102 protein-coding genes and 1 pseudogene (1 of these 103 cut by a window edge) are annotated in these 112,201 nt (G+C 73.6%); 32 read left to right on the forward strand and 71 right to left on the reverse strand.

Features of this window, described 5'->3' with window-relative positions:
• Positions 1-91: 91 nt before the first annotated feature.
• The 10 genes from ACWEMJ_RS02200 to ACWEMJ_RS02245 are packed head-to-tail and all read right to left on the reverse strand — an operon-like array spanning position 92 to position 8,879.
• Positions 92-1,456, reverse strand: a complete 1,365-nt coding sequence (locus tag ACWEMJ_RS02200; RefSeq protein WP_452135012.1) for an acetyl-CoA carboxylase biotin carboxylase subunit — start codon at positions 1,454-1,456, stop codon at positions 92-94.
• Between the two features lie 9 nt (positions 1,457-1,465).
• Positions 1,466-1,975 carry an acetyl-CoA carboxylase biotin carboxyl carrier protein gene (locus tag ACWEMJ_RS02205; protein ID WP_452135013.1) on the reverse strand — a complete coding sequence of 170 codons (510 nt, stop codon included), beginning with the start codon at positions 1,973-1,975 and terminating at the stop codon, positions 1,466-1,468.
• Complete coding sequence (gene accA / locus ACWEMJ_RS02210; RefSeq protein ID WP_452135014.1) at positions 1,972-3,654, reverse strand: acetyl-CoA carboxylase carboxyl transferase subunit alpha; 1,683 nt, start codon at positions 3,652-3,654, stop codon at positions 1,972-1,974. Before accA ends, ACWEMJ_RS02205 begins: the two co-directional genes overlap by 4 nt.
• Positions 3,655-3,713: 59 nt before the next feature.
• The gene (locus ACWEMJ_RS02215) at positions 3,714-4,043 is read right to left on the reverse strand and encodes a TcmI family type II polyketide cyclase (RefSeq protein WP_452135015.1); all 330 of its coding nucleotides are present in this window, start codon (positions 4,041-4,043) and stop codon (positions 3,714-3,716) included.
• The gene (locus ACWEMJ_RS02220) at positions 4,040-4,498 is read right to left on the reverse strand and encodes an SRPBCC family protein (protein WP_452135016.1); all 459 of its coding nucleotides are present in this window, start codon (positions 4,496-4,498) and stop codon (positions 4,040-4,042) included. The genes ACWEMJ_RS02215 and ACWEMJ_RS02220 overlap by 4 nt, the downstream gene beginning before the upstream one ends.
• A gap of 1 nt (position 4,499) precedes the next feature.
• Entirely contained in the window at positions 4,500-4,754 is a 255-nt protein-coding gene (locus ACWEMJ_RS02225; RefSeq protein ID WP_452135017.1) for an acyl carrier protein, read from the reverse strand.
• A 27-nt stretch (positions 4,755-4,781) separates the two neighbouring features.
• Positions 4,782-6,005, reverse strand: a complete 1,224-nt coding sequence (locus ACWEMJ_RS02230) for a beta-ketoacyl synthase N-terminal-like domain-containing protein (RefSeq protein ID WP_452135018.1) — start codon at positions 6,003-6,005, stop codon at positions 4,782-4,784.
• On the reverse strand, positions 6,002-7,267 hold the full coding sequence (locus tag ACWEMJ_RS02235) for a beta-ketoacyl-[acyl-carrier-protein] synthase family protein (protein WP_452135019.1): 1,266 nt from the start codon (positions 7,265-7,267) through the stop codon (positions 6,002-6,004). The genes ACWEMJ_RS02230 and ACWEMJ_RS02235 overlap by 4 nt, the downstream gene beginning before the upstream one ends.
• Positions 7,264-7,695 carry a cupin domain-containing protein gene (locus tag ACWEMJ_RS02240; protein WP_452135020.1) on the reverse strand — a complete coding sequence of 144 codons (432 nt, stop codon included), beginning with the start codon at positions 7,693-7,695 and terminating at the stop codon, positions 7,264-7,266. Before ACWEMJ_RS02240 ends, ACWEMJ_RS02235 begins: the two co-directional genes overlap by 4 nt.
• 41 nt (positions 7,696-7,736) lie before the next feature.
• The gene (locus ACWEMJ_RS02245; RefSeq protein WP_452135021.1) at positions 7,737-8,879 is read right to left on the reverse strand and encodes a SchA/CurD-like domain-containing protein; all 1,143 of its coding nucleotides are present in this window, start codon (positions 8,877-8,879) and stop codon (positions 7,737-7,739) included.
• 217 nt (positions 8,880-9,096) lie between these two features.
• Here ACWEMJ_RS02245 and ACWEMJ_RS02250 point away from each other — a divergent pair, with 217 nt between their 5' ends.
• From ACWEMJ_RS02250 to ACWEMJ_RS02275, 6 genes are all read left to right on the forward strand, one after another.
• Entirely contained in the window at positions 9,097-10,770 is a 1,674-nt protein-coding gene (locus tag ACWEMJ_RS02250) for an FAD-dependent oxidoreductase (protein ID WP_452135022.1), read from the forward strand.
• 229 nt (positions 10,771-10,999) lie between these two features.
• Positions 11,000-11,548, forward strand: coding sequence for an RNA polymerase sigma factor (locus tag ACWEMJ_RS02255; protein WP_452135023.1), 549 nt, complete (start codon positions 11,000-11,002; stop codon positions 11,546-11,548).
• The gene (locus ACWEMJ_RS02260) at positions 11,545-12,363 is read left to right on the forward strand and encodes a zf-HC2 domain-containing protein (protein WP_452135024.1); all 819 of its coding nucleotides are present in this window, start codon (positions 11,545-11,547) and stop codon (positions 12,361-12,363) included. Before ACWEMJ_RS02255 ends, ACWEMJ_RS02260 begins: the two co-directional genes overlap by 4 nt.
• 66 nt (positions 12,364-12,429) lie before the next feature.
• Entirely contained in the window at positions 12,430-13,236 is an 807-nt protein-coding gene (locus ACWEMJ_RS02265) for an ATP-binding cassette domain-containing protein (RefSeq protein ID WP_452135025.1), read from the forward strand.
• Positions 13,233-14,630: a hypothetical protein gene (locus ACWEMJ_RS02270; RefSeq protein WP_452135026.1), complete on the forward strand. Its 1,398-nt coding sequence runs from the start codon at positions 13,233-13,235 to the stop codon at positions 14,628-14,630. Before ACWEMJ_RS02265 ends, ACWEMJ_RS02270 begins: the two co-directional genes overlap by 4 nt.
• A complete protein-coding gene (locus tag ACWEMJ_RS02275) occupies positions 14,630-15,193 on the forward strand; it encodes a hypothetical protein (RefSeq protein WP_452135168.1) in 564 nt (187 codons plus the stop codon). The genes ACWEMJ_RS02270 and ACWEMJ_RS02275 overlap by 1 nt, the downstream gene beginning before the upstream one ends.
• 200 nt (positions 15,194-15,393) lie before the next feature.
• On the opposite strand, the gene ACWEMJ_RS02280 is transcribed toward ACWEMJ_RS02275, so the two are convergent.
• The 9 genes from ACWEMJ_RS02280 to ACWEMJ_RS02320 all read right to left on the reverse strand — a co-directional run bounded on the left by ACWEMJ_RS02280 (position 15,394) and on the right by ACWEMJ_RS02320 (position 29,426).
• Positions 15,394-16,794, reverse strand: a complete 1,401-nt coding sequence (locus ACWEMJ_RS02280) for an MFS transporter (protein WP_452135027.1) — start codon at positions 16,792-16,794, stop codon at positions 15,394-15,396.
• Positions 16,795-16,932: 138 nt separating this feature from the next.
• Positions 16,933-19,449: a SpoIIE family protein phosphatase gene (locus tag ACWEMJ_RS02285; RefSeq protein ID WP_452135028.1), complete on the reverse strand. Its 2,517-nt coding sequence runs from the start codon at positions 19,447-19,449 to the stop codon at positions 16,933-16,935.
• Positions 19,450-19,579: 130 nt separating this feature from the next.
• Positions 19,580-20,215 (reverse strand): TetR/AcrR family transcriptional regulator, encoded by a 636-nt coding sequence (locus ACWEMJ_RS02290; RefSeq protein ID WP_452135029.1) that lies wholly within the window; start codon positions 20,213-20,215, stop codon positions 19,580-19,582.
• A 52-nt stretch (positions 20,216-20,267) separates the two neighbouring features.
• Positions 20,268-21,845 carry an AMP-binding protein gene (locus tag ACWEMJ_RS02295; RefSeq protein ID WP_452135030.1) on the reverse strand — a complete coding sequence of 526 codons (1,578 nt, stop codon included), beginning with the start codon at positions 21,843-21,845 and terminating at the stop codon, positions 20,268-20,270.
• 155 nt (positions 21,846-22,000) lie between these two features.
• Positions 22,001-22,831, reverse strand: coding sequence for an inositol monophosphatase family protein (locus ACWEMJ_RS02300; protein ID WP_452135169.1), 831 nt, complete (start codon positions 22,829-22,831; stop codon positions 22,001-22,003).
• An 82-nt stretch (positions 22,832-22,913) separates the two neighbouring features.
• The gene (locus ACWEMJ_RS02305) at positions 22,914-24,104 is read right to left on the reverse strand and encodes an acyl-CoA dehydrogenase family protein (RefSeq protein ID WP_452135031.1); all 1,191 of its coding nucleotides are present in this window, start codon (positions 24,102-24,104) and stop codon (positions 22,914-22,916) included.
• A gap of 34 nt (positions 24,105-24,138) precedes the next feature.
• Positions 24,139-26,088, reverse strand: a complete 1,950-nt coding sequence (locus tag ACWEMJ_RS02310) for an acetyl/propionyl/methylcrotonyl-CoA carboxylase subunit alpha (protein ID WP_452135032.1) — start codon at positions 26,086-26,088, stop codon at positions 24,139-24,141.
• 36 nt (positions 26,089-26,124) lie between these two features.
• Positions 26,125-27,723 (reverse strand): acyl-CoA carboxylase subunit beta, encoded by a 1,599-nt coding sequence (locus tag ACWEMJ_RS02315; RefSeq protein WP_452135033.1) that lies wholly within the window; start codon positions 27,721-27,723, stop codon positions 26,125-26,127.
• The gene (locus tag ACWEMJ_RS02320) at positions 27,720-29,426 is read right to left on the reverse strand and encodes an acyclic terpene utilization AtuA family protein (RefSeq protein WP_452135034.1); all 1,707 of its coding nucleotides are present in this window, start codon (positions 29,424-29,426) and stop codon (positions 27,720-27,722) included. Before ACWEMJ_RS02320 ends, ACWEMJ_RS02315 begins: the two co-directional genes overlap by 4 nt.
• 247 nt (positions 29,427-29,673) lie before the next feature.
• Here ACWEMJ_RS02320 and ACWEMJ_RS02325 point away from each other — a divergent pair, with 247 nt between their 5' ends.
• Together ACWEMJ_RS02325 and gcvH are read left to right on the forward strand one after the other, a co-directional pair.
• Entirely contained in the window at positions 29,674-30,567 is an 894-nt protein-coding gene (locus tag ACWEMJ_RS02325) for a carbon-nitrogen hydrolase family protein (protein WP_452135035.1), read from the forward strand.
• A 200-nt stretch (positions 30,568-30,767) separates the two neighbouring features.
• Entirely contained in the window at positions 30,768-31,151 is a 384-nt protein-coding gene (gene gcvH, locus ACWEMJ_RS02330) for a glycine cleavage system protein GcvH (protein WP_452135036.1), read from the forward strand.
• Here gcvH and ACWEMJ_RS02335 read toward each other — a convergent pair.
• Positions 31,127-31,723, reverse strand: a complete 597-nt coding sequence (locus tag ACWEMJ_RS02335; RefSeq protein ID WP_452135037.1) for a GNAT family N-acetyltransferase — start codon at positions 31,721-31,723, stop codon at positions 31,127-31,129. The genes gcvH and ACWEMJ_RS02335 overlap by 25 nt on opposite strands.
• A gap of 94 nt (positions 31,724-31,817) precedes the next feature.
• On the opposite strand from ACWEMJ_RS02335, the gene ACWEMJ_RS02340 reads away from it, so the two are divergent.
• Positions 31,818-32,615, forward strand: a complete 798-nt coding sequence (locus tag ACWEMJ_RS02340; RefSeq protein ID WP_452135038.1) for a DUF1963 domain-containing protein — start codon at positions 31,818-31,820, stop codon at positions 32,613-32,615.
• Positions 32,616-32,707: 92 nt separating this feature from the next.
• Positions 32,708-33,307, forward strand: a complete 600-nt coding sequence (locus tag ACWEMJ_RS02345) for a GrpB family protein (RefSeq protein ID WP_452135039.1) — start codon at positions 32,708-32,710, stop codon at positions 33,305-33,307.
• Positions 33,308-33,312: 5 nt separating this feature from the next.
• On the opposite strand, the gene ACWEMJ_RS02350 is transcribed toward ACWEMJ_RS02345, so the two are convergent.
• Positions 33,313-33,747: a VOC family protein gene (locus tag ACWEMJ_RS02350; protein ID WP_452135040.1), complete on the reverse strand. Its 435-nt coding sequence runs from the start codon at positions 33,745-33,747 to the stop codon at positions 33,313-33,315.
• 970 nt (positions 33,748-34,717) lie between these two features.
• On the opposite strand from ACWEMJ_RS02350, the gene ACWEMJ_RS02355 reads away from it, so the two are divergent.
• Positions 34,718-35,170 carry a hypothetical protein gene (locus ACWEMJ_RS02355; protein ID WP_452135041.1) on the forward strand — a complete coding sequence of 151 codons (453 nt, stop codon included), beginning with the start codon at positions 34,718-34,720 and terminating at the stop codon, positions 35,168-35,170.
• Between the two features lie 23 nt (positions 35,171-35,193).
• A complete protein-coding gene (locus ACWEMJ_RS02360; protein WP_452135042.1) occupies positions 35,194-36,237 on the forward strand; it encodes a hypothetical protein in 1,044 nt (347 codons plus the stop codon).
• Positions 36,238-36,268: 31 nt separating this feature from the next.
• Here the strand turns inward: ACWEMJ_RS02360 and ACWEMJ_RS02365 are convergent, their stop codons facing one another.
• The 8 genes from ACWEMJ_RS02365 to ACWEMJ_RS02400 form a co-directional block, all read right to left on the reverse strand.
• Positions 36,269-36,427 (reverse strand): hypothetical protein, encoded by a 159-nt coding sequence (locus ACWEMJ_RS02365; RefSeq protein WP_452135043.1) that lies wholly within the window; start codon positions 36,425-36,427, stop codon positions 36,269-36,271.
• 441 nt (positions 36,428-36,868) lie between these two features.
• Positions 36,869-37,870: a phosphatase PAP2 family protein gene (locus ACWEMJ_RS02370; protein ID WP_452135044.1), complete on the reverse strand. Its 1,002-nt coding sequence runs from the start codon at positions 37,868-37,870 to the stop codon at positions 36,869-36,871.
• 138 nt (positions 37,871-38,008) lie between these two features.
• A complete protein-coding gene (locus ACWEMJ_RS02375; RefSeq protein ID WP_452135045.1) occupies positions 38,009-38,629 on the reverse strand; it encodes an MBL fold metallo-hydrolase in 621 nt (206 codons plus the stop codon).
• Between the two features lie 106 nt (positions 38,630-38,735).
• A complete protein-coding gene (locus ACWEMJ_RS02380) occupies positions 38,736-40,268 on the reverse strand; it encodes an AMP-binding protein (protein WP_452135046.1) in 1,533 nt (510 codons plus the stop codon).
• A 120-nt stretch (positions 40,269-40,388) separates the two neighbouring features.
• The gene (locus tag ACWEMJ_RS02385; RefSeq protein ID WP_452135047.1) at positions 40,389-41,351 is read right to left on the reverse strand and encodes a nucleotidyl transferase AbiEii/AbiGii toxin family protein; all 963 of its coding nucleotides are present in this window, start codon (positions 41,349-41,351) and stop codon (positions 40,389-40,391) included.
• Between the two features lie 38 nt (positions 41,352-41,389).
• Positions 41,390-42,256, reverse strand: a complete 867-nt coding sequence (locus ACWEMJ_RS02390; protein ID WP_452135048.1) for a hypothetical protein — start codon at positions 42,254-42,256, stop codon at positions 41,390-41,392.
• A 279-nt stretch (positions 42,257-42,535) separates the two neighbouring features.
• Complete coding sequence (locus ACWEMJ_RS02395; protein ID WP_452135170.1) at positions 42,536-43,432, reverse strand: Gfo/Idh/MocA family protein; 897 nt, start codon at positions 43,430-43,432, stop codon at positions 42,536-42,538.
• A gap of 110 nt (positions 43,433-43,542) precedes the next feature.
• Complete coding sequence (locus ACWEMJ_RS02400; RefSeq protein ID WP_452135049.1) at positions 43,543-44,472, reverse strand: TIGR03620 family F420-dependent LLM class oxidoreductase; 930 nt, start codon at positions 44,470-44,472, stop codon at positions 43,543-43,545.
• Positions 44,473-44,598: 126 nt separating this feature from the next.
• Between ACWEMJ_RS02400 and ACWEMJ_RS02405 the strand changes: the two genes are divergently transcribed.
• Together ACWEMJ_RS02405 and ACWEMJ_RS02410 are read left to right on the forward strand one after the other, a co-directional pair.
• Entirely contained in the window at positions 44,599-45,162 is a 564-nt protein-coding gene (locus ACWEMJ_RS02405) for a TetR/AcrR family transcriptional regulator (RefSeq protein ID WP_452135050.1), read from the forward strand.
• Positions 45,163-45,308: 146 nt separating this feature from the next.
• Positions 45,309-46,061 (forward strand): TIGR04222 domain-containing membrane protein, encoded by a 753-nt coding sequence (locus tag ACWEMJ_RS02410; protein WP_452135051.1) that lies wholly within the window; start codon positions 45,309-45,311, stop codon positions 46,059-46,061.
• A 30-nt stretch (positions 46,062-46,091) separates the two neighbouring features.
• On the opposite strand, the gene ACWEMJ_RS02415 is transcribed toward ACWEMJ_RS02410, so the two are convergent.
• The 5 genes from ACWEMJ_RS02415 to tdh all read right to left on the reverse strand — a co-directional run bounded on the left by ACWEMJ_RS02415 (position 46,092) and on the right by tdh (position 50,128).
• A complete protein-coding gene (locus ACWEMJ_RS02415; RefSeq protein WP_452135052.1) occupies positions 46,092-46,484 on the reverse strand; it encodes a type II toxin-antitoxin system death-on-curing family toxin in 393 nt (130 codons plus the stop codon).
• Positions 46,481-46,627 carry a hypothetical protein gene (locus ACWEMJ_RS02420; protein ID WP_452135053.1) on the reverse strand — a complete coding sequence of 49 codons (147 nt, stop codon included), beginning with the start codon at positions 46,625-46,627 and terminating at the stop codon, positions 46,481-46,483. The genes ACWEMJ_RS02415 and ACWEMJ_RS02420 overlap by 4 nt, the downstream gene beginning before the upstream one ends.
• Before the next feature lie 92 nt (positions 46,628-46,719).
• Positions 46,720-47,652 carry a LysR family transcriptional regulator gene (locus ACWEMJ_RS02425; RefSeq protein WP_452135054.1) on the reverse strand — a complete coding sequence of 311 codons (933 nt, stop codon included), beginning with the start codon at positions 47,650-47,652 and terminating at the stop codon, positions 46,720-46,722.
• Positions 47,653-47,856: 204 nt separating this feature from the next.
• Complete coding sequence (locus ACWEMJ_RS02430) at positions 47,857-49,047, reverse strand: glycine C-acetyltransferase (RefSeq protein WP_452135055.1); 1,191 nt, start codon at positions 49,045-49,047, stop codon at positions 47,857-47,859.
• 49 nt (positions 49,048-49,096) lie between these two features.
• Positions 49,097-50,128 carry an L-threonine 3-dehydrogenase gene (gene tdh, locus ACWEMJ_RS02435; RefSeq protein ID WP_452135056.1) on the reverse strand — a complete coding sequence of 344 codons (1,032 nt, stop codon included), beginning with the start codon at positions 50,126-50,128 and terminating at the stop codon, positions 49,097-49,099.
• A 415-nt stretch (positions 50,129-50,543) separates the two neighbouring features.
• Between tdh and ACWEMJ_RS02440 the strand changes: the two genes are divergently transcribed.
• Both ACWEMJ_RS02440 and ACWEMJ_RS02445 read left to right on the forward strand, forming a co-directional pair.
• A complete protein-coding gene (locus tag ACWEMJ_RS02440; protein ID WP_452135057.1) occupies positions 50,544-52,226 on the forward strand; it encodes a carbohydrate binding domain-containing protein in 1,683 nt (560 codons plus the stop codon).
• Between the two features lie 177 nt (positions 52,227-52,403).
• Positions 52,404-53,237, forward strand: coding sequence for a hypothetical protein (locus tag ACWEMJ_RS02445; RefSeq protein WP_452135058.1), 834 nt, complete (start codon positions 52,404-52,406; stop codon positions 53,235-53,237).
• Positions 53,238-53,269: 32 nt separating this feature from the next.
• Here the strand turns inward: ACWEMJ_RS02445 and ACWEMJ_RS02450 are convergent, their stop codons facing one another.
• Positions 53,270-54,487: an FAD-dependent monooxygenase gene (locus tag ACWEMJ_RS02450; RefSeq protein WP_452135059.1), complete on the reverse strand. Its 1,218-nt coding sequence runs from the start codon at positions 54,485-54,487 to the stop codon at positions 53,270-53,272.
• 169 nt (positions 54,488-54,656) lie between these two features.
• Here ACWEMJ_RS02450 and ACWEMJ_RS02455 point away from each other — a divergent pair, with 169 nt between their 5' ends.
• Positions 54,657-55,619 (forward strand): TetR/AcrR family transcriptional regulator C-terminal domain-containing protein, encoded by a 963-nt coding sequence (locus ACWEMJ_RS02455; protein WP_452135060.1) that lies wholly within the window; start codon positions 54,657-54,659, stop codon positions 55,617-55,619.
• Here ACWEMJ_RS02455 and ACWEMJ_RS02460 read toward each other — a convergent pair.
• Positions 55,592-56,656 (reverse strand): ATP-dependent DNA ligase, encoded by a 1,065-nt coding sequence (locus tag ACWEMJ_RS02460; protein ID WP_452135061.1) that lies wholly within the window; start codon positions 56,654-56,656, stop codon positions 55,592-55,594. The genes ACWEMJ_RS02455 and ACWEMJ_RS02460 overlap by 28 nt on opposite strands.
• A 137-nt stretch (positions 56,657-56,793) precedes the next feature.
• Between ACWEMJ_RS02460 and ligD the strand changes: the two genes are divergently transcribed.
• Together ligD and ACWEMJ_RS02470 are read left to right on the forward strand one after the other, a co-directional pair.
• On the forward strand, positions 56,794-57,792 hold the full coding sequence (gene ligD / locus ACWEMJ_RS02465) for a non-homologous end-joining DNA ligase (RefSeq protein ID WP_452135062.1): 999 nt from the start codon (positions 56,794-56,796) through the stop codon (positions 57,790-57,792).
• A 71-nt stretch (positions 57,793-57,863) separates the two neighbouring features.
• Positions 57,864-58,634, forward strand: a complete 771-nt coding sequence (locus tag ACWEMJ_RS02470; RefSeq protein WP_452135063.1) for an alpha/beta fold hydrolase — start codon at positions 57,864-57,866, stop codon at positions 58,632-58,634.
• 70 nt (positions 58,635-58,704) lie between these two features.
• Here ACWEMJ_RS02470 and ACWEMJ_RS02475 read toward each other — a convergent pair whose 3' ends face one another.
• Both ACWEMJ_RS02475 and ACWEMJ_RS02480 read right to left on the reverse strand, forming a co-directional pair.
• On the reverse strand, positions 58,705-58,935 hold the full coding sequence (locus ACWEMJ_RS02475) for a chaplin (RefSeq protein WP_452135171.1): 231 nt from the start codon (positions 58,933-58,935) through the stop codon (positions 58,705-58,707).
• 126 nt (positions 58,936-59,061) lie between these two features.
• The gene (locus ACWEMJ_RS02480) at positions 59,062-59,406 is read right to left on the reverse strand and encodes a MerR family transcriptional regulator (protein WP_452135064.1); all 345 of its coding nucleotides are present in this window, start codon (positions 59,404-59,406) and stop codon (positions 59,062-59,064) included.
• Between the two features lie 64 nt (positions 59,407-59,470).
• Between ACWEMJ_RS02480 and ACWEMJ_RS02485 the strand changes: the two genes are divergently transcribed.
• A complete protein-coding gene (locus ACWEMJ_RS02485) occupies positions 59,471-59,800 on the forward strand; it encodes a putative quinol monooxygenase (RefSeq protein WP_452135065.1) in 330 nt (109 codons plus the stop codon).
• Positions 59,801-59,807: 7 nt separating this feature from the next.
• Here the strand turns inward: ACWEMJ_RS02485 and ACWEMJ_RS02490 are convergent, their stop codons facing one another.
• From ACWEMJ_RS02490 to ACWEMJ_RS02500, 3 genes are read right to left on the reverse strand one after another with little or no spacing between them, the layout of a single operon-like run.
• Complete coding sequence (locus ACWEMJ_RS02490; RefSeq protein WP_452135066.1) at positions 59,808-60,536, reverse strand: succinate dehydrogenase/fumarate reductase iron-sulfur subunit; 729 nt, start codon at positions 60,534-60,536, stop codon at positions 59,808-59,810.
• The gene (locus ACWEMJ_RS02495; protein ID WP_452135067.1) at positions 60,533-62,476 is read right to left on the reverse strand and encodes a fumarate reductase/succinate dehydrogenase flavoprotein subunit; all 1,944 of its coding nucleotides are present in this window, start codon (positions 62,474-62,476) and stop codon (positions 60,533-60,535) included. The genes ACWEMJ_RS02490 and ACWEMJ_RS02495 overlap by 4 nt, the downstream gene beginning before the upstream one ends.
• Positions 62,477-62,508: 32 nt before the next feature.
• Positions 62,509-63,270, reverse strand: coding sequence for a succinate dehydrogenase cytochrome b subunit (locus ACWEMJ_RS02500; RefSeq protein ID WP_452135068.1), 762 nt, complete (start codon positions 63,268-63,270; stop codon positions 62,509-62,511).
• An 84-nt stretch (positions 63,271-63,354) separates the two neighbouring features.
• On the opposite strand from ACWEMJ_RS02500, the gene ACWEMJ_RS02505 reads away from it, so the two are divergent.
• Both ACWEMJ_RS02505 and ACWEMJ_RS02510 read left to right on the forward strand, forming a co-directional pair.
• Positions 63,355-64,278 (forward strand): LysR family transcriptional regulator, encoded by a 924-nt coding sequence (locus ACWEMJ_RS02505; RefSeq protein WP_452135069.1) that lies wholly within the window; start codon positions 63,355-63,357, stop codon positions 64,276-64,278.
• A gap of 393 nt (positions 64,279-64,671) precedes the next feature.
• On the forward strand, positions 64,672-65,214 hold the full coding sequence (locus ACWEMJ_RS02510) for an MOSC domain-containing protein (protein WP_452135070.1): 543 nt from the start codon (positions 64,672-64,674) through the stop codon (positions 65,212-65,214).
• A gap of 55 nt (positions 65,215-65,269) precedes the next feature.
• Here ACWEMJ_RS02510 and ACWEMJ_RS02515 read toward each other — a convergent pair whose 3' ends face one another.
• The 4 genes from ACWEMJ_RS02515 to ACWEMJ_RS02530 form a co-directional block, all read right to left on the reverse strand.
• A complete protein-coding gene (locus ACWEMJ_RS02515; protein WP_452135071.1) occupies positions 65,270-66,025 on the reverse strand; it encodes a PP2C family protein-serine/threonine phosphatase in 756 nt (251 codons plus the stop codon).
• A 133-nt stretch (positions 66,026-66,158) separates the two neighbouring features.
• Positions 66,159-66,821: an HD domain-containing protein gene (locus ACWEMJ_RS02520; RefSeq protein ID WP_452135072.1), complete on the reverse strand. Its 663-nt coding sequence runs from the start codon at positions 66,819-66,821 to the stop codon at positions 66,159-66,161.
• Between the two features lie 128 nt (positions 66,822-66,949).
• Entirely contained in the window at positions 66,950-67,207 is a 258-nt protein-coding gene (locus ACWEMJ_RS02525; RefSeq protein ID WP_452135073.1) for a hypothetical protein, read from the reverse strand.
• Positions 67,208-67,479: 272 nt separating this feature from the next.
• Positions 67,480-67,785 carry a DUF6221 family protein gene (locus ACWEMJ_RS02530; protein WP_452135074.1) on the reverse strand — a complete coding sequence of 102 codons (306 nt, stop codon included), beginning with the start codon at positions 67,783-67,785 and terminating at the stop codon, positions 67,480-67,482.
• 77 nt (positions 67,786-67,862) lie between these two features.
• Between ACWEMJ_RS02530 and ACWEMJ_RS02535 the strand changes: the two genes are divergently transcribed.
• A complete protein-coding gene (locus tag ACWEMJ_RS02535) occupies positions 67,863-71,414 on the forward strand; it encodes an NACHT domain-containing protein (protein WP_452135075.1) in 3,552 nt (1,183 codons plus the stop codon).
• 12 nt (positions 71,415-71,426) lie between these two features.
• On the opposite strand, the gene ACWEMJ_RS02540 is transcribed toward ACWEMJ_RS02535, so the two are convergent.
• Entirely contained in the window at positions 71,427-74,192 is a 2,766-nt protein-coding gene (locus tag ACWEMJ_RS02540; protein ID WP_452135076.1) for an AAA family ATPase, read from the reverse strand.
• 115 nt (positions 74,193-74,307) lie between these two features.
• Positions 74,308-76,461 carry a M4 family metallopeptidase gene (locus ACWEMJ_RS02545; RefSeq protein ID WP_452135077.1) on the reverse strand — a complete coding sequence of 718 codons (2,154 nt, stop codon included), beginning with the start codon at positions 76,459-76,461 and terminating at the stop codon, positions 74,308-74,310.
• 248 nt (positions 76,462-76,709) lie between these two features.
• Here ACWEMJ_RS02545 and ACWEMJ_RS02550 point away from each other — a divergent pair, with 248 nt between their 5' ends.
• On the forward strand, positions 76,710-77,303 hold the full coding sequence (locus ACWEMJ_RS02550) for an ArsR/SmtB family transcription factor (protein WP_452135078.1): 594 nt from the start codon (positions 76,710-76,712) through the stop codon (positions 77,301-77,303).
• A complete protein-coding gene (locus tag ACWEMJ_RS02555) occupies positions 77,300-78,571 on the forward strand; it encodes an MFS transporter (RefSeq protein WP_452135079.1) in 1,272 nt (423 codons plus the stop codon). Before ACWEMJ_RS02550 ends, ACWEMJ_RS02555 begins: the two co-directional genes overlap by 4 nt.
• Before the next feature lie 36 nt (positions 78,572-78,607).
• Here the strand turns inward: ACWEMJ_RS02555 and ACWEMJ_RS02560 are convergent, their stop codons facing one another.
• Positions 78,608-79,150 carry a hypothetical protein gene (locus ACWEMJ_RS02560; protein WP_452135080.1) on the reverse strand — a complete coding sequence of 181 codons (543 nt, stop codon included), beginning with the start codon at positions 79,148-79,150 and terminating at the stop codon, positions 78,608-78,610.
• Between the two features lie 416 nt (positions 79,151-79,566).
• Positions 79,567-80,331, reverse strand: coding sequence for a GntR family transcriptional regulator (locus ACWEMJ_RS02565; protein WP_452135081.1), 765 nt, complete (start codon positions 80,329-80,331; stop codon positions 79,567-79,569).
• Between the two features lie 188 nt (positions 80,332-80,519).
• Here ACWEMJ_RS02565 and ACWEMJ_RS02570 point away from each other — a divergent pair, with 188 nt between their 5' ends.
• On the forward strand, positions 80,520-82,040 hold the full coding sequence (locus ACWEMJ_RS02570; protein ID WP_452135082.1) for an alkaline phosphatase family protein: 1,521 nt from the start codon (positions 80,520-80,522) through the stop codon (positions 82,038-82,040).
• Positions 82,041-82,074: 34 nt separating this feature from the next.
• On the opposite strand, the gene ACWEMJ_RS02575 is transcribed toward ACWEMJ_RS02570, so the two are convergent.
• From ACWEMJ_RS02575 to ACWEMJ_RS02585, 3 genes are all read right to left on the reverse strand, one after another.
• Entirely contained in the window at positions 82,075-83,250 is a 1,176-nt protein-coding gene (locus ACWEMJ_RS02575) for an 8-amino-7-oxononanoate synthase (protein WP_452135083.1), read from the reverse strand.
• A gap of 101 nt (positions 83,251-83,351) precedes the next feature.
• A complete protein-coding gene (infA, locus tag ACWEMJ_RS02580) occupies positions 83,352-83,576 on the reverse strand; it encodes a translation initiation factor IF-1 (protein ID WP_452135084.1) in 225 nt (74 codons plus the stop codon).
• 52 nt (positions 83,577-83,628) lie between these two features.
• The gene (locus ACWEMJ_RS02585) at positions 83,629-84,387 is read right to left on the reverse strand and encodes a GNAT family N-acetyltransferase (RefSeq protein ID WP_452135085.1); all 759 of its coding nucleotides are present in this window, start codon (positions 84,385-84,387) and stop codon (positions 83,629-83,631) included.
• A gap of 226 nt (positions 84,388-84,613) precedes the next feature.
• On the opposite strand from ACWEMJ_RS02585, the gene ACWEMJ_RS02590 reads away from it, so the two are divergent.
• Both ACWEMJ_RS02590 and ACWEMJ_RS02595 read left to right on the forward strand, forming a co-directional pair.
• Complete coding sequence (locus tag ACWEMJ_RS02590) at positions 84,614-85,819, forward strand: hypothetical protein (RefSeq protein ID WP_452135086.1); 1,206 nt, start codon at positions 84,614-84,616, stop codon at positions 85,817-85,819.
• 77 nt (positions 85,820-85,896) lie between these two features.
• A complete protein-coding gene (locus ACWEMJ_RS02595; protein ID WP_452135087.1) occupies positions 85,897-87,657 on the forward strand; it encodes a hypothetical protein in 1,761 nt (586 codons plus the stop codon).
• Positions 87,658-87,675: 18 nt separating this feature from the next.
• Here ACWEMJ_RS02595 and ACWEMJ_RS02600 read toward each other — a convergent pair whose 3' ends face one another.
• From ACWEMJ_RS02600 to ACWEMJ_RS02645, 10 genes and pseudogenes are all read right to left on the reverse strand, one after another.
• Entirely contained in the window at positions 87,676-88,158 is a 483-nt protein-coding gene (locus tag ACWEMJ_RS02600; protein ID WP_452135088.1) for a MarR family winged helix-turn-helix transcriptional regulator, read from the reverse strand.
• Between the two features lie 58 nt (positions 88,159-88,216).
• Complete coding sequence (locus ACWEMJ_RS02605; RefSeq protein WP_452135089.1) at positions 88,217-89,068, reverse strand: nitroreductase/quinone reductase family protein; 852 nt, start codon at positions 89,066-89,068, stop codon at positions 88,217-88,219.
• A gap of 108 nt (positions 89,069-89,176) precedes the next feature.
• Positions 89,177-89,656: a macro domain-containing protein gene (locus ACWEMJ_RS02610; protein WP_452135090.1), complete on the reverse strand. Its 480-nt coding sequence runs from the start codon at positions 89,654-89,656 to the stop codon at positions 89,177-89,179.
• 59 nt (positions 89,657-89,715) lie between these two features.
• Entirely contained in the window at positions 89,716-91,206 is a 1,491-nt protein-coding gene (locus ACWEMJ_RS02615) for a multicopper oxidase domain-containing protein (protein WP_452135091.1), read from the reverse strand.
• Positions 91,203-92,204 (reverse strand): TIGR03842 family LLM class F420-dependent oxidoreductase, encoded by a 1,002-nt coding sequence (locus ACWEMJ_RS02620; protein WP_452135172.1) that lies wholly within the window; start codon positions 92,202-92,204, stop codon positions 91,203-91,205. The genes ACWEMJ_RS02615 and ACWEMJ_RS02620 overlap by 4 nt, the downstream gene beginning before the upstream one ends.
• A gap of 34 nt (positions 92,205-92,238) precedes the next feature.
• Entirely contained in the window at positions 92,239-93,627 is a 1,389-nt protein-coding gene (gene hydA, locus ACWEMJ_RS02625; RefSeq protein ID WP_452135092.1) for a dihydropyrimidinase, read from the reverse strand.
• A 5-nt stretch (positions 93,628-93,632) separates the two neighbouring features.
• Positions 93,633-94,475: a nitrilase-related carbon-nitrogen hydrolase gene (locus ACWEMJ_RS02630; protein ID WP_452135093.1), complete on the reverse strand. Its 843-nt coding sequence runs from the start codon at positions 94,473-94,475 to the stop codon at positions 93,633-93,635.
• Between the two features lie 212 nt (positions 94,476-94,687).
• A complete protein-coding gene (locus ACWEMJ_RS02635; protein WP_452135094.1) occupies positions 94,688-95,863 on the reverse strand; it encodes a DUF6183 family protein in 1,176 nt (391 codons plus the stop codon).
• Between the two features lie 428 nt (positions 95,864-96,291).
• A complete protein-coding gene (locus ACWEMJ_RS02640; RefSeq protein WP_452135095.1) occupies positions 96,292-96,984 on the reverse strand; it encodes an ALF repeat-containing protein in 693 nt (230 codons plus the stop codon).
• Positions 96,985-97,136: 152 nt separating this feature from the next.
• A pseudogene (locus ACWEMJ_RS02645) lies at positions 97,137-97,762 on the reverse strand (transposase); the annotation flags it as partial.
• Between the two features lie 136 nt (positions 97,763-97,898).
• Here ACWEMJ_RS02645 and ACWEMJ_RS02650 point away from each other — a divergent pair.
• Complete coding sequence (locus ACWEMJ_RS02650; RefSeq protein ID WP_452135096.1) at positions 97,899-98,339, forward strand: hypothetical protein; 441 nt, start codon at positions 97,899-97,901, stop codon at positions 98,337-98,339.
• Between the two features lie 65 nt (positions 98,340-98,404).
• Entirely contained in the window at positions 98,405-98,842 is a 438-nt protein-coding gene (locus ACWEMJ_RS02655) for a transposase (RefSeq protein WP_452135097.1), read from the forward strand.
• 557 nt (positions 98,843-99,399) lie between these two features.
• On the opposite strand, the gene ACWEMJ_RS02660 is transcribed toward ACWEMJ_RS02655, so the two are convergent.
• The 5 genes from ACWEMJ_RS02660 to ACWEMJ_RS02680 all read right to left on the reverse strand — a co-directional run bounded on the left by ACWEMJ_RS02660 (position 99,400) and on the right by ACWEMJ_RS02680 (position 103,455).
• Positions 99,400-100,296 carry a serine hydrolase gene (locus tag ACWEMJ_RS02660; protein WP_452135098.1) on the reverse strand — a complete coding sequence of 299 codons (897 nt, stop codon included), beginning with the start codon at positions 100,294-100,296 and terminating at the stop codon, positions 99,400-99,402.
• 48 nt (positions 100,297-100,344) lie between these two features.
• Positions 100,345-100,956: a TetR/AcrR family transcriptional regulator gene (locus ACWEMJ_RS02665; protein ID WP_452135099.1), complete on the reverse strand. Its 612-nt coding sequence runs from the start codon at positions 100,954-100,956 to the stop codon at positions 100,345-100,347.
• 83 nt (positions 100,957-101,039) lie between these two features.
• Positions 101,040-101,630 carry a hypothetical protein gene (locus tag ACWEMJ_RS02670; protein ID WP_452135100.1) on the reverse strand — a complete coding sequence of 197 codons (591 nt, stop codon included), beginning with the start codon at positions 101,628-101,630 and terminating at the stop codon, positions 101,040-101,042.
• A gap of 38 nt (positions 101,631-101,668) precedes the next feature.
• A complete protein-coding gene (locus ACWEMJ_RS02675; protein WP_452135101.1) occupies positions 101,669-102,790 on the reverse strand; it encodes an NADAR family protein in 1,122 nt (373 codons plus the stop codon).
• 131 nt (positions 102,791-102,921) lie between these two features.
• Positions 102,922-103,455 (reverse strand): putative immunity protein, encoded by a 534-nt coding sequence (locus ACWEMJ_RS02680; protein WP_452135102.1) that lies wholly within the window; start codon positions 103,453-103,455, stop codon positions 102,922-102,924.
• 245 nt (positions 103,456-103,700) lie between these two features.
• On the opposite strand from ACWEMJ_RS02680, the gene ACWEMJ_RS02685 reads away from it, so the two are divergent.
• A complete protein-coding gene (locus ACWEMJ_RS02685) occupies positions 103,701-104,651 on the forward strand; it encodes a beta-ketoacyl-ACP synthase III (protein WP_452135103.1) in 951 nt (316 codons plus the stop codon).
• Positions 104,652-104,680: 29 nt separating this feature from the next.
• On the opposite strand, the gene ACWEMJ_RS02690 is transcribed toward ACWEMJ_RS02685, so the two are convergent.
• A complete protein-coding gene (locus ACWEMJ_RS02690; RefSeq protein ID WP_452135104.1) occupies positions 104,681-105,004 on the reverse strand; it encodes a hypothetical protein in 324 nt (107 codons plus the stop codon).
• 168 nt (positions 105,005-105,172) lie between these two features.
• Between ACWEMJ_RS02690 and ACWEMJ_RS02695 the strand changes: the two genes are divergently transcribed.
• A complete protein-coding gene (locus ACWEMJ_RS02695) occupies positions 105,173-107,707 on the forward strand; it encodes a DEAD/DEAH box helicase (RefSeq protein ID WP_452135173.1) in 2,535 nt (844 codons plus the stop codon).
• A gap of 107 nt (positions 107,708-107,814) precedes the next feature.
• On the opposite strand, the gene ACWEMJ_RS02700 is transcribed toward ACWEMJ_RS02695, so the two are convergent.
• The 3 genes from ACWEMJ_RS02700 to ACWEMJ_RS02710 form a co-directional block, all read right to left on the reverse strand.
• On the reverse strand, positions 107,815-108,519 hold the full coding sequence (locus ACWEMJ_RS02700; RefSeq protein ID WP_452135105.1) for a DUF981 family protein: 705 nt from the start codon (positions 108,517-108,519) through the stop codon (positions 107,815-107,817).
• A 119-nt stretch (positions 108,520-108,638) separates the two neighbouring features.
• The gene (locus tag ACWEMJ_RS02705) at positions 108,639-108,989 is read right to left on the reverse strand and encodes a CU044_2847 family protein (RefSeq protein ID WP_452135106.1); all 351 of its coding nucleotides are present in this window, start codon (positions 108,987-108,989) and stop codon (positions 108,639-108,641) included.
• Positions 108,982-112,201, reverse strand: partial view of an nSTAND1 domain-containing NTPase gene (locus ACWEMJ_RS02710; protein ID WP_452135107.1) — the 3' portion only. 296 nt of this gene lie beyond the right edge of the window; the window shows 3,220 of its 3,516 coding nt (coding positions 297-3,516); its start codon lies off the right edge, out of view — the gene reads right to left on this strand; the stop codon is at positions 108,982-108,984. The genes ACWEMJ_RS02705 and ACWEMJ_RS02710 overlap by 8 nt, the downstream gene beginning before the upstream one ends.

Here is a 112,201-nt window from a genome sequence, read left to right on the forward strand (position 1 = left end):
TATCGCACCCTATACGCCTCCCCTGACCACCCCCCCCCCGCCCGAAGCGGGGGGGCCCCCCGGACCGCCCCCCCTCGGCGGGGCGGGGGGGCTACGGCCGGGCCGCCGTCTCGGCGGCCATCTCGGCGACCAGCGCGGTGGTGTGCCGGCCGGCCCGGAAGCGCGGGTCGGCGAGGGTGCGGCGCAGGTAGTCGGTGGTGGTGCGGACGCCGGGGCCGTCGATGCGGAACTCGGCGAGGGCGCGGTCGAGGCGGGCGACCGCCTGGTCGCGGTCGGGGGCCCAGGCGATGGTCTTGGCGAGCAGCGAGTCGTAGTCGGGTCCGACCGGCCAGCCGGGGTAGGCGTGGGTGTCGACGCGGACGAACGGGCCGCCGGGCGGGACGAACTCGGTGAGCAGGCCGGGGGTGGGCAGGAAGCCGCGTTCGGGGTCCTCGGCGTTGACCCGGGCCTCGATGGCGGCGCCGCGCGGCCGGACGGCGTCCTGGCGCAGCGTGAGGGGTTCGCCGGCGGCGATGGTGAGCTGTTCGCGGACCAGGTCGATGCCGGTGACCATCTCGGTGACGGGGTGTTCGACCTGGAGGCGGCAGTTGACCTCCATCAGGTAGTAGGCGCCGTCGGGGGCGAGGACGAATTCGAAGGTGGCGGCGCCGACGTAGCCGACGGCGAGGGCGCCGCGGACGGCGGCGGCGCAGATCTCGCGGCGCAGCGGGTCGGGGAGGTTGGGGGCGGGCGATTCCTCGATGAGCTTCTGGTGGCGGCGCTGTACGGAGCAGTCGCGTTCGCCGAGGTGGACGGCGTTGCCGTGGTGGTCGCAGAGCACCTGGACCTCGATGTGGCGGGCGCCGTCGACGTAGCGTTCGAGGTAGAGCCGGTCGTCGCCGAAGACGGCGCGGGCGTGGGCACGGGTCTCCTGGAAGGCGGTGGCCAGGTCGGCGCCGTCGCGGACGACGGCCATGCCGCGTCCGCCGCCGCCGGCGACCGCTTTGAGGATGATCGGGTAGCCGGTGCGGGCGGCGGTCTCGCGGGCTTCGGCGGGGCTGCGGACGGCGCCGGTGGAGCCGGGCAGGACGGGCAGTCCGGCTTCGGCCATCAGGCGGCGGGCCACCGATTTGTCGCCGAGTTGTTCGATGACGTGCGGGGGCGGGCCGATGAAGGTGAGTCCGGCGGCTTCGCAGATCTCGGCGAAGTCGGGGTCCTCGGAGAGGAAGCCGTAGCCGGGGTGGACGGCCTGGGCGCCGGTGAGGCGGGCGGCCTCGATGACGGACGGGATGTGCAGGTAGCTGGCTTTCGCGGCGGCCGGTCCGAGGTGGACGGCGCGGTCGGCGACGCGGACCACCGCCGAGTCGCGGTCGGCGGTGGAGTACAGGGCGACGGTGCGGATGCCCATCTCCCGGCAGGTGCGGGCGATCCGCAGGGCGATCTCGCCGCGGTTGGCGATCAGCACGGTGGTGAACACGCCGGCCCCCTAGGCGGGTTCGACGGTGATCAGGGGCTGCTGGAACTCCACGGCGGTGCCGTCGGCGACCAGGATCTCCACCACCCGTCCGGCGGTGTCGGCGTGCACGGGGCTCATCATCTTCATCACTTCGAGCAGGCCGACCGGCTGGCCGGGGGTGACGCTGTCGCCGACGGTGACGAACGGCGGCGCGCCCGGTTCGGGCGCGTGGTAGAAGGTGCCGATCATCGGGGCGCACACCTGGTGGCGGTCGTCCGCGGGTTCGGCCTCCGACGACGACGGCGACTGCGACGGCGCATGGGCCGGGGCGGCCCCGTCGTGGCCGTCCCATTCGACCTCGACGGCGGTGCCGAGGTGTTCGAGGCGGATCCGGCGGGGCGGGCGGCTGCTGGTGCGGGCGAGTTCGGCGATGCTGCGGCACAGTTCGGCGAGGTCCGCGGTGTGTTCGGGGCCGCCGGAGCCGTCGCCGGTGAGGGCGATCCGTCCGCGGGACGGCTGGTGTTTCACCTCGACGGTCATGGCTGGCTCCAATCTGCCGCGGCGGGGCCGGTGTCGGCGCCGTAGCGGTGGAAGCGGGCCCGGCGGGCGGCGCGCAGCCGGTCCGGGTCCCAGGGGATCAGTTCGCGCAGGGCCTCGGTCACGGCGGCCTCCAGCAGGTCGGCCGCGGCGGCGTGGTCCTGGTGGGCTCCTTCGGGCGGTTCGGGGACGATGCCGTCGACGACGCCGAGGCTGAGCAGGTCGCCGGGGTGCAGGCGCAGCGAGGCGGCGGCGGCGGGGGCGGCCTGCGGGTCCTTCCACAGGATGGCGGCGCAGCCTTCGGGGCTGATCACCGAGTAGATGCCGTTGGCGCTGACCAGGACGCGGTCGGCGACGGCGAGCGCGAGGGCGCCGCCGCTGCCGCCCTCGCCGATGAGCACAGCAACAATAGGGACGGGCAGGCGGGCCATCAGCCGCAGGTTCTCGGCGATGGCGGCGGCCTGTCCGCCGGTCTCGGCCTCGGGTCCGGGGTTGGCGCCGGGGGTGTCGATCAGGGTGACGACGGGCAGGCCGAGTTTCGCGGCGAGGCGCATCAGCCGGTTGGCCTTGCGGTAGCCGGCGGGCTGGGCCATGCCGAAGCGGCGTCGGCGGCGTTCGCCGAGGTCGGGCCCGCCCTTGTGGTGGCCGATCAGGACGACGGGGGTGCCGGCCAGGCGTCCGGTGCCGGCCACGATGGCGGGGCAGTCCTCGGTGAGCCGGTCGCCGTGGAGTTCCTGGAAGTCGTCGACCAGGCGGCGGATGTAGTCGAGGGTGGTGGGCCGTTCGGGGTGGCGGGCGAGGCGGACGTTCTGCCAGGGGTCGCGGTCGGCGAGTTCGTCGGCGGCGCGCAGGATGGCGGTGGGGTCGCCGGGGGGCCGGGGCGCGGCGGGGGGTCGCAGGCCGAGCAGGCGGCCGAGGACGGGGCGCAGGCCGATGCGGGGGACGACGTCGTCGACCATGCCGTGGGCGAGCAGGAATTCGGCGGTCTGGAAGCCGTCGGGGAGTTTCTCGCCGGTGGTCTGTTCGATGACGCGGGGTCCGGCGAAGCCCATCCGGGCGCCGGGTTCGGCGAGGATGACGTCGGCGAGGGTGGCGAAGGAGGCGGCGACGCCGCCGTAGGTGGGGTCGGTGACGACGGTGACGGTGAGGATGCCGGCTTCGTCGAGTTCGGCCATGGCCTGGGCGGTCTTGGCCATCTGCATCAGCGACAGCACGCCTTCCTGCATGCGGGCGCCGCCGCTGGCGGTGACCAGGACGAGCGGGACGCGGCGCTCCAGGGCGGTGGTGGCGGCGTGGGTGATCAGGGCGCCGACGGCGCAGCCGAGGCTGCCGCCGAGGAAGCGGAAGTCCATCGCGGCGGCGACGCAGGGCTGGCCCTCGATCTGTCCGGCGGCGCACAGCACGGCCTCGTGCAGGCCGGTGTCGGCGCGGGCCTGGTCGAGGCGGTCCTGGTAGGGGCGGCTGTCGACGAAGCCGAGCGGGTCGTGCAGGGCGGGCACCGGTCCGAGGGGTTCGGCGGTGCCCGGGTCGAGGAGTTGGGCGAGCCGCTGCGGGGCGGTGAGCCGCCCGTGGTGCCCGCAGTCGGGGCACACCCGCAGGGCGCGGTTCCAGCGTCTGCCGTAGACCAGGCCGGCGCAGCCTTCGCAGCGCACCCAGTCCGCCGGTTCGCTCTGTTCGGCCACGGCGGCTCTCCCTTCCCTGTGCAATTCGCCTGTGCAATTCCGTTGTGCGGTGGGACAGTTCAGCGTTCCCAGCGGTAGAACTCGCGGGCCATGGCGTCCTTGGGGCTGCGCCAGGTGGCCGGGTCGTAGGCGTCGACGTAGACGGCGAGCCGTTCGCTGATGTCGCGGAACTCGGGGTGTTCGGCGTACTTGGCGACCTCGGCCCCGGCGGGGCGCTCGGATTCGATGAGGTGCAGGTAGACGTCGCCGAACTGGAACAGGCTGCGGCCGCTGACGCCGATCAGGCCGGGCAGCGGGCCGCGGTCGGAGTCGGCGAAGACGCCGGCGATGTGGTCGGCGGTGCCGGGTTTCATCCGGGCGACGATCAGGGTGCGGTGGGTGGCGGTCATCGGGCCGCGCCGGCGCGGTGTTCGACCTTGGCGCGGATCAGCTCCATCTGGATCTTGGAGTTCTGGTTGATCCGGTCGGTCATCTGCAGGTCGTCGACGGGGGCGGTGGGCTTCATCGCGAAGTCCTGGATCCACCGCATCCGGGTGCCCTGCGGCACCTCCTCGTACTCCCAGCGGATCTCCATGAACTCGAACGGGCCGGGCTCGACCCGGCGGGCGCGGACGGCGAGCTTGTCGCGGTCGGTCTCGCGTTCGGAGACCCAGCTCCACACCTGGCCGTTCTCGTCGGGGTGCATGGTGAGCCGGAAGCGCACCAACTGGCCCTGCCGGTCGAGGATTTCGACGCTCGCGTACTCGCTGAACAGCTGCGGCCACTGCTCCAGGTCGTTGGTGACGTCCCAGACCAGGTCGACGGGGGCGTTGATGAGGACGGTGTTGTCGGTGTGTCCGGGCATCTCAGGCACCAGCTTTCACGGTGGAGTTGACGGTCTGCAGGAACTCGGCGACGGGCCGGCCGAGCAGTTCGGTGGAGTCGATGGAGACGCCGTAGCGGTTCTCCAGGTCGGCGAGCACGCCGAGCACCCCCAGCGAGTCGACGCCGAGGTCGAGGAACATGCAGCCCGGGTCGGCGAGTTGGTCGACCGTGACGGGGACGCCGGCCCGGGTCTTGATCAGGGTGGCGAGTTCCTCGTAGGTGATCTCGGATGCCATCTGTTGCTCCTTGCGGTGGGGTGGTGGTCAGGCCCGGCGCAGCACCAGGGCGGTGTTGGATCCCATCTGGCCGCGGCTGAGCACCAGGGCGGTGCGCAGGTCGGCGGGGCGCGGGTGGCCGATGACCAGGTCGAGTCCGTGCGGGCAGTCCTCGGTGTGCGGGGTGGGCGGGACGAGGCCCTGTTCGAGGGCTAGCACGGCGGCGGCGACGTCGAGTGCGGGGGCGCCGCAGTGGGCGCGGCCGAATCCGGCCTTGGGGGCGGTGACGGGGACGCGTTCGGCGTGTTCGCCGAGCGCGTCGGCCAGCGCGAGGGCTTCGGCCCGGTCGGCCTCCGGGGTGCCGAGGGCGTCGGCGAAGACCACGTCGACCTCGTCGGGCGCGCAGTGCGCCTCGGCGAGGGCGCCGCGGACGGCGTGGGCGAGTCCTTCGCGGCTTTCGGCCCAGCGGGCGGCGCCGGTGAAGGTGGCGGTGTGGCCGGCGATCCGGGCCCGGGGGCGGGCGCCGCGCCGGCGGGCGGTGTCGGCGTCCTCGACCACGAACATGGCGCCGCCCTCGGCGGGGACGAAGCCGGCCGCGTCGGAGCCGAACGGGCGGTAGGCGCGTTCGGGGTCCTCGGCGGTGGAGAGTCCGGGGTAGCCGAGCTGGCAGACCATCGAGTACGGGGCGATGGGTGCTTCGGCGGCGCCGGCCAGCACGGCGTCGGTGCCGCGGGCGACGGCGCGGGCGGCGTGCGCGAGGGCGTCGAGGCCGCCGGCCTCGTCGGAGGCGACGACGCCGCAGGGGCCCTTGAAGCCGCCGCGGATGGAGATCTGGCCGGTGGAGGCGGCGTAGAACCAGGCGATCGACTGGTAGGGGCCGACGTGGTGGGGGCCCTCGGACCACAGGTGCTGGAGTTCGCGCTGGCCGAACTCGCCGCCGCCGGAGCCGGCCGCGGTGACCACGGCGACCTGGAACGGGTCGTCCGGTCGGGGCCTCAGCCCGGCGTCGGCCATGGCGAGTTCGGCGGCGGCCATCGCGAAGTGGGTGAACCGGTCGGTCTGCACCAGGTAGCGCGGCTCGACGTACTCCTCGGCGTCGAAGCCGCGGACCAGGCCGGCGATCCGCAGCGGGAGGTTCTCGCAGCCTTCCCGGTCGATCGGGGCGAGCGCGGAGCGGCCCTCGCCGAGGGCCTTCCAGTAGTCGTCGGCGCCGATGCCGTGCGGGCAGACCACGCCGACGCCGGTGATCACCGCGCTGCGGGGGGTGTTCATAAGGCCGTCTCCGCTCTGCTCAGCACCACCGCGGACTGGAAGCCGCCGAAGCCGCTGCCCACCGACAGCACGTGGCGCAGCGGCAGTTCGCGGGCGGTGCGGGGGACGTAGTCGAGGTCGCACTCGGGGTCGCGTTCGGTGTAGTTGGCGGTCGGCGGGACCACGCCGTGGTGCAGGGCGAGGGTGCAGGCGACCAGTTCGATGGCGCCGATCGCGCCGAGCGAGTGTCCGACCATCGATTTGATGGAGCTCATCGGGGTGCGCCGGGCGTGTGCGCCGAGGGAGCGTTTGACGGCGGCGGTCTCGTGCCGGTCGTTCTGCTTGGTGCCGGAGCCGTGCGCGTTGACGTAGTCGACGGCGTCGCCGGGCAGTTTCGCGTGTGCGAGGGCGTGGTCGATGGCCTCGGACATCTCCACGCCTTCCTGGGTGAGGCCGGTCATGTGGTAGGCGTTGCCGAAGGTGGCGAAGCCGCCGAGTTCGGCGTAGATCCGGGCGCCGCGCCTGGTGGCGTGCTCCCATTCCTCCAGCACGAGGACGGCGCCGCCCTCGCCGAGCACGAAGCCGTCGCGGCTCGCGTCGAAGGGGCGGGAGGCGTGCGCGGGGTCGTCGTTGCGGGCGGAGGTGGCCTTGATGGCGTCGAAGCAGGCGACGGTGATCGGGGAGATCGGCGAGTCGCAGGCTCCGGCGACGATGACGTCGGCGCGGCCCTCCTTGATGGCGAGGGCGGCGTAGCCGACGGCGTCCAGGCCGGAGGTGCAGCCGGTGGAGACGGTCTGCACGGGGCCGTGCGCGCCGAGCTGTTCGGCGACGGCGGAGGCCAGGGTGGACGGCGAGAAGGCCCGCTCCAGGTGGGGTTCGGCGGGCCGGTGGTCGACGGCCCAGTGTTCGCCGCGGTTGCTGACCAGCACGTAGTCGTGTTCGAGCCGGGTGGTGCCGCCGACGGCGGTGCCGAGCGAGACGCCGATCCGCCACGGGTCCTCCCGGGCGGGTTCGAGTCCGGCGTCGGCGACCGCTTCGGCGGCGGCGACCAGCGCGAACTGCACGTAGCGGTCGTTGCGGGCGGTCTGGTCGGGGGTCAGGCCGTGGGCGGCGGGGTCGAAGTCGCATTCGGCGGCGATCCGGGAGCGGAACCCCTCGGGGTCGAACAGGGTGATGCCGCGGGTGGCGGTGCGGCCGTCGGTGAGCAGCCGCCAGAACTGCGGGACGCCGATGCCGCCGGGCGCGACCACGCCGATCCCGGTCACCGCGACCCGGCGGTTCACGAGGCCGCCCCGGCCGGTTCGGGCGGCCCCGCCTCGGAGTCGCTCGGCTCCTCGGTGTCGACGTGGCCGAGTTCGGGGCGGGGCGCGAGCGGCCCCAGGTGGAAGACCATCCGGGCCTGCCCGGTGCCGGTGTTGCGGAACCGGTGCCGCATCCCGATCGGGATCATCAGGCCCTCGTTCGGCCGCAGCGGCTGGGTCTTGCCGTCCAGGTCGACGTCGAGTTCGCCGGCCACCACGAACACGAACTCCTCGGAGTAGGGGTGGTAGTGCTCGCCGATCCGCTCGCCCGGCTCGACGATCGCCAGCCCCATGAATCCGCTGGTCGCACCGACCGCCGTCGGGGTGAGCATGGCCCGCAGGTCGCCGCCGCGCTTGCGGTTCGGGGGCGCGTCGTCGACGTGGACGATTCGTGGCATCTCGGTGGTCACGGTGGATTCCTCTCCGGCGTGGGGACGTGGGTGGCGGTGGGTCAGGCGTCGGCCGAGCGGCGGTCGGTGACCGGGGTCATCGCGCACTCGGCGAGCAGGTGGCGCAGGCCGTCGGCGCTGGGCACGGGGTGTTCGGCGGGGATGACGGCGAGCTTGGCGAGCACGGCGGCGGCGCGCGGGCCGGCCACGCCGAGGGCGGTGGCGGGGTCGCTCGCGGGGTCGGTGAGCAGGTCGACCAGGCGGACCACCAGGTCCTCGCGGCGGTACACGGTGGCGCGTACCAGCGGCGAGCCGGGGTCGGCGGCGGCGTGCTCGTCCTCGCCGGCCAGCAGTTCGGCGAGCGCCTGGCCGCGGTCGGGGCGCACCGGGTACAGGAACGCGTGCCGCTGCACCTGGCCGGACTTGAGCGCGGCGTGGTGGTGGACGGCGGGCAGTGCGGCGCGCTGGAAGAAGTCGCGGGCGGACAGCGGGTCGTCCAGGTCGCGGTCCTCCTCCAGGTACGGGTTGATGGCCTCCTCGACGGCCCGCACCTCGGGCTGCCGGGCGACGTGCCGCAGCGCGGCGACCAGGTCGCCGGCCACTTCGACGCAGCGCACGATGCGGTTGCCGCGCATGAACAGCGAGGTGCGCAGCAGCCGGGTGGTGTCGTCGACCCGGGCCTGCGGGGAGCGGTAGCCGGCCAGCAGTTCGGCGGCCTTGGCCTCGGCGCCGGGCTTGACGGTGAAGCTGAGCGCGTGCCGCACCACGCCGTCCGGTCCGGGCCGGGGCGCGGCGGGCAGTCCGGGGTGGTGCTCGCCGGGGCGCAGCGGGGCGGCGGGGCTGTCGTAGGTGCGCTCGCCGTGGGTCTCGCGCAGCACGGTGTAGCGCAGCGAGTGGGTGTCGCGGACGCAGCCGTGCATCGGCTTGACCATCTCGCGGTGGGCGGGGCTGTCGACCCAGGCGAGGAACGGCGCGGCGCTCTCCCATTCGCTGGTGATCAGCCACCGCGACGGGTCGTCGATGGACTGGCAGAGCTGGTCGCTGACGTGGCCGGGGACGGCGGAGACCTGATGGCGCAGCAGTTCGTAGGCGTCCAGGAAGCGGTCCTGGGCGCCGTCGTGGACGTCGAGCATCAGGACGACGCGAAGCCGGCCCGCGGCGGGCCGGCCGGTGGCGGTCTCCTCGGTTTGGGAGAGCAGGGTCATGGCGGCGGATCCTGTCGTTGGTTCGCACATGGGCCCTCGGCCGGCCGTCGGTGCCGTCCGGCGGGCGGGGCTGGTTCGCACTCGATCGTCACGGGGGCGCGGGGCGGGCGCGAGAGTTCGCGGCCATCCGAGGGAAGCACCCTGCGTGGCCGTCGGCGGCGGGGGATGGATGCGGGGTCCGGCGTATCCAGCGCCCCGCACGGATGGAGCAGTGCTGATGAACACACAGATGGCGGACCGGGTGCCGGTCCTGGTCGCGGGCGGTTCCCTGGTGGGGCTGTCGGCGTCGCTCTTCCTCGGTCGGCTCGGCGTGCCGCACCTGCTGGTGGAGCGGCACCCGGAGACCTCCCGGCACCCGCGCGGGCGCGGCAACAACCTGCGCACGATGGAGCTGTTCCGCACCGCCGGGGTGGAGGACGACGTCCGGGCGGCGGCGTCCGTGCTGGCCGACAACCACGGCATCCTGCAGGCCGAGACGCTGTCCGGCGGCGAGCAGGAGTGGCTGTTCCGCGAGATCGACCCGGGCGGGGGCCTGGCCAGGTTCAGCCCGTCCAGCTGGTGCCTGTGCAGCCAGAACGACCTGGAGCCGGTGCTGCTGCGGCACGCCGCCGAGCGGGGCGACGTCCGGTTCAACACCGAGCTGGTCTCCTTCGACCAGGACGCCGACGGGGTGACGGCGCGGCTGCTGGACCGGGCCACCGGCGAGGAGCGCACCGTGCGGGCCGACTACCTGGTCGCGGCGGACGGTCCGCGCAGCCCGGTCCGGGAGCGCCTGGGCATCGGGCAGTCCGGGCGCGGCGACCTGTTCCACAACGTCAGCGTCACCTTCCGGGCCAAGCGGCTGGCCGACGTGGTCGGCGACCGGCGGTTCATCGCCTGCTACCTGACCGACCCGGCCGGCGCGGGCGCGCTGCTGCCCGTCGACAACCAGGAGCACTGGGTCTTCCACCTGCCCTGGCACCCCGAGCGCGGCGAGAGCGTCGAGGACTTCACCGACGCCCGCTGCGTCGCCCACATCCGGGCCGCCGCCGGGGTGCCCGACCTGGAGGTGGAGATCACCGGCCGGGCCCCCTGGCACGCCGCCGAACGCGTCGCCGACCGGTACGGCGCCGGACGGGTGTTCCTGGTCGGGGACGCCGCCCACGAGATGCCGCCGACCGGCGCGTTCGGCTCCAACACCGGCATCCAGGACGCCCACAACCTGGCCTGGAAGCTCGCCGCCGTCCTGGCCGGCTGGGGCGGGCCCCGCCTGCTGGACTCCTACGAGAGCGAGCGCCGCCCCGTCGCCGTGCAGACCGCCGCCCGTGCCGCGGCCCGCTCCGTCGAACACCAGCACCCCGGCTTCGACGCGGCGCCCTCGGGCGGGCCGCGCACCAACGTCCTCGCGGTGGCGCTCGGTTACCGCTACCCGGAGGGCGCGCTGGTCGGCGCGGACGCCACCGCCGGCGTCGTCCCCGAACGCTTCGCCGCCACCGGCGAACCCGGCACCCGCGCCCCCCACGTCTGGCTGCGCGACGCCGCCGGCACCCGCCTGTCCACCCTCGACCTGTTCGCCGAGGGGCCGCTGCTGCTCGCCCCCGCCGAGGGCGGCGGCACGTGGCCGGCCGCCGCCCGCCAGGTCGCCCGGCAGACCGGCGTCCCGCTGCGCTGCCTGCTGATCGGCGAGCACGGCGACCTCCACCCCGAACCCCCGCCCGCCCACCTCCCCGCCGGCGCCCGCCCCACCGGCCCCGTCTCCCCCACCACCTGGCCCGCCGCGTACGGGCTCCACCCGGGCGGCGCCACCCTGATCCGCCCGGACGGCTTCGTCGGCTGGCGCGCGACAGACGCCGTCGGCGACCCGGCAGCGGCCCTCCTCGTCGGCGTCCGCGGAATCGCCGGCCTGACCTGAGGGGGCGGGCGCGAAAACAGGGGCGCGGGGAACTGCGCGACAAGCGCAAAGCCCGTCCGCAAGGTCGCGATCAAGTGCAGGTCATTGTCCTACGTCGCGATCTTGCGGACGGGGCACCTCCCGCTTCGCGCAGTTCCCCGCGCCCCCGGTTTCGCGCCCACCCGCTGTCAGCGTGACGCGGATCACCCTGATTCGAGAACCCGTCCGCACGCCCTCGCGTCTGGCAGGTGTGAAAGCACTGCACGAGCTGGACGAGGAACGTCTGCTCCGACTGGTCGCCAGGAGCGACCGAGCGGCGTTCGACGAGTTGTACCGCCGCACCGCCCCCTGGCTGGCCCTGCGGCTGCGCCGTCGCTGCGCGGACGAGCAGATCGTCGCCGAGGTCATGCAGGAGACCTTCCTCGCGGTCTGGCGCGCGGCGGGCGCGTTCGCCGGCAGTGCGGTGGGCGGCAGCGCCGTCGGCTGGTTGTGGACCATCGCGGCCCGCCGCCTGGTCGACGCCTTCCGCCGCCGCGCGCACCACGCCGAGCCGCCGGTCGCCGTGGCCGAGCAGGCCGTCGCCCCGGCCGCCGAGGAGGAGGCGCTGGCCGGAGCGGTCGGCGGCGACGTGGGGGACGCGCTGCGGCGCCTGGCCCCCGAGCTGCGCGCGGTGCTGCAGGCCACCGTCCTCGACGGGCTCTCCGTCCGGGAGGCCGCCGTCCTGCTGGGACTGCCCGAGGGCACGGTGAAGACCCGTGCCCGCCGGGCCCGGATCGCGATGCGGAAGGAACTGGCATGAGCGCGGAGCACGCATCGGCCGGGTTGATCGGGGCGTACGCGCTCGGCGGCGACGGCCTGCCCGCGGACACCGTCTGGGCCCTGGAGGCGCACCTGGAGGGCTGCGCGCCCTGCCGGGGGCTGCTCGCGGCGACCGTGCCCGTCGCGGCGCCCGGCGTCGCGGCGCTCGTCGACTCCGTGCACGCCGCGCTCGGGCCGCAGCTGGACGCGGTCCGCCCGGCGCCCGTGCGGCGGCGGTCCCGGTGGCTGCCCGCCTGGGCCGCGCCGGCCGCGACGCCCTGGCTGCTGACCGCCGTCGCGGTGGTGCTGCTGGCCCTGACGCTGGAGTCCGCCGGGCCGCCGAACCTGTTCGGGCAGGTCTCGCCGCTGCTGCTGGTCGCGCCGGTGCTGCCGCTGTGCGTGGCCGCCGCGGCCTGGGCGCCCGGCCTCGACCCGGCGCACGAGCTGACCGCCGCCGCCCCGCGCTCCGGCCTGCCCCTGCTGCTGCGCCGCACCGTCGCCGCGCTGGCCGTGGTGCTGCCGGTGCTGCTGGCCGCGGGCGGGCTGACCGGCGCGATGACGGCCGCGCAGTGGCTGCTGCCGTCGCTCGCCTTCACCACCACCGCGCTCGCCCTCGGCAGCGTCGTCGGTGTCGGCCGTGCCGCCGCCGCCCTGGTCGCCGTCTGGGCCGCCGCCGTCGCGGCCCCGGTGTGGGCCACCGGCCGTCTGCCGTTCGTCCTGCGCACCGAGCAACTGCCCGGCTGGGCGCTGCTCCTCGTCCTCGCCGCCGCCACCGTGCTCGCCCGCCGACACGCCTACTCCACGCCCCGCGCCTGACCTGCTGCCACCTGCTCAACTGCCCTGCCGGGCCGTCCCGTTCACCCCTTTTGAGAGGAACCACCCATGCCACGCGCCGTCAGCGCGGCCTCCGTCGCGCCCAGGACCCATGCCTGGGAGATCCGGGCCGAGGGCCTGCTCGTCCGGGCCGGACGCAAGAAGATGGCCGTCAACGGCCTGGATCTCCGGCTCGGCACCGGGGCCCACGGGCTGCTCGGGCCGAACGGGGCCGGGAAGACCACGCTGATCCGGGCGCTGGCCACCGTGCTGCGTCCGGCCGGCGGCGAGTTGGAGCTGCTCGGCACGGCCGCCGACCGCGCCGACCTGCGGGCGCTGCGGCGCCGGATCGGCTACCTGCCGCAGGACTTCGGCTACTACCGGCGTTTCACCGTCCGGGAGTTCGTCGAGTACATGGCCTGGCTGAAGGAGGTCCCGAAGGCCGAGATCCCCGGCGCCGTCCAGCGGGCGGTGGAGCGGGTCGGCCTCGCGGACCGCGCCGACCACCGGATGCGGACGCTGTCCGGCGGCATGGTGCGGCGGGCCGGCATCGCCCAGGCCATCGTCAACGACCCGGACCTGGTGCTGCTGGACGAGCCCACCGCCGGGCTGGACCCGGCGCAGCGGCTGCGCTTCCGCGAGCTGCTGCAGGACCTCGGCCGGGACGCCTGCGTGGTGGTCTCCACCCACCTGGTCGAGGACGTCGCCGCCGCCTGCTCGGACGTGGTGCTGTTCGCGGACGGCCGGCTGGTCTTCCAGGGCACCCCGGACGACCTGGCCGCCGCCGGCGGCCCCGAACACCCGGGCGACAGCCCGCTGGAGCGCGGCTACTCGGCGCTGCTCCGCCACTCCGAGCGCCCCGGGGGCATCTGGTGAACACGCGCGTACTGCGGACCGAGCTGCTTCGCTCGGCCGCGCCCTGGGCCGGGCTGCTGGTGCTCGGCGGCTCGCTGGCCGTCCTGTTCGCGATCGACGGCATCTGGTGGCGCGGCACGGCCGGCTGGACGGCGCAGTGGGTGCCGATGGCCCTGTGGACGCGCTGGCTGCTGGGCTTCTGGTGGCCGCTGGTGATCGGCGTCGGCGCGCTGTACGGCCTGCGCGACGCCCGGTCGGGCACGGCGGAGCTGTTCGGCACCGTGCCGAAGCCCGCCTGGCGGCGCGCCGCGCTGCCCGCCGGCGCGACGGCCGGGGTGCTGGCGGCGGGCTTCGGCCTGGTGGTGGCGGCCGGCGCGGTGCAGGTCGCGGCGGGCGACAGCGGCTACCGGACGCTCGGCTGGCTGCCGATCTCGCTGGTGGCGGCGCTCGCCCTGGTCGCGGGCGCGGTGTTCGGCATGGGCGTGGCGCGCGCCGTGCCCTCGGTGCTGACCCCGCCCGCGCTGGTGGTGCTCTGCCTGCTGACGGCGGACATGCTGCTGCGGTGGAGCGGCGACGACGCGGTGCCGCACAGCATCGCGCCGAACCGGCTCGCGCTGTTCTCCCCGGTGACCGTCGATCCGCGCGAGGCGCTGCTCACCCTGGCCGGTCCGGTCCATCTGGGCCAGGCGCTGTGGTTCCTGGGCCTCGCGGTGACGGGCTTCCTCCTGCTGGTCGCCGCGAGTCGGCGGGCCCGGCTGCTGGCCCTCGTCCCCGTGCTGGCGGGCGCGGCGCTGGCGCTGGCGGTGCTGCCCGGCGATCCGCGCCACACCTGGGTGCTGGATCGGGCTGCGGCGCGGCCGGTGTGCGACGGGCCGGTGTGCGTGACCACGCTGCACCGGAACAGGCTGCCGGAGCTCGCGGCGCGCGGCGCCGAGGCGCTGCGGGTGCTGGACGGCGCGCTGGGCGAGCGGGCGCCGCGGTCCATCGCCGAGGACGGCTCACCGCGTGCCCTCGGCGACCTCCGGCAGGTGTCCGCCGGGACGGTGCTGGTGGACTTCGACGAACGCGAGTTCGCCCGGGCGAGCGGGCCGGACCTCACCCGGGCGCTGGTCGCGCAGGGCCTGGTGCCGACCTGCTACGCCCGCACCGACCGGGAGGGCGGCCTGGTCCAGGACGCCGCCGTGCAGAGCCTCGTCGCGAGCTGGGCGCTCGGCGACCCCGCGCCGGTGCCGGTGGAGACACCGGGCTCGAACGAGTACGACCGGCAGGTCTGGGAGGAGGCCCGGGCCGCGTGGACGGTGTTCGCCGCCCTTCCCCCCGCCGAGCAGCGGGCCCGCGTCGCCGCGCTGCACGAGGCCGCCGTGTCCTGCTCGACGAAGCACCGGCTGTCCGCCCTGACCGGAGCGGAGGGATGATGAACTGGCTTGTGCTGTACGCCCGTTCACGCCAGGTGCCGCTGTCGGCGGCGGTGCTCGCCGGGGTCGCGCTGACGCTGTGCGTGCTGGTGCGCGACGCTCCGGCCGGCACCGAGAACCGGGGCCTGGCCGCCCTCGTCCTCACCGCCGGCGTGGTGGCCGCCGTCGTCGGCCTCGGCGGGCAGGACGCGGTGCTCGACCGCACCGCCGCGATCCGCTGGGCGCCGCGGCGTGCCGCGCACGTCCTGCTGATCGGCGCCGCCGCCGGCCTGGCCCTGCTGGCCGGACCGCGGCTCACCGACGCCGCGGTGGTGCTCCGCGACAGCGCGGGCCTGACCGGCCTGGCCGCCCTCGGCACCGCCTGCTGGGGCACCACCTACGGGTGGACGCTGCCGACCGGCTGGCTCGCCTTCACCATGCTGGTCCCCCCGATGGCCGGCCGCCCGGGCCACATCGCCTCCTGGCTGGTCCAGCCCGCCGGTACCACGGCGTCCACCGCGACGGCGACGGTCCTGGCACTGGCCGGCACCACGCTCTACGCCCTCGCCGGGCCGCGGCGGTAGCGGGGCACGAGGACGGGGCCCGCCCAGGGTGAGGAAGCTCCGCGGCAAGCGCAAGGCCCGTCCGCAAGGTCGCGATCACGTGCAGGTCATTGTCCTGCGTCGCGATCTTGCGGACGTGATGCGTTCCCCTTCGCACAGGTCCGCCCCCTCGCTTCGCTGGGGGTACCCTCACGCGCCCCCGGTCTGTGCGCTCCCCTTCGTCAGGGCCGCAGCGCAGCCATGAGCGCGAGCAGCACGAAGCCGATCACCACCGCGAGGCTGAGCTGGAAGGCGCCCGGATAGTCGGCGGGCGTGTGCAGGTGGCCGAAGAAGGTGGCTCCGACGGTGGCGATGCCGGCCGCGGAGCCGATCCGCTGCGCGGTCTGGAGGACGCCGCCGGCGCTGCCGGCCCGGGCGACGGGGACTTCGTTCAGGGTGAGGGCCTGGTTCGGGGAGACCACCAAACCGCTGCCCGCGCCGGCGAGCAGCAGGGGCAGGGCGGTGGCCCAGCCGACCAGGGGGCCGTTGAAGAGGTGGACGGCGAGGGCGGCGAGGCCCAGGCCGACGGCGACGGTGGCGAGGCCGAAGGCGATCAGGTGGCGGCCGTAGCGGACCACGACGCGTCCGCCGACGGTGGAGGCGACGGCGGAGGCGAGCGCGAAGGGGGTGATGGCGAGGCCCGCGTACAGCGCGCTGTAGCCCCGGCCGGACTGCAGGTACAGCGTGAAGACGAAGAACACGGCGGTGAATCCGGCGAAGTACAGCAGCGAGACCAGCGACCCGGCGGTGAAGGAGCGGGTGCGGAACAGCTCGGGGTGGACCAGGGGTTCGCGGTGGCGCGCGTACCGGCGCTCCCACAGGGCGAAGACGGCCAGCGCCACCGCGGAGCCGGCCAGCAGCAGCCACTTGCGGGGGTCGTGCCACTGGGCCTGGACCAGCGGGAGCAGCAGCAGGACGGTGCCGGTGCCGAGCAGCAGCACGCCGACCGGGTCGAAGTCGCGGCGGGCGCAGGTGTCGGGGGTGGGGGCGGGCAGCAGGCGGTGGGCGAAGGGGAGGGCGGCGACGCCGATGGGGAGGTTGACGTAGAACACCCAGCGCCAGCCCTCCTCGGCGCCGAACGCGGCGATCAGCAGGCCGCCGAGCAGCGGGCCGACGGCGGTGGAGAAGCCGATGGTGGTGCCGAGCAGGCCGAACGCGCGGGCGCGTTCGCCGCCGCGGAAGAGCTGCTGGATGAAGCCGGAGACCTGCGGGACGAGCAGGCCGCCGGACATGCCCTGCAGCAGGCGGGCGATCACCAGCCACTCCTCCGACCGGGCGGCGCCGGCCAGCGCGCTGGTGGCGGTGAACAGGGCGAGGCCGGTGAGGAAGACGGGGCGGCGGCCGACGGCGTCGCCGAGCCGCCCGGCGGGGACCAGGACCAGGCCGAACGCCAGCGAGTAGCCGGACAGCACCCATTGCAGCCCGGCCTCGGACATGTGCAGGCCGGCCCGGACGGACGGCAGCGCGACGTTGACGATCGACACGTCGAGCAGCGTCATGAAGCCGGCCACCAGGCACACGGCGAGGGCCTGCCAGCGGCGCACCTCGGTGGTCGGGTCGCCGGCGGTGATGCGCTGGGCCATGTGGGTGTCCTTCCGTCCGGCGTCCAGTCTGGGCGGCGCGGACGGTGGCGGACGGGCGGCGCGCCGGAGCTGACGGCCGGTCGGGGGCGGCCTGTCAGGGGCGGGCGGTCAGGACGGGCGGGCTGCGGCGGGCGGGTGTCAGCCGGAGCGGTACGGCAGTTCGATCTCGGCCCAGACGACCTTGCCGTTCCGGGTGGGGCGGGTGCCCCAGCGGTGGGCGAGTTCGCTGACCAGGTGGATGCCGCGGCCGCCCTCGTCCTCCTCGGCGGAGCTGCGCAGCCGGGGCGGTTGGCCGCCGGCGTCGGAGACTTCGAGGGTCAGGGTGCGGTCGCGGAACAGGCGCAGGCGGCGGGGGGCGTCGGCGTGCAGCAGGGCGTTGGTGACGAGTTCGCTGACGACGAGTTCGGCGTAGTCGGTCAGGGTGCCCAGGCCCCAGGCTTCCAGGGTGGTGCGGGTGAAGCGGCGGGCGCGGGAGGGCAGCGGGCCTTCGGTGGGCAGGTCGAGGGTGGCGATGCGGTCGGCGGGCACCGGCAGCGCCCGGGCCATGATCATCGCGATGTCGTCCTCGGTGCCGTCGGTGACCAGGGCGGAGAGTGCGGCGTCGCAGCTCTCCTCCAGGGTGCGGCCGGGGGTGGCGAGGGTGCGGGCCAGCAGGTCGATGCCCTCGTCGATGTCGCGGCCGCGGCGTTCGACCAGGCCGTCGGTGTAGAGCGCGAAGGTGGAGCCGGGGGGCAGCGTGAACTCGGTGGATTCGAACGCGCCGCCGCCGATGCCGAGCGGGACGCCGGGCGGCAGGTGCATCACCTCGGCGGAGCCGTCGGGGTCGACCCGGACGGGCGGGAGGTGGCCGGCGGAGGCGATCACCACGCTGCGGTCGACGGGGTCGTAGACGGCGCACACGCAGGTGGCGAACTGGCCGTCGCCGATCGCCGAGGCGGTCTCGTCGAGGCGGCCGAGGACCTGTTCCGGCGACAGGTCGAGTGTCGCCAACGTCCGTGCGACGGTACGGAGTTGACCCATCGTGGCGGCGGCGCGGATGCCGTGGCCCATCACGTCGCCGACCACCAGGGCGACGCGTCCGCAGGACAGCGGGACGACGTCGAACCAGTCGCCGCCGACCTCGCTGACCACGCTGGAGGGCAGGTAGCGGTGGGCGATCTCCAGGCCCAGGGTGCGGTGGATCTCCTGCGGCAGCAGGCTGCGCTGCAGGGTGAGGGCGGTCTCGCGTTCGCGCCGGTACAGGCGGGCGTTGTCGATGGCGAGGGCGGCGCGGGCGACGAGCTCCTCGGCGAGGGAGAGGTCGGCGGCGCCGAACGGCTCGGGGTTGCGGGTGCGGATGAACTCGGCGCCGCCGAGCACCATGCCGCGGGCGACCAGCGGCAGCAGCAGGTAGGAGTGGATGCCGGCGGCGAGGCCGGGCGCAACCCGGTCCTCGCTGGGGACGATGCCGCGCAGCACGTCCTCGTCGACCTGCGGTTTGAACAGCGCCCGGCCGCTGCGCAGGCACTGGGTGTAGGTGCGGTCGGGGCCGTACTCGGCGGTGCCGCCGACCTGGTCGGCGGCGCCGGTCAGGCTGCTGCCGTAGGCCTCGCCGACGGCCAGCGCGCGGACCTGGACGGCCTTGCCGGGCTGGATGGGGGCGGGTTCCTCGCCGCGCACCACGGGCTCCAGCAGGTCCACGGTGGCGAAGTCGGCGAACCGGGGGACGACCGCCTCGACCAGTTCCTCGGCGGTGCGCTGCAGGTCGAGGGTGGTGCCGATGCGGGCGCCGGCGGCGGCCAGCAGGGTCAGGCGCTCCTGGGCGCGGGCGGCGCGGGCCTCGGCCCGGAAGCGCTCGGTGACGTCGATGATCGAGGACGAGATGCCGAGCACCCGGCCGGTGGAGTCCTCCAGCCGGAAGTAGGACGCCGACCAGGCCCGGTCGCGGCGCGGGTCGGCGGGGACGCGGCCGTGCGAGCGGGCGTCTATGACGGGCTTTCCGGTGGCCAGCACCTGCCGCATGACGGCTTCGACCTCGGCGGCGTTGATGCCGGGCAGCACGGCGGTGATCCGCCGGCCGAGGTGCTGTTCGACGGTGAGGCCGTTGATCCGGGCGAGCGCCTCGTTCAGGCGGACGAAGCGCAGGTCGGTGTCGTAGACGGCGAGGCCGATCGGCGACTGGTGGAAGAAGCCGTCGAAGACCGCCAGGTCGGACTCCACCTCGTGCAGGGCGTGCACGTCGGAGGCGGTGGCCAGCAGCAGGGTGCGGCCGTCGGGTCCGGCGATCGGATAGGTGTGGAACTCCAGTTCGACGCTGGAGCCGTCGCGACGGCGGACCCGGTGGGTGCCGGACCAGCCGTGGCCGGCGAGCAGTTTGCCGAAGAGCTTCTCGCCGGCGTCCGCCCCCTCGTCGGCGAGCAGCAGCCGGACGGGGTGCGTGCCGAGCGCCTCGCGGGCGGACCAGCCGGTGAGGGCCTCCGCCTCCTCGCTCCAGTGCAGGATGCGTCCGTCGTCCTGGACCAGCGCGGTGGCCAGCGGGACCAGGCGGTGCCCGGCCAGGCGTGCGGAAGCGGCGTCCGCCGCGTCGCGGCCGGGCGTCTGTTCGAACCCGTGCGTGCTCAGTTGGCCACCTGCCCGGCTACCTTCCCCGGCTCCGCCGGTCCTTCCGGCTTCCACCAGACTGCACGGCCTGTCGCACGCCTGCGACTGGTGGTCGTGCGGGCGACGTGACCGAAGGTCGAAGTCTCCTTGATCGGGGCCTTTCGGGGCAAGGGGGAAGCGGTGATCTGCCGGTGGTCGCCGCCGGTCAGGGCGCTGCCGGGGGGTTGCGGTCGGCGAGCGCGGCGTCCAGCAGGCGCGACCACTGGCGGACGATGCCGGCCCGGCGCGGCGCGTCGTCGGTGAGCAGGTTGGCCAGGCCGAGGCCGCGGGCGAGGTCCAGCGTCGCCTGGACGGTCTCCCGGACGCCGGCGGCGCCCTCGTCGGCGCCCAGGCATTCGACGGCGGCCCGGTGCGCCTCGCGGCCGACGTGGTTCTCCAGGCTGACGATCCGCGCCCGCAGCTGCTGCTCGGTGGCGGCGGCCACCCACAGGTGCAGGGCGGCCCGGAACAGCGGGCCGGTGTACAGCCGGACGATCATCTCGACCACCGCCTCGGTGCGTTCCGGGCCGGGCGGCGGCAGCTCCCGCACGTGCTCCAGGACGGCGGCCAGCCGCTCGGCGGCGACGTGTTCGACGGCGGCGGTGAACAGGTCCTCGCGGGTGCGGAAGTGGTGCTGGGCGGCGCCGCGGGTGACGCCGGCCCGCTCGGCGACCACGGCGACGGTGGAGCCGTTCCAGCCGACGTCGGCCAGGCACTCCACCGCCGCCTCCAGCAGGCGGCGGCGGGTGGCGCGGCTGCGGTCCTGCTGGGGGGTGCGGGCGGCGGGGGTGCTGGTCGTCATCGGCGGCTCCTGCTCGGCGGGGCTTCTCGGCTGTCCCGATCCTCCCAGACGGCTACCCGCGCGCGGCGCGCTCGCGCAGTTCGCGGCGGAGGATCTTGCCGCTGGCGGACTTCGGCACGGCGTCCACGAACTCCACCTCGCGCACCTTCTTGTACGGGGCGACCCGGCGGGCCACGTACTCGACGACCTCCTGCTCGGCGAGTTCGCAGCCGAACGCGCGCACCACGTACGCCTTGGGGCGTTCGGTGCCCTCGGCGTCGGTGACGCCGATGACGGCGGCGTCGGTGATGGCCGGGTGGGTGAGCAGCAGGGCTTCGAGTTCGGCCGGGGCGACCTGGTAGCCCTTGTACTTGATGAGTTCCTTGACCCGGTCGACGACGTACAGGTAGCCGTCCGCGTCGACGTGGCCGACGTCGCCGGTGTGCAGCCAGCCGTCGGCGTCGACGGTGGCGGCGGTGTCGGAGTCGCGACCGAAGTAGCCCTTCATCACCTGCGGTCCGCGGAAGAGCAGTTCGCCGTCCTCGCCGGGGCCGAGGTCGCGGCGCGGCTCGTCGAAGGACAGCACCCGCAGTTCGGTGCCGGGGACGAGGCGGCCGACGGTGCCGACCGGCGGGTGGGGCTCGTGCGGCGGGACGACGTGGGTGACCGGGGAGAGCTCGGTCATGCCGTAGCCCTGGAGCAGGTGCGGCAGGCCCAGGCGGCGGGCGCAGGCGGCGGCGAGTCCGGCGTCCAGCGGGGCGGCGGCGCTGAGCACGTAGCGGACGGAGGACAGGTCGTAGCGGTCCACCAGCGGGTGCTTGGCGAGGGCGAGGGCGATCGGCGGGGCCACGTAGACGGCTTCGATGCGGTGTTCCTGGATGGCGGCGAGGAACTGCTCCAGGTCGAAGCGGGGCAGCACGACGACGGTGGCGCGGGCCCGCAGCGGGCGGTTGAGCAGGGCGGTCAGGCCGTAGATGTGGAAGAAGGGCAGGACGGCGAGGATGCGTTCGCCGGGGGTGGTCTTCAGCAGCGCGTCGACCTGGGCGAGGTTGGTGGAGACCGAGCGGTGGGTGAGCATCACGCCCTTGGGCAGGCCGGTGGTGCCGCTGGAGTACGGCAGCACGGCGAGGTCGGTGGCCGGGTCGAACGCGGGCTCCGGTTCGGGGGCGTCGACGGCGGCCAGGTCGGCGAGCGAGCGGTGGCCGTCGGCGCCGTCGCAGACGAAGATCTCGGCGACGGGGTGCTCGGCGGCGGCTTCCAGGGCGACGGGCAGGAAGGCGGCGATGGTGATGATCCAGCGGGCCCCGGAGTCGCGCAGCTGGCCGGCGAGTTCGGCGGCGGTGGCCAGCGAGCTGACGGGGGTGACGGTGGCGCCGGTGCGGGTGGTGCCGTAGAACGCCAGCGGGTAGGCCACGGTGTTCGGGCTGAACAGCGCCACCACCTCGCCCTTGCCGATGCCCGCGGCGGCCAGGCCGGCGGAGATCCGGCGGCTGCCCGCGTCGAGTTCGCGGTAGCTGACGGTCCGTCCGGTGAGCGCGTCGACCAGGGCGGGCCGGTCGGCGTGCTCGCCGGTGGCGCAGTCGCCGAGGACGGCGTCGTGGATGGGCCGGTCGAGCGGGGCGACGGTCGGGTAGTCGCTGTGGAACACCATGCGGGCCTCCGGGGCGGGCTCGGCGGTCGGGGTGGCGGCGGGTGCTGCTCGGTGCGTGCGGGGGGTGCTGCTGGATGCTGCTGCTCGGTGCTGCGCGGCGGTGCGGGCCCAGGCTGCCGGGGACGGGAGGGGCGCAGGCAGGGCGCGTGGCGGGCTTACGGGGTCGCGCGGCGGTCGGCCTCCCGGTACTGGCGGTGGACCAGGTCGAGCAGCCGGGCGTGGGTCTCGGCGTCGGCGGCGGCCAGCAGGCCGCCCTCGCCGCTGTGCGGGGGCTTGCCGCGCAGGTCGGTGACGGTGCAGCCGGCCGCCTCGCACAGCGCGAGGCCGGCCGCGAAGTGGACGCTGTCGGCGAGGTGGCCGTCGGTGAGGTAGGCGGCGCGCCGGCCGGCGGCGACCCAGGCGACGGCCAGCGTGCTGGAGACCACCCGGGGGCGGAACGCGGATTCGAAGTCGGGGTCGGTGAGCAGGCGTGCGGCGCGGAACGCGGCGGCGTTCGGGTACGGCGGGTCGAGGTTGAGGTCGACCAGGGCGGAGTGCGCGCTGGGCGCCAGCGGGGTGTCCTGCCCGTCGTGGCGCAGGTACGCCCGCTCGCCGTCGGTCCAGTAGGTCTCCCCCGTGTACGGGTCGGCGGTGGCGGCGGCGAGCGTCCGGCCGGGTGCGCGCAGGGCCACGTTGACGGCCACCAGGTGGGTGCCGACGGCGTAGTTGAGGGTGCCGCAGAGCGGGTCGATCAGCCACCGCCGGTCGGCGTCGGCGGCGCCGGTGCGGCCGCTCTCCTCGCCGGTGAACGCGTCGTCGGGGCGGGCGGCGCGCAGCAGGTCGAGGATGGCGGCCTCGGCGGCCAGGTCGGCGGCGGTGGCGAAGTCGCCGCCGCCCTTGTGGTGCTTCTCGGCGGTGGCCCAGGCGTGGGCGCGGACGGCGGCGGCGCCGGCCTCGGCGGCCCGGCGGGCGAGGCCGGCGTCGGTGTGCTCGTCGGACGTGTGCATGATCGTCATGGCGGGAGCGTAGCCGTCCGGTCCGGTGATCCGTCCGTGTGCGGTACGCACCGCCCGCGCTCCTGAGGTGGCGTCAGTAGGACCGGGGCAGGCCGAGGGTGTGCTGGGCAACGTAGTTGAGGATCATCTCGCGGCTGACCGGGGCGACCCGGCCGACCCGGGTGGCGGTGATCAGGGCGGCGAGGCCGTACTCCTGGGTGAGGCCGTTGCCGCCGAGGGTCTGCACGGCCTGGTCGACGGCGCGGCAGGAGGCCTCGCCGGCGGCGTACTTGGCCATGTTGGCGGCCTCTCCGGCGCCCAGGTCGTCGCCCGCGTCGTAGAGGTGGGCGGCCTTCTGGGTCATCAGGCGAGCGAGTTCGACCTCGATGGCGCACTGGGCGAGCGGGTGGGCGATGCCCTGGTGGGCGCCGATCGGCTGGTCCCAGACGGTGCGGGTGCGGGCGTAGCCGACGGCGGTGTCGAGGGCGTAGCGGGCGATGCCGAGGGTGAAGGCGGCGGTCATGATGCGTTCGGGGTTGAGGCCGGCGAACAGTTGCAGCAGCCCGGCGTCCTCGTCGCCGACCAGGGCGTCGGCGGGCAGCCGGACGTCGTCCAGGAAGACCTGGAACTGCTGTTCCGGGGCGGTGAGTTCCATCGGGATGGGGCGGTACTCGAAGCCGGGGGTGTCGCGCGGGACGACGAACAGGGCGGGCTTGAGCCTGCCGGTCCGGGCGTCCTCGGTGCGGCCGACGAACAGCACGGCGTCGGCGTGGTCGATGCCGGAGACGAACACCTTGCGGCCGCTGAGCAGCCAGTCCTGGCCGTCGCGCCGGGCGACGGTGCCGATCCGGTGCGAGTTGGAGCCGGCGTCGGGTTCGGTGATGCCGAAGGCCATCACCTTGCTGCCGTCGGCGAGGCCGGGCAGCCAGTGCCGCTTCTGCTCCTCGGTGCCGAACCGGGCGATCACGGTGCCGCAGATCGCGGGCGACACGATCAGCATCAGCAGCGGGCAGCCGGATGCGCCCAACTCCTCCAGCACGATGGCCAGTTCGCTGATTCCGGCACCTCCGCCGCCGTACTCGGCGGGCAGGTTGACGCCGAGGTAGCCCAACGTGGCGGCCTCGGACCAGAGTTCCTCGACGGGGCGGTGCTCGCGGGCCTTGCGCTGGAAGTACGCGCGGCCGTAGCGGCGGCCGAGTGCGGCGACGGCTTCGCGCAGCGCGCGCCGGTCCTCGGACTCGATCAGCGGGGAGGCGGGCAGGACGGAGTGGCGCGGTGCGGACATCGTGGGTCCTTCCGGGCTGGGGGCGGTAGGTGTGTCAGGGGGCGGTGACCACGGCGAGCACGGTGCCGGTCTCGACCTGTTGGCCCACCGTGACGGGGAGTTCGGCGAGGGTGCCGTCGGCGGGGGCGGTGACCTGGTGTTCCATCTTCATCGCCTCCAGCCAGAGCAGCGGCTGGCCGGCGGTGACGGGCCGGCCGGCTTCGGCGGCGATCCGCACGACCGTGCCGGGCATCGGGGCGAGCAGCGTGCCGGGGGCCAACTGGCCTGCGGGGTCCGGGAACCGGTCGAGCACGGTGAGGGTGTGGTGCTCGGTCGGGGCGTCCACGTGGACCTGGTCGCCGTGCCGGGCGATCCGGTAGCGGCGGCGCAGTCGGCCGACCGCGAGGTCGACCGACTCCGGTGTGCTGCCGAGGAGTTGGACCTCGGGGTGGTCCTCGGCGCGCAGCCCGTCGCGGGTGAGCCGGTAGCGGACGTCGAGTTCGGTGCCGTCGGCGGCGCGGTAGCGCTTGTGCTGCGGCTGGGAGGGCAGGTTGCGCCAGCCGGACGGGGCGACCGGCCAGGCGTGTGCGGCGGCGTCGGCGAGGGCGGCGGCGAGGGCGGCCAGGGGGGCGGACTTGCCGTCCTGGCCGAGGAGTTGGTCGGCGTGTTCGGTGAGGAAGGCGGTGTGCACGGCGCCGTCCAGGAAGGCGGGGTGGCGCAGTGCGCGGACCAGCAGCTCGCGGTTGGTGGCGGGGCCGTGCAGGCGGGTGCGGGCGAGGGCGTCGGCGAGGCGGCGGGCGGCGGCGCCGCGGGTGGGGGCCCAGGCGATCACCTTGGCGAGCATGGCGTCGTAGTGGACGGTGATCCGGTCGGCGCGCTCCTCGCCGGTGCTGGTGCCGATGCCGGCGTCCAGGCGCAGCCCGGCGGGGGCCGGGTGGGGGCCGAACTCGACGTCCACGCCGGGGACTTCGAGCAGGTGGACGGTGCCGGTGGCGGGCTGCCAGTCGCGGGCCGGGTCCTCGGCGTACAGCCGGGCCTCGATGGCGCAGCCCTGCGCGGGGGGCGGGGCGGCGGGGAGCTTCTCGCCTTCGGCGACGGCGAGTTGGAGGGCGACCAGGTCGAGGCCGGTGACGGCTTCGGTGACGGGGTGTTCGACCTGGAGGCGGGTGTTCATCTCCAGGAAGGCGAGCCGGCCGTCGGGGGCGAGCAGGAATTCGGCGGTGCCGGCGCCGCGGTAGCCGATGGCGCGGGCGGCGGCGGTGGCGGCGGCGTGCAGGCGGGTGCGCAGGTCGGGGTCGAGGCCGGGCGCGGGGGCTTCTTCGATCACCTTCTGGTGGCGGCGCTGCAGTGAGCAGTCGCGGTCGCCGACGGCCCACACGGTGCCGTGCGCGTCGGCGAGCAGCTGGACCTCCAGGTGGCGGCCGGTGGGCAGGTAGGGCTCGCAGAACACCTCGTCGTCGCCGAACGCGGACGCGGCCTCGGCGCGGGCGGCGGCCAGCGCGTCGGGCAGTTCGGCGAGGGTGCGCACCACCCGCATGCCGCGTCCGCCGCCGCCGGCCGCGGCCTTGACCAGCAGCGGCAGGTCGGCCTCGGTGGGTGAGGGGCCGACGGTGAGCACGGGGACGCCGGCGGCGGCCATCAGGCGTTTGGCGGCGGTCTTGGAGCCCATGGCGGCGATCGCGGCGGGCGGCGGGCCGATCCAGGTCAGTCCGGCGTCCTGCACGGCGCGGGCGAAGTCGGCGTTCTCGGAGAGGAATCCGTAGCCGGGGTGGACGGCGTCGGCGCCCGCGTCGAGGGCGGCGCGGATCAGCAGGTCGGCGCGCAGGTAGGTGTCGGCGGGCGCGGCGCCGGGCAGCCGGACGGCGGTGTCGGCCTCCTGGACGTGGCGGGCGTCGGCGTCCGGGTCGGCGTACACGGCGACGGTGGCGATGCCGAGGGTGCGGCAGGTGCGGAGGATCCGGCGGGCGATCTCGCCGCGGTTGGCCACCAGCAGGGAGGTGATCATCCGTCAGTTCTCTTTCCTGGAGGGGAGGTTGGTGGCCTACATGCGGAAGACGCCGAAGCCGCGGGCGCCCTCGACCGGTCCGCTGTGGATCGCGGAGAGGCAGATGCCGAGCACGGTCCGGGTGTCGCGCGGGTCGATCACCCCGTCGTCGTAGAGCCGGCCGGAGAGGAACGCGGGCAGCGACTCGGATTCGATCTGCTGCTCGACCATGGCGCGGAGGGCGGCGTCGGCGTCCTCGTCGTAGGGCCGGCCCTTGGCGACGGCGGACTGGCGGGCCACGATCGAGAGCACGCCGGCGAGTTGCTGCGGCCCCATCACGGCGGACTTGGCGCTGGGCCAGGCGAACAGGAAGCGCGGGTCGTAGGCGCGTCCGCACATGCCGTAGTGCCCGGCGCCGTAGGAGGCGCCCATCAGGACGGAGATGTGCGGGACGGTGCTGTTCGACACCGCGTTGATCATCATCGCGCCGTGTTTGATGATGCCGCCCTGCTCGTAGTCCCGGCCGACCATGTAGCCGGTGGTGTTGTGCAGGAACAGCAGCGGCCGGTCGCGCTGGTTGGCGAGTTGGATGAACTGGGCGGCCTTCTGCGACTCCTGGCTGAACAGCACGCCCTGCGCGTTGGCCAGGATGCCGACCGGGTGGCCGTGGACGGTGGCCCAGCCGGTGGCCAGGCTGCTGCCGTACAGCGGCTTGAACTCGTCGAAGTCGGAGCCGTCGACGATCCGGGCGATCACCTCGCGCGGGTCGAACGGCGCTTTCAGGTCGCCGGGGACGATGCCCAGCAGCTCGTCCTCCGGGTACTTCGGCGGCTCGCCGCGACCGGCCCGCGGGGGGCCGGACTTGCGCCAGTGCAGCCGGTGGACGGCGCGGCGGGCCAGGCGCAGCGCGTCGGGTTCGTCGAGGGCGAGCTGGTCGGCCAGGCCGGAGGTGCGGGCGTGCATCTCGGCGCCGCCGAGGGACTCGTCGTCGGCCTCCTCGCCGGTGGCCATCTTGACCAGCGGCGGGCCGCCGAGGAAGACCTTGGCGCGTTCCTTGACCATGATGACGTGGTCGGACATGCCGGGCACGTACGCGCCGCCCGCCGTGGAGTTGCCGAACACCACGGCCACGGTGGGGATGCCGGCGGCGGAGAGCCGGGTGAGGTCGCGGAACAGCGCGCCGCCCGGGATGAAGATCTCCTTCTGGCTGGGCAGGTCGGCGCCGCCGGACTCCACCAGGTTGACCAGCGGGAGGCGGTTGCGCAGCGCGATCTCGTTGGCCCGCAGGGCCTTGCGCAGCGTCCACGGGTTGGACGAACCGCCGCGCACGGTGGGGTCGTTGGCGGTGATCACGCACTCGGTGCCCTCGATCACGCCGATGCCGGTGACCAGCGACGCGCCGACCGGGTGGTCGCTGCCCCAGGCGGCCAGCGGCGACAGCTCCAGGAACGGCGAGTCCTGGTCGATCAGCAGCTCGATCCGTTCGCGGGCCAGGAGTTTGCCCCGACCGCGGTGCCGCTCCACGTAGGTGGGGCCGCCGCCGGCCAGCGCCTTGGCATGCTCGGCGTCGAGGGCGGCGAGCTTCTCCAGCATGGCGGCGCGGTGGGCGGTGTACCCGGCCGCGCCGGTGTCCAGCCGGGTGGGCAGTACGGTCACAGCAGTGCCTCCGGGATGTCGAGGTGCCGGGAGCGCAGCCACTCCCCCAGTGCTTTGGCCTGCGGGTCGAACCGGGCCTGGGCGGCGACTCCTTCGCCGAGCAGTCCGCGGACGGTGAAGTTCACCGCGCGCAGGTTCGGGAGCAGGTGCCGCTCGATGGTCAACTGCGCGGTCTCCGGGAGGAGTTCGCGGAGCCTTTCGGTGGTGAGGGTGTGCGCGAGCCAGCGCCAGCCGGCGTCGCTGCGGGCCCACACGCCGAGGTTGGCGTCGCCGCCCTTGTCGCCGCTGCGGGCGCCGGCCACCCGTCCGAGCGGGGCGCGGCGGGTCGGGCCCGCTTCGGGCGGCGGCGGCAACTGCAGCTGCTCCGAAGGGAGTTGGACGCCCTGCCGGGGCTCGGCGGGGACGGTGACGCGTGCGCCGCCGGGCAGGTGCGCGAGGTGCTCGACCTCTTTGGCGTCCAACTCCCTTGCCTCGAACACCCCGTAGGGTGCGGCCGGGGCGGGCGGCGCGGTCAGGTGGAAGCCCGGGTAGCCGGCCAGGCCGAGTTCGACGGCGGCGGCGGTGAGGGCGCGTCCGACCTTGGCCTCCTGCGGGTCGCGGGCGGTGAGGCGCAGCAGGGCGCTGGCGCGTTCCTCGGTGTCGGCGTCGGGGTGGTCGGTGCGGGCGAGCGTCCAGCGGAGCTCGGCGGGCGGGTCGGTCAGCGCACGCGTCAACTGCCGTTGCACGAGGGCCGCTTTGGCCTCGATGTCGAGTCCGGTGAGGACGAACACCAGCTCGTTGCGGTAGCCGCCGAGCCGGTTCAGGCCGACCTTGAGGGTGGCCGGCGGGCTCTCGCCGCGCACTCCGTCGATCCGCACCCGGTCGGGCCCGTCCGGGGTGAGCGTCACGGTGTCCAGGCGGGCGGTGACGTCGGGGCCGAGGTAGCGCGGTCCGCCTGTCTCGTACAGGAGTTGGGCGGTGACGGTCTCCACGGTCACCGCGCCGCCGGTGCCCGGGTGCTTGGTGATCACGCTGCTGCCGTCGGCGTGCAGTTCGGCGAGCGGGAAGCCGGGGTGGTCGAGGTGCTGCCCGTGTTCGGCGAAGAACGCGTAGTTGCCGCCGGTGGCCTGCGCGCCGCACTCCAGCACGTGTCCGGCCACCACCGCGCCGGCCAGGGCGTCCAGGTCGGCGGGGGTCCATCCGTAGTGCGCGATGCCCGGCCCCGCCACCAGCGCGGCGTCGGTGACCCGCCCGGTGACCACCACGTCCGCGCCGGCCCGCAGGCACTCGGCGATGCCGAACGCGCCCAGGTAGGCGTTGGCGGCCAGCAGCGGGCGGTGCGGGTCGTCGCCCGTCCAGCCGAACTCGGCGGCGCGGGGCAGCAGTTCGTCGCCGCCGACGTGGCCGATGCGGGCCCGGACGCCGTGCCGGTCGGCGAGTTCGCCGAGTGCCTCCGCGAGCCGGGCCGGGTTGAGGCCGCCCGCGTTGACGACGATCCGCACGCCGCGGTCGATCGCCTCCGCGAGGCAGTCCTCGGCCTGCCGCAGGAACGTCCGCGCGTAGCCGAGGCGCGGGTCGCGCAGCCGGTCGCGGGCCAGGATCAGCATGGTCAGCTCGGCCAGGTAGTCGCCGGTGAGGACGTCCAGCGGGCCGCCGGTCAGCATCTCCCGGAACGCGCCGAACCTGTCCCCGTAGAACCCCGAGGCATTCCCGATCCGCAGCACCGCGCACCTCCTCGACTCCCGTTCGACGGACGGCCGTTCGCCCCGCTCGGCGAACGCTCCGTCCTGTGGTCGCGACCGAGCGTGGCACTGCGCCGCCGACAAATCAAGCACGCGTGCTTGTTTTCTGCCGCGGTGGCAGCCCGATGAAGCGGTGTGTCGGACACCGGCCACCCGTATTCGGCCAGGCCCGGCCCGGGCTCGCGGGGGTGCTGGCCCCGGGAGCCGGGTGTGCCGTACCGTCCACCGCGTGGCAAGGACGTTGCGGATGGCGGTCGCGCAGAGCACGGTGCCGGAGGATCCCACCGATCGAGGAGCGCTGCGGGCGGCCGGCCTGGAGATCCGGGCCCTGATGGCCGAGGCCGCCGGAGCGGGTGTCCGGCTGGTGCAGTTCCCGGAGGGGGCGATCACCTACCCGAGCAAGCACGTGATGGCGGCCGATCCGGCCGGCGACCTGGTACCGGCCGACTGGAGCCGCGCCGCATGGGACGTCCTGCGGGAGGAAGCGGAGTCGATCGCCGCGCTGGCCGGGAGGCTCGGCCTGTGGACGGTGTTCGGATCGATCCACCCGCTCACGCCGCCGAACCGGCCCCACAACAGCCTCTACATCGTCTCCGACCGCGGCCGGCTGGTCGGACGGTACGACAAGCGGTACCTGTCGCACACCGAGGTCTCCTTCCTCTACTCCCCGGGACAGCAGCCGCTCGTCGTCGAGGTGGACGGCATCCGGTTCGGCTTCGCGCTGTGCATCGAGGCCAACTTCCCGGAGGTGTTCGCCGAGTACGAGCGCCTGGACGTCGACTGCGTCCTGTTGTCGGTGATGGTCGACGACGCGCCCCGGGCCCGCGTCGCCCAGGCCTACGGAACTCTCCACAACTACTGGCTCGGCTACTCCCTCCCGGCCCAGTTCAGCACCACCGTGCCCGCCGGGATCGTGGCGCCCGGCGGACGATGGCTGGCACGCTGCCCCGCAGACGGGCGTCCCGCCCTGGCGATCGCCGACCTCGACCTCGACTCGCCGGACGAGGACATCACCATGGCCGTTCGCCACGCCCGCCCGTGGCGCCGCACGGCCCGAGCCGGACTCTACGACGGGCGATTCCCGGTCGGCGACGCCCGCAGCGACACCCGCACGGCATTCTGAGACCCGCCACCACCGCCGCGCCAGGGCTCCGCGTCCTGAGGCGGGGGTACCGCCCGCCGGCCATGGCGTCCCGCCACCGTCAACGGAGATTGACGAGGCAGCGGCGACGCGCGGGGAGATCCGCCCGCTCCCGGACGGCCTCGGGCATGCTGAGCCTGGCGCCCGACCAGCCCTTCCCTGCCCCGCCCCGAGGAGAGACCATGTCGTACATCCCTGCCGACCTGCGGTACGCCCAGTCCCACGAGTGGGCGCGCCCGGAGGCCGACGGCACGGTGACGGTCGGGATCAGCGACCACGCCCAACGGGCCCTCGGGGACGTGGTGTTCGTCGAGCTGCCTGAGGTCGGCAAGGTCTTCGCGGCCGGTGACGCCGCCGGGGTGGTCGAGTCGGTCAAGGCCGCGTCGGACATCTACTCGCCCGTCGGCGGCAAGGTGACCGCCGTCAACCAGGACCTGGCCGACGAGCCGGAGCTGCTCAACGAGGACCCCTACGACGCCTGGATCTTCAAGCTCCAGCCGTCGAACAAGTCCGACCTGGACGAACTGCTGGACGCAGACCGCTACAAGGCCGCCATCGGCGAGTGAGCCGGCGGCTCCCCGCCGCCGCCGAGGTCCGGCGGGACGAGCGAGTACAGGACGAGATCGACCCGGCCGGCGTGCACGAAGCCCGCGTTGCGCAGCACGCCCTCCTCGCGCAGGCCGGCCCGCAGGGCGACCCGCCGGGAGGCGGTGTTCCCGGTGGCGGCCCGGAGTTCCATCCGCTGGAAGGCGCGGTCCGTCAGCACCCACGCGCCCACCGCCCGGGTGGCCTCGGCGGCGACGCCGCGCCCCCGCGCCCAGGGCGCGACCCAGTAGCCGACCTCGCTCACCCGGGCCCGCCAGTCGGTCTTCTTCAGCCCGACGGTGCCCAGCAGGCGGCCGCCCGCCCGGTCCGCGACCGCGAAGTGCACGCCGTCACCGGACTCGCGCAGGGCGTGCGCGACGTCGGTGCACCAGGCCGTCGCGACCTCGCGGGTGTAGGGCCGCGGCAGTGGGAGCCAGCGCTGGGTGAGCTCGTCCGCGCAGCCCGCCCGGGTGTCCTCGATGTCGGCGGCGGTGAACGGACGGAGCGTCAGCCGCGAGGTGTGCAGCACCGTCACGGGGAAGGTCCCCGGCATGGTCCGTCTCCGTTCGACTCGTGGTGGCGGCGCCGACGGTAGCAGGCCGCGGTGCACCGGCCCGGCCGTCAGCGGCGGTTGAGAGGATGCCGGCATGGAATTCGACGATCATGCCGAGCTGCGCCGCGTCTGCACCGAACGGCTCGGGGCGGAGGCCGGCCCGCAGTTCGCCGCACTGGCCCGGCGGGGCTTCCGGCTCGATCCGGCGACGGGCGACGCCCCGGCCACCGGGCGGTGCCGGCTCGGCGGCCCGGCGCTGCTCGACCCGGGCACGCCCTGGCCGGAGCTCGACGGCGTCCCGCTGTCGCTGCTCGCCGTCCTCGACACCGATGCCCTGGCGCCCTGGCTCGGCGGCGAACTGCCCGTCCGGCCGGGCCTGTTGAACTTCTTCCAGCTCGACCCGGACGTCCCGTACGAGGAGTACGCGAAGCTCGACACCTCCAGCCCGCTGATGTACCGGGTGCTCCCCGCCGACCCCGCCCGCGCGGTGGAGACGCCCGCGCCCGCACCGGCGAACCGCTACCCGGCCCGGGCCGTCCGCGCGGTCGGGACGGTGATGCTCCCCGACTGCTGGGACGTCGAGGACCACGACGTCGACTTCGACCGGGACGCGCACTGGGGCGCTACCGAGCTCGTCCTCCTCGCGCTGGACGGCTACGACGGCAACACCGCCGACCAGCACCGCGCCTTCGGCTGGCCGGACACCTCGCACACCTCCGCGGTGACCGCCCGCGACGCCGACGGCCCCGCCGTCCACCTGCTCCAACTCTCCGGCGACGCCGAACTCGGCTGGGGCTGGGGCGACGCGGGCACCCTGTACTTCACCATCCCGGCGGCAGCCTTCGCGGCGGGCGACTTCTCCCGGGCCGGCGCGGAGGGGCACTGCTGCTGAGCGCTCGCGGGGCGCTGCGACACCGGCGGCTGCTCCCCGGCCTCGGGAATTCACGCTGCCGGACCGGCGGCCGGGTGGGGTAGGTTCGGCCGATGACCACCGATCCGGCGACGGCCGTGCCCAACGTCCGCGACTACGACCCCACTTGGCCCGAACGGGGACGTGCCCTGGCCGACGGGCTCCGCTCGGCGCTCGCCCCGCTGCCGCTGCACGTCGAGCACATCGGCAGCACGGCGATCCCCCGCATGCCCGCGAAGCCGGTCTTCGACCTGCAGATCACCGTCACGGACCTGTCCGAGGCCGAGGCCGCGTTCGACGGCCCGCTGGCCGACCTGGGGTTCCGCCGCTCGCCGTACCGGTACGACCACGTCCCGGCGGGCCTCGACGACGACCGCGAGCGGTGGACGAAGCGGCTGTGGACCCGGCGCGGGCAGACGGCACCGGACTGCCACCTGCACGTCCGGCTGCTCGGGTCGCCGAACGAGCGGCTGGCGCTGCTGTTCCGCGACTGGTTCCGGGCCCACCCCGAGGCGGTGCCCGCGTACGGCCGGTTCAAGACCGTGCTCGCCGGGGCCGTCCGCGACCTCGACACCTACTCCGACGTCAAGGACCCCGTGGTCGACCTCGTCATCGTCCTCGCCGAGACCTGGGCCACGGCCACCGCCTGGACGCCGCACGCCGGGAGCGACTGACCGGATCAGTCGAGGCAGAACTCGTTGCCCTCGACGTCCTGCATGTTCTGGCAGGACTCGTTCTGCTCGTCCGCCAGCAGCAGCCGGCCGCGCGTCGCCCCGAGAGCCTCCAGCCGGCTGGCCTCGGCCTCCAGCACAGCGAGGCGTTCGGCGCCGACCAGGCCGGTGCCGACACGGACGTCGAGGTGGACGCGGTTCTTGACGACCTTCCCCTCAGGCACCCGCTGGAAGTACAGCCGCGGCCCGACACCCTCCGGGTCACTGGCCGCGAACCAGAAACCGCGCTCCGCCTCCGGCAGCGACTCCTGGTACGCCTCCCAGCTGTCGAACCCCTCCGGCACCTGCGGGGGCACATACCCAAGCGCCTCGCACCAGAAGCGCCCGACGCGCTCCGGCTCGGCACAGTCGAACGTGATCTGAACCTTCTTGACCGATGGCATCGCGCCACCCTAGCAGGATCGATCATGCCCACGATCCCCACCCGAGACCGCCCGGTCGACAACGAATCGGCCCCGTCCCGGGAGGTCACACCAACGTCCACAGAATGCACCGGTCCGAGCAGCGGCAACTCCCCGGCAGACAGGCCCTCAGCCCCTGGGGGGCCGGGAAGGCCAGGGACACGGAGGCCGATCACGCCGACCGGTTGACGACGAATCGGCTCCGACCCGGGAGGTCGCACCACCGGCCCGCCGGTGGGCATGGACTCGGCCGACCCGGGCATCGCTCGCCGGAACCCACGCGGGGTCACGCGGGGTCACGCCAACCGCTCCCGCGACAGGGGATGTCAGTAAGGCGCACCGGTCCGAGCCGGGGCAACTCGCCGGCGGGCAGGCACGCAGCCCCCGGGCGTGCCGGGGGCCGGGGACACGGAGGCTGCCCGAGCCGACCAGTTGACGGCGAATCGGCCCCGGCCGGGGAGGTCACGCCGACGACTCGCACGCCACCGGCCTGCCGGCGGCGGCGAGGGCGGGCGACGATTCGGCGGGCCCGAGCGTCGGACGCCGGAGCCCACACGGAGCCACGCGCGGTCACGCCAACCGCTCCCGCGACAGGGGAGGTCAGAAAGGCGCACCTGCCCGGGCCGGGGGGCCAGGAACCCGGAGGCGCGTCACGCCAGTCCCTCGCGAGGCACACCGGTCCTCGCCCCCCGCAACCCGCCGCTCGGGGTCGGGCGAGAGCCGGCCACCCCGCCGGCGGGCCAAGGCCTCACGCCGGAGCCGGGGAAGCGTGAAGGCGCAGGCGGCAGCCGGGCCCTGGCACCCACGGCCCGCAAGGTGCGCCGCCGGCCCGCCGGTGGCGGTGCGGGCGCGTCGCAGTCGGTACGCGACGAACTGGCGAGCCAGAGCCTCATCTCGCACCCAGCACGCCGGGCCGGACAGTGTGTCGGTGGGGCGTGGGAGGCTCCCGCGCATGGGTGTGATGTTCGGGTACTTCGCCGCTGCTGATGACGACGACGCGCTGGGTGCGGTCGTCCGGGACGACGACGAGCCTTTCGGGGCGGGATACGACGGGACGGTGGTGAAGGGGATCGATCCGGTCGTGGTGCTCGGGCCCGCCGAGGAGTGGGTGACGGGCCGGTCGGGCGCGGAGCTGCGGGCGGACCGGCGGCGCGCAGCGCTGGTCGGTACGACCGAGGACGGCGAGGCCGTGGTGCTGACCCTCTCGGCCGTCTTCCGCGATGCGCTGGCGCGCCTCGACGATGCCACCTCCCGCGAGATCGCTGAGCGCTGGGCGACGACCGACGAGGTGTCCGAGTACCTGGCCGGTCCGGGCGAACTCGGCGACTTCCTGCGGGACTTGGCTGCGCTCGCCCGCCGGGCCGCGGCCCGCGGAGCCGGGCTGTACTGCTGGGTGTGCCCGTGACGGCGCGCGGTAGGGTCGGCGGCGTGACGATCGAAGCGGTGTTGCGCGGCACGGTCGCCCTGCCGGGCGGGTGGGATCTGGTGGACGGGCTCGGGTTCGAGCGGCGCGGCAGCTCGCGCCGGGCCGTGCTGCGGGACGGGGCACGGCTGTCCCTCCACGACCTGGACACGATGTTCGACGGGCAGCCGGCCGCGACGTTCCCGCTGCCGTGGCCGGGCTGGTCGAACGGCGTGCATTCGGTGAGCCCGGACGGCTCGTTCGCCGCCTTCGCGGGGCAGCGCGCGGTGCGGGCCGTGAACGGCGACGGCACGACCCGCTGGGAGTACCGGCACGCTTGCTGGGGCCCGCTGGTGGGCCATCCGCACAGCGGGGACGAGCAGCAGGTGTGCGTGGGTTCCGAGCACGGCTCCTGCTGGGTCTCGGACGACGGCCGCACGGTGTGGGCGCACGTCCCGGCGGACGACTCCGCCGAGGCGTGGGTGGTGCTGGACGCCGTCGACGGCCGGGAGCTGGCCCGCCTGCCGCTCGGGTCCTGCGCGTCCGGCTCGCACCACCGCTCGCACCCGGCGACCGGCCACGTCGGTCTGTGCGTCGGCATGGGCCAGGACGGCGTCGGCCTGTACTGGGCTCGCTGGGACGGCGAGCGCCTGCGCGACGTGCGGCTGGACGACGACGCCGAGCGCATCCTCACCGACGTCCACCCGCAGCGGCCCGCGTACCTGACGGTGGACCACGGCGGTTGGGACGTCCAGCTGCACGACCTGGACGGCACGCTGCTCGCCGAGGGGGCGGCTCCGCCCGCCGCCGACCCGGACGACCCGCCGTGCTGGGACTGGCAGTGCGGCTTCGTCGACGCGCACACCGTCCTCGCGTCCACCCTGGACGCCGACGACGAGGACGGCGCGCACTGGCTGCTGGACGCCGCCACCCTCGCCCCGCAGCACCGCGTCGCCTACCCGGACGGGTACTCCCCCGGCTACGCCCGGCCGCTCGGCGACGGCACCTGGCTGACCTTCGACGCCCCGACCGGGCTGCTGCGCCGCTGGTCGGCGACGCCCGCCGGATAGCCGAGCCCCGCGCCCGGGAGTCGGACGGGGGTCAGAGCAGCCAGAGGCCGAAGCCGGCGACCAGGATGCCGGCGGCGATCAGCAGCGGGCCCAGCAGGTGGTCGCGGGGCCGGTCGGCGCCGGGGCGGATGCGGACGGTGGAGGCCAGGCCGGTGCCGGCGAGCAGGACGCCGAGCGGGGTCAGGACCACCCACAGTGCGACTGTGTGGCCGGAGATCATCGGGTCGTCGGCATCGCGGCGGGTCGGGGGCGCTCGCCGGGCGCGGACGGTTCGTGGGGTGCGGCCATGGTGGGTCCTCCTGCGGTTGTCCGCACGACGCTACCTTCGCCCGCAACAAGACTCCGCCACGGATTGGCAAAGCCTTCACCGCGTCCGGCCGGACCCCGTCCCGGCGAGGGTTTTTGACGGGCCGTCAGCTTCGGGACGCGGCGCGACCGGCGGCGACGGCCCCTCCCGCGGCTCCCAGCGAACGTCCAGCAAACTCCCGGGCGGCTCGGAGGGGGGTTCCGCGGTGGTTGCGCGGGCGGTGCGGAGGATGCGCCGAGGGCGCGGCGGCCGTGCGGAGGTCTCGCACGGGAAGGGCCCCGGTCCGGCGCCATCCGGCCGGACCGGGGCCCGGGCCCCGCGGGGTCAGCCGACCGGGACGGAGGGCGGCGCCACGGCGACGGCGGCGGCCTGCTCCTTCGCGGCGCGGGCCGCGGCCCGGCGGGCGACGAAACGGTTGACCAGGGTGACCAGCACCCAGGCGTAGGCCCAGCCGACCAGCACGTCGATGATGAAGTGCTCGCCGCCGTAGACCAGCGTGAAGCCCATCGCCAGCGGGTATGCGGCGAGCAGCACCCGCAGGGCGCGGCCGGCCCGGGGCCAGAACACCAGGGCGATCATCATCGGGTAGGCGGAGTGCAGCGAGGGCATCGCCGCCACGTCGTTGGCGAACCGGCTGCCGTTCTCGAAGATGGTGCCGGCCCGGTGCAGGCCGCTGTTCTCCAGCACGGCGTTCACTATCCGGTCGACGGCCGGCAGGTGGTTCTCGATCGCGGCCAGCCACGGCGGGTCGGCCGGGTACAGCACGTAGGTGAGGAAGCCGGCGAAGGTGATGGCCAGGTAGCAGGCGAGGAAGTGCCGGAACCGGGCGTGGTTGCGCTTCCACAGCACGGCGAGGATCCCGAACACCGCGAAGAAGTGCGACATGTAGACGACGACGATCGCGTAGTCGTACCACTGCGGCTGCCCGGGGTGGTAGAGCAGGTCCTGCAGCCGCACCGTCCAGGTCTCACCGAGTCCGAGCACCTCGTCGAAGGCGATCTGCGGCGCGTAGTGCGGCCGCCAGGGCGTGTGCGCCCCGTAGCCTCTGAGCAGCGAGTACACCCAGACCACGGCCATCACCGGCACCCAGTCGCGCAGCACGTACAGCCAGCCCTTGCGGCCGCCGCTGTGCACGGACGCGGCGACCAGCGCGGCGATCAGCCAGAGGAAGACCACGTCGTTGGCGTAGGGCAGGCCGTAGACCGCGAGGTAGCTCGAAAAGGCGAGGGCGAACAGCGGCCAGGCAAGGTGCCGCAGGCGCAGTCTGGCCAGCAGTTGGGCCACCAGCGAGCGCGATCGGGCTGCCAGGTGGGACGAGTCGATCATGCGTCACGAAGCTAGCAAGCCCGTCTTGGAGAAACCTCGTGCCGCGCGCCCCGGCTCCCAGTGAATTCCCAGACGGCACACGGACGGGCCACCGGCTGTTATCACCCGTTCGGGGGTATCCGGTGGGCGCGGGCCGGTTCAGTCGAGCCGGGTGGAGCCGCCGATCGCGATCCGGGCGTAGCGGGTGTCCTTCTCGCCGCCGAGCCAGCCGTCGAAGTTGGCCATGCCGATCTCGCTGAGGTTGGCGTCGTGGATCGGGAAGGTGCGCTCCGGGCGGACGGCGCGGACCAGTTCCAGCGCGCCGCGCAGCGTCAGCCACGGCCCCGAGGCGGGCAGCAGCAGGGCGCGCAGGTCCTCGTCCGGCCGGTCCAGGGAGTCTCCGGGGTGGTAGACGCCCTCGACCAGGTAGCCGAGGTTCTGGCAGTCCGGATGGTTGTCGATCACCTGGGCGTGCCGGCCGCCGACGGCCCGGACCGCGAAGCCGCCCGCCTCGAACCGCTCGCCGGTCTCCACCACGCCGACGCCGCCGCCGAGTTGGGCCGCGACGTCCTGCGGCGCGAACACCTCCAGGGCCGGGTCGGCCGCCCGGGCCGCGGCCAGCAGGTCGCGGTCCACGTGGTCGTCGTGGCCGTGGGTGATCAGCACGGCGCGGACCCCCGCGAACGCCTCCGGCGCCGTCCAGCAGCCGGGGTCGATCAGCACGGACTTCTCGCCGTCCTCGATGCGGACGCAGGCATGGGTGTACTTGGTCAGCAGCATCCGGCCAAGCTACCGCCCCACCCCGCGCCGCCGCCTCCCGTTTTCCGCACGGCACGGCGGGGCGGACAAGGCCCCTGATGCATCATCAGGGGCCGTGCCGCAATGGCTAGTTGGCGGCCTGATCGCGCAGGCGCTTCTTGTCCGGCTTGCCGACGGGCGTCAGCGGGATCTCGTCGACCAGGTGCAGCGCCTCGGGGGCGTAGATCCGGCCCTTGTGCTCGGTGACGAAGGCCCGCAGCTCGTCCAGGTGCGGCTGCTCGCCCCGGGCGGGGACGACGGCGACGTGCACGTGCTCGATCTCCTGCTCGTCGCGGACGCCGAAGACGGCGCAGCGCGCCACCGTCGGGTGGCTGACCAGCAGGTCCTCCACCTCGGACGGGTAGACGTGCCCGCCGACCACGATGATCAGGTCCTTGGCCCGGTCGGAGAGGTAGAGGTAGCCGTCCTCGTCGAAGTAGCCGACGTCGCCGGTGTTCAGCCAGCCGCCCTGCAGCACCTGGGCGGTGAGCTCGGGCTGCTTCCAGTAGCCGGCCATCAGGAACGCGGAGCGCACGTGGATCTCGCCCTGTTCGCCGGTGGGCAGGTCGGCGCCGTCGAGTCCGCGGATCGCCACCTCGACGAACGGGAAGGGGCGGCCGACCGGGACGTGCCCGCCGGTGTCGATCCGCTCGTGCTCCGGCGGCGTCAGCATGGAGATCATCTGCGCCTCGGACATCCCGTAGACGCCGACCAGCACCGGCCCGAACACCTTGATCGCCTCGCGGAGCCGGTTCGCCGACGCGGCGCTGCCGCCGTAGATGATCTGCCGGAGGCTGGACAGGTCGGTGCGGTCGATCGCCGGGTGGTCGAGGAGCTGGTGGAGCAGCGCGGGCAGCACCCAGAACTCGGTGATGCGCTCGCGCTCGATCGCCGCCAGGACGGCGCCGGGCTCGAAGGCGCGCAGCAGGACGACCGTGCCGCCGTGGTACAGCACCAGGTCGGACAGCACCCCGGCGAGGTGGGCCAGCGGGGTGGCGGCGAGCAGGCGCGGCACGCCGCTGTGGCTGCCGACGGGCGTGTCGAACGTCGCCCGGTAGGGCCCGTGCAGGGAGAGGATGCCCTTCGGGATGCCGGTGGTGCCGCCGGTGTGGCGGATGCCGAGATCGTCCTCGGGCCCGATCCGGACGTCCGGCGGTTCGGCGGGGCGGTGGGCGGCGGCGGCGATCACGTCCTCGCCGAGGGCGGCCGGCCCGGGGCCGAGGGTGAGGACCGTCGGCACGTCGACCAGCGCGACCAACTCCGGTGCGTCGGCGTAGCGTTCGGCGTCCACCAGCAGCACCGAGGTGTCCACGCTGGAGGTGATCTCGGCCAGGATCGGGGCGCTCATGCCGTCGTACAGGTTCACCACCCGCGCGCCGGCGATCCCCGCCGCGTAGCGGGCGCTCAGCGCCTCGGGGGTGTTGCCGGTCATCAGGGTCACGGTGCTGCCGAGGACCACGCCCCGGGCGATCAGCTCGTGCGCCAGGCGGTAGGTGGCGGCGGCGAAATCGCCGGCCATGATCTCGGTGCCGTCGGCGGCGACGATGACCGCTCGGTCGGGGTCGGCGGCGAGGGACTGGAGGACCAGTGCGGGTCCGCTCACGAACTCCGCGTCAGGCATGGCCACTTCTTCATTGCGGTGGGCAACCATGGCCACAGGCTAACCCCGCCCGGGCGCCGGACCGCGGAGGGGCGGCCCGGAATTGGCGTGAACGCTCGGACTGCGGCGCGTTTTTGACGATCACTCAGAGAACGCGGCCAGCGCGTCGCGCAGTCGTCGCAGCCACTCCTCGACGGTGCCGGCCGCTCCCAGCTCCGCCCAGTCCGTCGGGGCGACCGCGAGCGCGTCCAGTCGCAGCCGGCCCGGGTGGCCGGCCTCGCGGGCGAGGACGCGGCGCAGCAGCGCCGGTTCGAGGGTGGCCGCGCAGGTCTCGGCGAGCAGCACCGCGTCGTACAGGTCCTTCGCCCGGGCGCGCCCTTCGGTTCCTTCGCTGTCGGCGTGAAGCCACAGCAGCTTCCAGGCGAGCGAGAGTTCCCGGCTCGCCGTCCGCACCGCCGTCGCCCCGCTGCCGTCGCCCCGCGGCACGGCCGTCAGCACGGGTGGCTCGGGCATCCGCTCGTCCCGTGCGAAGTCGACCGTCACCTCCCCCGCCGGCCGCCCGTCCTCCGTCCAGCGCACGGCGACCCGCACCCCCGGTGTCCCGTCGCCGCCCTCGCCGGTCGTGCAGCCGTACGTCCAACTCCCGTCCTCGCGCAGGGAGTCGGCGTCGATCAGCACTCCCGGGGCGGCCGCCGGGTGCCGGGCGATCAGCTCGCGCAGCACCGCCTGGGGCCCCTCGTCGTCGGCCTCGGCGTCCGGCACCCAGTGGCATCCCTCCGGCGGGAGGTGTGCCCGCAGGCCCCGGGTGTCGAACTCCTCGAACTCCCAGATCTCGTTGCCGATCGCGCCGTCGGCGGCCTCCGGCCACTGCTGGAGCACCGCCAACTCGTCCACGTACGGGTGGGGATCGGCCTGGTCGACGGGCACCAGGGTGGACGGCTGGACGATCCAGTCCAGGTCGGCGGGCTCCCGGGCCGCCTCCCCGACCCAGGCGGGCATCACCATGCTGCCCCGCAGCACCAGCGCGCCGCTCCAGGCCGAGCCGGCCAGCAGCGCCAGCAGGTGGTCGAGCACCGCCCGCCGTCCGTCTCCGTTCCTCCGCATGCGGGGGACGCTAGCGGGCGGCGCCGACACGTCCGGGCTCAGGGGCCGGCCGGGGGCCAGCTGGTGACGTCGAGTTTGACCAGGCCGAGGTCGTACGGGATGTCGGTGACGCGGAGGGCGATCACCGCGCCCCTGCTGCTGGTGAAGCAGAGGGTGGCGCCGGCGCGGATGCCTCTGGCGTCGTTGGCGGGGCGTTCGGCGGCGGTGTAGTAGCGGAAGCTCTTGATGGTGCCCGCGCGGGCGGCTTCCCGGCAGACCGCTTCGGTGAGGTCGGCGCCGACCGGGAGGACGGCGGCGAGGCGGCCGAGGACGACGGTGGGCGCGGGGTGGTCGTGCACGACGATCTCGTAGGACTCCTGCTCGGTCTCGGACAGGGCGTTCCAGTCCGCGTCGCCGACCAGGGTGGAGAGCGGCTTGTCGCTCGGGGCGTCCAGGTCGATCAGCTCGTAGCCGCCGCTGACCACGTCGAGCTGGAGGGAGACGGTGCGCGGCGCGCGCAGGCTCGGGCTCGCCTCGGCGGACGGCGCGGGCACCGGCACGGGCGAGGCGGCCGGCGGCGCGGGCGGGGACGGGGCGGGCGTGGACGGGGCGGGCACCGGCGCGGGGGCGGGTGAGGACGGGGGCCGGGGGCTGCTGACGGCGTCATGGGACTTGACGCCGATGGGCAGCGCGGTGATGATGCCGGCCGCGTTCATGGCGAGGACGGTGATGGTGGCGACCGTCCCGACGATGGAGAGCGAGAGCAGGATGGCGCGGCGGGTCGCCGGGGTGTCCGGGGCCTCCCAGGTGACGCCTTCGCGGGTGGCGTGGAAGGTCACCCGGTCCGGCGCGTGGCCCTCCTCGTGGTGCGGGCCGTCCGGGTGCTCCCCGTCGTGCGGCGGGGGCCCGGACTCGGGTGCGGTCACGGTGGCTCCAGGCGGTCAGATCTCGTTCGCCACCGTACAGTTGCCCGGCGCCGGGGCCGGGCCGGGCGGACCGGCCGCGCGGCTGCCGGGCAGCTGATCAGCGGCTTCGCTGCTGGGCGCATGCCCCGTCCCGGCACCGACGGAACTGATCCTTCCGGGGTGCGCACCGATCGAGTGAATCGCTCGTTCGAGCGAACCCGCCGCGACCCGCCGCGAACCCCGACGCGAACCCACCGCGAGCCCCGACGCGGACCGGCCGCGCGGAGGTCCGACGCCCGGTCAGCCCGCGGACTCGATGCGTTCCACGATCAGTTCGCACAGTTCGTGGGTGCGCAGCGCGTCGCCGGCGTCGAGGGTCTTACCGGCCCGCAGGGCGTCCAGGAAGTGCAGCACCACCTGTTCGATGCCGCGCTGCCGGGCGACCGGCACCCAGTCGCCGCGCCGGCGGACGGTGGGCTGGCCCTTGTGGTCGACGACCTCGGCGAGGTTGTGGACCTCGCGCTTGGAGTCGGCGCCGGACACTTCGAGGATCTCCTCGGTGGAGCCCGAGACGCGGTTCATCAGCCCGAGCGCGGTGAAGCCGTCCCCGGCCAGGGTCAGCACCACGTGCTCCACCAGCCCGTCGCGGGTCCGGGAGCGGACGTCCACGTGTTCGATCTCGCCCGGGGCGAGGAAGCGCAGGGTGTCCACCACGTGGATGAAGTCGTCGTACACGAGGGTTCGGGCCCGCTCCGGCAGGCCCTCGCGGTGCTTCTGCAGCACGATCAGGTCGCGCGGGCGCTCGGCCGCCAGCAGGTAGCCGGGCGCGTGCCGCCGGTTGAAGCCGACCATCAGCGACCGCCCGGCGCGCCGGGCCAGTTCGACCAGGCGGCGGGCGCCGTCCAGGTCGTAGGCGAGCGGCTTGTCCACGTACACGTCGACGCCCCGGGTGAGCAGCTTCTCCACGATCGGCACGTGCTGCTCGGTGGCGGCGTGCACGAACGCGGCCCGGATCCCGGAGTCGATCAGCTCGTCCAGGTCCGTGGTCCGGAACGGGATCCGGTACGCGTCGCCGAGCCGGTCCAGCTTGGCCCGGTCCCGCGTCATCAGCCGCAGCTCCAGCCCGGGCTGGGCGGCCAGCACCGGCAGGTAGGCCTTCTGCGCGATGTCGCCGAGCCCGATGACCCCGATCGGCAGTGCGGTGCGGTCGGACTCGTAATCGCTCATTCGGGTGCTCCCTGCCAGGTGGGTGACGTCCTGTTCGAACCACGGGGCAGCATATGCCAGCGCCCGCACCGCGATTCGTCTCACACCGCACGGTCGGTGTGCTGCGGGAGCAGCGCGGCGAGCTCCCGCCACGCGGGCAGCGGCAGGCCGGCCCCGTCCGGGGTGAGGACCTGGAGGCAGACGTGGTCGGCGCCCGCGTCGAAGTGCTCCTGGACGCGCCGGGCGACGGTGTCGAGTCCGCCGTGGGCGACCAGGGCGTCGGTCAGCCGGCGGGACGGGTCGGCGGGGGTCAGGTCGTCGTCGGTGAAGCCGAGGCGGCGGAGGTTGGCCTGCTGGTGGGCGGCGTAGGTGGTGTAGACGGCGACGTGGGCGGTGGCGGTTTCGCGGGCCCGGGCCGGGTCGGGGTCGAGGACGACGGCCTGTTCGACGGCCAGCAGCGCGTCGGGGCCGAGGGCGGCGCGGGCCGAGGCGGTGTGCTCGGGCGGGACGAAGTAGGTGTGGGCGCCGCGGGTGCGGGTCGCGGCGAGGCGGAGCATCGCCGGGCCGAGGGCGGCCAGCAGGCGGCGCCGGACGGGGTCGCCGGCGGGTGCGGTGACGGCCGGGCCGCCGGGCGCGGCGTCGAGTTCGTCGAGGTAGGCGCGGGTGCCGGCCAGCGGGCCCGCCGGGGTGGAGCCGGGGGTGCCGGCCACCCGGTGGCCGCCGAGGCCGAGCAGGTAGCGGCCGGGGTGGGCGTCGTCGAGGGTGCGGGTGGCGGCGGCGGTGGCCTGCGGGGTGCGTCGGCCCATGTCGGCGATGCCGGAGGCGACGGTGATCCGGCGGGTGGCGTCGAGCAGCAGCCAGGCCTGGCCGAAGCTGTCGCGGCCCTCGCCCTCGCCGAACCACAGTGCGCCGTAGCCGAGTTCGTCGATCTCGGCGGCGGCGTCGCGGACCGCCGCGGCGGGCTGCTGCTCGAACGCGAAGGTCCACAGGCCGATCCGCCCGAGCGTGCGGCGCAGCTGATCGTCGGTCATGTCCGGTCCCCCTGGCGGTGTCGACAGCAATACGGAGAGGTTCTCCGTTTCGCCTTCGGTACGATACGGAGTGGTTCTCCGTTTGACCAGCCCCACCGGGGCCCGCACCCGAGGCGAGGTGTTCGCATGGCTGCCGACCGGGCGCCGCGATCCGACGCGCAGCGCAACCGCCAGGCCCTGCTGGCCGCAGCGGAGGAGGTGTTCCGGGCGGACGGCCCCGGCGCCTCGCTCAACGAGGTGGCCCGGCGGGCGGGGGTCGGGCCGGGCACGCTGTACCGGCACTTCCCCGGACGGGCGCCGCTGCTGGCCGCCCTGGTCGCCGAACGGATCGACCGCCTCACCGCCCGCGCCGAGGAGCTGCTCGCGGCGCCCTCGCCCGGCGACGGCCTCGCCGAGTGGCTGGCGGCCTTCCTCGACCACGCCCGCGCCAATCAGGGCCTGGGCGGCGCTGCCCTCCTGGAGACCGCCGACCACCAGGCGGGCGCCGACTGCGCGACCCGGATCCGCACCGCCGCCGAAGCCCTCACCGCCCGTGCCCACCGCGCCCACGCCCTCCGCCCGGACGTCCGGGCGGACGACCTCCTCGACCTCGCCCTCGGCATCGCCCTGGCCACCACCCCCGACCCCGCCCCGACCCGCGCCCACCGCCTTCTCGCCCTGGCCCTGACTGGCATCCGCACCCCGTCCTGACGCCCCCGCGTCGGGACAGGCATCAAGCGCATCCTCCACTCGCCGAAACGGATGACCCGCCGCCGCCTCCCGTGCCATGCTGCACGGTGGCGGGCCGGGGGGCCGGCCGACTGTCGACGGGGGGCGTGGTGGGGTCGATCGGTCTCGTGTGCGCAGCGGCGGGGCTTCTCGTCGCGGGTCTGCTGCGGTGGCTGCCCGGCAGGGGGCGGACGGACGGCCTGGCGGCCGTCGAGGTGGCGGCGGTGCGCGGCGGTGCGAGGGCCGCGCTGGCCACGGCGGTCGTGGAGCTCCACGGTGCGGGGACGATCGACACCGGCCCGCACGGCCGGCTGCGGCGGGCGGCGAACGTCGGCCCGGGGCGGGACGCGACGTCGCTGCACCGGGCGGTGTGGACGGCGTTGAGCCGGGCCGTCTCCTTGGCCGACGTCGCCGTCGCTCCGACGGTGCGGCGGGCCCGGGCGGAGCTGCGCGCCGACCTGACCGCGCGCGGCCTGCGGTGCGGCCCGGCCCGGCTGGCGGCGGCCCGCCTGCTGGCACTCGCCTCGGGCGGCACGGCCGTGGCCGTCGCAGCCCTGCCGGTCGGGCTGCCCCTGGCCGTGCTCGCGCTCGTGGTCGTCCTCGCCCCGGCCCGCACGGCGGCGGGGCACCGGCTGCTGCGTGAGCTGCGCCGGCAGCACCCGCTTCCCGACGCCGCCCCGCCCTTGCCGGGGGACGTCGGCCTCCTCACCGCCCTGCACGGCCCGCGCGCCCTTCGGCTGCTGGTCCCGAGGTTCGCCGCCCGCGCCCGCCTGCTCGGCGGACGGGCCGCCCGGGACACCGTCGCGCGCCACGACGGCGCCGCCTACGGCTACTCCGCCGGCGACGACTACTCTCCCAGCCACGGCGGCAGCGACTCCTGAGCCCCACCGCCCCGAAACGACCCCCGACCGCTACTGCGGCGCGCCCAGCATGCGACGGAACTCGGCGACCGCGTCCGGCAGTCGGCCGGCGTAGCCGCCCTGGGCGAGGCGCAGCACGAAGTCGACGGCCGCGTCGGGGTGCGGGTCGGTGTAGGGCTGGTGGCTGTAGTCGAGGAACAGCAGCATCGACTCGAAGGTGGTGCGCTTGTTCCGGTCCGTCATGGGGTGGTTGCGGGCAAGGGATTCGCCGAGCGCGACCGCCTTGGTCCACACGTCCGGGTAGGCGTCGGCGCCGAACGCCGAGGCCCGCGGGCGGCCCAGTGCGGACTGCAGCAGCGAGCGCTCACGGACGGTGGCGACGTCGCCCAGCAGGAAGCCGATGTCGTCCTCGTTCAGGAAATCGGTGAACTGACTGGTCGTCACAGCTCGGCCAGCCTCTCCAGCGTCTCCGCGTTGGCCGCGCGTATCCGCGCCACCAGCGCGGCCCTGCGCTCGGCGCGCTGCCCGGGCAGCCAGGCGTGCTGCCGCGGATCAAGCTGTCGGTCCTGTTCCTGCTGCTGCTCCATCGCGGCGCGCCCCCTTCCCCTGCTCCGTCGGTCCGGTCACCGACAGTAGCCAGGCGGCGGCAACCCGTCCACCAAATATTCCGGGCACGCCGTCAGGCCGGCTGGGCGGCCCGGCGGTCGAGGTGTTCGGCGGCTTCGGCGAGGGCGCTCAGCACGGGCCGGATCAGCGGGTGGAGCTCGGCGCCGGCCCGGGTCGCGGCGAACACCTTGCGGGTGGCGAGGGCGCTGTCGACGGGGCGGACGGCGACCCGGCCGAGGTCGGTGCCGCGCAGGGCGGAGCGCGGGACGAGGGCGACGCCCGCGCCGGCCGAGGCGAGTGCGGTGACGGCGCTGAAGTCGTCGGAGGAGTGCACCAGCCGGGGCTGGAAGCCGGCGTTCTCGCAGGCCAGCAGCACGACGTCGTGGCAGGGGTTGCCGGGGTAGGGGCCGATCCACGGTTCGGTGGCGAGTTCGGCGACGGCGACGGGCCCGCTGCCGGCGGCGAGCGGGTGGCCGAGTGGGAGGACGGCGTCGAAGGGTTCGGCGTACAGCGGGAGGCGGGTGAGGCGCCGGTCGTCGGGGCGGGGTGCGCCGCGGTACTCGACGGCGACGGCGATGTCGGCGCGGCCGTCGAGCAGCATCGGGAGGCTGGCGTCGCCCTCGGCGTCGAGGGCCTTGACGCGCAGGCCGGGGGCGGTGCCGGCGAGTGCGGCGATCGCGGGGGCGAGGACCATGGCGATGCCGGTGGCGAACGCGGCGACGGTGACCTCGCCGGCGGCGCCGGTGCTGTAGGCGGCGAGGTCGGCCTCGGCGCGTTCGAGCTGGGCGAGGACGGCGTCGGCGTGGCAGACCAGGATCTCGCCGGCGGCGGTCAGCCGGACGCCCCGGCCCTCGCGGACCAGCAGGGTGTGGCCGGTCTCCTGTTCGAGGGCGGCGAGCTGCTGGGAGACCGCGGAGGGGGTGAGGTAGAGCGCGGCCGCCGCGGCGGTCACGGTCCGGTGGTCGGCCACGGCCCGCAGGGTCCGCAGCCGTCGTGCGTCGATCACGGGTCAATTCTGCCAGCGTCGCGGCACTGCTCCGTACGGGCGCCCGGGCCGGCCCCCGGCGGCGCAGCGGCCGGCGGGAAACGGGGGAAGGCGCGGGGAGCCGGCAGGATGGCTCCCCGCGCCTCGGCGGGCCGCCCCGGATGGGAAGTCGGGGCGATCCGTCGGGATGGCGCGGTTGAGGGTGCCCGCGCCAGGCTGTGGCGGCTACTCGCCGAGCGCGGCCCGGGCGTCGATGAACGCGGCGACGGCGCGCTCGACGTCCTCGGTGCTGTGCGCGGCGGACAGCTGCACCCGGATCCGGGCGGCGCCGTGCGGCACCACCGGGTAGGAGAAGCCGATCACGTAGACGCCGCGCTCCAGCAGCAGCTCGGCGAGGCGTCCGGCCTTGGCGGCGTCGCCGACCATGACGGGGGCGATCGCGTGCTCGCCGGGCAGGATCTCGAATCCGGCCTCGGTCATCTTCGTGCGGAACAGCTCGGTGTTGGCGGCGAGCTTGGCCCGCAGGTCGCCGCTGGTCTCCAGCAGGTCGAGCACGGTGAGCGAGGCGGCGGCGATCACCGGGGCGAGCGAGTTGGAGAACAGGTAGGGGCGGGAGCGCTGGCGCAGCAGGGCGACGATCTCGCGGCGGGCGGCGACGTAGCCGCCGGACGCGCCGCCGAGGGCCTTGCCGAGGGTGCCGGTGATGATGTCGACGCGGTCCATGACGCCGTGCAGCTCGGGGGTGCCGCGGCCGGTGGGGCCGACGAAGCCGACGGCGTGCGAGTCGTCGACCATGACCATGGCGTTGTAGCGGTCGGCGAGGTCGCAGATCTCGGCGAGCGGGGCGATGTAGCCGTCCATGGAGAACACGCCGTCGGTGACGATCAGGCGGCGGCGGGCGTCCTGGGTGTCCTTGAGCTGCTGCTCCAGGTCGGCCAGGTCGCGGTTGGCGTAGCGGTGGCGGCGGGCCTTGGAGAGCCGGATGCCGTCGATGATGGAGGCGTGGTTGAGGGCGTCGGAGATGACGGCGTCGCGCTCGTCCAGCAGGGTTTCGAAGACGCCGCCGTTGGCGTCGAAGCAGGAGGAGTACAGGATGGTGTCCTCCTGGCCGAGGAACTGGGAGAGCCGCTGCTCCAGTTCCTTGTGGACGTCCTGGGTGCCGCAGATGAAGCGGACGGACGCCATGCCGTAGCCCCAGCGGTCCAGCGCCTCCTTGGCGGCGTCGACCACCTTGGGGTGGTCGGCGAGGCCGAGGTAGTTGTTGGCGCAGAAGTTGAGCACCTGGCCGCCGTTGCCGGAGGTGACGGTGATCTCGGCAGACTGCGGGGTGCCGATGACGCGCTCGGGCTTGAACAGGCCGGCTTCGCGGATCTCGGCGAGGGTGGCGGCGAGGTCGTCGCGGACGGTGTCGAACACGGGGGATTCGCTCCTAACGAAGTGTCAACTGGCTTGCCGAGCTTGCGATTTAGAGCGTGGTCCAGTCGAGGATGACCTTGCCGCAGTTGCCGCCAGCGGCCTCGTCGAAGGCGGCTTCGAACTCCTGGACGGGGTGCCGGCCGGTGATCACCGGGCTGAGGTCGAGTCCGCCTTCGAGCAGCACGGACATCGCGTACCAGGTCTCGAACATCTCGCGGCCGTAGATGCCCTTGATGGTGAGCATCGAGGTGACCACCGCGGACCAGTCGATCGGGAACTGGTCGGCGGGCAGGCCGAGCATGGCGATCTTTCCGCCGTGCGTCATGTTGGCGATCATCGACTGCATCGCCTCGGGGCGGCCGGACATCTCCAGGCCGACGTCGAAGCCCTCGCGCAGGCCGAGCTGGTGCTGGCCGTCCTCGATGGTGTGCTGCGAGACGTCCAGGGCGAGCGTGACGCCGAGCTTGCGGGCCAGCTCCAGGCGGTACGGGGAGACGTCGGTGATCATCACGTTTCGGGCGCCGGCGTGCTTGGCGACGGCGGCGGCCATGATGCCGATCGGGCCGGCGCCGGTGACCAGGACGTCCTCGCCGACCAGCGGGAAGGACAGCGCGGTGTGCACGGCGTTGCCGAACGGGTCGAAGATCGCGGCGACGTCGAGGTCGACGGGGACGCGGTGCACCCAGACGTTGGAGGCGGGCAGCGCGACGTACTCGGCGAACGCGCCGTCCCGGTTGACGCCCAGGCCGATGGTGTTGCGGCACAGGTGGCGGCGGCCGGCCAGGCAGTTGCGGCACTTGCCGCAGACCAGGTGGCCCTCGCCGCTGACCAGGTCGCCGATGTTGATGTCGGTGACGGCGGCGCCGAGCGCGGCGACCTCGCCGACGAACTCGTGGCCGATGGTCATCGGGGTCTTGATGGTCTGCTGGGCCCAGCCGTCCCACTTGCGGATGTGCAGGTCGGTGCCGCAGATGCCGGTGCGCAGGACCTTGATCAGGACGTCGCCCGGGCCGATCTCGGGCTCCGGGACGTCGGTCATCCACAGGCCGGGGGCGGCGTCCAGCTTGACGAGTGCCTTCACTGCGAGGGCTCCTGACGCGAAGTGGGGGCGGGCCTGTGGTCGGCAGGTCCGTTCGGGCCTGCGGGGGCGGCAGGTCCGGGGCGGGTCTGCGTGCTCGGCAGTCCCGTGGGCGGCCCGGCGGGTCGGCGGCCACCGGACCGGGCAGGGTGAAATCTGCCTGGTCACGGCGGGTGCGGTCCATCGAGGAATTCTTAACGGGTGCCACAGCAGGGCTGAACGATCGTGCCCGAGCAGCGCTGCGGGGCGGTCGGCGGCGTGCCGGAAGGCACCCGGACGGAGCAGTGCTCGGGATCTTGACGGCGGGTCAGCTCGGCGTCCGCCCCTTGACCTGGTCTTGACAGTGACGATTGGTCCAGTCCATTTTGTAGGCGCGCTCCCCGCACCTCCAACCCCCATCCCCCACTGGAGGTCCCCCATGCTTGCCCTCAATCGCCGTGCCACGTCCGTCGGAGCAGCGGCGCTGCTCCTGGCGGGCGCCGCGGTCGCGGCCGTCCCGAGTTCCGCGAGTGCCGCGAACATCCTGACCAACCCCGGCTTCGAGTCCGGCACGCTGAGCGGCTGGTCCTGCTCGGGCGGCGCCGGCTCGGTGGTCTCCACCCCCGTGCACGGCGGCTCGAAGGCGCTGGCCGGCGCGGTCACCGCGGGCGACACCGCCAAGTGCGCGCAGACCGTCGCGGTGCAGCCCAACACCACGTACACGCTGTCGAGTTGGGTGCGCGGCAACTACGTGTACCTGGGCGTGACGGGCGCCGGTTCGACCTGGACGCCGTCCGCGTCCGACTGGAAGCAGCTGTCGGTGACGTTCACCACCGGCGCCTCCCAGACCAGCGCCGAGGTGTACCTGAACGGGTGGTTCGGCCAGGGCACCTACTACGCGGACGACGTCTCGCTGGACGGTCCCGGCGGCGGCCCCGTCACCGACACCCAGGCGCCGACCGCGCCGAGCAACCTGGTGGCGACCGCCACCGCCGCCACCCAGGTCTCGCTGTCCTGGGGCGCGTCCACCGACAACGTCGGCGTGACCGGTTACGACGTGTACCGCAACGGCACGCTGGCGACCACCGTCACCGGCACCAGCGCCACCGTCACCGGGCTGACCGCCTCGACCGCCTACACCTTCACCGTCAAGGCGCACGACGCCGCCGGCAACGCCTCGGCGGCCTCCAACTCCCTCGCGGTGACCACCCCTTCGACCGGCGGCGGCACGCCGGGCGGCTTCAAGCAGGCCGCGCCGTACCTGTACAACGGCTGGGGCAACCCGCCGTCGCCGACCACGGTGATGAACGCCAGCGGCGTCAAGTGGTTCACCCTGGCGTTCGTGCTGGCGCAGAACGGCTGCAACCCGACCTGGGACAGCCAGCGGCCGCTGCTGAACGGCGTCGACCAGCAGACCATCAACGCGGTGCGGGCGGCCGGCGGTGACGTCGTCCCGTCCTTCGGCGGCTGGTCGGGCAACAAGCTCGGCCCGGCCTGCGCGGACGCCACCGCGCTGGCCGCGGCCTACCAGAAGGTCATCGACGCCTACCAGTTGAAGGCGATCGACATCGACATCGAGAACACCGACGAGTTCGAGAACTACACCGTCCAGGACCGCATCCTGAACGCGCTGAAGATCGTCAAGCAGAAGAACCCGGGCATCCGCACCATCGTCACCTTCGGCACCGCCATCAGCGGCCCGACGGCGCCCGGCAACCGGCTGATCGAGCAGTCCAAGGCGCTCGGCGCGGACATCGACGTCTTCACCATCATGCCGTTCGACTTCGGCAACGCCTCGACCGACATGTACGCCGCCACCGTCAGCGCGGCGAACGGCCTGAAGAACAAGCTGAAGTCGGTGTACGGCTGGGACGACGCCACCGCCTACTCGCACCTGGGCATCTCCGGCATGAACGGTCTCAGCGACAACAACGAGACCACCTCGATCGCCAACTGGACCGCGATCCGCGACTGGGCCAACACCAACCACATCGCCCGCCTCGCCTTCTGGTCCGTCAACCGCGACCGCGGCTGCCCCGGCGGCGGCCTGCAGGAGACCTGCTCCGGCATCGCCCAGAGCGACTGGCAGTTCAGCACCATCACCGCCGGCTTCACCGGCTGACCCACCGCACCACGACGGCCCCGCTCCTCCCCCACGAGGACCGGGGCCGTCCCCGCGCCACCCTCCCTCCCCCGCCCCGAACGTATGAACGATCGGGCGCATCCGGAGGACCGCCGGTCATGCGGTCGTGCGGCGGGGAACCTCTCTCCTCCCGTTCCGCACCACGAGGAGATCGAAGTGAGACTGTTCCGCACCACCGCGCTGGCGACCGGCGCGGTCCTGGCCGCAGCCCTTCCGTCGGCCGTGCCGCACGCCCACGCGAGCGGCGGCCCGGCTGCGGCGCCCCGCAGCGTCGGCCAGACGCCCGGGCATCCGCTCGTCCTGTTTCCGGGGCGGGAGGGGACGGTGGCGGCGTTCTGCCCGGAGGGGACGAGGCCGACCGGGGGCGGCGCGAACATCCAGTCGGACTTCCAGAGCGCGGTGTTCGTCAGGAAGTCGGAGCTGCACCCGACGGCCAACGGCTGGCGGGTGATGGTCTTCAACGCGAGCCCCGAGGTGCAGACCGTCCATCCCCACGTGATCTGCTCGACCGACGGCAGCCTCACCGTGCAGAACGGCGCGGAGGTCCCCCTCGACCCCGGGGAGCCCGTGTCCGGCCGCGCGAGCTGCGACAACACCAGGTTCGCGGTGGGCGGCGGGTTCGACGCGGGCCCCCGCACCTTCGTCGAGGGCTCGACCTCCGGCGACATCAGGTCGTGGAACACGCAGGCGAAGTACACGGACTTCGATCCGGCCGCTCCCCCTTCGTACCTCCGGACGTTCGTCATCTGCTCCGACACGGAGCCGGTCTGGAAGCCCAGCGCCACCGTCAAGCTGGCGCCGGGAGCGGCGGGAACCGCGCACGCGGAGTGCCCGGAGGGCAAGGTGCCGCTGAGCGGAGGCGGATCGGCGGGCGAGGACGCCTTCCTGACCACCTCGGACCCGACGGCCACCGGCTGGACGGTCTGGGCGAAGAACACCGGCCTGGTCGAGCGGTCGCTGTTCGCCACGGTGCTGTGCACCGCCCCCTGACCACGCCCTGACCGGCGTGGCCCGCCGCCCGTTCAGCTCCCTTGCGTCGCCGACACACGGGCGTAGTCCGGCAGTTCCACGTCGCCCGCCTTCGCCGCCTGGGCCTCCATCAGGGTGCGGAAGGGGCGGCGGGTCATCCAGCGCATCGAGGCCGCGCGGAGGGCGATCATGGCGCGGTGGTTGGGGGCGTAGCCGGCGACGCCGCCCGGGGGGAGTTCCTGGGCCTTGGCGGCGTAGGGCTTCATCCGCTGCTGGTAGCGGGCGAAGGCGGTGGTGAAGTCGCCGCGGGCGGTGGCGAGTTCACCGGCCAGCAGGTAGGCGCCGACCAGGGCGAGGCTGGTGCCGAGGCCGGTGAGGGGGGTGGGGCAGCAGGCGGCGTCGCCGATCAGGGCGACGCGGCCGCGGGTGTGGCCGTCGAGGCGGACCTGGCCGAGGGATTCGAGGAAGAAGTCGTCGGCGTCGGCCATCGCGGCGAGCAGCCGGTCGCACTCCCAGCCGCGGCCGGTGAAGCGGTCGGCGAGCAGGCGCTGCTGGGCGGCGCGGTCGCGGCGGTCGTGGGTGAGCGGGCCGGAGCGGAAGCTGAAACCGGCCTTGACCTCGCCGGGCAGCCGGCCGGGGCGGGCCGAGGCGACCAGGCCGCCGGGGGCGTTGTACATCAGGAACCAGCCGTCGAGGTCCAGGTCGGTGCGGGCGGTGAACCAGGCGGTGTAGCAGCCGAGCGGGGAGACCAGTTCGGATTCGGGGCCGAAGGCCAGGCGGCGGACGGCGGAGTGCAGGCCGTCCGCGCCGACCACCAGGTCGAAGCGGCGGGGCGGGGCTTTCTCGAAGGCGACGTGCACGCCGTCGGCGTCCTCCCGCATCGCGGTGACGGTGTCGTCGAACAGGTACTCGACGTCGTCGGCGGTGGCCCGGTACAGCACCCCGGCCAGGTCGTCGCGGAGGACTTCGAGGTCGGAGACGATGCCTTCGCCGCCGAACAGCTCGGTGGGCAGCTCGGCGATCCGCCGGCCGTTCCGGTCGACCAGGGCGAGGCCGCGCTGCTCCACGGCGACCTGCCGGACCTGGTCGAGCAGGCCCATCCGTTCGACGACGGTGCGTCCGGCGCCACGCAGGTCGACCGACTGCCCGCCGGGCCGAGGGGCGGGGGCGCGTTCCACCACGACGGGACGGAAGCCGGCCTTGCGTAGCCAGTACGCCAGCGTGGGTCCGGCGATGCCGCCGCCGGAGACGAGGATGTCCGCGTTCTTCATGCCACTGAACGTACGCCGTACGCACCGCACTGCGCAATCGTTTCCAGCAGGATTTCCGTACCGCCGCACTAGTGCACCAGACGGCCGCGAGCAGGCCGGAAGCTGGTGTCGGGCCGCGCCGGCCAGCTAGCATGGGCCGACCGGTGCACTAGTGCGGAGGTGGGTGCGGGTGGACCGCTACGAACAGATCGCGGGCGAACTGGCGCAGCGCATCGAACGCGGTGAGCTGCGGCCCGGCGACCGGGTGCCGTCCACCCGGGAGATCACCCGCCGGTGGGACGTGGCGATGGCCACCGCCACCAAGGCGCTGGCGGAGCTGCGCGGCCGGGGCCTGGTGCGGGCCGTCCCGGGCGTCGGCACCGTGGTCGCCGAGGCCGCCGCTCCCGCCCGGTCGGCCCCCCGCCCGGCCGCCGGCGAGCGGCAGATCCCGCGCCGGCTCGCCGTCGAGGGCGGCCTGACCGCCGAGCGGATCGTCGCGGCGGCAGTCGCGGTCGCGGACGCGGAGGGCCTGGAGGCGCTGTCGATGCGCCGGGTCGCGGCCGAGCTGGACGCCGCCGCCATGTCGCTGTACCGGCACGTGCCCGACAAGGAGGGCCTGGTCCACCTGATGATGGACCAGGTCTTCACCGCCGTCGCCTTCTCCCCCGACCAGGCGGCGCTGCCCTGGCGCCCCCGGCTGGAGCTGGCCGCCCGCGCGCTGTGGGAGCTATTCCGCGCGCACCCGTGGCTGGCCTCCGCCCTGTCGGTGACCCGCCCCCAGCCGGTCCCGCACGCGCTGCCGTTCGGCGAGTGGGTGCTGTCGACCCTGGCCGCCGAGGGCCTGGACCTGTCGACCGTGTGCACGGCGTACCTGACGCTGTTCAACTACGTGCGGGGCACCGCGCTCAACCTGGAGATGGAGGCCGCCGCCGAGGCCGCGACCGGGCAGGACGCGGAGGCCTGGATGGATCAGCAGGAGTCGCAGTTCATGGAGTTGGTCGCCGCGTACCCGACCTTCCTGCGGCTCACCGTGGAGGGCTACGACTTCGACCTCGACCAGCTCTTCGGCTTCGGCCTGGACCGCCTGCTGGACGGCTTCGCCGTGCTGGTCGAACGGGCGGCCGCTCAGCCCAGCAGCTCGCCCAGGTCGTAGGAGACCGGCTCCTCCAGCTGCGCGTAGGTGCAGCTGGCGGGGGTGCGGTCGGGCCGCCAGCGCTTGAACCGGGTGGTGTGCCGGAACCGGGTGCCCTCCATGTGGTCGTAGCCGACTTCGCAGACCCGCTCGGGGCGCAGCGGCACCCAGGAGAGGTCCTTCTTGCCGGTCCAGCGGCTGACCGCGCCGGGCAGCCGGGCCCCGGCCTGGGCCTGCTCGTCCGCCCAGGCCGCCCACGGGTGGCCGGCCAGGTCGTCGGGGTCGAGTCTCAACGGGGCGAGCTCGTCGGCGAGTTGAGCGCGGCGGGCCATCGGGAAGGAGGCGCTGACGCCGACGTGCTGGAGGCGGCCGTCGTCGTCGTACAGGCCGAGCAGCAGGGAGCCGACGACGGGGCCGCTCTTGTGCTCGCGGTAGCCGGCGACCACGCAGTCGGCGGTGCGGGCGTGCTTGACCTTGAACATGGTGCGCTCGCCGGGCCGGTAGGGGGCGTCGAGCGGCTTGGCGACCACGCCGTCGAGACCGGCGCCCTCGAAGCGGGAGAACCAGCTGCGCGCGGTGTCCAGGTCGGTGGTGGCGGGCGCGAGGTGCACGGGCGCGGAGGCACCGGCCAGCAACTGGCCGAGTTCGGCGCGGCGTTCGAGCAGCGGGTGGGCGGTGAGGTCGTCGTCGTCGAGGGCGAGCAGGTCGAAGGCGACCAGCGAGGCGGGCGTGCGGTCGGCGAGGGTGCGCACCCGGGAGGCGGCGGGGTGGATGCGTTCCAGCAGCTGTTCGAAGTGCAGCCGCCCGTCGTGCGCGATGACGATCTCGCCGTCCACCACGCACCGCTCGGGCAGCTGCTCGCGGACGGCGTCCACCACTTCGGGGAAGTACCGGGTGAGGGACTTGCCGGTGCGCGAGCCGAGTTCGATCTCGTCGCCGTCGCGGAACACGATCGCCCGGAAGCCGTCCCACTTCGCCTCGTACTGCATACCGGGCGGGATGGCGGCCACGGGCTTGGCGAGCATCGGCGACAGCGGTGGCATTACGGGTAGCTGCATGCCTCCGATGGTCGCTGGCCCGCGCGCCGCGCGCACGGCGCGCTGCACCCGTCCGGCGTGTCGGCGGCATCGACGGGGCGCCCGCGCCGGGGACGGCCGACGCGCGACCCGCGCGGGGCGCGCCTAGCGTGGAGCGCATGGCTTCTGCTGCTGTGGAACTGGAGGTCGGCGGCCGGACGGTGCGGCTGTCCAACCCGGACAAGATCTACTACCCGGAGCCCGGGTACACCAAGCGGGACGTCGCCGAGTACTACCTGGCCGTCGCCCCGGGCGTGCTGCGCGGCCTGCGCGACCGGCCCACCACCCTGCAGCGCTTCCCGGACGGCGTGGACGGCGAGTTCTTCTACCAGAAGCGCGCGCCGAAGGGCCTGCCGGAGTGGCTGCCGACCGCCCGGATCGCCTTCCCGTCGGGCCGCACCGCCGACGAGATCTGCCCGACCGAGGAGGCCGCCGTGCTGTGGGCGGCCAACCTCGGCTGCCTGACCTTCCACCCGTGGCCGGTGCGCCGCGCGGACACCGAGCACCCCGACGAGCTGCGCATCGACCTCGACCCGCAGCCCGGCACCGACTTCGCCGACGCCGTCCGCGCGGCCCTCCAACTGCGGCCGCTGCTGGAGGAGTTCGGCCTGACGGGCTGGCCGAAGACCTCCGGCGGCCGGGGCCTGCACGTGTACGTGCCGATCGAGCCGCGCTGGACGTTCACCGACTGCCGGCACGCCGTCATCGCGCTCGGCCGCGAGCTGGAGCACCGCACCGGCGGCGAGGTCACCACCAAGTGGTGGAAGGAGGAACGCGGCGAGCGGATCTTCGTCGACTACAACCAGATGGCCCGCGACCGCACCATCGCCTCCGCCTACTCGCTGCGCCCCCGCCCGCAGGCCACCGCCTCCGCCCCGCTGCGCTGGGAGGAGGTCGAGCGGGTCTCCCCCGCCGACTTCACGCTGCGCACCCTCCCCGAGCGGTTCGCCGAGCTCGGCGACGTGCACGCCGGAATGGACGATCAACGAGCCTCCCTGGAGCGGGTGTTGGAGCTGTACGCGCACCAGGACGCGGGCGATCTGCCGTACCCGCCGGACCACCCGAAGATGCCGGGCGAGCCGGCCCGGGTGCAGCCCAGCCGCGCGAAGAAGCACTGAGCGCCCGGCCGTTCGCACCCGGTAGGGTCGTGCTCCGTCGGTGTGGTCGGGACGGAGGGAGCTGGGGGACGGTGCGTTCCGCGACCGTGACGGCCGAGGGCGATCGGATGCGCTGGGTGGAGCTCCAGGGCCGGGAGCCCGCCCGGGTGTACGTGCACGGGCTGGGGGCGAGCGGGGCGGCGTACTTCGCGGCCTCGGCGGCCCATCCGCTGCTGGCCGGGCGCCGCTCGCTGCTGGTGGACCTGCTGGGCCACGGCCTGAGCGACCGGCCGGACGGCTTCGACTACAGCCTGGAGTCGCACGCCGACGCGCTGGCCGCCGCGCTGACGGCGGCGGGCGTGTCGGGTGCGGAGCTGATCGGGCACAGCATGGGCGGCACGGTGGCGATCCTGCTCGCCGCGCGGCACCCGCAGCTGGTGTCGCGGCTGCTGCTGGTGGACGCGAACAACCTCGATCCGGCCGAGCCGCGCCCCGGGCAGGTCGGCAGCGTCGGGATCGCCGCGTACACCGAGGAGGAGTTCCTGGCGGGCGGGCGGGAGGAGTTCGCGGAGCTGGCGGGGCCGCACTGGTGGGCCACCATGCGGCTGGCCGGGCCGCGGGCGCTGTACCGCAGCGCCGTCCACCTGGCCCGCAACACCGCGCCGTCGAGCCGGGAGGTGCTGTCCGGTCTGACGCTCCCGCGCACCTTCCTGGTGCCGGAGGCCGACGCCGCGCAGCTGGGCGCGGAGGGGCTGGTGGCGGCCGGGGTGCGAGTGGTGGCCGTCCCGGACTGCGGGCACAACATCATGCTGGACAATCCGGAGGGCTTCGTCCGGGCGGCCGCGGCGGCGCTCGCGGAGTGACCCGGCGGGACGCCGTTCGGGCCCGCCGCGCACCTCGCGCGTCGGGCCCGAACCGCTCAGCGGCCGTCGGTCACTGGTTGACGCAGATGTTCCCGAACGCCGGGTTGGCGATGCCGATGAGGTTCACCGAGTTGCCGCAGACGTTGGCCTGGATCTCGATCGGGATCTGGATCTGGTTGCCCGACAGGACGCCCGGCGAGTTGGCGGCCACGCCCTCCGCGATGGCGTCGGCGGCGGCGGAGCCCGCCCCGACCAGCAGACAGGCCACGGCCAGACCGGAGGCGGCGAGGGTCTTGCGCATACGCATGAGTTCTCCTGGTGTGATGATCCGACAATCGGATAGTCCGATCACACCTGTCGGGAGCCGCCGACCCCCAGGATTGGACGGATCGTGGGCGTGTCCGCCCGGGCCCACCCGAACGGTCGCTCAGGCCGCCTGCGGCACCCGCGCGGTGAGGTCCGCCAGCGCGTCCCGCGCGGTGCTCAACTCGCCGATCCGCGCGTCGAGTTCGGCGAGCTGGGCGGTGAGCCGGTCGCGGACGCAGGGGTGCAGCCGGCCGTCCTCGTAGCACGGCATCAGCTCGCGGATGGTGCGGCTGGTCAGCCCGGCGGCGAGCAGCGCACGGATCCGGCCGACCTGGACGGGCGCGTCCGCGTCGTACTCGCGGTGGCCGCCGGGGGTGCGGTGCGCGGTGAGCAGCTCCTGCTGCTCGTAGTAGCGCAGCAGCCGGACCGGCACCCCGGTGGTCCTGGACAGCTCCCCGATCCGCATGTGACCCACCCCACACCGCTTCGACTTGAACCTCACACCGGTGTCACATCCTACGGTCATCGACATGACGACGAACCAGAACAACGACGCTGTCGAACCGGTCGCGCTGTACGGCTTCCTCACTCCGAAGGACGGCCACCGCGAGCAACTGCTGGACCTGCTGGCCGAGTTGGTGGAGCCCTCGCGCTCCCGCCCGGGCAGCCTGGTGTACCGGCTGCACGAGCAGGAGGACGGCCGGATCTTCCTCTACGAGCTGTGGGCGAGCCAGCAGGAGCTGGCCGCCCACCACGCCACGCAGGTGCTCAGGGACGTGCTGGACCGGCTCCCCGAGCACCTGGCGGGCGCCCCGGAGGTCCACCAGGGCCGCCTGTACGGGGAGCCGGCCGGCCGCTGAAGTCGGCTCAGCTCCGCAGGAACTCGCGGTTGAGCCGGGCGATCCCGGTCAGCGGGATGCCCTTGGGGCAGGCGGTGGCGCACTCGCCGGTGTTGGTGCAGCCGCCGAACCCTTCGGCGTCCATCGCGCCCACCATGTTCCGCACCCGCGAGGCGCGTTCCGGCGCGCCCTGCGGGAGGACGTTGAGGTGGACCACCTTGGCGGCGGTGAACAGCATCGCCGAGCCGTTGGGGCAGGCGGCCACGCAGGCCCCGCAGCCGATGCACTCGGCGTGCTCGAAGGCCAGGTCGGCGGCCTCCTTGGGGACAGCGGTGGCGTGCGCCTCGGGGGCGGAGCCGGTGGGCGCGGTGATGTAGCCGCCGGAGCCGATGATCCGGTCGAGCGCGGAGCGGTCCACCACCAGGTCCCGCACCACGGGGAACGCGCCAGCCCGCCACGGCTCGACGTCGATGGTGTCGCCGTCGTTGAAGTGCCGCATGTGCAGCTGGCAGGTGGTGGTGCGCTCGGGGCCGTGGGCCTGGCCGTTGATGACCATGCCGCAGGCCCCGCAGATGCCCTCGCGGCAGTCGTGGTCGAAGGCGACGGGGCGCTCGCCGCGCAGGATGAGCTCCTCGTTGAGGGTGTCCAGCATCTCCAGGAAGGACATGTCCTCGCTGATGCCGGAGATCCGGTACTCGGTCATCTCGCCCGGGGTGTCCGGGCCTTGCTGGCGCCAGATGCGCAGGGTGAGGTTCACGCGTAGCTCCGCTGGGTGGGGTGGACGTGCTCGAAGACGAGCTCTTCCTTGTGCAGGACGGGGGCCTCGCCGGTGCCGGTGAACTCCCAGGCCGCGGCGTAGGCGAACTCCTCGTCGCGGCGGGCGGCTTCGCCGTCGGGGGTGGCGGACTCGGTGCGGAAGTGGCCGCCGCACGACTCGGCGCGGTGCAGCGCGTCCAGGCACATCAGTTCGGCGAGCTCGAAGTAGTCGACCAGCCGGTTGGCCTTCTCCAGCGCCTGGTTGAGCTCGGCGCCGGTGCCGGGCACCTTGATCCGCCGCCAGAACTCCTCGCGCAGCTCGGGGATCCGGGCCAGCGCGTGGCGCAGCCCGGCCTCGTCGCGGGCCATTCCGCAGTTGTCCCACAGGAGTTCGCCGAGCTCGCGGTGGAAGGAGTCGGGGGTGCGGTCGCCGTCCACCGAGAGGATCAGGTGGAGGCGGTCGGTCACCTCGGCCTCCACCTCGGCGAGTTGGGGGTGGTCGTCGGGGACGGGGGCGAGCGGGGTGCGGCCCAGGTAGTCGTTGAGGGTGGGCGGCAGCACGAAGTAGCCGTCGGCGAGGCCCTGCATCAGGGCGCTGGCGCCGAGCCGGTTGGCGCCGTGGTCGGAGAAGTTGGCCTCGCCGATGGCGAACAGGCCGGGGACGGTGGTCTGCAGGTCGTAGTCGACCCACAGTCCGCCCATGGTGTAGTGGATCGCCGGGTAGATCCGCATCGGCACGGTGTACGGGTCCTCGGCGGTGATCCGCTGGTACATCTCGAACAGGTTGCCGTACTTGGCCTCGACGGCGGCCCGGCCGAGCCGGGCGATGGCGTCGGCGAAGTCCAGGTACACCCCCTGCCCGCCGGGGCCGACGCCGCGGCCCTCGTCGCAGACCACCTTGGCGGCGCGGGAGGCGATGTCGCGGGGCACCAGGTTGCCGAACGCCGGGTAGATGCGTTCCAGGTAGTAGTCGCGCTCGTCCTCGGGGATCTGCGCCGGCGGGCGGGTGTCGCCCTTGGCCTTGGGCACCCAGATCCGGCCGTCGTTGCGCAGCGACTCGCTCATCAGCGTCAGCTTGGACTGGTGGTCGCCGGAGCGCGGGATGCAGGTCGGGTGGATCTGCGTGAAGCACGGGTTGGCGAAGTACGCGCCGCGCCGGTGGGCGCGCCAGACGGCCGTCGCGTTCGAGTTCTTGGCGTTCGTCGACAGGTAGAACACGTTGCCGTAGCCGCCGGTGGCGAGCACCACGGCGTCCGCCAGATGGGTGCGGATCTCGCCGGTGACCAGGTCGCGGGCGACGATGCCGCGCGCCCGGCCGTCGATCACGACCAGGTCGAGCATCTCGGTGCGGGCGTGCAGCTCGACGTTCCCGGCGGCGATCTGCCGCGACAGCGCCTGGTAGGCGCCGAGCAGCAGCTGCTGGCCGGTCTGGCCGCGGGCGTAGAAGGTGCGGGAGACCTGGACGCCGCCGAAGGAGCGGGTGTCGAGCAGGCCGCCGTACTCGCGGGCGAACGGCACGCCCTGGGCCACGCACTGGTCGATGATCTCCACCGAGACCTCCGCCAGGCGGTGCACGTTGGACTCGCGGGCGCGGAAGTCGCCGCCCTTGACGGTGTCGTAGAAGAGTCGGCGGATCGAGTCGCCGTCGTTGCGGTAGTTCTTCGCGGCGTTGATGCCGCCCTGCGCGGCGATCGAGTGGGCGCGGCGCGGGGAGTCCTGGAAGCAGAACTGGACGACGTGGTAGCCCTGTTCGGCGAGCGTCGCGCCGGCCGCGCCGCCGGCCAGGCCGGTGCCGACCACGATCACGGTGTGCTTGCGGCGGTTGGCCGGGTTGACCAGCTTGGCCTCGAACCGCCGCTGGTCCCAGCGCTGCTCGATCGGCCCGGCCGGGGCCCGGGTGTCGGCGACGGGCGCGCCGACGGTGTAGTCGAGGTAGCTCATCGGGGCCTCTCCCGCGTTCGTCTCGTCGTGGTTCATCGGACCAGCCCCGCCATCACGGCCACCGGCACCGACAGGAAGCCGGCGGTCAGCAGCAGCGCCAGCCCGTTCGCGGCGAGCTTCAGCGCCCGGTCGCGGCGCGGGTTGTTGACGCCGAGGGTCTGCGCGGCGCTCCAGAAGCCGTGCCGCACGTGCAGCCCGAGGGCGAGCATCGCCAGGCAGTAGATCCCGCCGCCGTACCAGGTGGAGAACGAGGCCACGATGTTCTGGTACGGGTACCCCTCCTCGGCGAGCGGGTTCACCGTCAGGGTGGTCAGGTCGAGGATGTGCCAGACGACGAACAGGCCGAGGATCACGCCGCCCCAGCGCATCGTCCGGGTCGCGTAGCTGGTCTGCCGGCGGCGGTGCGCGTACTGCTGCGGGCGGGCCTTCAGGTCGCGGCGGCTGAGCTGGTAGGCGGCGACGCCGTGCGCGACCACCGCCGCCAGCAGGACGGGCCGGGCCAGCCAGAGGAACCAGCCGTGGTGCAGCACCGGCTGTCCGATGGTGCGCAGCCAGTGCGCGTAGCCGTTGAGGTCGTCCGGGCCGAAGAACACCTTGAGGTTGCCCAGCATGTGGGCGACCAGGTAGGCGAGCATCACCAGCCCGCTGACGGCCATCACCGCCTTCTTGCCGACGGAGCTGTGCCAGAGCGCCGCCGCCTTCGTGGACGGCTGCCGACCGGGGGTGGGGGCCCCGGGTGTCCGACCGGGGGCGGGGGTTCGATTCGCCCGGTTCGTCCGGGTCGCAGAAGCCATGAGCATGACGGTAGGCCGGGCGCGCAGGCGCTGTCCAAGACATGAAAGCGCTGCTGACGATAGCCAATGCCTATGATGGCCGGTGTGCAGTTGCAGCAGCTCGCCTACTTCGTCGCGGTCGCCGACGCCCGGCACTTCACCCGGGCGGCCGAGCAGACGCACGTCTCCCAGCCGTCACTCTCGCAGCAGATCCGTTCCCTGGAACGGGAGTTGGGCGCGGAGCTGTTCCACCGCTCACGCTCCGGCACCTCGCTGACGGACGCCGGGCAGGCGCTGCTGCCGCTGGCCCGGCGCATCCTGGCGGACGCGGAGAGCGCCCGGCGGGCCGTCGCCGAGACGGTGCAGCTGCGCCGGGGCCGGGTCCGGTTCGGGGCGCCGCCCTCGCTCTGCGCCAGCCTGGTGCCCGAGGTGCTGCGCGCCTACCGGGCGCTGCACCCCGGGGTGGACCTCCGGCTGACCGAGGGCGGCTCGCGCGACCTGGTCCGCGACCTGGAGGCCGGCGAGCTCGACCTCGCGCTGATCATCGCCGCCCCGTCGGCCGCGCCCGCCGCCCTGTCCGTCGCCCCGCTGCTGCACGAGGACCTGGTGCTGGTCTCCGCCGAGCCGCTCCCCCGCCGCCGGGCCCGGATCGCCGACCTGCGCGGCCGCGGCCTGGTGATGTTCCGGGAGGGCTACGACGTGCGCGAGTCCACCCTCGCCGCCTGCCGCGCCGCGGGCTTCGAGCCGACGTACGCCGTCGAGGGCGGCGAGATGGACGCCGTGCTGGCCGCCGTCCGGGCCGGCCTCGGACCCGCCGTCGTCCCCGGCATGGTCGCCGCCCGCTCCGGCCTGCACGCCGCCCCGTTCGCCCCGCCCGGCCTCGGCCGCACCATCGCCCTCGCCCACGGCCGCGACCTCCCCCTCACCCGCGCCGCCGACGCCTTCCGCGCCACCCTGCTCGCCTACCTCCTGGACGCCGACCGGGCGGCCTCCCTCCCCCCGGGCACCCGGCTCCTCCCGCCGGCCTGACGGGCCCGGCGATCCGTCACGGGTGTCCGAAGGGCTGCAGGATCGGCCCGCAGACGTGCCACTCGTCGCCGCCCTCACTGGCCGGGTGGCCGAGGTGGGCGCACCACCGGAGCACGATGTCCTGGCCGTCGGACGGCCCCGGGGCGACGGTCCAGCCCTGCAGGTGCCCGGACGGGTTGGCCTTGTTCAGTACCGCGTAGCTGTCGCGCGGGTTGTGGGCGGCCGGCCGGCTCCGACGTCCGGTGCCGAACTCGCGCCCGCCGCTTGCCCGTTCACGCAGCGCTCCGGGCGGTGGAACCGCCGCCGAACGCGTCGCCTAGGGTGGGGGCCGCGAGGGCCGTTCGGGGTCCGAGGTTCGTTCGGGGTCCGAGGTTCGAGATGGGGCGGTGGGCGATGTCCGGCAGTGTGGTGGCGGTCAGCAGCAACGGCGAGTACTCCTTCACCAAGCCCAACCGGGACGCGATCCGGCTCCTGGAGGGTCTGGGCGTCGAGGGCGACGTGCACGCGGGCGTCACCGTCAAGCACCGCTCCCGGATCGCCCAGGACCCGACGGTGCCGAACCTGCGCCAGGTCCACCTGATCCACGCCGAGCTGTTCGACGACCTGGCCGGGGCCGGATTCGCCGTCGCCCCGGGCGAGTTGGGCGAGAACGTCACCACCTTGGGCGTGGACCTGCTGGGCCTCCCGGTCGGAGCCCTCCTGCACCTCGGCCCCGACGCGGTGGTCGAGGTCACCGGGCTGCGCAACCCGTGCGCGCAGATCGACAACTTCCAGGGCGGCCTGCTCAAGCAGGTGGTCGGTCGGGACGAGAGCGGCACGATCGTCCGCAAGGCGGGCATCATGGGCATCGTCCGCACCGGCGGCCTGATCCACCCCGGCGATGCCGTCACCGTCACCCTGCCGGACGGCCCTCACCGGCCGCTGGAACGGGTCTGAACTTCCGCTCCCAGCAGGCCGGTTGGGGCTCCCGGGATGGCACGGACGGTCGGGGTCAGTCCTCGATCCGGACCAGGGCGACGGTGATGTTGTCCGGGCCGCCCGCGCGGATCGCGGCACGCCACAGTTCGACGACGGCGTGCTGGTCGTCCTCCTGCGCGTCGCCGTCGGCGGTCACGGCCGCCCACTCCTGCGGGGGCACCGGGTCGCTCAGGCCGTCGGTGCAGAGCAGGTAGCGGGCGCCGACGCGGAGCGGCAGCCGGCTCACGTGCGGGCGGAGGGCGTCACGAGGGGTGCCGCCGCCGAGGACGCTGGTGACCAGGTGGGTGGTGCGCTGCCCGGGGGCGAGCGGCGGGCTGTCGTCGACGCTGAGCAACCTCGGTTCGGCGTCGGTGAGTTCGTAGACCCGGCTGTCGCCGACGTTGAACACCAGCACGGCGTCGGCGGTCATCGCCAGCCCGGCCACGGTGGTGCCCATGCCGGCCAGGGTGGGGTCCGCGTCGGAGGCGTCGTGCAGCGCCGCGTGGCAGGACTGCAGGATGTCCTCGACGGACTGCTCGTCGGTCAGGCCGGCGCCGGCCGCGCCGAGTTGGCCGACGGTCAACGAGGAGGCCACGTCGCCGCCCCGGTGGCCACCGAGCCCGTCGGCGACCGCCACCGTCACAGCGGCGGCGCCGAGCGGGAAGTAGAGGGTCTGCGGGCTGTCGGTCGCCGTCGCGCAGAGCGTCCACGGCCCGACCGCCACACTGTCCTCGTTGTGGGAGCGCACCACTCCCGCATGACTGAGCACGCTCACCGCGACGATCGGCACGACCGCCCACCTCCTCCAACTTCCCCGCTCGCACCACCTGTGGCACGGCGCGACCTCAGCGAAGCACACCCGGGCGCGAGCCCGCCGACCGGGGCCCCGCTCCTTCACGGCGCGCCCGGTCGGGGCCGGGGCGTCAGCCCTGCTCGCCGCTACCGCGCCGCGCCCAGCCGCGCAGCTCGCCCTCGTCGATCAGCCGCCGCCCGGCCTCCCACAGCGCCGCCGACGCGTCCCCGATCACCGCCTTGCGCGCCCGGACGTCGTCCGCCGTCACTCCGGGCGTGCGCCAAGTGCCGCCCTGGGCCATCCAGTTGAGCAGCAACGGCTGCAACCGGTCCATCGCCTTCGCGAACCGCGCCTCCGGCGTGCGGCGCGCCTCGAACTCGTCCCACAGCTCCCGCAACCACCGCGCCTGGTCCTTCGGCAGCAGCCCGAACAGCTCGTCCGCCGCCACCGACTCGCGCTCCGCCTGATCGACGCCCGCCGCCGTGTCGTACAGCGGGGTGTCCCCGGCGTAGATCTCCACCAGGTCGTGCAGCAGCACGAGTTGGACGGTGTGCCCGACGTCGATCGGCTCGTCCGCGTACTCCGCGAGGACGGTCACCATCATGGCCAGGTGCCAGGAGTGCTCGGCATCGTTCTCCCGCCGGTCGGCCGCCACCAGCGGGGACTGCCGGAGGACGGTCTTGAGCCGGTCGATCTCCACCAGGAAGGTCAGCTGGGCGCGAAGGCGCGCGTCGATGCCGCCGTCGGGGAAGGGCGTGCGGTCCACCAGGAGAGGTCGGGGTTCTTCACTCATGTGGCCCATCCTGCCACCGACGCACATTTTTTGACCTTCCGTCAGTTCTCGCTCGCTGCCCGGGGACGCAGCGACGCCCGGCGGGTGGTTTCCCGCCGGGCATCCGGTTCGAGGTGGGGACTCAGGTATTAGAAGGTGGCACCGGAGTCGGTCAGCGAGCCGGCGACACCTTCGTCACCCGCGAAGACCGCGCCGGCCATGTGCTCGACGCAGTGCTCGGAGACCTGGGAGCTGACGAAGGCCTCGCCCGCACCCGCCGCGCTCGCCTCGAACGCACCCTGCACGAAGTGGGCGCTCGGCTCGTCGGCGGACGCGAGCCCGGCACAGCCGATCACCAGGGGGGCGGCGAGGGCGCCGACGGCCAGAACACGCTGGATAGCACGCATGGGAATTCTCCTCCGAGTAGTTCGCTTTGGCGGCGGGGCGCTGTGTGTGCCCTGCCGATAATCAGATAGCCACAGGATTTGACGGCCCGCAGAGCACCCATACGGCCATGTGGTCCTGATGCTGTGTCAGGACCACATGCGACCACTGAGAAGGAGCGCCCCGGAGATTCACCCCTGCGGGGAGCCACGAACTGGCGGGTCGGACCGTCGGCAGCAGCATCCGACCACCGAAGCACCGGCCGGGAGGGCGCGATACCGGATATGACTGACTGTCAGCTCGCGTGATGCGCGGCCTCGTCAGGTGTCTCCGACGCGGGTCCGGGACGCCATTCCGCGCGGTAGTCGGGGTGCGTGCTGTAGGCCTGCGCGAGGACACGGAGCGCGTAGGCGAGGCCGGCCGCACGAGGGTCCGAGCGGTCCATCGTCGCGTACTCGCCCGCCAGCATCTCGATCAGGTCGAGCATCGGCAGGTGGCTGTCGAGCAGGGCCTCGACGCCGAAGACATGGGCGACGTACGCGTAGGCGTGATTGTCGCTCTCGTTGCACGCCCGCAGGAACCTCAGCAGATCATCTTCCATGGGCTCATCCTCGCGTACCGGCCGGAGCGGCCCGATAGGGTTCCCGAGGGGACGGGCGGATGCGAGGGGGCAGCGGGATGTCGGTGATCGCGACGGCGGCCGGGGCGCTGGCGAGGTTGGTGGCCAAGCCGCTGACGGACGCGGCGATGCGGCAGGAGCGGGTGCTGCGGGCGCTGCGGCTCGTCAAGCTGGATCCGAGAAAGCCTCCGCGTGACTTCGACGGTCTCTACGCGCTCACGCTGATCGAGTACTGCGCGGGGCGGGCGGAGTCCGTCTTGGCCGTGTTCCGCGACGAGTACGTGATCGACTCGTTCCGCCGCTCGTTCGAGCACCGGGACTTGGCGCGGGTGCGGCGCGAGGTGGCGGAGGCGGTCGAACGGAACCGGGAGACCGGGGAGTTCGGGCATCTGGCGCACGGCTTCGAGGAACACGTGGACGCGTTCAGCGCCACGTTCGAGGAGCTGGTCGACCGGACCAGGGAGCCGCACGAGGTGCGATTCGAGGAGATGGTCAAGAAGTTCGTCAGGACCGCCGACCGGACCCGGGACGAGGAGGAGCACCGGCGGTTGCGGATCGAGCCCCACCGGGCCGAACTCACCCCGGCGCAGCGGCTGGCGCAGGACGCGGAGGAGTGGTTCCGGGCCGTCGGGTACGAGATCCGGCGCGAGCAGTGGCCGGTCGGCGAGGACGCGGTCGCGCTGCTGGTGGACATTCCGCGCCGCCGGGGGCGCTTCGACCGCACGGTGATGCTGTGCGTGGCGGGCGAGTTGGGCCCGCACCACCTCAACGCCCTTGCGGGGCTGACCGATTCGATGGCGGCCGCCGAAGGCTGGGGCATCGCCCGGCTGCGGGTGAGTGCGGCGGCCAGGGCCTTGGCGAAGGCCAGCGACGACACCTTGTTCTGCTACTCGTTCGACGAACTCATCGACGAGGAGGCCGACTTCGAGCCGTACCTCGCGTGGGTGGAGGAAGAGGTGCGGCGGCGCGGCATCGACACCAGGTACGTTCCGCTGTCCTGCGAGAAGGACGAGGTCGACCCGGTCACCGGCCAGCGCCTCGCGACCAGCGACTACCGCTGGCAGGACGGCGGCCTGGACGACTACGTGGCGCGCTGGCTGGACGAGCCGGCCAAGCAACACCTGTCCGTGCTGGGCGAGTTCGGCATGGGCAAGTCCTGGTTCGCCCTCCATCTGGCGCACACCATGGTGCAGGCCTGGCGGGAGGCCAAGCGGCGCGGTGTGCCGCGTCCTCGGCTGCCGCTGCTGATACCGCTGCGGGACTACGTCAAGCAGACCACCGTGCAGGGGCTGCTGGCGGAGTTCTTCTTCAACAAGCACAAGGTGCTGCGCAGCGCCGACGTCGTCCAGGTGCTCAACCGGATGGGCCGGCTGCTGCTGATCTTCGACGGCTTCGACGAGATGGCGGCGCGGGCCGACCGCAACACCGTGGTGGCCAACTTCTGGTCGCTGGCCTCGGCGGTGGACCAAGGCGCGAAGGTGCTGCTGAGCAGCCGCAAGGAACACTTCCGGGACGCCCAGGAGGCGCGGGACCTGTTCGGCGCGAAGATCAGCGCCTCCGGCCACGGCGCGATCGTCAACGGGCCGACGTTCGACATCGTCGAGCTGGTCCCGTTCGACGACGAGCAGATCGAGCGGATGCTGCGCAACGACCTCAAGGACGACGACAAGGTGCGCACCGTCATGGGCCACCCGGACGTCCTGGAGCTGATGCGGCGGCCCGTCATGTCGGAGCTGGTGATCGACGCGCTGCCGGAGATCGAGCACGGCGCGGAGGTCGATCTGGCCCGCATCTACCTGTACGCGGTGCAGCGGAAGATGGACCGCGACGTGCTGGAGGAGCGCACCTTCACCTCCCGCGCGGACAAGCTGTACTTCCTCTGCGAGGTCGCCTGGGAGATGCTCTCCACCGACCGGCTGACGCTCAACTACCGTGATTTTCCCGACCACTTGCGCAGTTGCTTCGGCCCGGCCGTGCAGAGCGCGAAGGATCTGGACTTCTGGGAGCAGGACATGCGCAACCAGGGCATGCTGGTGCGCAACGCGGAGGGCGACTACGGGCCTTCGCACAAGTCGCTGCTGGAGTTCCTGGTGGCGCTCCGTCTGGTGGCCCAACTCGGGCTGCTGGAGGGCGACTTCCTGGCGGCGGTACAGCCCACCGAGTGGGAGGGGGACGGCGCCTCGCACCTTGTGCCCTGGTCGGAGTACTTCACCTCACGTGGCCCGGACGGCTCGCTCGCGCCGCTGGCAGGCTTCGCCCCGGAGTCGATCGAGGTGTTGGCGGGCTCGTTCGGGATGCTGGAGGACAACCTGACGGTGTTCGAGTTCATGGCCGCCATGGTCCGCGACGAGCCCGGGAACCTCGCACGGCTGGTGGAGCTGACCGGACACCCGGACACCGGGCGGCTGGACGGCAACTGCCTGAACCTGGCGGTGCATGCGGGCTTCGACCTGGCAGGGCTGTCGCTGCCCGGTCGGCAGCTCTTCGGCTTCGGGCCATGGGAGTTGGAGCGCGGGGTGTCGCTGTCGGGCGCCGACCTGCGCGGCGCCGACCTGCGCCGTGCGGCACTCGCCGGCGTCGATCTCTCCGGTGCGGATCTGACGGAGGCCCGGGTCCGCCCCAACATCCTGCGCGACGGAACGCGGGGCCGGGCCGGCCTGCTGATGGACGACGGCACTGTCGTCGCGGCGTCGAACGGCGCGTTGCTGCACTGGCCCGGTGGGCGGTTGACCGATCCGCCGCTCCGGTTTCCGATCGATGGCATCCGGGCGCTGACGATCTGGGACAGCGGCACCTGGTGGGCGGCCGGGCCTGGCGGCGGATGGCTCATCCGGTCGGCTACGGGCGAGGTGCTCGACACCACTCCTGGTATCGGCCCCATGGAGCTTCCCATCCGCTGGGGTGGCCTCCCGCGGGTCTTCGATCTCGGAGCCTACATCGTTCGCGATCACGGCCGCACGGTGGTCGCGAGGCTGTCTTGGATGGCGGGTTCGAATCGCTGCTTCCACTTCTCCGATCACTCGCGAGTAGGCGTACTGACTTCCTCCCGGGGCGCGGTGGAGTTCCTTGTCACCGACGAGCAGGCAGCCGGGGGATGGCGCTCGATCGGCCGGCTTGCCCTGCCTCTGGGGGCTGCGATGCAGAGCATCGACCGCTCCGCCGGCAGCGCGTTGCTCACCCCCGAAGGTCGGATCGTGGCCGTGGTGGACAGCACGTCCGAAGAAGTGCGCCTCGCCGCAGACGGCCTTGCGCTGCCGTTCCCACTGGACGGCCCCATCCAACGCTTCGTCTACCGCTCGGTTTCCGGTCTGGCCGCACTGGCCTCGAACGGCAGCCTGCGGGGGTGGCGGCTCGACCACCCGGACGAACCCGCCCTGTGGCACCACCGCATTCCAGTCATCACCGGACTCTGGGCCGCCACAGCCGGTGACCGCCTGGCGTTGACCACTCACATGGGCGAACTCTGGCTGCTCGACTTCCTTACCGGCGAGGTACTCCACCGACTCCCCCTCACCGACCGACTGCGGGGCACTCGCTTCTCCCGTGACTGCGGCTTCGACGACGACACCCTCGCCGCGATCGTCCGGCTCGGCGGCGTCCTGGTCGACTGAGCAACTCGCCGACTACGCCTCGCACTTCGCGAGTTCCGCGCGACCCCGGACGCCGTACTGGCGGAAGAGGCGGGTCAGGTTCGCCTCGACGGCCTTGACGGAGAGGTGGAGGGTGGCGGCGATTTCGCGGTTGGTGGCGCCGGTGCGGACCAGGGCGAGGATCTGCTGCTGGGTGGGGGTGGGGTCGGCTTCCAGGGCGTCGAGGGAGGCGAGGGCGGCGTCGGCGTGTCTGATCCAGGGGAGGCAGCCGGCGGCGGTGTAGCGGGCGTGGGCGTCCTGGTAGGCGGCGCGGGCGGCGGCGCGGCGGCGGGCGCGGCGTTCGAGGGCGCCGAGGGAGAGCTGGGCGCGGGCGAGTTCGAGCGGGTAGGGGTGGGCGGCGGGGAGCAGCGAGCGCAGTGTGTCCGCGGCCAGGCGCGGGTCGGTGAGTGCGGTGAGGTGGGCTTCGGCGCGGTGGAGGCCGAGCAGGACGACGTCGCGGCCGAGGTGGGCGGCGCGGGTGCGGGCGTCGGCCAGGGTGGCGGCGGCGTCGGCGGGCCGGCCGGTGAGGGCGAGGGCTTCGGCCAGGTCGGCGTCCACCAGGAAGAGGCTGGGGTCGGTGAACTGCATGCGGCGGAGCAGGAGTTGGCACTGGGTGAGGTGGTGGACGGCGGTCGGCAGGTGGCCGAGCAGGAGCGCGGCGCGGCCGCGGAGGCCGTGGGCGTAGGCGAGCCACTCGTGGTCGTGGTCGTCCTCGGCGGCGCGGATCGCCGAGTCGAGGAGCTGGGCGGCGCGTTCGGCGGTGCCGCCGTTGAGTTCGGCGGCACCGCCGAGGACGCGGGCGGGGCCGGGGGTGGGTTCGATGCGTTCGCGCAGGTCGTGGGCGGCGCGGCCGGCGGCGTGGGCCTCGGTGCAGCGGCCGGCGCGTTCGTGGACGGAGGCGGCGATGTAGAGGACGTTGGTGAGGTCCTCGGTGCGGCCGGCGGCTTCGATCTCGGCGCGCAGGGCTTCGACCTCGGCGAGGGCGCGGGGGGTGTCGCCGCTGCGGAGGGCGGCGACGGCGAGGCCTTCGCGGCACAGGACGGCGGCGGCGGTGGGGGGCCGGCCGGCGGCGAGGCGGCAGCCGCGTTCGAACAGGGCGCGGCCGCGGGCGGGGTCGGTGAGCAGGGTGATGGGGGCGCGCAGGGCGAGGAGTTCGACGAGCAGGTCGGGGTTGTCGGCGTGGTCGGCGTGCTTCTCGGCGGTCTCCAGTTCGGCGAAGCCCTCGGTGCGGTCGCCGCGGTGCAGGGCGCGGACGGCGCGTTCCTGGTGGACGGCGGCGGTGAGGGCGGGGTGGCCGCCGGTGTCGTCGGCGGCGGCGGCCAGCAGGGTTTCGGCGTCGGGGTGGTCGGGGCCGAGGAGGCGGGTGAGCAGCAGGCGGGCGTGGACGCGCAGGTCGGCGGCGGGGGCGGTGGCGAGGTGTGCGCAGCAGGCGCGGGCGAGGTCGGGCAGGCCTGCGGCGGCGGCGTTGCGGGCGGCGGCGAGCAGGTGGCGTCCGGCGGTGTCGGGGTCGGGGGTGTGGCGGGCGGCGTGGCGGAGGAGTTCGGCGGCGGTGCCGGGGGCGCCCCGGGTGAGGGCGGTGTCGGCGGCGCGGGTGAGGCGGGAGGCGAGTCGGGGGTCGGGGTGTTCGGCGGCGAGGGCCTGGTGGCGGACCTGTTCGACGGGGTCGGCGGTGAGTTCGGCGAGTTGCCGGTGGGCGTCGCGCAGGGCGGCGGGGGTGGCGTCGGCGAGGACCACTTCGGCGATCAGCGGGTGGCTGAACTGGGGTGCGCCGGTGGGGGTTTGGCGGACGATGTCGTGGCGGCGGGCGGCGGCGAGGGGTTCGGTGACGGTGGCGGGCAGGCCGGTGCCGGTGCGGGCGGCGGCGAGGACGGTGAGGGCGGCGCGGGCGGCGTCGGGGAGTTCGGCGAGGCGGGCGGAGACCAGGGCGCGCAGCCGGTGGGGGACGTCGAGCGGCCGGGCGGGGTCGGCGGCGAGCGCGGCGTCGGCGTGGTCGGTGGCCAGTGAGCGGCCCAACTCCAGGGCGTAGTAGGGGTTTCCGGCGCTGACGGCGTGCACCCGGGCGAGCGTGAGGCCGCTCAGGCGCAGGCCGAGTCGTTCGCGCAGCAGGGCTCCTGTGCCGCGTTCGCCGAGGGGTCCGACGGGGAGGTCGCGGGCGGCGGGCGGGCAGAGCGCGCCCATGGTGGGGGCGGTGTCGGCGTGTTCGGTGCGTTCGGTGACGGCGAAGCGGACCGGGTGGTCGGCGAGGCGGCGGGCGGCGAACGCGATGACCTGGCGGCTGGCTTCGTCGAGCCACTGGGTGTCGTCGAGCAGGACGAGCACGGGGCCGCGCCCGGCGAGTCGGCGCAGGGTCTCCAGGACGGCGACGCGGACGGCCAACGGGTCGGTGGGGACGCCGAGTTGGGGGGCGCGGTGGAGCAGCGCGCATTCGAGGGCCTGGCGCAGGTGGCTGGGGAGTTCTTCGGCGAGCGCGGGGAGGGTTTCGCCGAGCAGGTCGATCAGGGCGAGGTGCGGCAGGTCCGCCTCGGCGGCGGTGGGGCTGCTGCGCAGGACCGACTCCCCTGTCGCGTGGGCTTCGCGGGCGAGTGCGTCGAGCAGGGCGGTCTTGCCGATGCCGGCCGGTCCGTGCAGCAGGACGCCGCCGGTGGCGGCGAGGGCGGTGCGGATGTCGGCGAGCAGGTGCGCGCGGTCGACGAGTGCGGGCTCGGCCGGACCTGCCGTGGTGGTGGCGGGTCCGGCCGGGCCGGGGAGGATGCCGGTCATGGCGGTCAGTGTGCCGCCTTCCACCGGGTTGCGCGAGGGTGTCACATGAACACGACACGCTCGCGATGCTGCGTTAAGTCCCTTTTAAGGGAGACCTGTTGGGGGCTGGTGCGGGTCAGCCGACGGAGACGTCGTCGAGCAGGAAGACGGTGGACAGCGAGGCGTCCTCCTGGCCGGCGAACTGCAGGTTGACGCTCTGGCCGCGGTAGGCGGACAGGTCGACGGTCTTCTGCACGTACCCGGCGCTGGCGTTGGCGTTGGAGTAGGTCGCCAGGGTGGCGCCGTTGGCGGTGACCTTCAGGGTGTCGTAGGCGGTGGAGCCGGTCTCCTGGGTGGTGACCTTCAGCCAGAAGGTGAGCTTCGGGGTGCCGCCGGCGGGCACCGCGATGTTGCTCTGCGACAGCGTCTCGCTCGCGGCGGAGCCGTAGCCCATCATCCAGGCGTACCACGAACCGCCGTGCGGGGTCTGCTGGTTGGAGTTGGTGATGTCGTTGGCGCTCTGCGTCCAACCGGTGGCGCCCTGCTCGAAGTCGCCGTTGGTGAGGGCGTTGCCGGGGTTGGGGTTGCCGGTGGGCGAGCCGGTCGGGGACGGGCTCGGGCTGGAGGTGCTGCCGCCCGGGTCGGGCAGGGCGGTGCCGAGGGAGACGGCGGCCCAGGCCTTGGAGACGATGTACCGCTCCTGCGAGTTGCTGCCGTACAGGTCGGCGGCGGCCTGCAGGGTGGCGGTGCGGGCGGAGGAGTAGTTGGTGGTGGAGGTCATGTAGGTGCTCAGGGCGCGGTACCAGATGGCCGCGGCCTTGTCCTTGCCGATGCCGTTGAAGCTGTCGCCGTTGCACGGGGTGCCGTTGTGCGGCAGGCCGCCGATGGTCTTGGCGCCGGTGCCTTCGGCGGTCAGGTAGAAGAAGTGGTTGGCGATGCCGGAGGAGTAGTGCACGTCGACCTGGCCGGCCCGGCTGCTGTAGCAGGACAGCGAGCTGCCGTCGGCGGACGGGTTGTCCATCCGGCGCAGGTAGCCGTTGCCCATGTGGAGCTTCTCGCCGATGTAGTAGTCACCGGGGTCGGTGGTGTTGTTGGCGTAGAACTCGACCATGCTGCCGAAGATGTCGGAGGTGGCCTCGTTGAGGCCGCCGGACTCGCCGGAGTAGTTCAGGTTGGCGGTGGCGGCGGTGACGCCGTGGCTCATCTCGTGGCCGGACACGTCGAGCGCGGTCAGCGGGGTGTTGCCGTTCTGGCTGGAGCCGTCGCCGAAGGACATGCAGAAGCAGCTGTCGTCGTAGAACGCGTTCAGCAGCTGGTTGTCGACGTGCACGTAGGCCGGGGCGCCGCGGCCGTCGTTGCGGATGCCGCTGCGGTTGAAGGTGTTCTTGTAGTAGTCCCAGGTCTTGGCGAGGCCGTAGGAGGCGTCCACGGCGGCGCTCTCGCGGCTCGAAGTGGAGCCGTTGCCCCAGGTGTTGGTGGACTTGCTGAAGGTGCGGGCGTTCTGCGCGGGGTTGGACTGCGGGCTGTTGTACGAGTCGTAGACGACCGTGGAGCCGTGCAGCGCGTCGGTCAGCGTGTAGCCGCTGCCGCCCTGGCTGGTCTCCAGCGTGACCTGGCCGACGTTGACGCCGTTGCCGGTGCCGGAGATCTCCGGGTTGACCTCGTAGCTGTCCAGGACCGCGCCGCTGGCCGCGTCGATCAGCACCGCCTCGCGGGAGTTGGCGCCGGTGTCGCCCGCGCCGGTGACGGTGTTGCGGTAGGCCAGCACCGGGACCTTGCCGCCCGCCCAGACCACCAGCTGGCTGCTGTCGAGGTTGGTGGTGCGGGCCTGCTTGACGTGCTTGGCGCTGCGCTCGGCGGTCTTGGAGGCGTCCTGGGCGGACAGCTTCGGCGCCACCCCGGCGACCTTGAGTGCGCCGTCGTGCGCCCAGGTGGTGGAGGTGATCTTCCCGTTCTTGGCGCGGTGCACCACCAGGTCGCCGCCGACCACCGGCAGCCCCCGGTAGGTGCGGTCGTAGCGGACGTGCCGCGCACCGTCGTTGTCGACCAGGACGTCCTTGGCAACCAGGCGCTCGTCCGGGCCGAGGCCCAGCGCCTTGGCCGTCGCGCCGGCCTCCTTGCCGGCCTGGTCGAGCGCGGCCAGCCGGCCGACCGTGCTCATCGCCTGGAATCCGGCGCCCGGCTGGGTGGCGGCGCTGGCCTGCGCGACGTTCTGCGAGGTGGCCAGTGCGGCGGTGCCCAGGGTGAGGGCGGCCGCGACGGCCGCCGCCAGAGCGGTCTTGCGGTTCATCGGGTATTCCTCCCGCCGAGCCGGGGTTGATGGGGGACGGCCGGCGGCACCGAAGGGGTGTGGTGTCGCGGCCGGTTTCGGCTCGGCGGCAGGACGCTAGAACCGCGGACGGCCCTTGCGACATGCCCTCGCCAACTCCACAAGGGCCGCACAAGGGTCCTCCCGGGCACCCGGCAGGGGGCGGCCGCCAACGACCCTCGCGAATCTGAGAGTTGACTCTCAGATATTGTGAGAGCACACTCTCAGGAATGAATTCGGGCAACCCGCTCGGCGATGTCGAGCTCACCGATCCCAGGGCCATGCGCGCCCTGGCGCACCCCGTCCGGCTGGCCGTCCTGGAACGGCTGCGCCGCCACGGCCCGTCCACCGCGAGCGAGTTGGCCCCGCACGTCGGGGCCACGCCGACGGTGACGAGCTGGCACCTGCGGCACCTCGCCGAGTTCGGACTGGTGCGCGACGCCGAGCCCGGGCCGGACCGGCGCAAGCGGCGCTGGGAGGCGGTCGGGCGCGGGTTCCGGTACGCGCCGACGGACGACGGGGAGGGCGGCGCGGCCGCGCGCGCACTCTCGCGGCAGCTGTTCCTGCGCTCGGCGGACCTGCCGTCCCGCTGGATCACCGAGGTCGAACCCGAACTTCCGCTGGAGTGGCGGAGGTTGTCCGGCCTGGCCAACACCAGGGTGGTCCTCTCCCCCGCCGAGCTCGCCGAGCTGTCGGACGCGGTGGAACGGCTGCTCGCCCCGTACGTGCACCGCACCGCCGCCGAGTGGCCGGCCGGCGCGCGCGCCGTGCGGCTGATGCGGTACGCGCTGCCGGAGGCCGAGGACCCGGGGAGCGGCGAATGACCACGCTGGTCCGGGCTCCCGCCGCCGACCGGCCGCTGCGGCACGACCGGCGGTTCCGGCGGTTCTGGGCCGGCCAGGCCGTCTCCCAGTGCGGCGACCGGATCACCGAGTTGGCGCTGCCGCTGATCGCCGTCACCGCGCTGCACGCCTCCACCGCGCAGGTGGCCGCGCTGACGGCGGTGCTGTGGGCGCCGAACCTGCTGGCGGTGTTCCTCGGCGCGTGGGTGGACGGCCGCCGCGACCAGCGCCGGCTGATGGTGGTCGCGGACCTCGTCCGGGCGGCGGCCCTGGCCTCGCTTCCGCCGGCCGCGCTGCTCGGCGCGGTGACCCTGGGCCAGCTGTACGCGGTGGCGGCGGTGACGGGCGCGGCCGGGGTGCTGTTCAACAACGCGTACGCGCCGTTCTTCGCCCGCCTGGTGCCGCGGACCGCGTACCTGGCCGCCAACAGCCGCCTCAGCACCACCCGTTCGGCGTCGCAGATCGCCGGGCCGGCACTGGGCGGGGCGCTGGTGCAGCTGCTGTCGGCGCCCGTCGCGGTACTGGCGGACGCGTTGTCGTTCCTGGTCTCGGCCTTCCTGATCGGTCGGATCCGCCTGCCGCGGACGGAAGCCGACCGGGGCGGGCGGGCGGAGCCGATGCTGTCCCGGGCGCGGGCGGGCCTGCGCTTCGTGGTGCGCGATCCGGTGCTGCGGGCGAGCCTCGGCTGCTGCACCACCGTCAACTTCTTCACCCTGCTGGGCTACGGCCTGGTGGTGCTGTTCGCCGGCCGCACCCTCGGCCTGTCGGCGGGCAGCATCGGCGCGGCGTTCGGCCTCGGCTCGACCGGCGGCCTGCTCGGCGCGCTGCTCGCCCCCGCGGTGTCCCGCCGCCTCGGCCTGGGCCGCACCGTCCTCCTCGGCTCCGTGCTCTTCCCGGCCCCGATGGCGCTGCTGACCGTGGCGGACGGACCCGGATGGGCCCGGATGGGGATGCTGACGGCGTTCGAGTTCCTCTCCGCGCTGGGCGTGATGCTGTTCGACGTCAACCTCAACTCCCTGCAGGCGGCGGCCGTCCCGGACGCCCTGCGCAGCCGGGTGTCCGGCGCGTTCGCCACCGTCAACTACGGCGTCCGCCCGCTCGGCGCCCTCACCGGCGGGCTGCTCGGCACCACCGTCGGCCTCCGCCCCGCCCTGTTGGTCGCGGCGGTGGGAGGCACGCTGTCCGCCCTGTGGCTGCTGGCCTCGCCGATCCCGCGGATCCGCTCGCTCGACGACGTGCACCTGCCGTAGCGGCGGGAGCCGCAGTGGCGGCGGCCCCGGGCGCGGTCACGGTGCGGGTCGGAGCCGCTCGGTGCGGACGGCGGCGGGGAGCGCGGTCAGCCAGGCGTCCACTGCCTTCGGGTCGATCTCGCCGAGCAGGGCGAGGCCGGGGCCGGCCGGGTCGGCGCCGATCTGCCGGGCGTGCTCGCGCCAGGCGACCCGCTCCGAATGGAGGGCGAGGCGGCGGCCCGGCGGGATGCGGGTCAGGGCGACGTACACGGCGTCCAGCACCAGGGCGCCGCGCTGGGCCCGGCCGACGGTGATCGAGCGGACGTCCTGCCACGGGACGAGGGTCGCGCCCGGCCAGTCCGGCGTGCTCAGGCGCAGACCGGCCTCGGTGGCGGTGAGGCGGCGCCCGTGACGGAGGACGTACACGATCCCGAGCGCCGACGCCAGCGCCGCGGCCGCGATCAGCGTCATCAGTGCCCGCACGTCCGGCGCGGCGACGAACGGGCCGAGGACGGATCCGGCCCCGAGGGCGGCGACCATGAACCAGCCCGTGCCCCGCACCACCCGGTGCGCGCGAACAACGAGTCGTGCCTGCGGCATCGCGGTCCCCCTGCCCACCGCCGGAGCCGCGCAACGCGACCCGGCACCCCGGACCGGAATCCTGCCCGCTGCCCCGGCGCGCCAATCCCGAACCGCCGCTCGTCCCGAACGACGACAACTCGGCGACAAGTCAAGTGAGTTGACGCTGGCACGGGGCGCCCGGGCGGAGGCATCCTGGATACGGTCCGCCGCAACGCCGGAAGGGGAGGGCCGGATGGGGAGGTTCAGGTCAGCGGGCGTGGGGATGCTCGTCCTGGGTGCGCTACTGCTGCTGCTCCGCTTCGTCGACACGCCGGACGCCCGTCCGTCGGGCAAGCAGCCGACCCCGCCGGCGAACCCGGCACCCCTGCCGGGGTACACGCCCCCGCCACCGCCGCCCTATCCGGGCTGGCCGGGCCCTCCGCCGGGGAGCGTGTTCACGTTCCGGTAGCGGGCGGCCGGCCGAGGTCGAGGGTGAAGCTGAAGCGGTCGCCCCGGTAGAGGGTGCGGACGAGTTCCAGCGGGCGGCCGGCGTGGTCGTGGCTGTGGCGGTGCAGCAGGAGCATCGGCAGGGCCGGCGGGGTCCCGATCAGGAGGGCCTCGCGCGGGGTGGCGAGCACGGTCTCGATGCGTTCCTGTGCGCCGGCCAGGCGGATGCCGCGGGTGAGCAGGTGGGCGTAGAGCGAGCCGGCCGGGTCGAACTCCGTTGCCAGGCCGGGGACTCGGGCGACCGGCAGGTAGCTGGATTCCAGGCCGACGCGTTCCTCGTCGGCGTGCAGGACGCGTTCCAGGTGCCAGAGCGGTTCGCCGGGGGCGACGTCCAGGCGGGCGGCGAGGACGGGGTCGGCGGGCTGCCGGTCGAGGGCGATCAGGGTGCGGCCGGGGCGCAGGCCCTGGCGGGTGACGCCTTCGGTGTAGCTGGCCAGCGACAGCGGCTGCTCGATCTTGGCGCCGGCCACCACGGTACCCCTCCCCCGGCGGCGCAGGCGGCCTTCGAGCGTCAGGTCGCGCAGGGCCTGCCGGAGGGTGGCCCGGGCGACGCCGTACCGCTCGGCCAGCGCGGTCTCGGTGGGGAGTCGGCCGCCGGGCCCCAACTCGTCGAGCAGTTCTTCGAGTCGGGCTTTGACCAGGTAGTACTTCGGCACCCGCCCGTGCTCGGGGACGCCGGATCTGGCGGGGGCGAGGGCGGTGCGCTGCTCCATCGGCCCACCTTATCGAGCACGCCGCTCCGGCCGTCCACGAAGCATCACGAACAAGTAACCGGTCTGGTCTGAATTTTGACACTTGTTCATACAATTGTGCACTCGCCGGGGGGTCGTGCTCGCCCCGTCGCCCCATCCTCGCTGTGCCGGTGCAACCGCACCGTGTCGCTTTCCCGTTGGGAGACCCCGTGCGCAACTCCCGTTCCGCCCTTGCCCTTTCGGCTGCCGCAGTGGTCGCCGCCGCCCTGCTGCCGCTCGCCGGATCGGCCACCGCCGCCCCGGCCGCCACCGCCTCCTACAACGGGCTGCCGAACGGCACCAAGCAGGCCAAGACGCTGGTGATCGGCATCGACGGCACCCGCTACGACCGGCTGCTGACCGCCGACGCGCCGAACCTCAAGGCGCTGATGGCCTCGGGCACCACCGCCACCTCCAACCTGTACGCCAACCCGCTGGCGCCGACCCTCTCCGGCCCGGGCTGGTCGACCATCGCCACCGGCGTGTGGCCGGACAAGCACAGGGTGCTGGACAACGCGTTCACGGGCGCGCGCTTCGACCTCTACCCGGACTACGCCGGCCGGCTGGAGACCGCCGATCCGGGCAACTCCACGCTGGTGATCGGCTCGTGGAACCCGATCACCGGCAACGTCTTCAACAGCAAGGCCGACCTGCGGATCGCGGAGAGCGAGAACGACCCGAAGACCGCCGCCGACGCCGCCGACTTCCTCGCGCACGGCAACCCGGACGAGGTGTTCCTGCACTTCGACGAGGTGGACGAGGCCGGCCACAGCTACGGCGGCACCAGCAGCCAGTACATGTCGGCGATCCACGCCGCCGACGGCCTGGTCGGGCAGGTACTGGCCGCCCTCAAGTCCCGCCCCACGTACGGCTCCGAGGACTGGCTGATCGTCGTCACCACCGACCACGGCCACACCGACGCGGGCGGCCACGGCGGCAACTCCGCCAACGAGCGCCAGACCTTCATGATCCTCAACGGCCAGGGCCTCCCGGCCGGGGCGCGCCGCTACGACGTCAAGCCGGTGGACATCGCGCCGACCGTCCTCAAGCACGAGGGCGCGCCGATCGACCCGGCCTGGGGCCTGGACGGCTCCCCCGTGGACGAGATCGTCCCCGACGCGTTCGACGCGCTGCGGCCCGGCCTGCAGAGCCGGGTCGACGAGACCGGCATCGGCTCCGCGATCAAGGGCTTCACCCACACCCCGCCGGCCGGCTGGTCGATCGACAACTCCCGGATGCCGTCCGGCGGCGTCACCGAGTGGCGCGGCTGGGCGTTCGCCACGGACGAGTTCTGGACGGCCGCGCAGCTCGGCCAGAGCCGCGAGACCAACGTCCGGGCCCGCAACGTCTTCGCGGTCGCCGACTCCGACGAGTGGGACGACAAGGCGCACGGAGCCGGGCAGTTCGACTCCACGCTGATCTCCCCCGCCTACCCGGTGGCCGGGCTGAGCCGCGGCACGCTGTCCTTCGCCACCGACTACAAGATCGACGGCCCGCAGACCGGCGACCTGTACGTGGTGTTCGACAACGGCGCGCCGCAGCTGGTGAAGTCCTACCGGGCCGACCTGAACACGGTCGAGCACCTGAACATCACGGTGCCGGCGGGCGCGTCCACGGCGCGCTTCCAGTTCCGCTACACCGGCACCAACTCGGCGTTCTGGACGGTCGACCAGGTGGTCTTCTCCGGCTGAGCGCCCAGGGCCCGGCCGACCCCGCCGGCCGGCCCTACCGCGTCTTGACCACCACGCCGACCGCGAAGGCGATCTGGTCGCCGGTCAGGTCGGCGCGGGCGGTCAGGCGCAGCCGGGGCACGCCGTCGGGGACGGACGGGGGGCGGAAGCAGCCGACCGCGAGTCCTTCCTCGCGGCAGGCGGCGGCCCAGCGCACGGCGTGCTCCGGGTCCTCGGCCCGCACCGAGACCACCGCGCCGTCGGGGGCGGTGGCGTCGAGGCCGAACTCGGCGAGGCGGGTGGAGAGTTCGCGGGCCACCCGGAGGGCGTCGGCGGCCCGGCCGGGTTCGGCGCGCAGCAGGCGCAGCGCGCCGAGCGCGGCGCCGACGGCGGCGGGGTTGAGGCCGGTGTCGAAGATGAAGGTGCGGGCGGCGGAGATCAGGTGCCGGATCACCCGTTCGGGGCCGAGCACCACGCCGCCCTGGGAACCGAGCGACTTGGACAGGGTCGCGGTGGCGACCACGTCGGGCTGTCCGGCGATGCCGGCGGCGGCGCCCGCGCCGGCCCCGCCGGGGCCGAGCACGCCGAGGCCGTGCGCGTCGTCGAGGACCAGCGCCGCTCCGAACTCCCTTGCCACGGCGAGGTGTTGGGCGAGCGGGGCGGCATTGCCGTCGACCGAGAAGACCGAGTCGGTGACCACCAGGGCGCGAGCCTGGGTGCGGCCGGCGAGGGCGGCGCGGACGGAGCGCGGGTCGCAGTGGGCGGCGCGGGCGACCTGGCCCTTGGCGAGCCGGCAGCCGTCGATCAGCGAGGCGTGGTTGTGGGCGTCGGAGACGATCAGGGTGTCCGGGCCGGTCAGCGCGGTGAGCACGGCCAGGTTGGCGGCGTAGCCGGAGGAGAACACCAGGGCCGCCTGGTAGCCGCAGAACTCGGCGAGTTCCCGCTCCAGTTCGGTGTGCGCGGCGGTGGTGCCGGTGACCAGCCGGGATCCGGTGGAGCCGCCGCCCCAGCGCAGCGCCGCCTCGGCGGCCGCGCGGGTGACGGCGGGGTGCCTGGTCAGTCCGAGGTAGTCGTTGGACGCGAGGTCGAGCACCTCGTCCTCGGCGGTGCGGCCGCGCAGCCGCCTGGTCAGCCCGGCGGCCTCCCGTTCGGCCGCCGCCGCGTCCACCCAGTCGAACACCGTCTCCGGGCGAGCGGGCCGCGCTCCCGTGCTGACCTGCGAATCTTCCATGCCCGGCACTCTGTCACCCCGCCGGGCGCCGGGGCAACGGCCGCCGCCGCGATGTGCGCCTTCGCACATCGCGCCGCGGGGCCGTCGCCGTTCGGGGCCGGTCAGTTGCGGTAGCGGTACATGATCCGGCCCCGGGTCAGGTCGTACGGGCTGAGCTCGACCAGGACGCGGTCGAACGGGAGGATCTTGATGTAGTTCTTGCGGATCTTCCCACTGATGTGGGCGAGGACCTGGTGGCCGTTCTGGAGCTCCACCTTGAAGGTGGCGTTGCGCAGGCACTCCAGTACGGTGCCTTCGATTTCCAGGCCTTTGCTGATTCGCGGCAAGGTTTCTCGTCTCTCGAGTCGGTGATGCGAAGGGTGGCGGGCGGCGCCCCGGTCAGTGCGGGCGGCGCACCAGTTCGGCGAGGTGGCCGGTGCGCCGGGCGCCGAGCTGCTCGAACAGGGTGGTGGCGGCCGAGTTGGCCTGGTCGATCTCCGTCCACGCCGTGTCGATGCCGGCCTCGGCGAGGGTGGCGAGCGCGTGCCCGAGCAGGGCCCGGCCGGCACCCCGGCGCCGGAGCTCGGCGCGCACGGCGAGCAGCCCGATGCGGGCCCGCCTGCCCCGTGACACTACACGGATCAGGCCCGCGTACCGACCGTCGACCTCGGCGACCGCGTACAGCGACGGGTCGATCAGGGTGTCTCCGGGCGGGCAGGGGCGCAGCTCGGCGGGCATGGTGTGCCAGCCGACGGCGGCCTCGACCTGCGCCCGGACGTCTGTGTCGAGGGCGCGCAGCAGCCGTTCGTCGGCGGTGCCGGCGGGCAGGATCCGCACGCCCTCGGGCAGCGGCGCGACGGCGGTGCGGGTGGGCAGCAGGTACTCCCACTCTCGCCGCTGGACGGCGAAGCCGACGCGCTCCCAGCGGGCGGTCGTCTCGGCGTCCTCGCCGCCGACCAGGGTGTGCAGCACGGCGCCCGGCAGCTCGCCGAGCATCGCGGCGGCCAGCGGGTCGAACGCCTGGCCCTGCCAGACGTCGATGCTGAGGAAGAGTCGGCCGTCGGGCCGGTGGGAGACGTCACCGCGGCCGACGATCTGCTCGTCCGCCACCGCCTGCCACTGGGTCTCGTCGACCCGGTTGATCATCACAGTGTTCATGGCTGTCGCCTTTCGGAAGTGCCTGCACAGCAGGGCGCTCCCGACAGCGACTCGATCAGCCGCACACCGTGAGGAAAAGGGGGAGCACCCACCTTGGCCGAGCTCTCATGGGTGTTCACCTCCTTGCGTCCTGTCACGGTGACCCGAACGTTAGCAACCACGCGGTGGCCGCGCCAAGCGATTTAATTTCCGGCGGAGTTCGCCGGGTCTCGGGCACACTCGCCCGGTGGATCTCCCCCTGTTGACGGCCGCGGTCGAGCGCGGCGACACGCCTGCCCTGCGAGAACTGCTCGACCGGCTCCCGACGGCTGCGCCGGCGGGCGAGGCCGGGTCCGCGCTGCTGGCCGCGGCCGCGTACCGGGGTGCGGACGAGCTGGTGGCGGCCCTGGTGGAGGCCGGTGCCGACGCCTCCCGTCCCTGGCCGGGCGGGGTCGATCCGGTGGTGTGGGCGGCGTGCAACGGACACGTCCGGACGCTCTGGCACCTGCTGGCGAACCTGCCGCCGGGCGCTGCCGAGGACGCCGGCGGCCGGGCGCTGGCGGCCGCGCGAGCGACGATCGACGCCGGGCCGGGGCTGCCACCGCCCGGGGTGTGGGGCGTGGTGACCGAGTTGGAGGCCGGACTCGGGGTGCGGCACTCGCCCGGGGAGCTGCTGGCGCGGGCGCTGGTGCACGGCCGCTCCGACTGCGACGACTGGTTCGCCTCGCTGTTGCCGTTCGGCCGCCGGCCGTCCGCGGACCTCTTCCACTGGGCGCGCGCCCGGTACCTCGATGCGCCGTCCGCGCCGCAGCGACGCTTCGCGCTCGACGCGATCCGTTTTCTCGACCTGGGGATCGACGAGTTCGACGAGGACACCGACCCGGTGGACGCGTTCCGCGCGGAGGCCGCGGCGTTCCTGCGGCCGCTGATCGACCGGGAACCGGACCCGGAGGCCCTGGCCTGCGCGATCTCCGCGTTCGCCTCGTTCCACTCGTCCGCCCCGGTCACCACGTCCGCCGGCTCCGGTCGGCCCGAGCTGCCGCAGTCCGTGCTGGCCCATCGCGACCACCCCGAGCAGTCCGTCCGGTGCGCCGTCGCCAATGCCGTCGCCGGGGCCGTCAAATGGGGTGCCCGCGACCGGCGGCCCGAGACGGTGTCCGCGCTGCTCGGGTTCACCGCCGATCCCTTCTTCCGCATCCGGGCCGTCTCGCTGCACGCGCTGTACGAAGCCGCCGATGTTGACGCGCCGGCTGCGCGGGCCGCCATCGCCGCCCGGCTGCACGATCCCGTGCGGGAGGTCGCGATCCAAGCCGCCGGGGCGCTGGCCCGGCGCGGGGACAGCCGCGGGTTCGCCGCCCTCGACGAGGTGGAACCCGAGCTGACGAACCGTCACGATCCCAACACGTCGCTGGTCGCCGCCATCCGGTGGCGGCTGGCATCGGAATCCCGCTGACGCTGTCGCCGACGCGTGGAACGCTTGGCGGGAGGGCGGGCCGGGCATGGTCCGGGCAGGGCGGGAGGGGGTTCGTGATGAGCCGTCGGATTAGGCGCTGGGCGCTGGGGGTCGCGGCGTGGTGGCTGTGGCTGCCGTTGCTGGCCGCGCTGGTGTGGCTGGTCAAGCACGCGGTGTTCGGTGGGTTCGGGCAGCAGGACCAGAGCTACCGGCTATTGCTGGAGCGGGAGTTCTTCCCGCACCGCGGGCCGGTGGACGCGGCGCCGCTGTTCTGGTTCTGGGTCGCGGTCGGCCTGGGCGGCACGGTCTGGGCGGTGCTGGGGGCCGAGGCCCGTACGGGGGCGTGGTTCGGCGGCTGGCGGGTCAGGGTCGTCGTCGGGGTGCTGGCGCTGGCCGTGGTCGCCTCGCTGGCGCGCGGCTGGACGGGGGTGTGGGACGACGACAAGGACGCGGGCCGGTTCTACGCCGCGGCGACGGTGCTGGACGTGCCGAAGGGCACGGCGACCCCGCGTTCGGTGCTGGCGGTGACGGAGCACACCCGGCCGGGCGACGGCGGCCGCTGCGACCTGCTGGGGACGGCGGACGTGCCGGCCTGCGTGAAGACCGAGTCGATGCCGGACTTCGACTTCGAGGCCCGCACCGCCTCGTACGCGGCGGCCACCAAGGCGCTCACCGACAGCGCGGGCCTGTCCTCGGGCATCCACCTGATGGGCCACAGCCTGCACTACCTGCCGAACGCGGGGAAGGACGGCGGGGTGTGGACGGCGGTGCTGGACGGCTCGGGCGAGCAGCCGATGGAGGGCGTCGCGGTCTGGGACGGCGGATCGAACTCAGTGGTCAGCTGCGGGTTCCGGGGCGAGCACGCGTTCGGCCGGGCGTTCGGCGGGACGGGCGCGGTCAGCCTGCGCAACCTGCTGGCCGAGCGCTTCCCCGACCTGGTCTACAGCGAACAGGACATCTGGGGCTACTGCGACGGCCCCGACCCGCGCACCGCGCAGCCGGTGGTGGTGATCTCGGTGGCCCGGCAGATCGGCTGGAAGCAGCGCACCGTGATCGCCCCGGCCGGGGTGCTGGTGCTGCGCGGCTCGCCGGACGGGCGGCCGGACATCGCCTACCGGGCGCAGGTCGCGCCGGGCGAGCTGCCGGGCGCGGTGTACCCGGGGTCGGTGGTGCGCTCGCAGATCCGCGAGGTGCAGTGGCTCGGCGGCCGCGGCGCGAAGGACGACCGGGGCTTCGGCTTCTCGCACACCTCGGCGGCCACCAACGCCACCAACCCCGGTGAGTTCCTGCTGCGTTCGAAGGCGGACGGGCACCTGTACTACGTGACGCCGCTGGTCCCCCGGGAGAGTTCCTCGCAGCTGGTGGTGGCGTTCGCGGTGCTCCAGGCCGACCGGGTCGACAACGGCCTCAACGACCTGCACGTGTACCTCCGCGCCGACGACGCCCCGCCAGTGAACCTGGACGTGCTGGCCAGCCGGATGGTCTCCTACATGGCGCAGCAGACCTCCATCACCATCAGCGCCGGCCCGGGCGGCGCCCTCCAGGAGCTGATCCCGTTCGGCAAGGACATGTGGCGCGGCTTCGTGGACTTCAACGGGCAGACCCAGGACTACATCGACCTCTCCGGCGACGCGACGGTCACCCCCAACCTGGTCTCCCTGACCGGCCCGATCACACCCCCGGGCGGCCAGCCCCAACCCCAACCCCAACCGAGCACCCAGCCGTCCGGCCCACCCGCGGCCGGCTGCGGCGGCGACCCCGGCCAGCTGTCGAACTCCCAACTCGCGGCCTGCATCGCCGAGTTGTCCAAGGCCCTGCAGGGCCGCGTGCACGACTAGCCCCGCCGGGTGGGGCCCTCAGGGGGTGGTTGCGCCCTGTTCGTAGGCGGTCATGGTGCGGACGAACAGGGCGCGTTCGGCGGGGGTGAGGGGGGCGAAGGCGGCCTGCCAGGCGGCGGCGCCGTTGGCGAGCCAGCGTTCGACGGCGGTGCGGGTGGCGGGGTCGGCGGTGAGGGAGACGATGGTGCGGCGGCGGTCGTCGGGGTCGGGGGTGCGTTCGAGGACGCCCTGCTTGGCGAGGTCGGCGACCATCAGGCTGACCGTGGTGGGGGCGACTTCGAGGCGGGCGGCGAGGGTGCCGACCGGCATCGGGCCGTCGTAGACCAGGTAGGAGAGCAACGACAGGTGTCGGGGCGCGAGTTGGAAGCCGGCCAGGGCGTCGGGGACGGCGATCCGCTTGACCCGGGCGGCGACCCGGGGCATCAGCAGCAGCATGGCCCGGACGGCGTCCGGTGCGGTGAGGCCGTCGTCCGGTGCGTGCTGCGACTCCGGGTGGGCCATCCGGGCCTCCTGCTGATGTCCGTTCCTGCGGGCGCGCCCACGGTACCGGACGGGCGGTTCAGCGCGGCGGGTGCGGGGCGGACGGCGGCAGCAGCTGGGTCTCCTCGTAGGCGAAGTGCGCCTCCAACCCGTCGGTGAGCCGGTCGAGTTCGGCGCGCAGGTCGGCGGCGTCGGCGTCGGGTGCGGCGAGCCGGGCCTCGAAGCGGGCCAGGGCGTCGGCGACGGTGCGGTGTTCGGCGCGCAGCCGGGCGAGGGCGGGGATCAGCTGCGGGTACTGCCGTTCGAAGGCGGTGAACGCGCCGTCCTCGCGGGTGTGGTGCATGCCGAGGCCGTAGCAGAACTGCAGGCAGTGGTCGCGCAGTTGGGCGGCGAGGTCGGGTCCGGGGACGGGGCCGGCGTCGTCCAGGCGGGTGCGCAGGTCGGCGAGTTGGCGGCGCAGGTCCTCGTGGTGGAGCCGGAGTTGGGCGACCACGCGGCCGGCCAGCGCGGGGTCGACGGACAGGTCGAGGGGGTGCAGGGCGACGACCGGGATGGTGCGGTCGGTGCGGCTCGCGTACTCGGCGAAGGCGGGGACCAGGCGGGCGTGTTCGGCGAACTGGTGGTCGCGTTCGGCGCCCTCCAGTTCGACGGGCCGCACCGACAGGGTGGTCAATCCGCCTTCGCCGTCCGGGAGTTCGACGGTTCCGCCGCCTGCCGCGAACAGGTTGCGGTACCACTGGGGGTGGTCGGCGGCGCCCCCGTTGGAGCCGAAGACCAGGTAGCGGCCGGCGTCCTCGCGGTAGGCGAGCGGGGTGGTGCGGGGGCGGCCGGTGGTGCGGCCCGCCGTGGTGAGCAGCAGCAGGGCGGAGAAGCCCTCCACCTGTCCGCCCCGCGCCCGGAACTCCGCGACGACCTGCTGGTTGAAGTCCATGGCCGATCCTCTCCCCCGCACCCAGATTGTGTTTGCAAGCAAAGGCAATCTAGACAGGACTCCGCGCCTCGGTCAACTGCCCGCCGAGCAAGCGGACATGACGCGACATCAGAAGTCGTAGACCGTCACCGGTGTGCCGCGCCCGGTGAGCCGGGCCGTCACCAGCGGCTCGACGTGCTCCCACCGCCCGCCGGCCAGGCCGCAGCCGATCCGCGGCATGTGGACGGAGGCGCCCAGCCGCCGGGCGTGGCCGCCGAGGGCGTCGAGGGCGGTGTCGACGGCCTCGTAGCGGATCGGGACGCCGGTGGAGCGGCTGGTCCGAATGCCGCGCTGGCCGACCATGTTGGCCACCCACAGGTACGACTCGACCTGCACCAGCTGCACCGCGCCGAGCCCGAAGTCGTTGCCGGCCCGCTCCCGGTGCCAACGCCGGTACGCGGCCTCCGGCTCGGGCCAGCGACGGGAGAGCGCCAGCACGAAGCCCTTGCCCCAGCCGCCGAGGTCGTTGCAGACGTGCGCGATGATCCGGTTGCCCTTGCCCTGCGGCGCGGTGGCGTCCCCGCGCAGGTAGGTGATGGTCTGTTCCATCCGGGCATGCTGCCATCCGCCACCGACAACGGCGACAGCGGCGACAGGGGTCGCGGCGGTCAGTGCGCGTATCCGGGGCCCGTGTAGCTCCGGGTGACGGTGCTCTCGGTGCCGGGGGTGACGGTGACGAACTGGCCCATCATCCCGGCGTCCTCGTGGCGCAGCAGGTGGCAGTGGTACATGTACGGCTCGACGGGGTCGGTGAACGGGCCGAAGGCGACGGCCAGGCGGACGGTGGCGCGGGCGGGGGTGAAGACGGTGTCCTTGTGGCCGCCGGTGGGGCGGCCGTCGGCGTCCAGCACCTGGAAGGCGACTTCGTGGATGTGGAAGTTGTGCGGGGCGCCGGTGGCGTTCTCGATCTCCCAGATCTCGACGGCGCCGGCGGGCACGACCTCGTCGATGCGCTGCATGTCCATCGGGCGGCCGTTGATGCTGTCGCGGCCGCTGAGCGTGAAGCGGCGCACCCGGGCGCCGGCGGGCGGGTGGATCGGGTCGGGGGCGGGCAGCGCGGTGGGCGGCGCGGGCGCCGGCGGGAGGGCGTCGGTGGCGGTGAAGCGGATCAGGTCGAGGTCGCCCTTGCCGATGTCGAGGCCGTTGTCGAGGGTGCGCAGCACGACGTTGTCGCCGGGGGTGAATGCGACCAGGATCTCGGCGCGTTCGCCGGGGGTGAGGTCGAGGGTGTCGGTGGGGACGGGGGCGGGCAGCAGGCCGCCGTCGGTGCCGACCAGGTGGAACGGGCGCCGGTCGGCGAAGCTCAGGTGGTACATCCGGGCGTTGGAGGCGTTGAGCAGGCGCAGCCGGACGCGGGCGGTGGTGACGGTGAAGCGCGGGTTGTAGGTGCCGTTGACCAGGATGCGGTCGCCGAGGATGCCGAAGGGGCCGCTCATCGGGTCGCCGTCGAGCCGGCCGCGGTCGGTGAGCTTCTTGTCCTGGAGGATCAGCGGGATGTCGTCGGTGCCGTAGCGGCCGGGGAGTTCGGCGTCCCGGTCGTCGTCGATCAGGAACAGTCCGGCGAGGCCGCGGTAGATGTGCTTGGCGGTGGCGCCGTGCGGGTGGGGGTGGTACCAGGTGGTCGCGGCGGGCTGGTCGATCGTCCAGCTGGGGGTCCAGCGGCCGCCCGGGGCGATCAGTTGGTGGGGTCCGCCGTCCATCGCGGCGGGCAGCCGCATGCCGTGCCAGTGGACGGTGGTGGCCTCGGGGAGGGTGTTGCGGACGGTCATGGCGATCCGGTCGCCGCGGCTCGCGCGCAGGGTGGGGCCGAGGTAGGAGCCGTTGAAGCCCCAGGTGTCGGTGGGGCGGCCGGGCAGCAGTTCGGTCCGGGCGGCGAACATGGCGAGGTCGAAGCGGCGGATGCCGTCGGCTTCCCGGACGGGGTGCAGCAGCGGCGGGATGCGCAGCGGCGTGGACAGGTCCAGCGGCGGGGGCGGCGGCAGCGGGCGGGCGGCGTCCGGTCCGCAGCCGGCGGTGAGGCCGGCCGCGCCGGTGAGCGCGGCGAGTCCGAGGAAGGTCCGCCGGTTGACGGGCGGCCGGTGGGCGGGGCAGTGGCTCATGGGGTCAGCGCCGGGACGACGTGCGCGCCGTACGCGTCGATGGTGGCCTCGCGGGCGTCGTGCATCGCGTACATCGCGAACTGGTCGACGCCCAACTCCCTTAGGGTGCGCAGCTTTTCGATGTGTGCTTCGACGGGGCCGAGCAGGCAGAAGCGGTCGACGACGCTGTCGGGGACGAAGTCGGTGGAGGGGTTTCCGGCGCGGCCGTGGTGGCTGTAGTCGTAGCCGTGCCGGTCCTTGATGTAGGCGGTGAGTTCCTCGGGGACGGCGGCGGAGTGCTCGCCGTAGCGGGCGACCAGGTCGGCGACGTGGTTGCCGACCATGCCGCCGAACCAGCGGCACTGTTCGCGGGCGTGGTCGAGGTCGTCGCCGACGTAGGCGGGCGCGGCGACGCAGACGGTGATCGCGGCGGGGTCGCGGCCGGCCTCCTCGGCGGCGCGGCGGACGGCCTTGACCATCCGTTCGGTGAGGTAGGGGTCGGCGAGCTGGAGGATGAAGCCGTCGGCCTTCTGCCCGGTCAGGGCGAGGGCCTTGGGGCCGTAGGCGGCCATCCAGACCGGCAGGCGGCCGTCCTTGATCCACGGGATGCGGATCGGGGTGCCGTCGACGACGGCCTCGCGGCCCTCGGCGAGGTCGCGGATGGCGTCGACGGCCTCGCCGAGCCGGGCCAGGGTGTTCGGCGGGCGGCCGGCGACGCGCATCGCGGAGTCGCCGCGCCCGATGCCGCAGACGGTGCGGTTGCCGTACATGTCGTTGAGGGTGGCGAAGGTGGAGGCGGTGACCTCCCAGGTGCGGGTGCCGGGGTTGGTGACCATCGGGCCGACGTGCAGGTGCTCGGTGTGTTCGAGGATCCGGCTGTGGATCACGAACGGCTCCTGCCAGAGCACGGCGGAGTCGAAGGTCCAGCCGTAGCGGAATCCGTTGCGTTCGGCGCGGCGCATCAGGTCGACGACCTTCGCGGCCGGCGGGTCGGTCTGCAGGACGAGTCCGAAGTCCACTGCGGGGGTTCCCACTTCCGTAGGCTGAGGGGGGTCAGAGGTACTGGCAGGTGGAGCGGGGCAGGAAGGCACCGTGGCCGGGGCGGCCGAGGTACTGGCCGCGGTCGAGGACGACCTCGCCGCGCGACAGCACGGTCTCCACCCGCCCGGTGACGGTGCGGCCCTCGTAGGCCGAGTAGTCCACGTTCATGTGGTGGGTGGCGGCGGACAGGGTGTGGGTGGCGTGCGGGTCGTAGATCACCACGTCGGCGTCCGCGCCGGGGGCGAGGGTGCCCTTGCGCGGGTAGAGGCCGAACATCCGGGCGGGCGCGGCGCAGGCGATCTCGATCCACCGGCGGCGGGTGAGGTGGCCGTCGACGACGGCCTGGTGCAGCAGGTCCATCCGGTTCTCGACGCCGGGCAGGCCGTTGGGGATCTTCGAGAAGTCGCCGCGGCCGAGTTCCTTCTGGCCCTTGAAGCAGAACGGGCAGTGGTCGGTGGAGACCACCTGGAGGTCGTCGGTGCGCAGCCCGCGCCACAGGGCCGCCTGGTGGTCCTTGGGGCGCAGCGGGGTGGAGCAGACGTACTTGGCGCCCTCGAAGTCGGGTTCGGCGAGGTTGTCGGTGGACAGGAACAGGTACTGCGGGCAGGTCTCGCCGAAGACCGGCAGGCCGAGGTCGCGGGCGGCGGCGAGTTCGGCGAGCGCCTCGCGGGCGGAGACGTGCACCACGTACAGCGGGGCGCCGGCCACCCGGGCGAGTTGGACGGCGCGGTGGGTGGCCTCGGCCTCCAGCAGCGCCTTGCGGACCTCGCCGTGGAAGCGGGGGTCGGTCTCGCCGCGGGCGAGGGCCTGTTCGACCAGGACGTCGATGGCGGGGCCGTTCTCGGCGTGCATCATGATCAGGGCGCCGGTGTCGGCGGCCTGCTGCATGGCGCGCAGGATCTGGCCGTCGTCGGAGTAGAAGACGCCCGGGTAGGCCATGAACAGCTTGAACGAGGTGACGCCCTCGCCGATCAGGCCGGGCATCTCGCGCAGCGTCGACTCGTTGACGTCCGACATGATCATATGCAGGCCGTAGTCGACGGCGCAGCGCCCGTCGGCCTTGGCGTGCCAGGCGTCCAGGCCGGCCCGCAGCGAGGCGCCCTGGGACTGGACGGCGAAGTCGATGATCGTCGTGGTGCCGCCCCAGGCGGCGGCGCGGGTGCCGGTCTCGAAGGTGTCGGAGGCGTACGTCCCGCCGAAGGGGAGCTCCATGTGGGTGTGGGCGTCCACGCCGCCCGGGACGACGTACTTGCCGGTGGCGTCGAACACCCGCTCCGCCGTCCAGTGGTGGCGTCCGGGCAGGGCGAGGGCGACGACGGTGCCGTTCTCGATCAGCACGTCGGCGGGCGTCTCGTCGGCGGCGGTGACGACCAGCCCGCCGGTGATCAGGGTCCGGGCCACCGCGTTCACGCCCCGGTGAGCGGGCCGTAGGCGTCCGGTCGGCGGTCGCGGTAGAACGCCCACTGCCGGCGGACCTGGTCGATGACGTCGAGGTCGAGGTCGCGGACGACGAGTTCCTCGTGCTTGTCGGAGGCGACCTCGCCGACGAACCGGCCGCGCGGGTCGACGAAGTAGCTGGTGCCGTAGAAGTCGTCGTCGCCGTACTCCTCGACGCCGACCCGGTTGATCGCGGCGACGAAGTACTCGTTGGCGACGGCGGCGGCGGGCTGTTCCAGCTGCCACAGGTAGGCGGACAGGCCGCGGCTGGTCGCCGACGGGTTGTAGACGATCTCCGCTCCGGCGAGGCCGAGGGCCCGCCAGCCCTCCGGGAAATGCCGGTCGTAGCAGATGTTCACGCCGACCTTGCCGACCGCGGTGTCGAAAACCGGCCACCCGAGATTCCCGGGCCGGAAATAGTACTTCTCCCAGAATCCGTGCACCTGGGGAATGTGGTGCTTGCGGTACTTTCCGAGGAAACTCCCGTCGGCGTCGATCACGGCGGCGGTGTTGTAGTAGAAACCGGCCTGCTCGATCTCGTAGACGGGCACCACCATCACCAGCTGCAACTCGCGCGCCAGCGCGCACATCCGCCGCACGGTCGGGCCGTCCGGGACGGGCTCGGCCCAGGCGTAGTGCTCGGGTTCCTGCACCTGGCAGAAGTACGGCGCGTTGAACACTTCCTGGAACCCGATGATCCCGGCACCCTGCGCGGCGGCGTCCCGCGCGGCCTTCTCGTGCGCCGCGATCATCGATTCCTTGTCGCCCGTCCACGCGGTCTGGAACAGGGCAGCCCTGACGATACGACTCATGGTCGCACTCCTCGCTCGAAGGCCGACGGAAAAGGCACCGTAGATCGTCGAGACTAGGAGCTCAATTCGGAATGCCGAAGTGCCACGCGGGGACGGAAGGAAACCCGATATAGGGACGATGTACAGATAGTCCGTTTTACGGAATGGAATTCATCCTCCCGTCCACACCGCCCCGCAGGGCCTGGACAACAGGGCGATCCCCGCTGCGACCCTCAGTCGGTATCGGTGGCGGCCAGCATCGCGATCCCGTGGCCGTCCGGCCGGAGGACGGCCACGGCCAGATCCCATGCGACCTGGTGGAACCAGGGGGACTTCGGCTCGATCGTCCACCAGGTTGCCCTCCGCACCAGCTCTGCCGTCTGCTCGATCGGCAGAACTGTCGGCGCGCCCACCAGCCCCGCCAGCGACTGCCACGTCGCCAGCCTGCCGTACGCGCCGTGGAGGCCCCGCCCGTAGGCGGGCGACCGCACGGCTGCGGTCAGCAGCACTCGGTACACCGTGTCCGGCGTCGCCGGACGGAGCGGCCGGGCTGCGCCCTCGGCTTCGGGCCAGGGCTCAAGCGGAAGACGCGAGAAAACTGCCGGGAAGGTGCTTTGCGCCACCGGATCGGTACACCGGAATTCCTGCCCGGCGACCTTTCCATTCGACTCGGCACGCCAGTGCGCAACGACGCAACCGCTTGCCCGGACGAACGTTTCGTCCCCGACTTCGGCGAAGTCGATCTCCTCGGCATCGCCGCGGAGCGGAGGCAGAGGGGTGGAACAGAGTCCGGCCGGGGCCATGACCGGGGTCGCCGAGATCGTCCAGGTCCAGTTCCGGGATGCTCCCGAAGGCCGGCGCACCCCGAGCTCTTCGGGCATGAGCGTCAGCGGCAAGACGGCGAGGGGGTGCCCATCAGCCCGCAGGGCGCGCGTGAAAGAAATGATCTCGGGTAGTTCTGCCACCTCCACCCCGACAAGGAGGAGCTCCTGGACCAGGCAGGCCGAGAATTCGTACTGATAGGACGACCTCAGGGCCCCCGAAAATCCCAAGGAGGTGAGGTCACTGGCGCTGTGGTGGTGTGCGACTATCGCGGCCAGAGTCCTCGCCGACGGAGGCCCGGCGATCTCGTCCATCGCCGGAAGCGCAATCAGCCGCAGCAAGGTTTGCAGGCCGGCCGTCCCGGAAGTCGAACCGAGCGTACGGAAGAGATGGTCAAGTGCGAATACGGCCCGCACATTGACCGGCCCCTGCTGCGTGGCCGCCAGCCGGACGAGCTCGGCACCGAGGCCACCGACCACTTCGAACTCTGAGCCGCCGATCAGCGCGGTGATCTCAGCGTGCAGCTCGGCGGCCGCAGTCTCGTCGCCCTCCGAAGCCGCCAGGGCTCCAGCCGCGTCAAAGGCCATGTTCGTTCTCGTTCCTCATATGGAGAGGGGGCCCGACGCTGTGGTGGCGGGCCCCCTCGCTGTGTACGTCAGGGGGTATAGGTCTACGGGTAGGCGCTGAGGATGGAGTCAGTACGTGGGTGAATTGCCAGCCTAATGTATTTTTCGCCCTTGGCACCGACGATCCGATTCACAGCCCACCGGAGCCAAGACCTTTCACTGAGCAATGAGTCCCGCTTTCGACATATTCGTACTTCATGTCGGCCCGCGGAACTGCTTCGACGAAGGACGCCCTTCCGGAACCGTCGACAATCGCGGTCCGGGACTGGACCTCACCCGCGGCATTGCCTTCCTGCATCTTCTGGTGGGCGGTTTTGAATGCCTCGATCGCGGCCTTGTGGGCTTCGGCGGCACTTGCCTGCGCTTCGAGCCTGGAGGCGAGGGCCCTGTCAGCGGTTTCCTTGGCGTCGGTCGCGACCTGGCGGGCCTGCGCTGGAGACGGAGTAGTCGGCGCTGCGGGCCGCCGCATCCGCACTGACGGCGAAGGCGCGCGCCTGGGCGGCGTACGCGGCGGCCTTGTCCGCGGCCTCCTTGGCCTGACGGGCGGATTCGGCGGCCTTGACGGCCCACTCGTCGGCCTCGGCGGCGGAAGCCTGAGCCTGCTCGGCATGGCCGCCGGCCTCGTTGGCCGCGCCACGCGCAGTGGCGTAGAACTCGGCGGCCTCGGCTGCATGCTGGCGGGCGAGAGCCGTACCGCCGCCTGCGTCCTGCAGGTACGAGGCGATAGTCACCACATGCGCCGCGGTCACGGCGTCGCGCTGCTGTGCCTTGGGCAAGCCAACGGCGGGTAATGCGCCGAGGCGCGAGACCGGACCGGACAGTGCGGCCTGGGCGGCGGCGTGGACCTCGGGACCGCCGGTGGACATGATCCGGGTGACCGCAAGGCGATTGTCGGTGTCACGGGCGGTGTACTGACCGGTGGTCAGGAACGCGGCGATGTCGCGGTGCCCCGATGTCGCCTGCGCAGAGCGGGGCCGCTCCGGCGGCGGGGGACAAGTCGACCGTGGAGGCGGAGACGGCGCCGACGCTCTGCTCGGTGACGCGCACTCCGTTCCACCACGCACCGGCGGTGCGGCCGGCACCAACCACTTTCGCGTTCGTGCCCGTATCGACGGCCGCAGTAGTGGTCTTGGCCGGCGCGATGCCGTAGACCGGCACAGTCAACTGGGCCGAGGCGGCGACGCTGAGCCTGGGACAAACCATTGGACCCGCTGACGGGGGTGCGTCGTAGGGTTCGGGGCGCGGAGATCAGGGCTGCGGCGATGCCGGCGAAGGCGAGGAAGTGCTCGGCCTTGCGCTCGTAGCGCCGGTGCGGACGCCGGCACCCGCCGAGCCAGGACATCGTGCGTTCGATGACCCAGCGGTGGCGGCCCAGCCGTTGGGAGGACTCGACTCCACGGCGGGCGATGCGCGGGACGACACCGCGTGACCGCTGCCACCGCCGCAGGTGGACCTTCGATCCGTTCTTTCCGCGGTCAGTCGGATTCGGTCCGGTCAGTGGCCCCCTTTGAGGGCGCGGATGCTCACCGAGTCGGTGGCGCACGGCGACCAGTCCAGCTCGCCCTGGGCGCCGAGTTCGTCCAGGACGACCCGGTACAGCCGCGCCCAGACCCGCTCGCGGCTCCACGTCGCGAAACGCCGGTACACCGTCTGCCGGCAGGCCCCGAGGACCGGCGGGAGCTGGCGCCAGGTGCAGCCCGAGGTCGCCACGAACACGATCGCGGCCGGCACTTCACGGTCTCCGGCCCGCCGTCGGCCACCGCCCTGCGGACGCTGAACGACCATCGGTGACACCACCCGTCGAAACAACTCCCACAACTCGTCCGGGACCAGGCGCTCAACAAGGCTCTCCACGACCACTCAACAACCCCTGGCACCAAGAGAAACGACGTCTTGGTACTCCAGCTCGGCTTCGCGATCTTGTTGGTACGCGGTGGGGCTTCGGGAGCGACGGCGAGCCGGGGTCTCGCCGAGTGGCGCTCGGTAAGGTCGGATCATGGACACCGATGAGAGTGGCTCTGCCGATGTGGCACCGGCTCTGAACTGGCAGGACGCGTCAACATTGCGATGGGTTGAGCGCCCCGACGACGTCGACGCCGCCTTCGACCGGGGTGAGCCCCATGTCGGGGTGGCAGTGATCTTTCTGGCGTTGAATCACGACAACGCAGATGCGATCTTGTCTCAGGTCGCTCGGGCGATGTCGGCTGATGATCCGGAGATCCGTCGGCAGGGCGTTGTTGCCCTGGCCCATGTGGCCCGGCTGCACCGCGTCGTGGATCAACGATGTCTCAATCTGCTGCGCGGCTTCCCTCGCGGCAACGAAGCCGACGATGACCTGTGGTCTTTCGTGGAGCACCGGCTGCTGCCATGGTGGCTCTGGCGTCATCACGCCGGCCAGCGAGTGCTCTGGCTGCTGTGTGACAGATGGCGGGGTTGAGATGCTGTGGCCTATGCCGGGAACGGGAACGGCCACCGCGTGATCATCAAGGGTTGGGTGGACTCATGGTGATCGTACGGCGGCCGCAGGCCAAAACACGGCGGCCGCCCGGTGGTGGGGCGATGTTCGACCAGGCGATGTCGAGGATCGCGGGAAGGCTCCGTCGGGTTGAGCACCTCGGTGCCGACGACGGCGTGCTGATTGTCGACGAGACCGGGTTCTTGAGGAAGGATCGCAGGACGACGGGCGTGCAGCGGCAGTACACCGGCAGGGCCGGACGGATCGAGAACTGCCAGGTCGACGTGTTCCTCACCTACGCCTCGCGTCACGGGCGGGCCTTGACCGATCGCCGGCTCCACCTTCCCGAGCAGGCCTGGTGCGAGGACGCCGAGCGTCGCACCCGCGTGGACGTCCCTGACCGGGCGAGGTTCGCGACCAAGCCCACGCTGTCCGGGCAGATGATCGGGCGGCACTCGGGGCCGGGGTCACCGCTTCGTGGGTGACCGGCGACCGGCGACGAGGCCTACGGCCAAGACCCGGTCCTGCGGGCCCTGTTGGAAGCCTGCGGGATCGGCTACGTCCTGGGCGCCGACGCGACACCTCCAAGACCCGCTCAGCCCAACCGCGCTGTTCGCAGCAGCGACCCGATCGACCTGTCAGTCCCCGAGATCCGCCGTCTGCTCGGGACACTGCTCGATCCGCCCAGCGCCACCCCGAACATGCTGCCGGCCTGGTCAGCCCGGCGCCGGCGACCCCGGACCACAGCCCGTCGCAGCCACTACCGGCGCCGGCTCTCCGCCCCCTTCACCGCACAGATCGCAAAGCCACACTGGCGTATTAGCCCCCCGTGCGCGTCAACTCCACTCGGGAACCGGGTCCCTGACCGTGCCCGACCCGGCCGTTCGACGTGGACCCGGACACCTTCGACGGCATCCTCGACCGGCTGCGGGCCGCCGGCGCCCGACAACGGCCGCAGCGACCATCCGCTGTGCGCCTGGGGCCTGTACTTCACCGACCCGGCGGGCAACCTGTTCGAGGTCATGACCACCGCCTGAACCGCTCACCCCCGCAGGGCCGCGACCGCCTGCCGGGCGGCCTCGCCGATGGCGCGGTCGATCGCGGCGTCGTCCGTATCGGGCCGGGAGCGGGTGAAGACGGCGGCGGCGTACTGGCGGCCGTCCGGGAAGGAGACCACGCCGATCTCGTTGCGGACCACCCGCAGCAGGCCGCCGCTCTTGGCCGCGACCCGCACCGGCGGGCGGAACCCGCTCGCGATCCGGTGCCGGGTCAGCTGGCTCGCCATCACCGTCCGCACCCGCGCGCAGGCGGCGGCCGGGCCCGCCCGGTCGGTCCAGATCAGGCGCAGCAGCTCGGCCATGTCGCGCGGGGTGGTCCGGCTCCCCCGCACCGCGTCCAGGGCGCGGGTGGTCGGCAGCCGCTCGTGCAGCCGGGCCAGCTCCTCGGGCGGGGCGCCGGCGGCCCAGGTCTGGAGGCCGGCCCAGTCGGCGCGGCCGAGGTCCTCGCCGATGCTGTCGAACAGGGTCCGCAGGTCGGACTCGACCACGGTGCCGTGCAGGCCGAGGCGCGCGGCCGTCGCGTTGAGCGCGCCGACGCCGAGCCGCCGCAGCAGCGCGTCGGTGGCCGGGTTGTCGCTGATGGTGAGCATCAGCGACACCGCGTCCCGCCAGGACAGCACCGCATCGTCCTCGAACAGCGCCGTCCCGGTCGGCCCGATCGTCCGCCCGGCGGCCCCGAGCGTCACCCGCTCCCGCCCGTCCAACCGGCCGTCCACGAACGCGGTCTCGGCCTCCAGCGCGACCTGCACCTTGAACACCGAGGCGGGCACCACGGCCCGGTCCGCGTCCAGCGCGACCTCGCCCTCCCCGCCCACCTCCCGCACGCACAGCGCGCCCTCGCACCCGGCCCGCTCGAAGATCTCCCGCAGCTCTCCCGTCATGCCCCGGATTCTTGCAGCACGCCACGGGCCGGTCGGCGGTGGGAAGCGTCAGGCGGCAGCAGGCAGGAGGCGGTTCAGGGCGTGGCGGGTGCGGGTGGCGGCGAGGGGGTCGCGGAGGAGTTGGAGGGCCTGGTTGAGCGCCAGGTAGATGCCCGTGAGCTCGTGGACGATCTGCTCCGGGTCGGTGTCGGGCGGCAGGTGGCCGGCCTCGACGGCGAGTCGGACCTCGCCGGCCAGGCGGCGGCGCCAGACCAGCAGCAGGCGGGCCACGTTCCTGCGGACCGGGCCGTCGTGGGCGTCGAACTCGACGGCGGCGGTGGTGAACAGGCAGCCGCCGGGGAAGATCTCGCGCGCGTGCTCCAGGTAGGCGATCCAGCTCTCGCAGACCGCCCGCAGCCGGGGCAGCCCGGGTTCGGCGTGCGCGGCCGGCTCCCAGACGAGGGTGGTGAAGAGCGTGGACGCCCGTTCCAGGGTGGCGAGTTGCAGCGCCTCCTTGGTGCCGAAGTGGCCCAGGACGCCCGCCTTGCTGAGACCGAGATCGGCGGCGAGGCGTCCGATGGTCAGCCCTTCGAGGCCGTCCACCGAGGCCAGTGCCACACTCCGGTCGATGATCCGGGCCCGGGTGCGGCGGGCCTCGGCCACGGTGCTGCGCGGGCTCATCGCTCCCCCTCCATCCTGGTCCGGTCCGGTCCGCGCATCCTACGTGGTGACCGGGCTGACGTGCGGAGAGGGCCGCCGGGGGCTCAGTCGCCGAACTGCGACCAGACGATCCCGACACCGGCACCGTCGGCGCTGCGCCCGATCAGGATGCTGTTCGAGGTGAACGCCCGGGTCGGGAACACCAGCGCGTTCGCGCCGCGCTCCTCGTCGACGAGCACGTCCAGCAGCGGCGTCCGGGAGCCCGCGTCCTGCTGCGCCCGGAACGCGGCCACCGCGTGGGCCACCGGGTCCCCCGCACGGGCGAAGCCGGGGGTGCGGTGCAGGGCGCGGTCGATGCTCAGGTTGCCCGGGGTGCTGGAGGAGATCGCCGCGGCGTGCTCGCTCAACTCGTTGACGTCGTCGGACACTTCCTCCCACTCGGCGTCCGCCACCGCCCGCGGGCCGGCGCCGGCGGCGAGCAGCGCGACGGCGGCCACGGTCGCCCCGTGCTCCTCGCTCCACTCGTACGCGAGGTGGACGTCGTGCCGCCCGTCGCCCAGCTCGGCGAACGTGAACCAGCCGCTCGCGTCCAGCCCGCACACCGAGACGTTCCCCCGGGCGGCCAGCTGCCCGACGAGCACGAACTCGCCCTGCCGGGACTCCAGTACCGCGTTGATCGCTTCGCTCATCGTCACGGCGGCGAGTATGGCAAGCCGCTACGACAGCCCGGGTCTCACCGCTCGAAGATCCCCGCCTGCTCCGCCCACAGCTCGGAGCGGACGAGTTCGAGCAGCCGCCCGGACCAGTTGCGGCCCCGTCCGGCGTTGTCGCCCCAGAACGCCGAGTCCATGTCGTCGTAGATCAAGGTGGCGTCGTCCGTCGCCAGCAGGACGGCGGCCAGCTCGGGGTGCTGGCGGTACTTGGCGCGCAGCAGGCGGGTCAGGACGGCGGTCCTGGCGTGCTCCCAGCCTTCGCGGCGCGGGGCGCCGGCCGCGATCCGGCGGGCCGCGCCGCCGGTCTCCGCTGTCGTGATCGCGTCCCGGGTGCCGGGATCGGCGACCGACAGCGCCCAGTAGGCGTGGGCGACGGAGCGGTGGGTGACGCCGTCCACCGTGATCGGGGCGGGGTAGTCGTGGCGCAGGCCGGTCTTGCCGGGGTCATCCACCGGCTCCCTCGGGTACGAGTGCGGCAGCTTGACGGCCGGGGCGAAGGACGCCTCCGGCCCGTCCGCCGGGACCCGGGCGGCGCGCTCGGCCATCCACCGCGCCCGCTCCTCGAAGTACCCGAGGGCCTCCTCGTAACTCTCCTGGCCGACCACCCCGTCGAACGGCAGGTACGTCCGCCCGCCGGGCCCGGCCACCAGGATCCGCAGCGGCCGGTCCTTGCGGTCCATGTCGCCCAGCGCGAAGCGGCGCTGCGACTCCGGGACGGCCAGGAACGCGGCGCGGGCCGCGGCGCGGTTCTCCTCGGTCCGGTCGGCGAGGAACACCTCGACGGCGGCCAGACAGCGGCCGGTCGAGTCCGGCCGCCCGTTCAACTGGTCGATGGCGTCCAGGACTTCGGCGACCAGCAGCTCGGGGGTGATCCAGCTCTCCGGCTCGCCGAACCTCCAGTCCGCAAGCTCGTGCGCGGACGCCTCGGCCCCCTCCGGAAAGCCGGTGGCCACCCACCCGCTGCGCAGCTTCTCCTCGAACTCCTCAACGGTGACCAGGCCCCAGCAGTCGATCAGCCCGTCGGCGTAGATGAACAGGTCGGTCAGGAAGTACTGCCCGCCGTTGCAGATGAACGCGTGCCGCCAGGTGCCGGGTATGCGGACGCCGTCCGCGACGCGATGGGTGATCCGGTTGCCGATCATCCAGGGATTCTGCCGCAGCACCGGCCGCGCCCGCTCGAAATCGGCCGGCAGAAAGGGCAGTCCCCCACTGAATCGGGTGCGGTTCGTTGCGGGGGAAGGTGGTGGTCCGCTGCCGCCGTACCTGGTCGTCGTCAGACGCGGAGGGCGGCGTCGAGATCGCGGATGAACTCCCCCACCCGCCCGCCTCCGGGAGGTGCGGCGGGCATCCGGCCGAGCACCGCGGTGACCGCTGGTGGTGCCTGGCGACGCGCCCATTCCAGGGTGCCCGCACCGACCCGCGGGTCTCCCCCGGACACCAGCTCTTCTGCTCGTGCGGCATGCGCTGCCGCTCCGAGAATGTGTTTCACCTGATGCGCGTCCGCCAGGGGATGGAGGTAGGCAGCGCCGGCCGCGTGGCTTGCCGCTCGTGCCGCGTCGACCGCAGCGGGTGAGGTGGCTTCCCGTGCAGCCCTGAACGCCGCCCACGCGCTCTGCCGCAGTGCGGCCGTGCGCCGGCCGCCCCCGGCGAAGACGAGTGCCGCGTCGATGGCGTCGCGAGGGCGCCCGTCAGCGGGAAGACTCTGCTCGAAGATCGACAACGTCCTGCGCGCACAGTCGGCCGCGTAGCCCGCGATCTCACGAAGTTCGGGTTCGCTCAGTTCAATTTTTTCTGACTTGCTCGGCACGGCTCCATCCTGCCTCAAGTCGCCGGTCTGCGCGGACACTTCTCGCGCGTTCACCCCCGTCACAGCCGCCCCTCGGCCGCACACCGGTGCGACCGTCGCAGGGGTTCTCGCCCCGGTCGGGTGTCGACCGCTGCCGGCGGGTCCGGTGGGTGGGCGGGCTTTTAGCTTCCGATCGGTCGGTTGCTATATTCCAGGCCGTTGCCTCCGGCACCGGCCGGCGGCCGTTGTCGCGGAAGGGGAATGCCATGCCCGGAGTGCGGATCGCCGGTCTCGGACACCACCAGCCCAGCAGGGTGCTGACCAATGACGAGTTGGCGACGATGGTGGAGACCGACGACGAGTGGATCCGGCGGCGGACCGGGATCGTGACCCGGCGGATCGCGGGGCCGCAGGAGTCGGTGGCGGATCTCGCGACGGCGGCGGCCGGGAAGGCGCTGGCGGCGTCGGGGCTGGATCCGGCGCAGATCGGGCAGGTCACGGTGGCGACGTGCAGCGCGATGGACCGGTGCCCGTCGATCGCGGCGCAGGTCGCGGGCCGGCTGGGCATCCCGTCGGCGGTGGCGTTCGACGTGAACAACGGCTGCGCGGGCTTCTGCACCTCGCTCTCGCTGGCGGACCACTCGCTGCGGGCGGGCGCGGCCCGGCACGCGCTGGTGATCGGCGCGGAGAAAATGTCGGACGTCACCGACTGGACGGACCGCCGCAGTTGCATCCTGCTGGGCGACGGCGCGGGCGCGGCCGTGCTGTCGGCGACCGACGGCACGGAGGCCGGCGTCGGGCCGGTGGTGTGGGGGTCGGACCCGTCGCGGGCGAGCGCGGTGCGACTGCAGGGCTCGTGGCAGCCGACGTTCGAGCAGGACGGGCAGGCGGTGTTCCGCTGGGCCACCACCGAGCTGCCGGCGCTGGCCGAACAGGCGTGCCGCGCGGCCGGGTTGAGCCCGTCCGAGCTGGACGGGGTGGTGACGCACCAGGCGAACCTGCGGATCATCGAGTCGCTGGTGCAGAAGCTGGGCCTGTCCGAGGACGCGGTGGTCGCCCGGGATGTGGTGGACTCCGGCAACACCTCGGCGGCGTCCGTCCCGCTGGCGCTGGCGAAGCTCGTCGAGCGCGGTGAACTTCCCTCCGGCGCACGGGTGTTGCTGTTCGCGTTCGGCGGCGGACTGTCCTGGGCGGGCCAGGTCGTCACCTGCCCGTAGGGCACCCGACCCGGCCCGCCGGGGGCGGGTCAGTGCTCGTCGGAGCAGGTGACGGTGAGGCGGATGGAGGCCGGCGGCGGCGGGGAGCCCTGGTAGGGGGCGATCCACGCGCCGACGCCGGTGTCGCCGACGGCGGTGGTGCGCACGCGCTGCCCGGCGCCGAGCGGGGTGCCGTCGCCGTTGGTCACGTGCACGTCGGTGGGGCTGATGCCGTCGGGGCAGATGGCGATCACGCCGCTCGGGGAGCCGGTCGCCGTGACGATCTCGCTGAACGCGGCGGCCGGGCCCGCCGCCGTGGCGACCAGGGCGGCGGCCGCCAGTCCGAGGCCGAGGCCGGCCGTTCGTCTGCGCATGGGTGTCCTTCCGTGGAATCGCCCCCGACGGTCCGGGGGCGGGCGCTTCCGATCGTTCCGCGATCGCTCCCGTGACGCACGGCGAGCGGGCGGACACGGACGGAAACCACTGGGACGGCCCGGCGGCGGCGCGGGCGGACCGTGCGGGGGCGAGCTTTGCCCATGGTCATGCCGGGCGGGCAAGATAGCGGGGTGACCCTCCTGGACCTGATGCCGAAACCCGCCACGCCCGACTCGCTGTTCGAGACCTTCGCCGAGTGGGCGTCGGAGCGCGGCATCACTCTCTACCCCGCCCAGGAGGAGGCGCTGATCGAGCTGGTCTCCGGGAACAACGTGATCCTGGCGACGCCGACCGGCTCCGGCAAGTCCCTGGTCGCGGCGGGCGCGCACTTCGCCGCACTGGCCGAGGGCAAGCGGACGTTCTACACGGCGCCGATCAAGGCGCTGGTGTCGGAGAAGTTCTTCGACCTGTGCAAGATCTTCGGCACCGAGCAGGTCGGCATGATGACCGGCGACGCCTCGGTGAACCCGACCGCGCCGATCATCTGCTGCACCGCCGAGGTGCTGGCGCAGATCGCGCTGCACGACGGCCCGCGCGCCGACATCGGCCAGGTCGTGATGGACGAGTTCCACTTCTACGCGGAGCCGGACCGCGGCTGGGCCTGGCAGATCCCGCTGCTCGAACTCCCGCAGGCGCAGTTCCTGCTGATGTCGGCGACGCTCGGCGACGTCCGCCGCTTCGAGGAGGACCTGACCCGCCGCACCGGCCGCCCGACCACCGTGGTCCGTTCGGCGACCCGCCCGGTCCCGCTGTTCTACGAGTACCGCCGCACCACCATGCACGACACGCTGGAGGAGCTGCTGAACACCGGTCAGGCGCCGGTGTACGTCGTCCACTTCACGCAGAAGGAGGCGGTGGAGCGGGCGCAGTCGCTGATGAGCATCAACATGTGCTCGAAGCAGGAGAAGGACGCGATCGCCGAACTGATCGGAAACTTCCGTTTCACCACCAAGTTCGGCCGCAATCTGTCCCGTTACGTCCGGCACGGGATCGGCGTGCATCACGCCGGCATGCTGCCGAAGTACCGCCGCCTGGTGGAGCGCCTCGCTCAGGCCGGCCTGCTGAAGGTGATCTGCGGCACCGACACCCTCGGCGTCGGCGTCAACGTGCCGATCCGCACGGTGCTGTTCACGGCGCTGTCCAAGTACGACGGCCAGCGGGTGCGGATCCTGCGGGCGCGCGAGTTCCACCAGATCGCCGGGCGCGCGGGCCGGGCCGGGTTCGACACCGTCGGCCAGGTGGTCGCGCAGGCGCCGGAGCACGTGGTGGAGAACGACCGGGCGCTGGCGAAGGCCGGCGACGACCCGAAGAAGCGCAAGAAGGTCGTCCGCAAGAAGGCCCCGGACGGCTTCGTCTCCTGGACGGAGGAGACCTTCGAGCGGCTGATCGGCGCCGACCCGGAGCCGCTGGTGTCCCGCTTCAAGGTCAGCCACGCGATGCTGCTGTCGGTCATCGGCCGCCCGGGCAACGCGTTCGAGGCGATGCGCAAGCTGCTCACCGACAACCACGAGGACCGCCCGGCGCAGCGCCGCCACATCCGCACCGCGATCGCCATCTACCGTTCGCTGCTGGAGGGCGGCGTGGTGGAGCAGCTGGAGGAGCCGGACTCCGAGGGCCGCACGGTGCGCCTGACGCTCGACCTCCAGGAGAACTTCGCGCTGAACCAGCCGCTGTCCACCTTCGCGCTGGCCGCGTTCGACCTGCTGGACCCGGAGTCGCCGTCCTACGCGCTGGACGTGGTCTCGGTCGTCGAGGCGACGCTGGACGACCCGCGGCAGATCCTCGCCTCGCAGGAGAACAAGGCGCGCGGCGAGGCCGTGGCGGAGATGAAGCGCGACGGCATCGAGTACGAGGAGCGGATGAACCGGCTCCAGGAGATCACGTACCCGAAGCCGCTGGAGGAGCAGCTCGGCCACGCCTACGACGTGTACCGGCGGGCGCACCCGTGGATCGGCGACCACCCGTTGCAGCCGAAGTCGGTGGTCCGCGACCTGTACGAGCGGGCCATGACGTTCACCGACTACGTGGGCTTCTACGAGCTGGCGCGGACCGAGGGCATCGTGCTGCGCTACCTGGCGGGCGCGTTCAAGGCGCTGGAGCAGACCGTCCCGGACGACATCAAGACCGATGATCTGAAGGACGTCATCGCCTGGCTGGGCGAGCTGGTCCGGCAGGTCGACTCCTCGCTGCTGGACGAGTGGGAGGCGCTGGCCAACCCGACCGAGCCGGAGGCCGGCGAGGTCCGCCTGGACGACAAGCCCGCGCCGGTCACCGCGAACTCGCGCGCCTTCCGGGTGCTGGTCCGCAACGAGCTGTTCCGCCGGGTGGAGCTGTGCGCGCTGGAGCACTACGACGCGCTGGCGGAGCTGGACGGCGAGGACGGCTGGGACGCGGACCGCTGGGCGGACGCGATGGACGGGTACTGGGAGGAGTACGACGACCTGTTCACCGGCCCGAACGCGCGCGGCCCGAAGATGCTGCTGATCGAGGAGGTCGAGGACGAGGGCCTGTGGCGGGTCCGGCAGATCTTCGACGACCCGAACGGCGACCACGACTGGGGCATCTCCGCCGAGGTCGACCTGTACGGCTCGGACGAGGAGGGCCGCGCGGTCGTCAAGATCACGGCGGTGGGCGCGCACTGACCCGCCGGCGGCCGTGGGCGCGCACTGACCCGCCGGCGGCCGCGTCCTGGCACGCCGACGGCCGGAGCCCTCCTCGCGGGGTGGCTCCGGCCGGCCGTGACGGGGGCTCACATGGTGTTGACGATGAGCCCGATGTGGGTGAAGTAGTTCAGCCCGCCGAAGAGCAGGAACGCGAGCCCGGACAGGCCCCAGACCACCCCGATGGTCGGGCTGAGCCAGGTCCGCGGGCTGCGCAGGGCGAACGGGAACAGCAGCGCCCCGATGCCGACCAGCACGTACAGGCCGGACATGAAGCTGGCCTCCAGCCAGGGGTAGTCGGCGAACTCCCCGGAGATCGGCTCCTCGGGCGGGGCGGCGAACAGCGTGTACTTCCAGCCCGCGGCGGCGATGCCGAAGCAGGCCAGGCCCATGCCGAAGACGAACACCGAGATCGGCAGCGCGACCCGGCCGGTCCGTTCGATGCCGTCCTCGGCCGCGAACTCGGCGGCGCGCTTCCAGAGGTAGAAGGAGGCGGCGAGCAGGAACACCCCGAAGGCCAGTGCGGGCTCGCCGAAGATGATGTTGTCGAACGGGAAGCCCTGGCCGGCCAGCGGCCAGGTCAGCGTCATGTGCAGGCCGGTGACGACGAGCGTGAACCCGAGCGCGCCGAACGCCAGCGCCCAGCCGTCCGGCGCGGGGATGCGCCCTCGGGTGAGCAGCTGGCGCCCGAGTGCCACTACCAGGAGCAGGCCCGCGCCGGCGGCGACCGACATGATCGTGTTGTAGGTGGGCATCTTGGCCCAGTCGATCTTCAGACCGTCTGCCAAGAGCATTTGTGTGTACGGCGTCATGGATCAGACATGGGTCTCCCCCCACGCCCGGCAAACCGCCCCCGCCACGCGTTCACCGCCCTGCCCTACACGGTTGCCCGCCTCGGGCGAGTGCCCCGGACTCAGTGGGGGTCGGCGGGGCGTTCCCAGGTCAGCTTGACGGTGAAGTTGCCCTCGGCGGCGGTCTTGGCGATCACTGCCCCGGCCTCGGCGTTGATCTTGACGCCGAGTTCCACCTCAACGCTGCTGGGCGGGCTGGGCAGCGTGGTGAGGCGCTCCAGCAGCGCGGCGGCCGCGCCGCGGACCTGGTCGAAGCTCTCGGTGAGGGTGCGGGTCGCGGTCGCCGCGATCTCCCCGGGCCGGGCCGCCCGGACGATGCCCGCGGCGGCGGTGTCCACCTCCAGCACCACGTGCCCGCCCGCGTCCTCCGGGCCGCCGAGGGGGACTCGGACCAGCTGTGTTCCGTCAGCCATGCTTCTCCTTCTTCCAGGTGCACACCGGTCCCCGATGGGCGCCGGGCGGCAGTTTCTCGGCCACGTCGGCCGGCAGCGTCTCGTCGCCCAGCGCCCGGCAGAGCGCGGCCATCCGCTGCCCGGCGTCGGCCGCGTCGGCGCGCTGCCCGGGCTTCGGCAGACGGCTCAGCGGGTCGCGGCCGGCCACCAGGGCGAGCACGCCGTGACCGGTCATCAGGGCGACGGGCTCGGCTTCGGCGCCGAGCAGGTCCAGCGTCCAGAGGCTGACGAGCGACCGGATCGGGCCGTCGTCGGGCGCACCGCCGGGGAACGGCAGGTCGAACGAGTAGGGCACGGCGTGCGAGCCGCCGGAGGCGATGGCGACACCGGAGATCGCCTTGGCCTGGGCGCTGGTGGTCTCGTCGAGGACGCGTCCGCTCGGCAGTTCGCGAACCGTCAGGCGGTGGTCGGCCTGCGGGCCCTCGATGCGGGTCTCGGCGACCACGGCCCGGTCGCCCGCCGGGCTGACGCCGATCGCCAGGCCGCCGCTGCCGTTCTCCTCCCGGCGCAGGAGCTCCTGCCCGGTGGGCGTGTCGCCGCGCAGGTCCCAGAGCATGAGCGAGTGGACGACCACCCCGCCCGGGCCCAAGGTGTCCCCCAGGCTGAGCAGGGTGTCGCCGTTCCCGCCGAGCCAGAGCCGGCCGTCCAGCTCCGCGGGGGCCGGCATCACCTTCCTGATCCGTCCGGTGGCGGTGTCCCACAGCACCAGCCGGCCCGATCCGCCGTACAGGCCGGTGCGGGCCAGCAGCAGCGCGCCGTCGGCGGTGAAGGCGAACTGGGCGTACTGGGTCGGCAGGGTCACGGCGCCCAGGCCGAGCGAGTCGAAGTCGGGCGGCTCCCACCCCGGCAGCAGTTCGAGCTCCTTCGGGTCCCAGCTCAGCGCGTCGCCCTCGCGCGGCCGTTCGAGTTCCCGCACGGTGCCGGTCCGTACGTCGTACAGCTCCGCCGGCAGCCCCCGCGGGTCCGGCGGGTCCGAGCCCACGGTCGGGAGCAGCGGGAGCGGGCTCCGCGCCATGGCCAGGGCCGAACCGTCCGCGCTGACCCCGATCACGGCGGCCTGGTGGCCGGTGGGCTGCCGGTGCACGCCGTCGGCGTCGAGGCGGAGCACCATCACCGCGCCGTCCGCCGTCCGACCGACGATCGTCCGACCGGACGCGTCGGCCAGCGTCGACACGGCCGGGCCGGCGATCGGGCCGGAGAGCATTGTCTCGGTGCTCGGCTGATTGGGCGCCAGCAGGTCGGCGAAGCCGTACTTTGCGTACATCTCACCGAGCCGTGCCCGGGTCTGCGCGGTGTCGCGGGTGCGGTGGGCGCGCATCGCCAGCAGCAGTGCGACGTACTCGCCGCCGCTGGCGTCGTACCTGTTCTCGGCGTCCCGGGACTGCTGCACCAGCACCTGTGACGCGGTGGTCGCCGCGCTGTCCCGGATGCCGTCCTGCCAGGCCCGGACGCCGAGGACGGCGAGCAGGCCGAGGACGGCCGTCAGGGAGACCGCCGCGGTCCACCTGCGGCGGCTGCCGCGCGTGCTCGCCTTGACGAACTCCCTTTCGGCGGGCCGGAGTTCGCTGTCGCGGCGGGCCTGCCAGGCGCGTGCGTCGCGCAGGTCCGCGCCGCTCAGCAGGCGACGGGCGGGGCGGCCGTCGGCCTGCCAGCGGGCGATGCGGCGGCGCAGGTCCTCCTGCCAGGTGCGGAACTCGCGGTCGGCCTCGAACCAGTCGTGCAGCCGGCCCCAGTGGGTGAGCAGCACCTCGTGGGCGAGTTCGACGGTCTCCTCGGGCGGCCCGTCGACCGGGAGGTGGTCGGCGCCGGGGACGATCAGCCGGGTGGTGAGCAGGCGCTGGGCGATCCGCCACTGGCTGTCGTTCAGGTCGGAGCGGGCGGCGGTGCGCCGGGTGGGGGCGGTGCCGTCGCCGCCGGGCTGCACCAGTTGGACGAGCAGGGCGCGGGCGGCGTGCTGCTCGTCCTCGGTGAGGCTGCCGGTCCACAGCTGTTCGGCGTGCCGGGCCAGGGCCTCGCCGACGCCGCCGAGTTCCTCGTAGGCGGCGTGGCCGATCACGCCGTGCTGCTGGCGGTCCCAGAGTTCGGCGAGGGTGAAGGCGAGCAGCGGCAGGCGGCCGGGTTCGCTGCCGAGGTCGCCGAGGATGCGGTCGACCAGCCCGGCCTCGTACCGGGCGCCGGTGCCGGTGAGCGGGCGTTCGACGGCGGTGCGCAGTTCGCTGTCGGTCATCGCGCCGACGGTGACCAGGCGGTCGCCGCCGAACAGCGGGGCCAGGCCGGGGTGGGTGAGGGCGCCGGTGAGGAAGTCGCTGCGCAGGACGGTGACCACGCGCAGTCGCGAGCCGGGGCGCAGCGCGGTGGCGAGGGCGGCGGCGAAGGGGTCGAGGTCGGCGGCGCCGAGGGCCTCCTCGAACTGGTCGAGCATCAGCAGCAGCCGGTCCTTGCGCTGCCGGGCGAGCAGCCGGTCGGTCAGTTCGGGGAGCCTGCCCTCCCTCAACCGTTCGGTGAGGGCGGGGAGTTCGGCGAGCCGGGCGGTCTCGGTGAGGGCGGGTTCGAGGGCGGGCAGCAGGGCGGTGGCGAGTGCCTCGACGGGGCCGCGGCCGTGCTGGCCGGGGCGGAGCGTGATCACGTGGAGGCCGTCCTGCGCGCGCAGCCGGGGCAGTACTCCGGCGTGCAGCAGCGAGGACTTTCCGCAGCCGGACGGCCCGACCACGCCGAGGACGGGAGCCCAGGCCAGCTGTTCGGCGATCCGCCCGGCGAGCTGTTCGCGGCCGTGGAAGCGGTCGGCGTGGCGTTCCTCGAACGGTTCCAGCGCCCGGAACGGGCTCACCGGCCGTGCGGCCGCGCCCAGTTCGGGTCGGCCGGCGCGCAGCGTCTCGGTGGGGATCAGGTACGCGCTCCGGCCGCCGCCCGCGCCGTCGGCGGCGACCACCATGCCGACCACGCCGCCCTCGGCGACGTCCCACACCGGCGCGCCGGAGAAGCCGGGCTGCACCCGGTGCTGCCCGGCCGGGTCGGTGTCGTACTGGTACCAGCCGGCCGCCGTCCGGCCGCGCAGCCAGCCGACGCTCCACACGCCGTCGTCGTGGCCGGCGGGGAACCCGAAGGTCCGCACCCGCCGGTCGGTGGCCGCGCCCTGCTCGACCACGCGGGCCGAGGCGGCCCGGGCGGGCGCG

Source organism: Kitasatospora sp. NPDC004531 (assembly GCF_053602195.1).

Coding starts and splice junctions, on each gene's coding strand:
- ACWEMJ_RS02205 (WP_452135013.1), bottom strand. CDS start 1,975: ATGACCGTCGAGGTGAAACACCAGCCGTCCCGCGGACGGATCGCCCTC.
- ACWEMJ_RS02215 (WP_452135015.1), bottom strand. CDS start 4,043: ATGACCGCCACCCACCGCACCCTGATCGTCGCCCGGATGAAACCCGGC.
- ACWEMJ_RS02220 (WP_452135016.1), bottom strand. CDS start 4,498: ATGCCCGGACACACCGACAACACCGTCCTCATCAACGCCCCCGTCGAC.
- ACWEMJ_RS02225 (WP_452135017.1), bottom strand. CDS start 4,754: ATGGCATCCGAGATCACCTACGAGGAACTCGCCACCCTGATCAAGACC.
- ACWEMJ_RS02230 (WP_452135018.1), bottom strand. CDS start 6,005: ATGAACACCCCCCGCAGCGCGGTGATCACCGGCGTCGGCGTGGTCTGC.
- ACWEMJ_RS02245 (WP_452135021.1), bottom strand. CDS start 8,879: ATGACCCTGCTCTCCCAAACCGAGGAGACCGCCACCGGCCGGCCCGCC.
- ACWEMJ_RS02250 (WP_452135022.1), top strand. CDS start 9,097: ATGAACACACAGATGGCGGACCGGGTGCCGGTCCTGGTCGCGGGCGGT.
- ACWEMJ_RS02260 (WP_452135024.1), top strand. CDS start 11,545: ATGAGCGCGGAGCACGCATCGGCCGGGTTGATCGGGGCGTACGCGCTC.
- ACWEMJ_RS02265 (WP_452135025.1), top strand. CDS start 12,430: ATGCCACGCGCCGTCAGCGCGGCCTCCGTCGCGCCCAGGACCCATGCC.
- ACWEMJ_RS02275 (WP_452135168.1), top strand. CDS start 14,630: ATGAACTGGCTTGTGCTGTACGCCCGTTCACGCCAGGTGCCGCTGTCG.
- ACWEMJ_RS02280 (WP_452135027.1), bottom strand. CDS start 16,794: ATGGCCCAGCGCATCACCGCCGGCGACCCGACCACCGAGGTGCGCCGC.
- ACWEMJ_RS02290 (WP_452135029.1), bottom strand. CDS start 20,215: ATGACGACCAGCACCCCCGCCGCCCGCACCCCCCAGCAGGACCGCAGC.
- ACWEMJ_RS02295 (WP_452135030.1), bottom strand. CDS start 21,845: ATGGTGTTCCACAGCGACTACCCGACCGTCGCCCCGCTCGACCGGCCC.
- ACWEMJ_RS02300 (WP_452135169.1), bottom strand. CDS start 22,831: ATGCACACGTCCGACGAGCACACCGACGCCGGCCTCGCCCGCCGGGCC.
- ACWEMJ_RS02305 (WP_452135031.1), bottom strand. CDS start 24,104: ATGTCCGCACCGCGCCACTCCGTCCTGCCCGCCTCCCCGCTGATCGAG.
- ACWEMJ_RS02310 (WP_452135032.1), bottom strand. CDS start 26,088: ATGATCACCTCCCTGCTGGTGGCCAACCGCGGCGAGATCGCCCGCCGG.
- gcvH (WP_452135036.1), top strand. CDS start 30,768: ATGTCGTACATCCCTGCCGACCTGCGGTACGCCCAGTCCCACGAGTGG.
- ACWEMJ_RS02335 (WP_452135037.1), bottom strand. CDS start 31,723: ATGCCGGGGACCTTCCCCGTGACGGTGCTGCACACCTCGCGGCTGACG.
- ACWEMJ_RS02340 (WP_452135038.1), top strand. CDS start 31,818: ATGGAATTCGACGATCATGCCGAGCTGCGCCGCGTCTGCACCGAACGG.
- ACWEMJ_RS02345 (WP_452135039.1), top strand. CDS start 32,708: ATGACCACCGATCCGGCGACGGCCGTGCCCAACGTCCGCGACTACGAC.
- ACWEMJ_RS02350 (WP_452135040.1), bottom strand. CDS start 33,747: ATGCCATCGGTCAAGAAGGTTCAGATCACGTTCGACTGTGCCGAGCCG.
- ACWEMJ_RS02355 (WP_452135041.1), top strand. CDS start 34,718: ATGGGTGTGATGTTCGGGTACTTCGCCGCTGCTGATGACGACGACGCG.
- ACWEMJ_RS02370 (WP_452135044.1), bottom strand. CDS start 37,870: ATGATCGACTCGTCCCACCTGGCAGCCCGATCGCGCTCGCTGGTGGCC.
- ACWEMJ_RS02375 (WP_452135045.1), bottom strand. CDS start 38,629: ATGCTGCTGACCAAGTACACCCATGCCTGCGTCCGCATCGAGGACGGC.
- ACWEMJ_RS02380 (WP_452135046.1), bottom strand. CDS start 40,268: ATGCCTGACGCGGAGTTCGTGAGCGGACCCGCACTGGTCCTCCAGTCC.
- ACWEMJ_RS02385 (WP_452135047.1), bottom strand. CDS start 41,351: ATGCGGAGGAACGGAGACGGACGGCGGGCGGTGCTCGACCACCTGCTG.
- ACWEMJ_RS02400 (WP_452135049.1), bottom strand. CDS start 44,472: ATGACCGACGATCAGCTGCGCCGCACGCTCGGGCGGATCGGCCTGTGG.
- ACWEMJ_RS02405 (WP_452135050.1), top strand. CDS start 44,599: ATGGCTGCCGACCGGGCGCCGCGATCCGACGCGCAGCGCAACCGCCAG.
- ACWEMJ_RS02420 (WP_452135053.1), bottom strand. CDS start 46,627: ATGGAGCAGCAGCAGGAACAGGACCGACAGCTTGATCCGCGGCAGCAC.
- ACWEMJ_RS02440 (WP_452135057.1), top strand. CDS start 50,544: ATGCTTGCCCTCAATCGCCGTGCCACGTCCGTCGGAGCAGCGGCGCTG.
- ACWEMJ_RS02450 (WP_452135059.1), bottom strand. CDS start 54,487: ATGAAGAACGCGGACATCCTCGTCTCCGGCGGCGGCATCGCCGGACCC.
- ACWEMJ_RS02460 (WP_452135061.1), bottom strand. CDS start 56,656: ATGCAGCTACCCGTAATGCCACCGCTGTCGCCGATGCTCGCCAAGCCC.
- ligD (WP_452135062.1), top strand. CDS start 56,794: ATGGCTTCTGCTGCTGTGGAACTGGAGGTCGGCGGCCGGACGGTGCGG.
- ACWEMJ_RS02475 (WP_452135171.1), bottom strand. CDS start 58,935: ATGCGCAAGACCCTCGCCGCCTCCGGTCTGGCCGTGGCCTGTCTGCTG.
- ACWEMJ_RS02480 (WP_452135064.1), bottom strand. CDS start 59,406: ATGCGGATCGGGGAGCTGTCCAGGACCACCGGGGTGCCGGTCCGGCTG.
- ACWEMJ_RS02485 (WP_452135065.1), top strand. CDS start 59,471: ATGACGACGAACCAGAACAACGACGCTGTCGAACCGGTCGCGCTGTAC.
- ACWEMJ_RS02495 (WP_452135067.1), bottom strand. CDS start 62,476: ATGAGCTACCTCGACTACACCGTCGGCGCGCCCGTCGCCGACACCCGG.
- ACWEMJ_RS02500 (WP_452135068.1), bottom strand. CDS start 63,270: ATGGCTTCTGCGACCCGGACGAACCGGGCGAATCGAACCCCCGCCCCC.
- ACWEMJ_RS02510 (WP_452135070.1), top strand. CDS start 64,672: ATGTCCGGCAGTGTGGTGGCGGTCAGCAGCAACGGCGAGTACTCCTTC.
- ACWEMJ_RS02520 (WP_452135072.1), bottom strand. CDS start 66,821: ATGAGTGAAGAACCCCGACCTCTCCTGGTGGACCGCACGCCCTTCCCC.
- ACWEMJ_RS02525 (WP_452135073.1), bottom strand. CDS start 67,207: ATGCGTGCTATCCAGCGTGTTCTGGCCGTCGGCGCCCTCGCCGCCCCC.
- ACWEMJ_RS02530 (WP_452135074.1), bottom strand. CDS start 67,785: ATGGAAGATGATCTGCTGAGGTTCCTGCGGGCGTGCAACGAGAGCGAC.
- ACWEMJ_RS02535 (WP_452135075.1), top strand. CDS start 67,863: ATGTCGGTGATCGCGACGGCGGCCGGGGCGCTGGCGAGGTTGGTGGCC.
- ACWEMJ_RS02540 (WP_452135076.1), bottom strand. CDS start 74,192: ATGACCGGCATCCTCCCCGGCCCGGCCGGACCCGCCACCACCACGGCA.
- ACWEMJ_RS02545 (WP_452135077.1), bottom strand. CDS start 76,461: ATGAACCGCAAGACCGCTCTGGCGGCGGCCGTCGCGGCCGCCCTCACC.
- ACWEMJ_RS02550 (WP_452135078.1), top strand. CDS start 76,710: ATGAATTCGGGCAACCCGCTCGGCGATGTCGAGCTCACCGATCCCAGG.
- ACWEMJ_RS02555 (WP_452135079.1), top strand. CDS start 77,300: ATGACCACGCTGGTCCGGGCTCCCGCCGCCGACCGGCCGCTGCGGCAC.
- ACWEMJ_RS02560 (WP_452135080.1), bottom strand. CDS start 79,150: ATGCCGCAGGCACGACTCGTTGTTCGCGCGCACCGGGTGGTGCGGGGC.
- ACWEMJ_RS02565 (WP_452135081.1), bottom strand. CDS start 80,331: ATGGAGCAGCGCACCGCCCTCGCCCCCGCCAGATCCGGCGTCCCCGAG.
- ACWEMJ_RS02575 (WP_452135083.1), bottom strand. CDS start 83,250: ATGGAAGATTCGCAGGTCAGCACGGGAGCGCGGCCCGCTCGCCCGGAG.
- ACWEMJ_RS02585 (WP_452135085.1), bottom strand. CDS start 84,387: ATGAACACTGTGATGATCAACCGGGTCGACGAGACCCAGTGGCAGGCG.
- ACWEMJ_RS02595 (WP_452135087.1), top strand. CDS start 85,897: ATGAGCCGTCGGATTAGGCGCTGGGCGCTGGGGGTCGCGGCGTGGTGG.
- ACWEMJ_RS02600 (WP_452135088.1), bottom strand. CDS start 88,158: ATGGCCCACCCGGAGTCGCAGCACGCACCGGACGACGGCCTCACCGCA.
- ACWEMJ_RS02605 (WP_452135089.1), bottom strand. CDS start 89,068: ATGGACTTCAACCAGCAGGTCGTCGCGGAGTTCCGGGCGCGGGGCGGA.
- ACWEMJ_RS02610 (WP_452135090.1), bottom strand. CDS start 89,656: ATGGAACAGACCATCACCTACCTGCGCGGGGACGCCACCGCGCCGCAG.
- ACWEMJ_RS02615 (WP_452135091.1), bottom strand. CDS start 91,206: ATGAGCCACTGCCCCGCCCACCGGCCGCCCGTCAACCGGCGGACCTTC.
- ACWEMJ_RS02630 (WP_452135093.1), bottom strand. CDS start 94,475: ATGAGTCGTATCGTCAGGGCTGCCCTGTTCCAGACCGCGTGGACGGGC.
- ACWEMJ_RS02635 (WP_452135094.1), bottom strand. CDS start 95,863: ATGGCCTTTGACGCGGCTGGAGCCCTGGCGGCTTCGGAGGGCGACGAG.
- ACWEMJ_RS02650 (WP_452135096.1), top strand. CDS start 97,899: ATGGACACCGATGAGAGTGGCTCTGCCGATGTGGCACCGGCTCTGAAC.
- ACWEMJ_RS02655 (WP_452135097.1), top strand. CDS start 98,405: ATGGTGATCGTACGGCGGCCGCAGGCCAAAACACGGCGGCCGCCCGGT.
- ACWEMJ_RS02660 (WP_452135098.1), bottom strand. CDS start 100,296: ATGACGGGAGAGCTGCGGGAGATCTTCGAGCGGGCCGGGTGCGAGGGC.
- ACWEMJ_RS02665 (WP_452135099.1), bottom strand. CDS start 100,956: ATGAGCCCGCGCAGCACCGTGGCCGAGGCCCGCCGCACCCGGGCCCGG.
- ACWEMJ_RS02675 (WP_452135101.1), bottom strand. CDS start 102,790: ATGATCGGCAACCGGATCACCCATCGCGTCGCGGACGGCGTCCGCATA.
- ACWEMJ_RS02685 (WP_452135103.1), top strand. CDS start 103,701: ATGCCCGGAGTGCGGATCGCCGGTCTCGGACACCACCAGCCCAGCAGG.
- ACWEMJ_RS02690 (WP_452135104.1), bottom strand. CDS start 105,004: ATGCGCAGACGAACGGCCGGCCTCGGCCTCGGACTGGCGGCCGCCGCC.
- ACWEMJ_RS02695 (WP_452135173.1), top strand. CDS start 105,173: ATGCCGGGCGGGCAAGATAGCGGGGTGACCCTCCTGGACCTGATGCCG.
- ACWEMJ_RS02700 (WP_452135105.1), bottom strand. CDS start 108,519: ATGCTCTTGGCAGACGGTCTGAAGATCGACTGGGCCAAGATGCCCACC.
- ACWEMJ_RS02705 (WP_452135106.1), bottom strand. CDS start 108,989: ATGGCTGACGGAACACAGCTGGTCCGAGTCCCCCTCGGCGGCCCGGAG.